The sequence below is a fragment of the Acinetobacter seifertii genome (assembly GCF_016064815.1).
GTDB lineage: Bacteria > Pseudomonadota > Gammaproteobacteria > Pseudomonadales > Moraxellaceae > Acinetobacter > Acinetobacter seifertii.
This window is the reverse complement of the sequence record NZ_CP065820.1, coordinates 692,057-807,399: the sequence shown is the minus strand read 5'-3', so window position 1 is coordinate 807,399 and position 115,343 is coordinate 692,057. Positions and strand designations below refer to the sequence as shown.

Annotated in this window: 103 protein-coding genes, 7 tRNA genes and 1 pseudogene (2 of these 111 running past the window's edge); 46 read left to right on the top strand and 65 right to left on the bottom strand. The window is 38.2% G+C overall.

The window, feature by feature from the left end:
• Positions 1–40, top strand: partial view of a winged helix-turn-helix transcriptional regulator gene (locus I8T81_RS03945; protein ID WP_019457186.1) — the 3' portion only. 341 nt of this gene lie to the left of the window's left edge; the window shows 40 of its 381 coding nt (coding positions 342–381); the start codon falls outside the window, past its left edge; the stop codon is at positions 38–40.
• A 60-nt stretch (positions 41–100) separates the two neighbouring features.
• Here the strand turns inward: I8T81_RS03945 and I8T81_RS03940 are convergent, their stop codons facing one another.
• The 7 genes from I8T81_RS03940 to rplU all read right to left on the bottom strand — a co-directional run bounded on the left by I8T81_RS03940 (position 101) and on the right by rplU (position 5,925).
• Positions 101–574: a tRNA (cytidine(34)-2'-O)-methyltransferase gene (locus tag I8T81_RS03940; protein WP_002051239.1), complete on the bottom strand. Its 474-nt coding sequence runs from the start codon at positions 572–574 to the stop codon at positions 101–103.
• A gap of 74 nt (positions 575–648) precedes the next feature.
• On the bottom strand, positions 649–2,022 hold the full coding sequence (gene cysG, locus I8T81_RS03935) for a siroheme synthase CysG (protein WP_198072161.1): 1,374 nt from the start codon (positions 2,020–2,022) through the stop codon (positions 649–651).
• A gap of 67 nt (positions 2,023–2,089) precedes the next feature.
• On the bottom strand, positions 2,090–3,361 hold the full coding sequence (gene serS, locus I8T81_RS03930; RefSeq protein WP_198072160.1) for a serine--tRNA ligase: 1,272 nt from the start codon (positions 3,359–3,361) through the stop codon (positions 2,090–2,092).
• A gap of 118 nt (positions 3,362–3,479) precedes the next feature.
• Positions 3,480–4,268 carry an RsiV family protein gene (locus I8T81_RS03925; protein ID WP_198072159.1) on the bottom strand — a complete coding sequence of 263 codons (789 nt, stop codon included), beginning with the start codon at positions 4,266–4,268 and terminating at the stop codon, positions 3,480–3,482.
• A gap of 132 nt (positions 4,269–4,400) precedes the next feature.
• Positions 4,401–5,096 carry an outer membrane lipoprotein chaperone LolA gene (gene lolA / locus I8T81_RS03920; protein WP_039250044.1) on the bottom strand — a complete coding sequence of 232 codons (696 nt, stop codon included), beginning with the start codon at positions 5,094–5,096 and terminating at the stop codon, positions 4,401–4,403.
• A gap of 241 nt (positions 5,097–5,337) precedes the next feature.
• Positions 5,338–5,595, bottom strand: a complete 258-nt coding sequence (rpmA, locus tag I8T81_RS03915) for a 50S ribosomal protein L27 (protein ID WP_004705871.1) — start codon at positions 5,593–5,595, stop codon at positions 5,338–5,340.
• Positions 5,596–5,613: 18 nt separating this feature from the next.
• Complete coding sequence (rplU, locus tag I8T81_RS03910) at positions 5,614–5,925, bottom strand: 50S ribosomal protein L21 (protein WP_004705870.1); 312 nt, start codon at positions 5,923–5,925, stop codon at positions 5,614–5,616.
• Positions 5,926–6,021: 96 nt separating this feature from the next.
• Between rplU and I8T81_RS03905 the strand changes: the two are divergent.
• From I8T81_RS03905 to I8T81_RS03865, 9 genes and pseudogenes are all read left to right on the top strand, one after another.
• A pseudogene (locus I8T81_RS03905) lies at positions 6,022–6,321 on the top strand (hypothetical protein).
• 46 nt (positions 6,322–6,367) lie between these two features.
• Complete coding sequence (gene sdsA, locus I8T81_RS03900) at positions 6,368–7,345, top strand: All-trans-nonaprenyl-diphosphate synthase (RefSeq protein ID WP_198072158.1); 978 nt, start codon at positions 6,368–6,370, stop codon at positions 7,343–7,345.
• Between the two features lie 14 nt (positions 7,346–7,359).
• Positions 7,360–9,420 carry a site-specific recombinase gene (locus I8T81_RS03895; protein WP_198072740.1) on the top strand — a complete coding sequence of 687 codons (2,061 nt, stop codon included), beginning with the start codon at positions 7,360–7,362 and terminating at the stop codon, positions 9,418–9,420.
• A 183-nt stretch (positions 9,421–9,603) separates the two neighbouring features.
• Positions 9,604–10,230: a phosphatase PAP2 family protein gene (locus tag I8T81_RS03890; protein WP_004705866.1), complete on the top strand. Its 627-nt coding sequence runs from the start codon at positions 9,604–9,606 to the stop codon at positions 10,228–10,230.
• A 24-nt stretch (positions 10,231–10,254) separates the two neighbouring features.
• Complete coding sequence (gene adeI, locus I8T81_RS03885; RefSeq protein ID WP_004705865.1) at positions 10,255–11,505, top strand: multidrug efflux RND transporter periplasmic adaptor subunit AdeI; 1,251 nt, start codon at positions 10,255–10,257, stop codon at positions 11,503–11,505.
• Positions 11,506–11,517: 12 nt separating this feature from the next.
• The gene (gene adeJ / locus I8T81_RS03880; protein ID WP_039250040.1) at positions 11,518–14,694 is read left to right on the top strand and encodes a multidrug efflux RND transporter permease subunit AdeJ; all 3,177 of its coding nucleotides are present in this window, start codon (positions 11,518–11,520) and stop codon (positions 14,692–14,694) included.
• On the top strand, positions 14,694–16,148 hold the full coding sequence (gene adeK, locus I8T81_RS03875) for a multidrug efflux RND transporter outer membrane channel subunit AdeK (protein ID WP_004705863.1): 1,455 nt from the start codon (positions 14,694–14,696) through the stop codon (positions 16,146–16,148). The genes adeJ and adeK overlap by 1 nt, the downstream gene beginning before the upstream one ends.
• 109 nt (positions 16,149–16,257) lie before the next feature.
• Positions 16,258–16,608 carry a YbjQ family protein gene (locus I8T81_RS03870; protein WP_019457194.1) on the top strand — a complete coding sequence of 117 codons (351 nt, stop codon included), beginning with the start codon at positions 16,258–16,260 and terminating at the stop codon, positions 16,606–16,608.
• Positions 16,609–16,615: 7 nt separating this feature from the next.
• Positions 16,616–17,050, top strand: a complete 435-nt coding sequence (locus tag I8T81_RS03865) for a YbjQ family protein (RefSeq protein ID WP_198072157.1) — start codon at positions 16,616–16,618, stop codon at positions 17,048–17,050.
• Here I8T81_RS03865 and I8T81_RS03860 read toward each other — a convergent pair.
• Genes I8T81_RS03860 through I8T81_RS03850 form a run of 3 tightly spaced genes read right to left on the bottom strand, consistent with a single transcriptional unit; the run spans position 17,047 to position 19,044 of the window.
• Positions 17,047–17,481 carry a nuclear transport factor 2 family protein gene (locus tag I8T81_RS03860; RefSeq protein WP_004705860.1) on the bottom strand — a complete coding sequence of 145 codons (435 nt, stop codon included), beginning with the start codon at positions 17,479–17,481 and terminating at the stop codon, positions 17,047–17,049. The two genes, I8T81_RS03865 and I8T81_RS03860, sit on opposite strands and share 4 nt — an antisense overlap.
• 53 nt (positions 17,482–17,534) lie before the next feature.
• Positions 17,535–18,341 carry an SDR family NAD(P)-dependent oxidoreductase gene (locus tag I8T81_RS03855; protein ID WP_198072156.1) on the bottom strand — a complete coding sequence of 269 codons (807 nt, stop codon included), beginning with the start codon at positions 18,339–18,341 and terminating at the stop codon, positions 17,535–17,537.
• A 25-nt stretch (positions 18,342–18,366) separates the two neighbouring features.
• Positions 18,367–19,044 carry a hypothetical protein gene (locus I8T81_RS03850; protein ID WP_198072155.1) on the bottom strand — a complete coding sequence of 226 codons (678 nt, stop codon included), beginning with the start codon at positions 19,042–19,044 and terminating at the stop codon, positions 18,367–18,369.
• Between the two features lie 196 nt (positions 19,045–19,240).
• On the opposite strand from I8T81_RS03850, the gene I8T81_RS03845 reads away from it, so the two are divergent.
• A complete protein-coding gene (locus I8T81_RS03845; protein ID WP_198072154.1) occupies positions 19,241–22,138 on the top strand; it encodes a valine--tRNA ligase in 2,898 nt (965 codons plus the stop codon).
• 65 nt (positions 22,139–22,203) lie between these two features.
• Complete coding sequence (locus tag I8T81_RS03840; protein ID WP_198072153.1) at positions 22,204–23,682, top strand: SIR2 family protein; 1,479 nt, start codon at positions 22,204–22,206, stop codon at positions 23,680–23,682.
• 72 nt (positions 23,683–23,754) lie between these two features.
• Here the strand turns inward: I8T81_RS03840 and I8T81_RS03835 are convergent, their stop codons facing one another.
• The gene (locus I8T81_RS03835) at positions 23,755–24,771 is read right to left on the bottom strand and encodes a molecular chaperone DnaJ (protein WP_198072152.1); all 1,017 of its coding nucleotides are present in this window, start codon (positions 24,769–24,771) and stop codon (positions 23,755–23,757) included.
• A 126-nt stretch (positions 24,772–24,897) separates the two neighbouring features.
• Entirely contained in the window at positions 24,898–25,803 is a 906-nt protein-coding gene (locus I8T81_RS03830) for an AEC family transporter (RefSeq protein ID WP_198072151.1), read from the bottom strand.
• A gap of 115 nt (positions 25,804–25,918) precedes the next feature.
• On the opposite strand from I8T81_RS03830, the gene I8T81_RS03825 reads away from it, so the two are divergent.
• The 3 genes from I8T81_RS03825 to I8T81_RS03815 all read left to right on the top strand — a co-directional run bounded on the left by I8T81_RS03825 (position 25,919) and on the right by I8T81_RS03815 (position 29,255).
• A complete protein-coding gene (locus I8T81_RS03825; protein WP_198072150.1) occupies positions 25,919–26,803 on the top strand; it encodes a LysR family transcriptional regulator in 885 nt (294 codons plus the stop codon).
• A 306-nt stretch (positions 26,804–27,109) separates the two neighbouring features.
• Positions 27,110–28,297 carry an ammonium transporter gene (locus I8T81_RS03820; RefSeq protein WP_198072149.1) on the top strand — a complete coding sequence of 396 codons (1,188 nt, stop codon included), beginning with the start codon at positions 27,110–27,112 and terminating at the stop codon, positions 28,295–28,297.
• A gap of 259 nt (positions 28,298–28,556) precedes the next feature.
• On the top strand, positions 28,557–29,255 hold the full coding sequence (locus I8T81_RS03815) for a phosphatase PAP2 family protein (protein ID WP_019457205.1): 699 nt from the start codon (positions 28,557–28,559) through the stop codon (positions 29,253–29,255).
• Here I8T81_RS03815 and I8T81_RS03810 read toward each other — a convergent pair.
• The 5 genes from I8T81_RS03810 to I8T81_RS03790 all read right to left on the bottom strand — a co-directional run bounded on the left by I8T81_RS03810 (position 29,252) and on the right by I8T81_RS03790 (position 36,230).
• A complete protein-coding gene (locus tag I8T81_RS03810; protein WP_025465096.1) occupies positions 29,252–30,586 on the bottom strand; it encodes a two-component system sensor histidine kinase PmrB in 1,335 nt (444 codons plus the stop codon). The genes I8T81_RS03815 and I8T81_RS03810 overlap by 4 nt on opposite strands.
• 25 nt (positions 30,587–30,611) lie before the next feature.
• Positions 30,612–31,286 (bottom strand): DNA-binding response regulator PmrA, encoded by a 675-nt coding sequence (locus I8T81_RS03805; protein WP_004705846.1) that lies wholly within the window; start codon positions 31,284–31,286, stop codon positions 30,612–30,614.
• Between the two features lie 14 nt (positions 31,287–31,300).
• Entirely contained in the window at positions 31,301–32,950 is a 1,650-nt protein-coding gene (locus I8T81_RS03800; protein WP_198072148.1) for a phosphoethanolamine transferase, read from the bottom strand.
• Positions 32,951–33,133: 183 nt separating this feature from the next.
• Positions 33,134–34,441, bottom strand: coding sequence for a DcaP family trimeric outer membrane transporter (locus I8T81_RS03795; RefSeq protein WP_198072147.1), 1,308 nt, complete (start codon positions 34,439–34,441; stop codon positions 33,134–33,136).
• A gap of 541 nt (positions 34,442–34,982) precedes the next feature.
• Positions 34,983–36,230 (bottom strand): MFS transporter, encoded by a 1,248-nt coding sequence (locus tag I8T81_RS03790; protein ID WP_198072146.1) that lies wholly within the window; start codon positions 36,228–36,230, stop codon positions 34,983–34,985.
• Positions 36,231–36,357: 127 nt separating this feature from the next.
• On the opposite strand from I8T81_RS03790, the gene I8T81_RS03785 reads away from it, so the two are divergent.
• The 4 genes from I8T81_RS03785 (at position 36,358) to I8T81_RS03770 (ending at position 39,420) form a co-directional block, all read left to right on the top strand.
• Positions 36,358–36,984 (top strand): lysophospholipid acyltransferase family protein, encoded by a 627-nt coding sequence (locus I8T81_RS03785; protein WP_198072145.1) that lies wholly within the window; start codon positions 36,358–36,360, stop codon positions 36,982–36,984.
• A 68-nt stretch (positions 36,985–37,052) separates the two neighbouring features.
• Positions 37,053–37,970, top strand: a complete 918-nt coding sequence (locus tag I8T81_RS03780; RefSeq protein ID WP_004705841.1) for a patatin-like phospholipase family protein — start codon at positions 37,053–37,055, stop codon at positions 37,968–37,970.
• A gap of 105 nt (positions 37,971–38,075) precedes the next feature.
• On the top strand, positions 38,076–38,537 hold the full coding sequence (locus tag I8T81_RS03775; RefSeq protein WP_004705839.1) for an NfeD family protein: 462 nt from the start codon (positions 38,076–38,078) through the stop codon (positions 38,535–38,537).
• Positions 38,538–38,565: 28 nt separating this feature from the next.
• On the top strand, positions 38,566–39,420 hold the full coding sequence (locus tag I8T81_RS03770) for an SPFH domain-containing protein (protein ID WP_086497574.1): 855 nt from the start codon (positions 38,566–38,568) through the stop codon (positions 39,418–39,420).
• A gap of 69 nt (positions 39,421–39,489) precedes the next feature.
• Here the strand turns inward: I8T81_RS03770 and I8T81_RS03765 are convergent, their stop codons facing one another.
• The 3 genes from I8T81_RS03765 to prpF all read right to left on the bottom strand — a co-directional run bounded on the left by I8T81_RS03765 (position 39,490) and on the right by prpF (position 42,177).
• Positions 39,490–39,858, bottom strand: coding sequence for an MmcQ/YjbR family DNA-binding protein (locus I8T81_RS03765; RefSeq protein ID WP_198072144.1), 369 nt, complete (start codon positions 39,856–39,858; stop codon positions 39,490–39,492).
• A 59-nt stretch (positions 39,859–39,917) separates the two neighbouring features.
• The gene (locus tag I8T81_RS03760) at positions 39,918–40,829 is read right to left on the bottom strand and encodes a polyprenyl synthetase family protein (protein ID WP_000097114.1); all 912 of its coding nucleotides are present in this window, start codon (positions 40,827–40,829) and stop codon (positions 39,918–39,920) included.
• Between the two features lie 160 nt (positions 40,830–40,989).
• Positions 40,990–42,177, bottom strand: coding sequence for a 2-methylaconitate cis-trans isomerase PrpF (gene prpF / locus I8T81_RS03755; RefSeq protein WP_198072143.1), 1,188 nt, complete (start codon positions 42,175–42,177; stop codon positions 40,990–40,992).
• A gap of 379 nt (positions 42,178–42,556) precedes the next feature.
• Between prpF and I8T81_RS03750 the strand changes: the two genes are divergently transcribed.
• The gene (locus I8T81_RS03750; RefSeq protein ID WP_004705835.1) at positions 42,557–43,912 is read left to right on the top strand and encodes an amino acid permease; all 1,356 of its coding nucleotides are present in this window, start codon (positions 42,557–42,559) and stop codon (positions 43,910–43,912) included.
• A gap of 96 nt (positions 43,913–44,008) precedes the next feature.
• Here I8T81_RS03750 and nudC read toward each other — a convergent pair whose 3' ends face one another.
• The gene (gene nudC, locus I8T81_RS03745; RefSeq protein ID WP_198072142.1) at positions 44,009–44,788 is read right to left on the bottom strand and encodes an NAD(+) diphosphatase; all 780 of its coding nucleotides are present in this window, start codon (positions 44,786–44,788) and stop codon (positions 44,009–44,011) included.
• A gap of 288 nt (positions 44,789–45,076) precedes the next feature.
• Between nudC and I8T81_RS03740 the strand changes: the two genes are divergently transcribed.
• Both I8T81_RS03740 and I8T81_RS03735 read left to right on the top strand, forming a co-directional pair.
• Positions 45,077–46,600 carry a cryptochrome/photolyase family protein gene (locus I8T81_RS03740; RefSeq protein ID WP_198072141.1) on the top strand — a complete coding sequence of 508 codons (1,524 nt, stop codon included), beginning with the start codon at positions 45,077–45,079 and terminating at the stop codon, positions 46,598–46,600.
• Positions 46,563–46,745: a DUF2256 domain-containing protein gene (locus I8T81_RS03735; protein ID WP_425331691.1), complete on the top strand. Its 183-nt coding sequence runs from the start codon at positions 46,563–46,565 to the stop codon at positions 46,743–46,745. The genes I8T81_RS03740 and I8T81_RS03735 overlap by 38 nt, the downstream gene beginning before the upstream one ends.
• Before the next feature lie 85 nt (positions 46,746–46,830).
• On the opposite strand, the gene I8T81_RS03730 is transcribed toward I8T81_RS03735, so the two are convergent.
• Positions 46,831–47,085 carry a TIGR03643 family protein gene (locus I8T81_RS03730; RefSeq protein ID WP_004705831.1) on the bottom strand — a complete coding sequence of 85 codons (255 nt, stop codon included), beginning with the start codon at positions 47,083–47,085 and terminating at the stop codon, positions 46,831–46,833.
• Between the two features lie 313 nt (positions 47,086–47,398).
• Between I8T81_RS03730 and I8T81_RS03725 the strand changes: the two genes are divergently transcribed.
• A tRNA-Arg gene (locus I8T81_RS03725) sits at positions 47,399–47,471 on the top strand.
• Between the two features lie 53 nt (positions 47,472–47,524).
• Here I8T81_RS03725 and I8T81_RS03720 read toward each other — a convergent pair.
• From I8T81_RS03720 to I8T81_RS03690, 7 genes are all read right to left on the bottom strand, one after another.
• Positions 47,525–47,815, bottom strand: coding sequence for a hypothetical protein (locus tag I8T81_RS03720; protein ID WP_198072140.1), 291 nt, complete (start codon positions 47,813–47,815; stop codon positions 47,525–47,527).
• Positions 47,816–47,848: 33 nt separating this feature from the next.
• Entirely contained in the window at positions 47,849–48,208 is a 360-nt protein-coding gene (locus I8T81_RS03715) for a hypothetical protein (protein ID WP_004705829.1), read from the bottom strand.
• A 328-nt stretch (positions 48,209–48,536) separates the two neighbouring features.
• Entirely contained in the window at positions 48,537–49,046 is a 510-nt protein-coding gene (locus I8T81_RS03710) for a hypothetical protein (RefSeq protein ID WP_004705828.1), read from the bottom strand.
• A gap of 132 nt (positions 49,047–49,178) precedes the next feature.
• Positions 49,179–50,054 (bottom strand): glyoxalase III HchA, encoded by an 876-nt coding sequence (hchA, locus tag I8T81_RS03705; RefSeq protein ID WP_191001177.1) that lies wholly within the window; start codon positions 50,052–50,054, stop codon positions 49,179–49,181.
• A gap of 201 nt (positions 50,055–50,255) precedes the next feature.
• Positions 50,256–51,254, bottom strand: a complete 999-nt coding sequence (locus tag I8T81_RS03700; protein WP_077168684.1) for an NAD(P)H-quinone oxidoreductase — start codon at positions 51,252–51,254, stop codon at positions 50,256–50,258.
• A 46-nt stretch (positions 51,255–51,300) separates the two neighbouring features.
• Complete coding sequence (locus tag I8T81_RS03695) at positions 51,301–52,194, bottom strand: AraC family transcriptional regulator (protein ID WP_198072139.1); 894 nt, start codon at positions 52,192–52,194, stop codon at positions 51,301–51,303.
• A gap of 159 nt (positions 52,195–52,353) precedes the next feature.
• Positions 52,354–53,172: an undecaprenyl-diphosphate phosphatase gene (locus I8T81_RS03690; RefSeq protein ID WP_049065376.1), complete on the bottom strand. Its 819-nt coding sequence runs from the start codon at positions 53,170–53,172 to the stop codon at positions 52,354–52,356.
• A 344-nt stretch (positions 53,173–53,516) separates the two neighbouring features.
• Here I8T81_RS03690 and I8T81_RS03685 point away from each other — a divergent pair, with 344 nt between their 5' ends.
• Both I8T81_RS03685 and I8T81_RS03680 read left to right on the top strand, forming a co-directional pair.
• A complete protein-coding gene (locus tag I8T81_RS03685) occupies positions 53,517–54,317 on the top strand; it encodes a PaaX family transcriptional regulator (protein WP_198072138.1) in 801 nt (266 codons plus the stop codon).
• A 106-nt stretch (positions 54,318–54,423) separates the two neighbouring features.
• Entirely contained in the window at positions 54,424–55,416 is a 993-nt protein-coding gene (locus I8T81_RS03680; protein WP_191103442.1) for a fatty acid desaturase family protein, read from the top strand.
• Positions 55,417–55,458: 42 nt separating this feature from the next.
• On the opposite strand, the gene I8T81_RS03675 is transcribed toward I8T81_RS03680, so the two are convergent.
• Complete coding sequence (locus tag I8T81_RS03675) at positions 55,459–56,493, bottom strand: AraC family transcriptional regulator (RefSeq protein ID WP_198072137.1); 1,035 nt, start codon at positions 56,491–56,493, stop codon at positions 55,459–55,461.
• 157 nt (positions 56,494–56,650) lie between these two features.
• Between I8T81_RS03675 and I8T81_RS03670 the strand changes: the two genes are divergently transcribed.
• A complete protein-coding gene (locus I8T81_RS03670; protein ID WP_198072136.1) occupies positions 56,651–57,349 on the top strand; it encodes an NAD(P)H-dependent oxidoreductase in 699 nt (232 codons plus the stop codon).
• A gap of 597 nt (positions 57,350–57,946) precedes the next feature.
• The gene (locus tag I8T81_RS03665; RefSeq protein ID WP_174735719.1) at positions 57,947–59,377 is read left to right on the top strand and encodes an OmpP1/FadL family transporter; all 1,431 of its coding nucleotides are present in this window, start codon (positions 57,947–57,949) and stop codon (positions 59,375–59,377) included.
• A 58-nt stretch (positions 59,378–59,435) separates the two neighbouring features.
• On the opposite strand, the gene thrH is transcribed toward I8T81_RS03665, so the two are convergent.
• Positions 59,436–60,053, bottom strand: a complete 618-nt coding sequence (gene thrH, locus I8T81_RS03660; protein WP_198072135.1) for a bifunctional phosphoserine phosphatase/homoserine phosphotransferase ThrH — start codon at positions 60,051–60,053, stop codon at positions 59,436–59,438.
• Positions 60,054–60,237: 184 nt separating this feature from the next.
• Between thrH and I8T81_RS03655 the strand changes: the two genes are divergently transcribed.
• The gene (locus tag I8T81_RS03655) at positions 60,238–60,972 is read left to right on the top strand and encodes a phosphoadenylyl-sulfate reductase (RefSeq protein WP_174722713.1); all 735 of its coding nucleotides are present in this window, start codon (positions 60,238–60,240) and stop codon (positions 60,970–60,972) included.
• Positions 60,973–61,144: 172 nt separating this feature from the next.
• Positions 61,145–62,530 (top strand): WS/DGAT/MGAT family O-acyltransferase, encoded by a 1,386-nt coding sequence (locus I8T81_RS03650; RefSeq protein WP_039249986.1) that lies wholly within the window; start codon positions 61,145–61,147, stop codon positions 62,528–62,530.
• Positions 62,531–62,559: 29 nt separating this feature from the next.
• Here the strand turns inward: I8T81_RS03650 and I8T81_RS03645 are convergent, their stop codons facing one another.
• The 6 genes from I8T81_RS03645 to I8T81_RS03620 all read right to left on the bottom strand — a co-directional run bounded on the left by I8T81_RS03645 (position 62,560) and on the right by I8T81_RS03620 (position 67,383).
• Positions 62,560–62,733, bottom strand: coding sequence for a PA1571 family protein (locus tag I8T81_RS03645; RefSeq protein ID WP_002116397.1), 174 nt, complete (start codon positions 62,731–62,733; stop codon positions 62,560–62,562).
• A 141-nt stretch (positions 62,734–62,874) separates the two neighbouring features.
• Positions 62,875–64,329, bottom strand: coding sequence for a ribonuclease G (rng, locus tag I8T81_RS03640; protein WP_004705812.1), 1,455 nt, complete (start codon positions 64,327–64,329; stop codon positions 62,875–62,877).
• Positions 64,330–64,442: 113 nt separating this feature from the next.
• Positions 64,443–65,003, bottom strand: coding sequence for a Maf-like protein (locus I8T81_RS03635; RefSeq protein WP_004705811.1), 561 nt, complete (start codon positions 65,001–65,003; stop codon positions 64,443–64,445).
• Positions 64,991–65,482, bottom strand: a complete 492-nt coding sequence (gene mreD, locus I8T81_RS03630) for a rod shape-determining protein MreD (protein WP_004705810.1) — start codon at positions 65,480–65,482, stop codon at positions 64,991–64,993. The genes I8T81_RS03635 and mreD overlap by 13 nt, the downstream gene beginning before the upstream one ends.
• Positions 65,469–66,326 (bottom strand): rod shape-determining protein MreC, encoded by an 858-nt coding sequence (gene mreC, locus I8T81_RS03625; RefSeq protein ID WP_004705808.1) that lies wholly within the window; start codon positions 66,324–66,326, stop codon positions 65,469–65,471. Before mreC ends, mreD begins: the two co-directional genes overlap by 14 nt.
• A gap of 16 nt (positions 66,327–66,342) precedes the next feature.
• On the bottom strand, positions 66,343–67,383 hold the full coding sequence (locus tag I8T81_RS03620; protein ID WP_000601379.1) for a rod shape-determining protein: 1,041 nt from the start codon (positions 67,381–67,383) through the stop codon (positions 66,343–66,345).
• 133 nt (positions 67,384–67,516) lie between these two features.
• Here I8T81_RS03620 and gatC point away from each other — a divergent pair, with 133 nt between their 5' ends.
• From gatC to gatB, 3 genes are read left to right on the top strand one after another with little or no spacing between them, the layout of a single operon-like run.
• A complete protein-coding gene (gene gatC, locus I8T81_RS03615) occupies positions 67,517–67,831 on the top strand; it encodes an Asp-tRNA(Asn)/Glu-tRNA(Gln) amidotransferase subunit GatC (protein ID WP_000107699.1) in 315 nt (104 codons plus the stop codon).
• Between the two features lie 53 nt (positions 67,832–67,884).
• A complete protein-coding gene (gatA, locus tag I8T81_RS03610) occupies positions 67,885–69,363 on the top strand; it encodes an Asp-tRNA(Asn)/Glu-tRNA(Gln) amidotransferase subunit GatA (protein ID WP_198072134.1) in 1,479 nt (492 codons plus the stop codon).
• Positions 69,363–70,832 carry an Asp-tRNA(Asn)/Glu-tRNA(Gln) amidotransferase subunit GatB gene (gatB, locus tag I8T81_RS03605; RefSeq protein WP_002116348.1) on the top strand — a complete coding sequence of 490 codons (1,470 nt, stop codon included), beginning with the start codon at positions 69,363–69,365 and terminating at the stop codon, positions 70,830–70,832. Before gatA ends, gatB begins: the two co-directional genes overlap by 1 nt.
• A 48-nt stretch (positions 70,833–70,880) precedes the next feature.
• Here the strand turns inward: gatB and I8T81_RS03600 are convergent, their stop codons facing one another.
• Positions 70,881–72,164: a diguanylate cyclase domain-containing protein gene (locus tag I8T81_RS03600; protein WP_198072133.1), complete on the bottom strand. Its 1,284-nt coding sequence runs from the start codon at positions 72,162–72,164 to the stop codon at positions 70,881–70,883.
• An 850-nt stretch (positions 72,165–73,014) separates the two neighbouring features.
• Here I8T81_RS03600 and I8T81_RS03595 point away from each other — a divergent pair.
• The gene (locus I8T81_RS03595) at positions 73,015–73,593 is read left to right on the top strand and encodes a DJ-1/PfpI family protein (protein WP_198072132.1); all 579 of its coding nucleotides are present in this window, start codon (positions 73,015–73,017) and stop codon (positions 73,591–73,593) included.
• Positions 73,594–73,671: 78 nt separating this feature from the next.
• Here the strand turns inward: I8T81_RS03595 and I8T81_RS03590 are convergent, their stop codons facing one another.
• The gene (locus tag I8T81_RS03590; RefSeq protein WP_004705802.1) at positions 73,672–74,190 is read right to left on the bottom strand and encodes a hypothetical protein; all 519 of its coding nucleotides are present in this window, start codon (positions 74,188–74,190) and stop codon (positions 73,672–73,674) included.
• An 83-nt stretch (positions 74,191–74,273) separates the two neighbouring features.
• On the bottom strand, positions 74,274–75,341 hold the full coding sequence (locus tag I8T81_RS03585) for a DUF1176 domain-containing protein (protein WP_198072131.1): 1,068 nt from the start codon (positions 75,339–75,341) through the stop codon (positions 74,274–74,276).
• Positions 75,342–75,467: 126 nt separating this feature from the next.
• Between I8T81_RS03585 and I8T81_RS03580 the strand changes: the two genes are divergently transcribed.
• Positions 75,468–76,217, top strand: a complete 750-nt coding sequence (locus I8T81_RS03580; protein ID WP_198072130.1) for a DUF4850 domain-containing protein — start codon at positions 75,468–75,470, stop codon at positions 76,215–76,217.
• 41 nt (positions 76,218–76,258) lie between these two features.
• Here the strand turns inward: I8T81_RS03580 and sbmA are convergent, their stop codons facing one another.
• The 6 genes from sbmA to I8T81_RS03550 form a co-directional block, all read right to left on the bottom strand.
• Positions 76,259–77,455: a peptide antibiotic transporter SbmA gene (sbmA, locus tag I8T81_RS03575; protein ID WP_100193196.1), complete on the bottom strand. Its 1,197-nt coding sequence runs from the start codon at positions 77,453–77,455 to the stop codon at positions 76,259–76,261.
• Between the two features lie 235 nt (positions 77,456–77,690).
• Positions 77,691–78,926 carry a threonine ammonia-lyase gene (locus I8T81_RS03570; protein ID WP_019457234.1) on the bottom strand — a complete coding sequence of 412 codons (1,236 nt, stop codon included), beginning with the start codon at positions 78,924–78,926 and terminating at the stop codon, positions 77,691–77,693.
• A gap of 196 nt (positions 78,927–79,122) precedes the next feature.
• Positions 79,123–80,094 (bottom strand): patatin-like phospholipase family protein, encoded by a 972-nt coding sequence (locus I8T81_RS03565; protein ID WP_039249965.1) that lies wholly within the window; start codon positions 80,092–80,094, stop codon positions 79,123–79,125.
• A gap of 166 nt (positions 80,095–80,260) precedes the next feature.
• Entirely contained in the window at positions 80,261–81,736 is a 1,476-nt protein-coding gene (locus I8T81_RS03560) for an alanine/glycine:cation symporter family protein (RefSeq protein WP_004705795.1), read from the bottom strand.
• A 99-nt stretch (positions 81,737–81,835) separates the two neighbouring features.
• Positions 81,836–81,976 carry a hypothetical protein gene (locus I8T81_RS03555; RefSeq protein ID WP_077162500.1) on the bottom strand — a complete coding sequence of 47 codons (141 nt, stop codon included), beginning with the start codon at positions 81,974–81,976 and terminating at the stop codon, positions 81,836–81,838.
• Between the two features lie 183 nt (positions 81,977–82,159).
• Positions 82,160–82,363 carry a hypothetical protein gene (locus I8T81_RS03550; RefSeq protein ID WP_198072129.1) on the bottom strand — a complete coding sequence of 68 codons (204 nt, stop codon included), beginning with the start codon at positions 82,361–82,363 and terminating at the stop codon, positions 82,160–82,162.
• Between the two features lie 509 nt (positions 82,364–82,872).
• On the opposite strand from I8T81_RS03550, the gene I8T81_RS03545 reads away from it, so the two are divergent.
• The gene (locus I8T81_RS03545; protein ID WP_019457237.1) at positions 82,873–83,577 is read left to right on the top strand and encodes a nitroreductase; all 705 of its coding nucleotides are present in this window, start codon (positions 82,873–82,875) and stop codon (positions 83,575–83,577) included.
• Positions 83,578–83,601: 24 nt separating this feature from the next.
• Here the strand turns inward: I8T81_RS03545 and I8T81_RS03540 are convergent, their stop codons facing one another.
• Positions 83,602–84,816 carry a multidrug effflux MFS transporter gene (locus I8T81_RS03540; RefSeq protein ID WP_198072128.1) on the bottom strand — a complete coding sequence of 405 codons (1,215 nt, stop codon included), beginning with the start codon at positions 84,814–84,816 and terminating at the stop codon, positions 83,602–83,604.
• Positions 84,817–84,943: 127 nt separating this feature from the next.
• On the opposite strand from I8T81_RS03540, the gene yccS reads away from it, so the two are divergent.
• The 4 genes from yccS to I8T81_RS03520 all read left to right on the top strand — a co-directional run bounded on the left by yccS (position 84,944) and on the right by I8T81_RS03520 (position 91,415).
• Positions 84,944–87,118, top strand: a complete 2,175-nt coding sequence (gene yccS / locus I8T81_RS03535; protein WP_198072127.1) for a YccS family putative transporter — start codon at positions 84,944–84,946, stop codon at positions 87,116–87,118.
• A 100-nt stretch (positions 87,119–87,218) separates the two neighbouring features.
• A complete protein-coding gene (locus tag I8T81_RS03530) occupies positions 87,219–87,794 on the top strand; it encodes an SdpI family protein (RefSeq protein WP_004705789.1) in 576 nt (191 codons plus the stop codon).
• Between the two features lie 159 nt (positions 87,795–87,953).
• Complete coding sequence (locus I8T81_RS03525; RefSeq protein WP_198072126.1) at positions 87,954–90,503, top strand: PepSY domain-containing protein; 2,550 nt, start codon at positions 87,954–87,956, stop codon at positions 90,501–90,503.
• A 126-nt stretch (positions 90,504–90,629) separates the two neighbouring features.
• Positions 90,630–91,415, top strand: a complete 786-nt coding sequence (locus tag I8T81_RS03520) for a YdcF family protein (protein WP_077162444.1) — start codon at positions 90,630–90,632, stop codon at positions 91,413–91,415.
• A gap of 199 nt (positions 91,416–91,614) precedes the next feature.
• On the opposite strand, the gene I8T81_RS03515 is transcribed toward I8T81_RS03520, so the two are convergent.
• The 8 genes from I8T81_RS03515 to I8T81_RS03480 all read right to left on the bottom strand — a co-directional run bounded on the left by I8T81_RS03515 (position 91,615) and on the right by I8T81_RS03480 (position 93,683).
• Positions 91,615–91,690: transfer RNA gene (locus tag I8T81_RS03515), tRNA-Val, on the bottom strand.
• 64 nt (positions 91,691–91,754) lie between these two features.
• Positions 91,755–91,831, bottom strand: a tRNA-Asp gene (locus I8T81_RS03510).
• A gap of 41 nt (positions 91,832–91,872) precedes the next feature.
• A tRNA-Val gene (locus I8T81_RS03505) sits at positions 91,873–91,948 on the bottom strand.
• Positions 91,949–91,969: 21 nt separating this feature from the next.
• Positions 91,970–92,046: transfer RNA gene (locus tag I8T81_RS03500), tRNA-Asp, on the bottom strand.
• Between the two features lie 47 nt (positions 92,047–92,093).
• A tRNA-Asp gene (locus I8T81_RS03495) sits at positions 92,094–92,170 on the bottom strand.
• 24 nt (positions 92,171–92,194) lie between these two features.
• Positions 92,195–92,270: transfer RNA gene (locus I8T81_RS03490), tRNA-Val, on the bottom strand.
• Between the two features lie 206 nt (positions 92,271–92,476).
• Entirely contained in the window at positions 92,477–92,980 is a 504-nt protein-coding gene (gene elsL, locus I8T81_RS03485; protein ID WP_068936422.1) for a cell wall-recycling L,D-carboxypeptidase ElsL, read from the bottom strand.
• Between the two features lie 334 nt (positions 92,981–93,314).
• A complete protein-coding gene (locus tag I8T81_RS03480) occupies positions 93,315–93,683 on the bottom strand; it encodes a YbaN family protein (protein ID WP_198072125.1) in 369 nt (122 codons plus the stop codon).
• Positions 93,684–93,787: 104 nt separating this feature from the next.
• Here I8T81_RS03480 and I8T81_RS03475 point away from each other — a divergent pair, with 104 nt between their 5' ends.
• The 3 genes from I8T81_RS03475 (at position 93,788) to dapE (ending at position 96,196) form a co-directional block, all read left to right on the top strand.
• The gene (locus I8T81_RS03475) at positions 93,788–94,681 is read left to right on the top strand and encodes a DUF1853 family protein (RefSeq protein ID WP_174742102.1); all 894 of its coding nucleotides are present in this window, start codon (positions 93,788–93,790) and stop codon (positions 94,679–94,681) included.
• 112 nt (positions 94,682–94,793) lie between these two features.
• Complete coding sequence (locus I8T81_RS03470) at positions 94,794–94,937, top strand: entericidin A/B family lipoprotein (protein WP_002051109.1); 144 nt, start codon at positions 94,794–94,796, stop codon at positions 94,935–94,937.
• Between the two features lie 125 nt (positions 94,938–95,062).
• Complete coding sequence (gene dapE, locus I8T81_RS03465; protein WP_004705781.1) at positions 95,063–96,196, top strand: succinyl-diaminopimelate desuccinylase; 1,134 nt, start codon at positions 95,063–95,065, stop codon at positions 96,194–96,196.
• Between the two features lie 136 nt (positions 96,197–96,332).
• Here dapE and I8T81_RS03460 read toward each other — a convergent pair whose 3' ends face one another.
• From I8T81_RS03460 to pilG, 8 genes are all read right to left on the bottom strand, one after another.
• Positions 96,333–97,214 carry an alpha/beta fold hydrolase gene (locus I8T81_RS03460; protein WP_198072124.1) on the bottom strand — a complete coding sequence of 294 codons (882 nt, stop codon included), beginning with the start codon at positions 97,212–97,214 and terminating at the stop codon, positions 96,333–96,335.
• Between the two features lie 11 nt (positions 97,215–97,225).
• Positions 97,226–98,614 (bottom strand): coproporphyrinogen-III oxidase family protein, encoded by a 1,389-nt coding sequence (locus tag I8T81_RS03455; protein ID WP_198072123.1) that lies wholly within the window; start codon positions 98,612–98,614, stop codon positions 97,226–97,228.
• A 201-nt stretch (positions 98,615–98,815) separates the two neighbouring features.
• Entirely contained in the window at positions 98,816–99,283 is a 468-nt protein-coding gene (locus I8T81_RS03450) for a hypothetical protein (RefSeq protein ID WP_004705778.1), read from the bottom strand.
• Entirely contained in the window at positions 99,280–103,800 is a 4,521-nt protein-coding gene (locus I8T81_RS03445) for a hybrid sensor histidine kinase/response regulator (RefSeq protein ID WP_198072122.1), read from the bottom strand. The genes I8T81_RS03450 and I8T81_RS03445 overlap by 4 nt, the downstream gene beginning before the upstream one ends.
• A gap of 147 nt (positions 103,801–103,947) precedes the next feature.
• Positions 103,948–106,029, bottom strand: coding sequence for a methyl-accepting chemotaxis protein (locus I8T81_RS03440; protein ID WP_151761890.1), 2,082 nt, complete (start codon positions 106,027–106,029; stop codon positions 103,948–103,950).
• Between the two features lie 46 nt (positions 106,030–106,075).
• Positions 106,076–106,612, bottom strand: a complete 537-nt coding sequence (locus I8T81_RS03435) for a chemotaxis protein CheW (RefSeq protein ID WP_004705775.1) — start codon at positions 106,610–106,612, stop codon at positions 106,076–106,078.
• A gap of 57 nt (positions 106,613–106,669) precedes the next feature.
• Positions 106,670–107,032 carry a response regulator gene (locus tag I8T81_RS03430; RefSeq protein WP_004705774.1) on the bottom strand — a complete coding sequence of 121 codons (363 nt, stop codon included), beginning with the start codon at positions 107,030–107,032 and terminating at the stop codon, positions 106,670–106,672.
• A 23-nt stretch (positions 107,033–107,055) separates the two neighbouring features.
• Positions 107,056–107,439 carry a twitching motility response regulator PilG gene (pilG, locus tag I8T81_RS03425; protein WP_000389061.1) on the bottom strand — a complete coding sequence of 128 codons (384 nt, stop codon included), beginning with the start codon at positions 107,437–107,439 and terminating at the stop codon, positions 107,056–107,058.
• A gap of 283 nt (positions 107,440–107,722) precedes the next feature.
• Between pilG and I8T81_RS03420 the strand changes: the two genes are divergently transcribed.
• Genes I8T81_RS03420 through I8T81_RS03405 form a run of 4 tightly spaced genes read left to right on the top strand, consistent with a single transcriptional unit; the run spans position 107,723 to position 114,429 of the window.
• A complete protein-coding gene (locus I8T81_RS03420; protein WP_198072121.1) occupies positions 107,723–108,361 on the top strand; it encodes a hypothetical protein in 639 nt (212 codons plus the stop codon).
• A gap of 59 nt (positions 108,362–108,420) precedes the next feature.
• Positions 108,421–109,539 carry an efflux RND transporter periplasmic adaptor subunit gene (locus I8T81_RS03415; protein ID WP_198072120.1) on the top strand — a complete coding sequence of 373 codons (1,119 nt, stop codon included), beginning with the start codon at positions 108,421–108,423 and terminating at the stop codon, positions 109,537–109,539.
• A 15-nt stretch (positions 109,540–109,554) separates the two neighbouring features.
• Positions 109,555–112,653, top strand: a complete 3,099-nt coding sequence (locus I8T81_RS03410) for an efflux RND transporter permease subunit (protein WP_198072119.1) — start codon at positions 109,555–109,557, stop codon at positions 112,651–112,653.
• 60 nt (positions 112,654–112,713) lie between these two features.
• Positions 112,714–114,429, top strand: coding sequence for a proline--tRNA ligase (locus I8T81_RS03405; protein WP_198072118.1), 1,716 nt, complete (start codon positions 112,714–112,716; stop codon positions 114,427–114,429).
• Positions 114,430–114,680: 251 nt separating this feature from the next.
• Here I8T81_RS03405 and I8T81_RS03400 read toward each other — a convergent pair whose 3' ends face one another.
• On the bottom strand, positions 114,681–115,016 hold the full coding sequence (locus tag I8T81_RS03400) for a YegP family protein (RefSeq protein ID WP_004705768.1): 336 nt from the start codon (positions 115,014–115,016) through the stop codon (positions 114,681–114,683).
• Between the two features lie 210 nt (positions 115,017–115,226).
• Positions 115,227–115,343, bottom strand: partial view of a zinc ribbon domain-containing protein YjdM gene (locus I8T81_RS03395; RefSeq protein ID WP_019457546.1) — the 3' end only. Its footprint extends 228 nt past the window's final position; the window shows 117 of its 345 coding nt (coding positions 229–345); the start codon falls outside the window, past its right edge; its stop codon occupies positions 115,227–115,229.

Below are 115,343 nucleotides of genomic sequence, written 5' to 3'. Positions count from 1 at the left end.
ACAAATCACCTATGATGAAAAAGTACTAGAACAAGCTTAAATTAAAATTAGATCAAAAAAATAAGGCCACCAAGGGCCTTGTTTTTTTGTATTTAGGAAACTAACCTAAATTTTTAAAACCTTGCTGACGCCATGCTTCGTAAACAATTACGGCCGTTGCGTTAGACAAATTCAAACTTCTAGAGTTTTCAGCCATTGGCAAGCGAATCCACTGCTCTTGAGGGAACATCAAACGAACATGCTCAGGCAAGCCGCGTGTTTCTGGCCCCATCAGTAAAGCCACAGGTCGATTCAAATCAACTGTATGCGGAGTTGCAGAACCCTTCGTCGTTAGAGGAAAGACATGCTCAACACCTTTTGACTTTAAGTCTGCGAGGCATGCTTCAATATTGTCCCAAATCTGCATTCTTGCCCATTCATGATAATCAAGCCCTGCACGTTTAAGCTTTTTATCATCAAGCTCAAAACCTAAAGGCTTAACCAAATGCAATTGAGCCCCTGTATTCGCACATAGTCGAATAATATTTCCTGTATTTGCAGGAATCTCAGGCTCGTATAGAACAACATGAATCACTTAATTACTCACTTAAATTACTTGTTGGTTAGCTCAGGCAATCATTAACTTGATCGAAGATAATTATTAGCACACTAGTTCCACTGTAACTGTTCGCGCAGACGTACGACCTCACCAATAATCGTGAGAGTCGGCGCATGAATTTGATGTTCTGTCACTTTAGATGCGATATCAGCAAGTGACCCCACCACAACCTTTTGTTCAGGGGTTGTACCCTTTGAAATTAATGCAACTGGCATATCTGGGCGCTGTCCGTGAGCGATTAATTGCTCACAAATACGTTCCAAGCCTACTAAGCCCATATAGAGAACTAAAGTCTGGTTCTCATATACCAGCTCATTCCAAGGAAGCTCAGGAGAGCCTTCTTTTAAATGGCCAGTTAGAAAACGTACACTCTGCGCATAATCACGATGAGTGAGCGGAATACCCGCATAAGCTGAACAGCCTGACGCTGCCGTAATACCCGGAACCACCTGAAATGGCACACCAGCTTGGAATAATTCTTGGATCTCTTCACCACCACGCCCAAAAATAAACGGATCACCGCCTTTTAAACGACAAACACGCTTTCCTTGTTGAGCATTTTCAACGAGTAACGCATTGATCCCATCTTGGGGAACCGAGTGATTTGAGCGAGCTTTTCCGACATATATTTTTGTCGCGTCTCGACGGCATAACTCTAAAATAGGTTGAGATACCAAACGATCATAAATGACCACATCAGCTTGCTGCATTAAACGTAAAGCTTTTAAGGTAAGCAGTTCAGGATCACCAGGACCTGCGCCCACTAAATAAACTTCACCTTTAGGTGCTTTCCACTCCTGCAATGCTTGTTCAAGCATGCTATTTGCAACATCTAGATTATCGTTAAAAACCTGCTCTTTTAAAGGACTTGCATACAAGTTTTCCCAAAAAATACGGCGTTCATCGGGATTAGAAATTTTTTCTTTAACCTGATTTCGCCATTTTCCTGAAAACTCAGCTAACTTTCCCATTCCATGCGGAATGGATGTCTCTAACTGTGTACGGATTTGTCGAGATAAAACAGGAGATGTCCCATTTGAAGCAACCGAAATCACTAAAGGTGAACGGTCAATAATCGCAGGAACCATAAAGCGGCAATGTGGAATATCGTCAACACTGTTTACGAGTAAATTACGTACTTCGCATTGCTCGAAAACTGTTTTATTGACTTGCGGATCATTGGTCGCGGCAATGACGAGTCGATATGGTGTACTTAAAAATTTCTCAGAGAAGACTTCAACAAAATGCTGACCATTTATTGTTGTTACTAATTGCAGAAGCTGTTCTTCAATTTCAGGAGCAACAATATCAATTATTGCTCCCGCCTTAGCTAATAAGGTTGCCTTGCGTAAAGCAATATGCCCTCCGCCCACAATCAGACAACGTTGCTGCTGCAACTTCAAAGAGATTGGAAAAATATCCACCTTAAACCTCTACATCAATCATCTGATTATGTTTAAGCAAAAAACGTGCACAATTTAGATGCAAAGCTTAGTCAATAAAGGTTAAACCACCCATATATGGGCGTAATACTTCTGGAATCTCAATTGAGCCGTCTTCACGTTGGTAATTTTCCATAACTGCAAGCAAAGTACGTCCTACTGCAAGACCTGAGCCGTTTAGCGTATGCACTAATTCAGTCTTCTTCTGATCCATACGGAAGCGCGCTTTCATACGACGTGCTTGGAAATCACCCATATTAGAGCAGCTTGAAATCTCACGATATGTATTTTGGCTTGGAACCCATACTTCTAAGTCGTAAGTTTTCATCGCACCAAAGCCCATATCACCACCACAGAGCAAAATTTTGCGGTATGGCAAACCAAGTGCCTGCAAAATGCCCTCGGCATGTGCAGTGAGTTCTTCAAGTGCCTGCATAGATGTTTCAGGTTTAACGATTTGCACCATTTCAACTTTATCAAATTGGTGCTGACGGATTAAGCCACGTGTATCACGACCATAAGAACCAGCTTCACTACGGAAACACGGTGTATGCGCTGCATATTTTAGTGGTAAACGGTCTGCATCAATGATTTCGTCACGAACAAAGTTTGTGACTGGAACTTCAGCTGTAGGAATAAGGTAGTATTCTTTTTCGCCTTGAAGTTTAAATAAATCTTCTTCAAATTTTGGTAATTGACCTGTCCCACGAAGTGAGTCAGCATTAACCAAATAAGGTACGTAAGCTTCAGTATAGCCATTCTTTAAAGTATGGGTATCAAGCATGAACTGAGTTAAAGCACGTTGTAGACGCGCTAAAGCCCCCTTCAACACGCTGAAACGTGAACCGGTAAGTTTGGTCGCAGTTTCAAACTCTAGGCCGCCCATCCACTCGCCTAAATCAGTATGATCTTTGATTTCAAAATCGAACTGACGAGGTGTACCCCATTTTGAGATTTCAACGTTATCACTTTCATCCTTACCAACTGGAACAGACTCATCTGGTAAGTTTGGAATGCTTAGTGCTTTTTGCTCAATCTCGTTTTGTAGTTCTGATAAAGCAACTTCAGCAGCTTTAATCTCATCACCAATGGCCTGCATACGTGCCATGATTTCAGAAGCATCGCCACCGGATTTTTTAATCTGACCCACTTGTTTAGCACCGGCATTTCGCTCTGCCTGTAACTTTTCAGTTTTTGATTGCAAGTCTTTACGGCGAGTTTCTAAAGATGCCCATTCTTGGACATCTAGCTGAACACCACGTTTTGCCAAAGCTGCATTAACGACTTCAATATTATTTCTGAGTAACTTAGGGTCGATCATAATTAATCATAATATGGGTAAAAAACTGGCTATAGTGTAAGCCCTTAGCACTAAAAAATATAGTGATCATCTTCATATCGAATAGCTTTCACACAATTCTAAGAAGAGACCACATATTTTACATGTTGTAGTTTGGCACACTTGGTAAGTACTCAGGTTTAATGAACTTAGCTGCCTCAAAATACGGCAGTGTTAATTCAGTCATCCCTTCTGCATAAGAAGCCAATTCATAAACTGGATAAACAAAAACAATCCCATTGGCACCATAGTAGTAATTATCACTTAACTGCAGTTTTTCACGGGTAATATTGTGGTCTTGAAGCCAGTTGGTATTCGCATCAAAAAGTGCATCAACAAGTTGTTTTTCTACATCTGGCTTAATAAGTTCAGCAACAGTAATGTGCTTTTTATTTAATAAATCGAAATTTACAAATTCTTGATGTGACATACCATGTGCTGCACCTGCAGAGTATGAGTATGTCTGTAAGGCAAAGGTTGCAAGATTATAATTTTGTCCCAAATAACGGACATAAATTGCACTTTGGCTTGAACGAGGCTCCCCCTCTGGTACTTCAACAGGTTTATCAGCCAAGTTTGCAAAAGCATTCGGATCAGCTTTTTTTATACGGTTCGTAAAATAATCATTAATCCATTTTTGATTCGTTTGTACTGTCTGGAAATCATATTCAGTACAACCATCTTCAAGGCAAACTTTAGACTTTGGTAATTTTACTGGAATTACTTTTGCCTGAATAACAGGAACTTCAACTTGTTTTTCCTCTTTTACGGAAGCACTAGATGCAGGTTGCTCATCTTTAGCTGCAGATTTTGGCTGACAACCACTTACTGCCACCATGGCAGCTACCATAGGAAGAATGAAAATAATTTTCTTATCGTAAAGTCGCATGTTAATCCCCGTATATTCTCTTTTATCACTATACAAAGCGTAAGAATAAGACGGGGTTAAAAAATGTATCTAGGGTTGATATATAAAAAGAAAGCCACCTGAAATGGTGGCTTTCTTAAAGAATCAGAATAATTATTGGTCAATAATATCGGTGCCTTTAGGAGGCGTAAAATTAAAAGTAGAAGCTGGAATTGAAGCATTCACTTTCACATTATTAAATTTCACGTAAGTGGTTTGACCTAAAGAATCTTGTAGCACCATTAACGTAGGTGCTTTGTTTGCACCAAAACTAATCGTTAAACTTTGAAAAGCGCCATCTTCTTTTTTAGGAAATAAAGTGAAGTATAACTTAGACTTATCTGGCTGAGTCACTCGATAAGACTTCATGATTTGATTGGTATTACCTGAGAGTAATAAAGCTGGTGTATCGGCTACTTGTGAATCTAAGCTTTGACGTACGGCTTGTTGTAAATCAGGATCATAAATCCAGACTGTTTTACCACTAGTTACAATAGTCTGTTTAGACGGGCTCACAGTTTCCCAATAAAATTTCCCTGGACGTTCAACCTTCATAGACCCCTTAAACGTCTGGTTCATATGCTGAGCACCTAAACCTTTTTTCTGTACCACAGTTTTTGTATTAGATTTCGTTGTTTGCTCAAAATCGGCAGTTAAACGTTGTAATCCTGACAACTGATTTACCAAGTTACCAATTGCCTGTTGCTCCGGTGCTGCTACTGGTGCAGCGAACGCTGTAGTACTCATTACAGGAGCAAGCACTGACGCGCTGAGTGTAATAGCACACATGGTTTTACGAAGCATATTCATGTCATCACCTTTTTAGTTGCTGTAAGATAACCTATTAAGCTTTGATTAGAACAAGCAGAATAAGCTCTTCATTTCATGACCCATATTAACCGACAAACTCAGTGCTAATCATTGAGAAAATAAGATATTTTGTTATGTTATTCATATTGTTTGTAGAATTTCATTCATCATGATGAAGATAAAATTAATGAAGTTCCATAAAAAAAGCCCACAAAATGTGGGCTTTTTTTAAAGCTAAAACTTAAACAGCTTCAACTTTTACGTAGCGACGGCCAAATTGACCTTTCACTTCGAATTTTACTACGCCGTCAGCAGTAGCAAATAAAGTATGGTCACGGCCCATACCAACATTTGCACCAGCGTGGAATTCAGTACCACGTTGACGAACGATGATGTTACCAGCAGTTACAGTTTGACCACCGTAAACTTTAACACCTAACATTTTTGGGTTTGAATCACGACCGTTCTTCGTCGATCCACCGGCTTTTTTAGTTGCCATGTCTCTTACTCCTCGTGATTAGCCTGAAATACCAGTAATTTTCAACTCAGTGAACCATTGACGGTGACCTTGTTGCTTACGGTAGTGTTTACGACGACGCATTTTGATAATGCGGATTTTGTCGTGACGACCATGACCAATCACTTCTGCAGTTACTTTAGCGCCAGCTACAACTGGAGCACCGATTTGAATGCTGTCACCATTTACAACCATTAATACATCATCAAATGTAATAGTTGCGCCAGACTCAGCTTTCAATAATTCAACTTTAAGGGTTTCACCCTCAACTACACGGTGCTGTTTACCACCGCTTTGGATTACTGCGTACATAATGTACTCCAATCAGCCCGTGTCGTCGTGTCGATAAAGGGATATATCGATCTTAAAACGAACGCCACTGGGGTTATACAAGGCGACAGATTTTAAGTGAAATTTGATCAAACGACAAGTGCTTTATCTTTATCTATACAACTAGAAGGGGTTATTCTTACACAATAAAAACAGCTTCGATTCGAATTTGGTACTTTTCATTGATTCTGAATAGAATTTAAAATAAAGTTCCAATCACAACTTGCAACAAGAACAAGCTGTATTCATGTTGACGTTATTAAAATTTATTGTTTTGTCGGAAACACATCGTTTTGCCGAAATAAAGAACAAAGAACTCTTCATGAATATACAATGATGAATATCAATTGCTTGTTTCCCTGTTTAATGCACTTTTAATTGATACACTAACGCCAATTATTACCTATACGGGGTTTTTCTTCATATGGTCATCGATTTTAAGCAAGACATTCTCGCTCCTGTTGCTACAGACTTTGCTGCGATGGATCACTTGATTAATGAAGGAATTAGCTCAAAAGTCGGCTTGGTCATGTCGGTAAGTAAACATGTTGTTGAAGCTGGCGGCAAACGTATGCGCCCAATCATGTGTTTACTTGCAGCACGGGCTTGTAGCCTCGACAATATGCAAAATGCACAGCGTCTGGCAGCTATTATTGAAATGCTCCATACAGCAACTTTAGTGCATGATGATGTGGTCGATGAATCGGGGCTTCGCCGTGGCCGTCCTACTGCCAATGCAACGTGGAACAACCAAACTGCCGTGTTAGTTGGTGATTTCCTTATTGCTCGCGCTTTTGACCTATTGGTCGACTTAAACAACATGACCTTATTAAAAGACTTCTCAACAGGTACATGTGAAATTGCAGAAGGTGAAGTACTACAGCTTCAATCTCAGCATCAACCAGATACAACCGAAGAAACATATTTAAAAATTATTCACGGTAAAACTTCTCGCTTATTTGAACTTGCAACTGAAGGTGCTGCTATTTTGGCGGGCCAAGAAGCCTATCGTGAACCTTTAAGATTATTTGCAGGTCATTTTGGAAATGCTTTCCAAATTATTGACGATATTTTAGACTACACGTCGGATGCTGAAACATTAGGTAAAAATATTGGTGATGATTTGATGGAAGGTAAACCGACTTTACCGTTAATTTCAGCATTAGCACATTCAACTGGTGAAGAACACGCCATTATTCGTCGTAGTATTGCGACTGGTGGGGTTGACCAATTATCAAAAGTCATTGAAATTGTACAAAAGTCTGGTGCTTTAGATTATTGCCAGCGTCGTGCCCAAGAAGAAACAGAAGCAGCACTGCAAGCCTTATCCATCTTACCTGATACACCTTATCGTCAGGCATTGATGAATTTAACTCGGCTTGCATTACATCGAATACAGTAGATACTATTTTGCCTATGCATATAAATTTTTCAGATCATTTTTTAAAAATCCAGAAACAGCTTGAAAATCCTCAAGCTGTTATTGATGAAAATATACTTATTGATTTAGTCAATGCTTTACGGCCATCCAATCCTCACGATACGGAGGAGATACAACAAAAAATACAAGCATTTATTGATAGCCTTTTACTTACCCCTACCGCTTCAGCTCTCTTTCAATCTTTTTTATTACGTTTAATTAATCAATATAAGCAAGTGAGCTTATATGCAGATAGCGGGATTCTGTCTTTAGATGGTTTCTGGAATCAGCTTGGGCAAAGACTCGGTGGCCATTTCCTGCCACTTATTGAAGATTCAAGTCAACTCAAAATTTTGATTGGGAAAATTTTCTATTTAGAAAGTGATTCAATCTGGTTGAATCATATTGATGATAAAAATTGGGCGACGTTATTCGGACTTATTGGACAAAGTAATAGTAACGTCGATGAAAAACACGCTATTCAACGAGAGATGATTAAGGCTATTACCGTCTTGTCTTATCGAATTAGTGGTATTGGTCTTTATCCCGAGTTTATTAATGCTCAACCAGAACTAACTGAATACGAATCACCTTTTTTGGTACAAAACCGCGAAATCATTGAGTTTATCGAAAAATATAAAAAACAAGATATTTCTCAACATGACACTGTCGTAACAGTACCTCCAGATGCTTCTCAAGCCTTTGTAATGTTAGAACAATGTCGAGATGTTGTTTTAAAAATACGTCGGGCCACCAAAAGAATCGGTGTTAGTTTAAGTTTGACTTATTTATTGTCTTTGCTTGAGCAGTGTTTGGACCGAATTGAATTATTACTTTATCTAGTTGTAGACGACAGTGAAGGACGCTACGTTTCTTTAGGAAACCTAATTTCGGACTTAACTAAAGCCCATTATAGTGAAAAAAGTGTTCGCTCTTTATTAAGCACCACCAGTGAACTCATCGCATTTCAGGTTACAGAAAATGCGAGCCGTACCGGTGAACATTATGTAAGTACAGACACTAAAGGCTTTTGGGGAATGTACAAAGCTGCTGCCGGTGCAGGTGTCATTATTGCCTGCATGGCAACATTAAAGATTCTTGCTGCACGAATGACCATGGCACCGCTCATGCAAGCTTTTACGTTCAGTATGAACTATTCACTTGGTTTTATTCTGATTCACGTACTGCATTTTACCGTTGCAACAAAACAGCCAGCAATGACCGCTGCTGCACTCGCTGCAACTGTACAGCAGCGTAAAGGCTCTAAAACTGCACAAATTGCAGAACTAGCGGCGCTTATTATTAATATTATTCGAACTCAGTTTATTGCTATTTTGGGTAATATCTCGATTGCAATCCCTACTGCCGCGCTCATTACTTTTGCTTGGCAGTTTTACCTAGATGAGCCTTTATTAACCCATACCAAAGCAACCTATTTATTACATAGCTTAAATCCTTTTACGTCGTTAGCAGTTCCACATGCAGCAATCGCAGGTGTGTGTTTGTTCTTGTCAGGGCTTATCGCAGGCTATTTCGATAATATGGCTGTTTATAGAAAAGTTGGACCACGTTTAAAAGCTCATCGCCGACTACGCAGTTTATTTGGACAAGAACGTCTTAATCGTTTTGCTGAATATATTGAACGTAACTTAGGTGCACTTGCGGGTAACTTTCTATTTGGTGTCATGCTAGGAAGTATGGGAACCATAGGTTTCATCCTTGGTCTACCTCTTGATATTCGACATATTGCCTTTGCTTCAGCGAACTTCATACAAGGTTTAATGACCATTAATGGTAGCCCTGATATTGGTTTGATTATAGTTTCGTTTTTAGGTGTGCTCTGTATCGGCCTTACGAACCTCTTCGTAAGTTTCACGTTAACGATTATTGTAGCCCTACGCGCACGCCGAGTTCGCTTTGAACAATGGAAACCTTTAGCCAAACTGGTCATGACCCATTTTCTTACACGTCCAAGCGATTTCTTTTGGCCACCAAAACAGCCACTAGAACTCGAAGAAAATACACAAGCCAGTAGTAGTAAAAAAGCAGAACACTGAGTTTTGCTTTGTACATAAAATGTGAATTTCGTCAATTTTGTTGTGATTGTTTTTCCAAATGTTAAAAAAATTTCAAAATGAATTTACGATGATCTATCAGGCTTGAAAAAAAGTGTACTGGCAAGTACACTTTCAACGGCGTTCAATAGTGGAAAAACTATATGAATGAGCAAAGGTGTGTTTATGCCCTATCTATTGCTTTGTATTGGTTGTGTTTTTTTAGGATTAGGTGTTCTTGGTCTTTTTGTACCAAGTCTTCAATCTTTGGACTTGCTCACCGTTCAAACATTGAGTCATCATCGTTTAGACTATCTTAATAGTATAACTACCTTTCTTGCACGCGTAGGCGGCATGCCTTTTGTATGTTTTTTATCCTTTCTAGTATGTGTATATTTAGCATGGTATAAAAAATTTATTACTGTTATTTTCATTAGCTTGGGAGTTATCGGCAGTATCACCATTGGTTGGCTGCTCAAATGGTGTGTTAACCGGCCTAGACCTCCTGCGGCATATCATATTGTTGAAAGTTACGGTGCATCGTTCCCAAGTGCACACAGTGTTTATGCATCAACACTGGCTTGTCTGGCAATGATTATGTTATGCCATAAGCACAACACTAACTCTCCTTATATTGTTTTGATCTCCTGTCTTTGGTTTGTGTGTATGGGGCTTTCAAGAATATATGCAGGAGTTCATTTCCCAACAGATGTACTCGCTGGTTGGGGCATTGGTTTTATTTGGATTGCACTGCTTTGGCTCTGGTTATTACAAACACAAAGTAGGTTAAGTAGAAAACAAATATATTTTTAGATTTTATCTAAACGAGGTGGAACAATGATGTCGGCTAAGCTTTGGGCACCAGCCCTTACTGCTTGCGCATTAGCAACAAGTATCGCACTTGTTGGTTGTAGCAAAGGCTCCGATGAGAAACAGCAAGCTGCTGCTGCTCAGAAAATGCCGCCTGCAGAAGTAGGTGTTATTGTTGCTCAACCACAAAGTGTTGAACAAAGCGTTGAGCTTTCAGGCCGTACTTCAGCATATCAAATTTCTGAAGTTCGCCCTCAAACAAGTGGCGTGATTTTAAAACGTTTATTTGCTGAAGGAAGCTACGTTCGTGAAGGTCAGGCACTTTATGAGCTTGACTCTAGAACGAACCGCGCAACGTTAGAAAATGCAAAAGCATCTCTCCTACAACAACAGGCAAATCTAGCTTCACTACGTACCAAGTTAAATCGCTATAAGCAACTTGTTTCTAGTAATGCTGTGTCTAAACAGGAATATGATGATTTACTTGGTCAAGTCAATGTTGCAGAAGCACAAGTTGCTGCAGCTAAGGCTCAAGTAACAAATGCAAATGTAGATCTTGGTTATTCTACAATTCGCTCTCCTATTTCTGGGCAATCTGGACGTTCGACAGTAACAGCTGGTGCTTTGGTTACTGCAAATCAGACTGATCCATTAGTGACTATTCAACAGTTAGATCCAATCTATGTTGATATTAATCAGTCTAGTGCTGAATTATTGCGTTTACGTCAACAATTGAGTAAAGGCAGTCTGAATAATAGTAACAACACGAAAGTAAAATTAAAGCTTGAAGATGGTTCTACCTACCCAATCGAAGGCCAGCTTGCTTTCTCTGATGCTTCTGTAAACCAAGATACAGGAACAATTACATTACGTGCCGTATTCTCTAACCCGAATCATTTATTGCTTCCGGGTATGTATACCACTGCACAAATTGTTCAGGGTGTTGTTCCAAATGCTTATCTGATCCCACAAGCAGCCATTACACGTCTACCTACAGGTCAAGCTGTAGCAATGCTTGTTAATGCTAAAGGGGCTGTTGAGAGTCGTCCTGTTGAAACCTCAGGTGTTCAAGGACAAAACTGGATTGTGACAAACGGCTTAAAAGCCGGTGATAAAGTCATTGTTGATGGTGTTGCCAAAGTTAAAGAAGGGCAAGAAGTATCGGCAAAACCTTATCAAGCTCAACCAGCAAATCCTCAAGGTGCAGCACCAAATGCTGCTAAACCGGCTCAATCAGGTAAACCTCAAGCAGAACAGAAAGCAGCTTCAAATGCATAAGGGGTAGATTGAATGGCACAATTTTTTATTCATCGCCCCATCTTTGCGTGGGTGATTGCATTAGTCATTATGTTGGCGGGTATTCTCACGCTAACAAAAATGCCTATTGCACAGTATCCAACGATTGCACCACCGACAGTCACAATTGCTGCGACTTACCCTGGTGCATCGGCTGAAACCGTTGAAAATACTGTAACCCAGATCATTGAACAACAAATGAATGGTCTTGATGGCTTACGCTATATTTCATCTAACAGTGCTGGTAATGGTCAGGCATCTATTCAGTTAAACTTTGAGCAAGGGGTTGACCCTGATATTGCACAAGTTCAGGTTCAAAACAAATTGCAATCTGCAACTGCTCTTCTACCTGAAGATGTACAACGTCAAGGTGTAACTGTTACTAAATCTGGTGCAAGCTTCTTGCAAGTTATTGCATTTTACTCACCAGATAACAGCCTTTCAGACTCAGACATTAAAGACTATGTAAACTCGACAATTAAAGAACCGCTTAGCCGTGTTGCTGGTGTTGGTGAGGTACAAGTATTTGGTGGTTCATACGCAATGCGTATTTGGCTTGATCCGGCCAAACTAACAAGTTATCAACTCACTCCAAGTGACATTGCGACTGCGTTACAAGCACAAAACTCGCAAGTTGCTGTAGGTCAGTTAGGTGGCGCACCTGCCGTACAAGGTCAAGTACTTAATGCAACAGTAAACGCACAAAGCTTGTTACAGACTCCTGAGCAGTTTAAAAATATCTTCTTAAAGAACACAGCATCTGGTGCTGAAGTTCGTTTAAAAGATGTTGCTCGCGTAGAATTAGGTTCTGATAACTACCAGTTCGACTCGAAATTTAATGGTAAACCAGCAGGCGGTCTTGCAATTAAAATTGCAACAGGTGCGAACGCACTTGATACTGCTGCTGCAGTTGAACAACGTTTATCTGAATTACGTAAGAACTATCCAGCAGGTCTTGCTGATAAATTGGCTTATGACACGACTCCATTCATCCGTCTTTCAATTGAAAGTGTAGTACACACATTAATTGAAGCTGTGATTTTGGTATTCATCGTCATGTTCCTATTTTTACAAAACTGGCGCGCAACGATTATTCCAACGCTTGCAGTTCCAGTAGTTGTATTAGGTACATTTGCTGTTATTAATATCTTCGGTTTCTCTATTAACACTTTAACCATGTTCGCTATGGTATTGGCAATCGGTCTTCTGGTCGATGACGCCATTGTTGTAGTCGAAAACGTTGAACGTGTAATGAGCGAAGACCACACCGATCCGGTTACGGCAACTTCTCGTTCAATGCAGCAGATTTCTGGTGCATTAGTGGGTATTACCAGTGTATTGACAGCGGTATTCGTACCAATGGCCTTCTTCGGTGGTACAACGGGTGTAATTTATCGTCAATTCTCGATTACTCTTGTAACAGCAATGGTTCTATCGCTAATTGTAGCGTTAACATTCACCCCTGCACTTTGTGCAACTATTTTAAAACAGCATGATCCGAACAAAGAACCAAGTAATAATATCTTTGCTCGTTTCTTTAGAAGCTTTAACAATGGTTTTGACCGCATGTCGCATAGCTACCAAAATGGTGTTAGTCGCATGCTTAAAGGCAAAATCTTCTCTGGCGTTCTTTATGCTGTTGTAGTAGCTCTTTTAGTATTCTTGTTCCAAAAACTCCCATCTTCATTCTTACCAGAAGAAGATCAGGGCGTTGTAATGACACTTGTTCAACTACCTCCAAATGCAACGCTTGACCGCACAGGTAAAGTGATTGATACCATGACAAACTTCTTCATGAATGAAAAAGACACTGTTGAGTCTGTCTTTGCCGTTTCTGGTTTCTCATTCACAGGTGTGGGTCAAAATGCTGGTATTGGATTTATTAAGTTAAAAGACTGGAGCAAGCGTACATCACCAGAAACTCAAATCGGTGCATTAATTAAACGTGGTATGGCATTAAATATGATCGTTAAAGACGCATCTTATATCATGCCATTACAACTACCAGCGATGCCTGAATTGGGTGTAACTGCCGGATTTAACTTACAGCTTAAAGATTCAAGTGGTCAAGGCCATGAGAAACTGATTGCCGCTCGTAACACGATTTTAGGTCTTGCATCACAAGATAAACGCCTGATGGGTGTACGTCCAAATGGTCAAGAAGATACACCTCAGTATCAAATTAATGTAGATCAGGCTCAAGCTGGCGCAATGGGTGTGAGCATTGCTGACATCAACAATACAATGCGTATTGCATGGGGTGGTTCATACATTAACGACTTCGTTGACCGTGGTCGTGTGAAAAAAGTTTATGTTCAAGGTGATGCGGGTAGCCGTATGATGCCTGAAGACTTAAACAAGTGGTATGTACGTAATAACAAAGGTGAAATGGTTCCATTCTCTGCATTTGCTACTGGTGAATGGACTTATGGTTCTCCTCGTCTTGAACGTTATAACGGCGTATCATCGGTCAACATTCAAGGTACTCCTGCAACTGGCGTGAGCTCTGGTGATGCCATGAAAGCAATGGAAGAAATTATTGGTAAGTTACCATCTATGGGCTTACAAGGTTTCGACTATGAATGGACAGGTTTATCACTTGAAGAACGTGATTCTGGTGCTCAAGCTCCTCTCTTATATGCGCTTTCACTGTTAATCGTATTCCTTTGCTTAGCAGCATTGTATGAAAGCTGGTCAATCCCGATCTCGGTTTTACTGGTGGTACCACTTGGTATTATTGGTACAATTGTATTGACTTACTCAGGAATGGTTATTAAAGGAGACCCAAACCTTTCAAATAACATTTACTTCCGAGTAGCGATGATTGCGGTGATCGGTCTTTCTGCAAAAAATGCGATCTTGATTGTTGAGTTTGCAAAAGAATTGCAGGAAAAAGGTGAGAACCTCCTTGATGCAACCTTACATGCAGCAAAAATGCGTTTACGCCCAATTATCATGACAACCCTTGCCTTCGGTTTTGGTGTACTTCCACTTGCCCTTGCAACAGGTGCAGGTGCAGGAAGTCAACACTCTGTAGGCTTTGGTGTACTTGGTGGCGTACTCAGTGCAACGTTCTTAGGTATCTTCTTTATCCCTGTATTCTATGTGTGGATTCGTAGTATCTTTAAGTACAAACCAAAAACCATAAACACTCAGGAGCATAAATCGTGATGCAAAAAGTATGGTCTATTTCAGGTCGTAGCATTGCGGTATCTGCACTTGCGCTTGCTTTGGCAGCTTGTCAAAGCATGCGCGGCCCAGAACCAGTCGTGAAAACCGATATACCACAAAGCTATGCATATAACAGCGCTTCTGGTACGTCTATTGCTGAACAAGGTTATAAGCAGTTCTTTGCTGATCCTCGTTTGCTCGAAGTGATTGACTTGGCTCTTGCCAACAACCGTGACTTGCGTACAGCAACGCTCAATATTGAACGTGCTCAAGAGCAATATCAGATTACAAAGAACAATCAGCTTCCAACTATTGGTGCAAGCGCTAGTGCGATTCGTCAAGTTACTCCAAGCAGTAATCCAAATAACCCCTACTCTACTTATCAAGTAGGTTTGGGTGTAACTGCTTACGAGCTTGATTTTTGGGGTCGTGTTCGTAGTCTAAAAGATGCTGCTTTAGATAGTTATCTTTCAACTCAAAGTGCTCGCGATTCGACTCAAATCAGTCTTATCAGCGAAGTTGCTCAAGCATGGTTAAATTATTCGTTTGCAACAGCAAACTTACGACTTGCAGAGCAAACACTTAAAGCACAGCAAGACTCTTACAATCTCAACAAAAAGCGTTTTGATGTAGGTATCGACAGTGAAGTTCCATTACGTCAGGCACAGATTTCTGTAGAAACTGCACGTAATGACGTAGCGAACTACAAAACACAGATTGCCCAAGCACAAAACTTGTTGAACTTACTTGTGGGTCAACCAGTTGCACAAAACTTGTTGCCTACACAACCAGTAAAACGTGTTGCTCAGCAAAATGTATTCACTGCTGGTTTACCAAGTGACTTGTTAAACAACCGTCCAGATGTAAAAGCGGCTGAATATAACTTAAGCGCTGCGGGTGCGAATATTGGTGCTGCAAAAGCACGTTTATTCCCAACCATTAGCTTAACAGGTTCAGCTGGTTATGCATCAACTGACTTAAGTGATCTATTTAAGTCTGGTGGTTTTGCATGGTCAATTGGCCCAAGTTTAGATTTACCAATCTTTGACTGGGGCACTCGTCGTGCCAATGTAAAAATTTCTGAAACTGATCAGAAAATTGCATTGTCTAATTATGAAAAATCAGTTCAATCTGCGTTCCGCGAAGTGAATGATGCACTTGCTACACGTGCCAACATTGGTGATCGTTTAACAGCACAACAACGTTTGGTAGAAGCAACTAACCGCAACTACACACTTTCAAATGCTCGCTTCCGTGCTGGTATTGATAGTTACCTGACTGTTCTTGATGCACAGCGTTCATCTTATTCAGCAGAACAAGGTTTGTTATTGCTTCAACAAGCAAACTTAAACAACCAAATCGAGTTATATAAAACTCTAGGTGGTGGTTTAAAATCAAACTCTTCAGATACAGTGGTACATCAACCATCAAGTGCCGAACTGAAAAAGCAATAAGCTTTAAATCTGATTTTCATAAAAGCTCACTTCGGTGGGCTTTTTTATTGCAACTCATCTGAATATTTTCTATCTTGAATCTTTAAGAAATATCGATTGATAAAGAACAATGTTATTAAGTAATTTAGAAAGCGTTCCAGGCCATCAAATTTTAAAACAACTTGATGTTGTGTATGGAAGCACTGTTCGTAGCAAACATGTAGGCCGTGACCTCATGGCAAGTTTAAAAAATATTGTGGGTGGTGAACTTACAGGCTACACCGAACTTTTAGAAGAATCCCGCCAAGAAGCTATGGACCGTATGATTGCAAAAGCCCAACAGCTTGGTGCGAATGCAATTGTTGGTATTCGTTTTTCAACGTCAAATATTGCCCAAGGCGCTTCCGAGCTATTTGTATATGGCACAGCAGTCGTTGTGCAACCTCAAACTCCACATCTACCAGACCCATTTAAAGTATAGGTAGAAAATGGACAATCTTATTTTTCAGCTTGTTGTTTTCCTCATTCTTTTTAGCATTGGGTGGCCTTTTGGCCGCCATATTGAACAAAAACATTTGAATGAACTTCTAGAAAAAGAGCAACAATTTGCCCATATCAGAATTGATACCAACCGTTTTGCAACAAGTGATCAGTTAGGTCATTTTATTAGCAGTAATGTAGTCATTTCACATGACTATTTTAAATATGTACTGGCTTCTATAAAAAACGTTTTAGGTGGACGTCTTAGCAGTTATGAAAGTATTGTTGAGCGTGCTCGCCGCGAAGCGATTATTCGTTTAAAACAACAAGCACATAGTGTAGGTGCTAACCATATTATGGGGGTTCGGCTGAGTACAACCGAACTCGGTATGCAAGGCGGAATGATTGAGGTTTTTGCTTATGGTACAGCAGTCAAAGACTAGCACTGCCCCATAGCAGAAAAGTGAATACGTGGATTGCCAATATTTTTAGTTAAGTGTTGGCAAATTCCGGTAATTTTCCATTTATCCTGTTGTTTTGCCAAAGTAAAATAATAGCGACCAAATGAATGAAAATAATCATTTTCCGAAAAACGGTAAATTTGATAATTACACTCTAGCCATGCTCGGTCTTGTTCAATCCGAATAAGAGGATTACTCAAATTGTGCTGTAGTCGCAAATGCGACAAAGCTTGTTGCCGCGAACCTTTAAATTCATGACAAGACACCACACATAAAGGTTCTCCTCTAAACTGGAAATAGTCCACCTCAAGTTGATCGGCCAATAACTCATCAAACGCATCCCAATTTTTCTGGTCAAAGACCAATTGAAAACGCGTTACAACGTCTAAGATACGATGATAGTCTTGATCCATGGCGAACCTTCTATGTGGGTTTTCCATCAATTTAGCACGGCGAAATCTCTTTTTTATTTCACTTTTGTTTTTCGAATCATTTTATAGAGTAATTTCGGGGACATACGGGAAACCATCACACCCAGTTTTTCTTTCGTGCCGCCCACTACTATATACTCTTGCCCTTGCATTAACGCCTTAACTGACTGTTCTGCAAAAACATCTGCTTCCAATCCATTTTCAATTGCTTCATCTTGATGGCCCTGAGGCTGCCCTGCACCATTTAATGCATTAAAAGAAACATTGGTTTTTACAAAGCCTGGGAAAATCACAGAAACTTCAACGCCCTGATCTGAAACTTCGGCACGTAAACTGTTGGCCCACATATGAATAGCAGCTTTAGCAGCCGAATAACTTGCACGGTATTGTGTCCCTAATAAGCCTGCTACACTAGACACAAATACAACTCGACCAGACTTTTGTTTGAGCATGGTCGGCAGCACAGTTTTAGTTAATGCGACTTGTGAGAAATAATCGACGTCCATAATGGCTCTTTCAGTTTCCATTGTGGTGTCCTGAATCAAAGCACGTTGACTTAAACCCGCATTATTAATAAGCCAATCAATTCGGCCTTTGGCTTTTAAAATCTGCTCATACGCTTCTTGAACTTGCTCTTGCTTGGTAATGTCTGCAACTACAGATAGATGCTGGTCTGGATGCAGTAAACCAACACGGACTTCCTCTAACTCTTCAAAGCGACGTGAAGTTAAAATCACTTGAGCACCTTGCAGAGCAAACTCACCAGCTAAAGCTTTACCTAAACCGGAAGATGCTCCCGTAATCCACACCACTTTATTTTGCAAAGTATCAAGTTTGGCCATTTTAACTTCCTATTATCTTTTTAAATTATGCTGCTTGATGCATGAAGGCCAAAAAGTGATTGATATAATGAGTTGCTGTGGTCTGATCAACCTGTGCTCCCAATTTTTCCAAACGTTTATAGCCCAAATGCGTTGTCATATTAATGACCCCATTTAGGGTTTTATCGACAACCAAATTAAATTTTAAACGTTTTTTAGGTTCACGTACTAGGCTTGTTACGCCTAAATCCACAATTTGAATCAAGGTTTGAAAAGCTTCTTCTACGCTTTGCATATTGCCCGCGCGTATTTGCTCGGTCAGTGTTTGAGCTTGTTGCACAAGTTGTTGGGTTATGGGGTATGTAATATAAACATCTTGCTCACGTTCTTTCATGAGTGAGGTCAAATAATCAACCAAAGGTAAAAGTCGTTCATTACCAAAAAAAGAGACTGACCAAGGCATATACTTTCGGAAAGTATCTAAAATTTGTTGAAGAACTTTCTCGGACTCGTGACGCTGTTTCTCAGTCATAGCCGAGTTATCCTGCTCTGCCTGTAACAATACGAAGAACACCTGCTCAATAATTTCACAAGACAAATCGGAAAGAACATTACCTAATACTTTGGATTGGCTTTCTTTTACCCCAGCGTGCAATTTCTCTCGAATCGCAGCAAATTGCGTATAGGTCGAGTCGGAAATCTTTAAAAAAACTTTATAGCTCATGAGTCGCATCCCTTATCAATTCTTTTGTAATTTTTGTGCCGTGTCGCTACACGATTAAATTGTGTTCCATGCTTCATAAATCTACCGTTTTTTGAAAAAAATACAAAACCGTTTATCTGTTTTCAGCACATTAATTTCGAGGCATTTTTTTGCTACAATAGATGCAATTTTTTATGCATATTCGATCTAAGCTACTATGTCTGACGCTCAAACCGCTCAAAATATTGCCACCACATACGATCCAACCGAGATCGAAAAGAAGTGGTACAAAACGTGGGAAGAACAAGGTTACTTCAAACCTTCTGGTCACGGTGAATCATTCTGTATCATGATTCCGCCACCAAACGTCACTGGTAGTTTGCACATGGGCCATGGTTTTAACAATGCCATTATGGATGCCCTTACTCGTTATAACCGCATGATGGGTAAAAACACGTTGTGGCAACCGGGTACTGACCATGCTGGTATTGCAACTCAAATGGTTGTTGAGCGTCAACTTGGCTTACAAGGTGTAACTCGTCATGACTTAGGCCGTGAAAAGTTCATCGAAAAAGTTTGGGAATGGAAAGAACAATCTGGCGGCACAATTACCAAACAAATTCGTCGCTTAGGTTCATCTGTAGACTGGTCACGTGAACGCTTCACGATGGACGAAGGTTTATCAAACGCAGTTAAAGAAGTATTCGTTCGTTTGCACGAAGACGGTTTAATTTACCGTGGTAAACGTCTTGTAAACTGGGACCCTAAACTTCAAACAGCTCTTTCTGACCTTGAGGTAGAAAGCAAAGAAGAAAAAGGCTCGCTTTGGCACTTTAAATATTTCTTTGAAGACAAATCAGTTAAAACTCAAGATGGCAAAGACTATTTAGTGGTTGCAACAACTCGTCCTGAAACTTTACTCGGCGATACTGCGGTTGCTGTTCATCCTGAAGATGAGCGTTATGCACACCTTGTTGGTAAAAACATTGTATTGCCAATTACTGGTCGTTTAATTCCGATCGTTGCTGACGACTACGTTGAAAAAGACTTCGGTACTGGCTGTGTAAAAATTACCCCTGCTCACGACTTCAATGACTATGACCTAGGTAAACGCAATAGCTTGCCAATCATTAATATCTTCAACAAAAACGCCGAAGTTTTAGGTGAGTTTGAATATATTGCAAAAGCTGGCGAACAAATTTCTAAAACCATTACTGCACCTGCAGACTATGCTGGTTTAGAGCGTTTTGAAGCACGTAAAAAATTAGTTGCTCAAGCTGAAGCTGAAGGCTGGTTAGATCAAATCCAACCGTATGACTTAAAAGCGCCACGTGGCGACCGTTCAGGTGTGATCATTGAGCCGTTACTGACTGACCAATGGTACGTAAAAATTGCGCCTCTTGCTGAGCCTGCAATTGAAGCAGTTCAAGATGGCCGTATTAAGTTTGTTCCAGAGCAGTACAGCAACATGTACATGGCGTGGATGCGTGACATTCAAGACTGGTGTATTTCACGTCAACTTTGGTGGGGTCACCGTATTCCAGCTTGGTACGATGCAAATGGCAACATCTATGTTGGCCGTAACGAAGAAGAAGTCCGCGCGAAAAACAACATCGCGGTTGATGTTGAACTAAAACAAGACGAAGACGTTCTTGATACATGGTTCTCATCTGCACTTTGGACATTCTCAACATTAGGTTGGACTGGCGACGCACAAAAAGATGCAGCAAATGATTTCTTAAAAACCTTCCACCCAACAGATGTGTTGGTCACTGGTTTTGACATCATTTTCTTCTGGGTTGCCCGTATGATCATGATGACCCTGCACTTCATGAAAAATGAAGATGGTTCATCGCAAGTTCCATTTAAGACTGTTTACGTTCACGGCTTGGTACGTGATGGTGAAGGTCAAAAAATGTCGAAGTCTAAAGGTAACGTACTTGACCCATTAGACTTGATTGACGGGATTGATTTAGAAAGCTTAGTTGCAAAACGTACAACTGGCCTAATGAACCCGAAAGATGCAGCGAAGATTGAAAAATCAACGCGTAAAGAGTTCCCAGAAGGCATTAATGCTTATGGTACTGACGCAGTTCGTTTCACGTTCTGCGCACTTGCAAACACTGGTCGTGACATTAAGTTCGACTTAAAGCGTGTTGAAGGCTACCGTAACTTCTGTAACAAAATCTGGAACGCGACTCGTTTCGTTCTGATGAATGTTGAAGGCCAAACTGTTGGTCAACAAGCTCGCCCTGATCTATGGGAACTTCCAGAACAATGGATTATGAGCCGTCTGCAAAAAGCAGAAGCTGCTGTACACCAAGCGTTTGCAACTTACCGTTTAGACCTTGCTGCTCAAGCGATTTACGACTTTATCTGGAATGAATACTGTGACTGGTACGTTGAGTTAACTAAACCAGTTCTGAACGATGCAGAAGTTTCTGAAGAGCGTAAAGCTGAAGTACGCCGTGTATTGCTTGCAGTAATGGAAGCATCATTACGCTTAGCTCATCCGCTTATGCCGTATTTGACAGAAGAAATCTGGCAGACTCTTGCACCAATGCTTGGTCAAGGCGGCCCAACGATTATGACTGCTCAATACCCTATTCCTGAGCAAGCAAAAATCAATGAACAAGCTGAAGCAGATATGCAATGGCTTCAAGGCTTGATTGGTGCGGTACGTAATATTCGTGGTGAGTTAGGCTTAGGTAATGCACGCTTGTTGCCAGTATTACTTCAAAACACTTCTGATGCTGAACGCGAACAAATTATTCGTATTGAGGCATTATTCAAAGCATTGGCTAAAGTTGAAAGCATTGAGTTCTTGAATAAAGACCAAGAGCCACCTTTATCTTGCTCTAGCGTTGTTAGCCATGCATCGGTATTTGTACCAATGAAAGGCTTAATCGACCCTAAAGCTGAGCTTGCTCGTTTGCAAAAAGATTTGGATAAAATCCAAAAGCAACACGACCAAATCGCGGGCAAACTTGCAAACGAAGGCTTTGTATCTAAAGCACCAGCAGCGGTTGTTGAAGGTGAAAAAGCGAAGCTTGCTGAATTTGCTGCTCAGTTAGAGAAAGTTAAAGCGAATATGGAGCAGATTGCTGCGCTTTAATCTTTAAAGTTCACAATTTAATCTATAAAATAAAGGGCTGATTATTCAGCCCTTTATTATTTAAAATGAATTTTGACGATATTTTTAATAACTTTGACCCACATAATAGTAAAAACTCTTATAGAGATTTAAGCTTCTTTCTAGAAAAGCTTCTTGAACACAATTTTGAAAAACAGAATATCAGGTATCATCAACTTTCTGCACCAATTTTTCATTTTGATTATATTTTAGAAGATGTATTGATTCCTGAATTACCTACTCCTACAGCAGTTGAGATGAAGATCATCCCTTCAGCATTCGCAGTTAGTAAAATCCTTGATAACTTTTTAAATCAAAAAGAAAAGTTTACTCCAAAACCGAAAAGCTTAATTATAATTACTACTTTAAGTGAACATGATATTAATAGATTATTTAAAGATAAGAATTTCGAATTTCCTTACAAAATTTGTGGAAAAGAGTATATAAACAAATTAATTATAGAAAATATTGATTATTCTAAAAACTTACTGAGTAATTTATACAATATTAAATTTGAGGAAATATTTTCAAACAAGAATAGTGAGCAAAATTGGAAGGAGGAAAGATCTAAAAGAATCGCGCAATTAAAGCTTAAATATAAGGATGGAAACTTTTCTTTATTATTAGGAGCTGGAGTTTCATGTGATGCTAAATTGCCATCTTGGGAACAACTAATTTCATCACTTTTAATAAAATATTTTTCTGAAACTCAAAACGCTGACAATAAATTTTCTCAAAAATCAATTAATACTATTTCAAATAATTTTAAAGAAAATTACTTTAATTCAGCCCTGTTATCTGCTAGATATTTAAAGAAATCATTTACAAAAAGTAATGAGCCTTCCGATAAGTTTAAAAATATTATTCATGAAATTCTATATAAGACTAATAAGATTAATCGCAGTTCAAAACTTATTGAAATTATAGGTCAATTATGTATTCCAACTAGACTCAGAGCACACGTAGACTCAATTATTACATACAACTTTGATGATTTAATTGAACAAAAACTAAATAATCTTAATTTACAATATCATGTAATACCTAATGATTTAGAAACATATAGCATAAAAGAGTTACCAATTTATCATGTACATGGTTTCATTCCAGAGCACCCAAATAAATATGATGATTATATTGGTAATGAAATTGTTTTTTCTGAAGATGGTTATCATAAGATGTACTCTGAGTCATATCATTGGTCAAACTTAGTACAGTTAACTCATCTAAGAGAAAAGAGTTGCCTAATGATTGGATTATCTATGGATGATCCAAATTTAAGAAGACTTTTAGACATTGTTTCTAACCCTTCTATAGAAAGTAAACACTTTGCAATTCTTCAAAGAGTAAAAGAAGATTCTCTGGTTACTAGCCTATCAACGACCGAAGAAATGAATTTATCTAAAAATTTTTTACAAAGCCATCACCAGCTGCAAGAAGCTATATTTAAAGATCTAGGTGTAAATATTATTTGGTACGAAGAATACTCGGATATTCCAGAAATCTTAGAAATGTTACTCAATTAATTCCTTACTGGGTTTTCGAGTTAAATTATTATTGGATATAAAATCAAGTCCCTCTCCTTTTCAGGAGAGGTTTTACAAAAACCCATGCCCCAACAACATCTCTAACCCACTCACTTTTTTCATATGCTTTAAACGTTCTTTCTCCCATTTCACCTGCTGCTTTAACTCAGCACAATCAGCATCGACAGCTTTATAAACATCACTAATATGTAAATGTTCTACTTTTACACTCTTTGCTAACTGAAAAGAGTCCAAAATCTCAGCAATTTGACTTTCAAGCTGCTGACTTTGTGCATCTAAAGCAAGTTTATAAAACCGCAACTGCTCGGCAGATAATTCTTTAGCACCTAGCCCTTTATTCTGCTCAAGCTGTAGCTGGAGTTTGAGTAAATAAAACAAATCCTGTTTTTCATAGGCCTGACTTGCTTGTTGGAACAACTCAGTTTTTTCTTCTTTTTTGGTTTGATCTTGCTCACGGTCTGGGTGAATCATCGCGGCAATTTTTAAATAAACTGTTTTTAACGACTGCGTTGCCATTTGCTCAGCTTGTTCACGTTTCTGTTGCTGTCTTTGCTGTTTGGCTTGTTCCCGCGCTTGTTGTTGCTCAGCAGCATACTGTTCAAAGTCTTCTTCGAACTGTGAACTTTGCTCAGCACTTTCTTCATATTCAAATTTTATTGAATGAGCTTTTTTATTCTTCTTTACCAACTCCTTTCTATATTGCTGATAAAAGGTATCAATTTGCTTCACTAAGTCCAACTGCTCAGCAGATAGCATTTTGGAGCGCTTCAACATTTGTGCAAGCTGGGCAATTTTTTCATCCAATTGTTGTACATCTGCTTTAGAAAACTCATGGCTATGCAACATATTCCAAAGTTGTTCTAACTGCTGAAATAGCACTGTATGTAAATCGTTATATACAGGCATCAGTTTTTGCCGAATGTGCTGTTGAATCTCAGCTTGTGCATTTTGCCATGTGCTCAGGCTAACTTTTTGCTGTTCTATTTTATCAATCAGACGATTCAGTTTTTTCTGCTGTGCAGACGGCTCAGACCTTTGCTGTAAGCTCACTTTGAGATCAAAGTACATACTCGTCCACCCGAAAAAGAAAAAAGTGTAGCAATAATCAGATGCGGAAGGTAGCCAAGCATTCTTTAAGTCAGAATCAGCCTATTCATTTTTAGAAAATAGAATGCGAATTATCTAAGTTATAACCTAAGAAATCCACCAAATCACTAATGGCAAAGTCACGGCAGCACATAGAGTTTGAAAGCTAATCACGGCGGCCATGAGCTGACTATCACCACCCAAAACTTTGGTTAAAATGTATGAAGCAGAAGCTGTCGGTAACGCAAAGAAAATGACTAGAATTTGTGTTTGCAAGCTTGGTAAACCGAACCAAATGCAGACAGCGTAAGCCAAGGCAGGCACTGCTAAAAGCCGTGCAAACGTGTCTGCCGCCAATACCACAATATCTTTTTTCATTTGCATAAACTGTAAAGCTGCGCCAACACATAACAAACCTAGTGGCAAACTCGACACTGAAAAAAGCTTAATAAACTGGGTAAAGCCTTCCCAAATTGGGATATGAAGCGCATTGACTGCTGCCCCGACTACACACGATGCAATTAAAGGATTTTTAAGGAGTGCAATCAAAACAGGTTTAATTGCCATATTTTCTTTAGAGGTTAGAGCAAGCACCGAAATAACGTTCACGAGCGGAATGCAAAGCGCCAATAAAATTGCCAGTATTGCCATTCCTTCACTTTTAAAAAGCGAAGTCACTAAGGCCAAACCAATATAGGTATTAAAGCGAACCATACTTTGTACGTGCACACCAAAACGTGCAGGCGGTATGTACCAAAACATTCGGAGGATATATAAAAAGATGGTCACTGCTAAAACCACAATCAACATCGCAATAATGGCTGTGCTCAAACTTTTTAAGTCAATTTTCGCGGTCGATAGCGTACTAAAAAGCAAAGCGGGAAATAAAATATAGTAATTAAGCTTCTCTGCCCCAGCCCAAAACTCATCGCTAAAAAAACGATATTTTTTAAATAAGTATCCTGATGCAATTAATGCAACTAAAGGAAAAAGAGATAAAATAATACTATTCATTTCTTTACTCGAGTTTTGTGGAGGTTTGCTGTTTGGCAATAACCTTGGCTTACTCATATATTAAAGATAATGAAAACTCATGATAAAATGAGTTTTTACTCATAACAAATACAACATGACCTTTACTCAGCTTGAAATTTTCGCACTCATTGCTGAACTAAAAAGCTTTACTGCTACAGCAGAAAAGCTGGGAATTTCACAGTCGGCAGTTTCCCATGCACTTAAATCATTAGAACAACAATGGGGTATTAACCTGATTTCAAGAACTCAAAGCGATATTGAGCTCACCACCACAGGTCAGCAGCTTCTTACACATGTAAAAGAGCTATTGAGTATTTCCGATACCTTAGAAAAAGAAGTGGCTGCCATCCACGGTTTAAATGAAGGAACATTACGTATTGGTTCTTTTGGGGCATCATCATCTATTTATCTATTACCTGAAATTTTAGAAAGCTTTCGGCAGCGTTACCCAAAAATCGAAATTTATATCGATGAAGGTGAAGATAAAGAAGTTGCTCAGTGGTTATTAGAACGGCGCATTGAGGTCGGTTTCTTGATTATGCCAGATGAGCGATTCGATACATTCCCTTTAATTGAAGACCGTTTTGTGGCCCTAATTCCGAATAGTTACCCGCTCGCGCAACAACTCTATATTGATCCAGCACAGCTAGAAAATTGCCCTTTTATTATGACAATGGCGGGTAGTCGACATCAGGTCGAATTAATTTTAAAAAACTTTAATGTGAAACCAGACATGAAATTTTATGTTTCACAAATTCTAAGTATCGTCAGCATGGTTCACAATCAATTAGGGGTGTCCATTGTATCTGATATGGTCATTACCAAAGAGTTACTCTCACTTTATCCAAAGGTAGTTAAGCGTCCTTTTAAACCAAACCTTAAACGTTCTATTGGCCTTGCAGTAAAAAACAAAAAACACATCAGTCCAGCCGTAAAAGCATTCATAGAAGTTGCTCAAGAGGTTTGGTCTAATCAATAATTTAGTCAGAATTTAATTTGTTTCATATTTTAATAACGAACTCAATTAGGTCGTTTTATAAACAAATCAGATGACTTTTATCATAAAAATGTGCCATAACAGCCTATTTTAAGCAAATTAACGCACCATTTATCGCCAAAAACTAATTTTACAATCCAAATTGGTGCGCTTATTGCATATTCACTTTTATGCAATTGAGTTTGTTTCGACAAACTTAGGTTTTTAGATTCCTTAAATCTATTTTGGTGCAATTTACAGACCCAGATTTGTTCCAAAATGGAATTTAGCACTTTTTTCGAGCATGCTATGCAAAATGTAGATCTATTTTTCTTATTACTTGGTGCAGTTTTGGTTCTAGCCATGCACGCAGGTTTTGCATTCTTGGAACTTGGTACAGTTCGCCACAAAAATCAGGTGAACGCGCTTAGTAAAATTCTGACTGACTTTGCCCTCTCTGCCATCGCCTATTTCTTTGTTGGCTACTATATCTCTTATGGTCAGCATTTCTTCCATGACGGTACGACGCTAGCAAGTGATCATGGCTACAACCTCATGCGCTGCTTCTTTTTACTCACTTTTGCTGCGGCAATTCCTGCGATTATTTCAGGTGGTATTGCTGAACGTGCCAAAATGCGTTCACAAGCGATCGCAACACTCGCTTTAGTTGGTTTGGTCTATCCTTTTTTTGAAGGTATGGTCTGGAATGGAAACTACGGTCTACAAAAATGGTTAGAAACAACCTTTGGTGCAGCTTTTCATGACTTTGCTGGTTCAGTCGTTGTCCATGCTATGGGCGGTTGGATCGCACTTGCTGCGGTTATTTTATTAGGTGCTCGTTCTGGTCGTTATAAGAAAGATGGTCGTGTAAGTGCTCACCCTCCTTCTTCAATTCCATTTTTGGCACTTGGCTCATGGATTTTAATTGTGGGCTGGTTTGGCTTTAATGTAATGAGTGCTCAACGCCTTGATGCCATTTCTGGCCTAGTCGCTATTAATTCACTCATGGCAATGGTGGGCGGAACCATTACCGCAAATGCAATTGGAAAAAATGACCCAGGTTTCTTACATAACGGCCCACTTGCAGGTTTAGTTGCAATCTGTGCGGGTTCTGACATTGTTCACCCTATTAGTGCACTTGTGATTGGTGGTGCAGCTGGTGCAATGTTTGTGTACCTATTTACCTATACTCAAAATAAACTCAAGGTGGATGATGTATTAGGTGTATGGCCATTACATGGTGTTTGCGGCGCATTCGGTGGTATTGCCGTAGGTTTATTTGGTCAAAAGTGGCTGGGTGGTTTAGGCGGCGTATCTTTCATTTCTCAATTGATTGGAACAGCACTCGCTATTGCCATTGCACTCGCTGGTGGCTTTATTGTTTATGGTTTACTTAAAGCAACTATTGGTATTCGTTTATCTCAAGAAGATGAGTTTAGAGGTGCAGATTTATCTATTCATAAAATCTCTGCCAACTCTGAAGAAGGTATGTTTTAATTCAGCGATTATGAAGCAGGATTTAAATATCCTGCTTCATACTGCGCTATATAAGTAAAACTTCTTAAATAAAAACACTAATTATTGATTAAAAAATATTCTTTTAAGTCTTTATTTAATCAATTTAGAATATTGAAAAATATATTAATTTTAATATTATATTAAGATTTATAGATGAAATATTAAATAGTTTAAGAACAATTTAAGTTTTATTTTATGTAATGCCTTCAATTCACGCTTAAATTGATGTTACAACACAATGAATCAACAAAAACATTTTTTTCAGCTTCAGCTTATTTTTCTTACCATCAGTTTTTTTATACTTTTATTTGTATTTCCAGTGGGTGGAAAAATTGATATGTATCTTATCCAACCTTGGATTGATTCAACTGGTCAATTTTTTAATCGGGAAAATTGGTATCTTGAAAGACTTAATCATCAAATCGTAAAAGATATTATTACTGCGGTTTATATTATGTTTTTTGGCCTCTGGCTTGCTTCATTTAAAGTAGAAAAGCTAAAAATATATCGCTGGCAATATGGTTATATGTTTTTTGTCAGTATGATCGGTAGCGGTGTTGTTGGTCTACTCAAGTCACAATCTGCTCATGCCTGCCCTTGGAATATGGTTCATCCTAACAGTTTAGGTGGTTATATTTGGGACTTCACGGCGAAACACGGACATTGTTTCCCGGGTGGCCACGCTAGCGCTGGTTTTATTATCATGACTGGTTATTTTGTTTATCGCCTTGAACAACCTAAACGTGCTTACTTTTATTTAATTGCAGGCATTTTATTAGGTTTTATGATGGGCTGGGCACAAATGATGCGAGGAGCACATTTCTTAAGTCATAACTTATGGACTGGTTGGGTCGTTTGGGCAGTCAATATTTTATTTTATGCGATTTGTATTCATCGCTTTGAGTTCGAAAAACAATTAAAACAAGAGCTTAGTTAAGCTCTTGTTTCATTTACATGTAGTACTTTAGGTAACTTCACTAAAACAGAAAGACCACCAAGCTCTAAACTCTTGTCGAGACTTAAAGTTCCACCAAGTCTTTGAGTTGCACGGTCTACAATTGATAAACCTAAACCACTTCCTACTTCTAGATGGTGGTGTACTCGATAAAAACGTTTAAGTACCTTATCGTAATTTTCAGGGTCTATACCTGCACCACTATCTTCAATTTGAATACATGCGTAGTTATCTGGGTCGGTATAAACTGAAATGTTAATAACGCCTTGATGCGGCGTATATTTAATCGCATTATCAATTAAGTTAAAAATAATCGAATGCACAGTAGGTTCAATACTATGCATCTCAACAGGATCATTTCTCACAAAGCCTAAATCGATTTCTTTTTGCATGGCTAAATTAACTAACTGCTCAACGCAATTTAAAGCCACATCGTTAAGCTGAAAATAGCCGGTAGGTTCAACCATACTAAGCGTTACGTCTTGCTTTGCCAGTGCCAAAAGCTGTGTAACCAGATGCTGAATACGTGCCAATCCCTTGCTTAAGTTGTGCAACGACTCATGTTCAGGGAACTGGCTTAGCAAAATTTTGGTTTGTAAGTTTAATGCAGTAACAGGTGTTCGTAGTTCATGAGCAGCATCTGCAATGAATTGCTTCTGTTCATTTTGTGCTTTAGAAATACGGTCGAACAGACGATTCATTTCATCAATGGTAGGCAAAAGCTCCTGAGGATAATTATGCACCTCAATTGGTGTCAATTCCTCAGAATCTCGTTCCATTAACTCATTTTTAAAATCATCTATTGGTTTTAAACCACGACTAATAATAGCGGCCAAGGCAAATATCGCAAAAGGTAAAATAATTAAATAAGGAATGAACATGCTGCCCGCAAGCTCCCATGCGAAAGCTTCACGAACACGTTCTTGTTGACTCACCTGAATTTGATAGTCTTTTAACGGTAGAACATATGTTCGGACTACACCCTCAGCGGTTTTATGTGAATAAAACCCAGCTTGCTCGACAGGAGGAACCAATAAGTGCAGATGATGAGATAAATTAGCCTGATCTTTATAAGCCCAGATATCTAAAAATAAATCTTCTTCGTGGTAAGTTCGATGTAAGTCAAACTTGCTACTTACTGCTTTTAAGGGGTACTCAGCCGTTCTTTCGGCTAAGTACTGCATTTGAGTATCTAAAATTTCATCGACTTCTTGAAGTGCAACCTTATATGCACTAAAAATCAAAATACAACCTAAGATCACACTGAAGATTGAGGTGCCCCAAATCAGTCGCTTTTTTAGTGAATAATGCACGTTCATGAAGTCCCGAAATCTTAAATTATGATTGACCTAAACGGTAACCCAACCCTCGGATCGTTCGAATAAAGTCTTTACCCAACTTTGCTCTTAAATGATGGACATATACTTCAATCGTGTTGCTAGTCACATCACTATCAAAATCATATAACTTATCTTCCAAATTAGCTTTCGAGAAAATTTTATTTGGATGACTCATAAGCGGAATCAGAATTGCCCACTCGCGGTTTGATAAATCAATACGTTGTCCTTTAAATGTTGCAATATGCTGTTCAACATTTAAAACCAGATCACCACTTTCTAAGAGTTGATCTTGGCTCGCAAGTTGAGCTTCTACCCCTGTACGGCGTAATAATGCATGAATGCGAGCGAGTAACTCATCGAACTCATAAGGCTTAATTAAATAATCATCTGCTCCCAGATTTAAACCATCAACACGGTTTTGCAACTGGTCACGTGCAGAGATAATCAAGACTGGTGTTGCTGCTCTTTGACGGATCTGCTTTAACACCTGCATACCATCCATCATTGGCAAGCCTAAGTCTAAAAGAATGAGATCAAACTTATTCTTTGCCAATTGGGCCAAACCATCTAAACCGTTATTGACCCATTCCACCTCGAATTGATGATATTGCAGCAACGTAGTCGTTGACTCTGCAATCATAAAATCATCTTCAATCATCAAGATTTTTGTCATGTTCTAGGCTCGCTTTAGTTTACATTGGCACAAGAGTGCAACATGTCGAGTTGAGGGTTGATGACCTGAGTTTTTACATCCAACAAACTTAACAAACTTGGGAATAAATTATCCTGACTTAACTTTTGTTTGGTTTGTTTGTTTAAACAATTTACTTGAGCAAGATTATGTTGTTTCCAACCATCAGAGAACCACATAATCATTGGAATATGCGTTTGTTGGCTCGGTGCGATTGAATATGGTGAACCATGTAAATACATACCATGTTCACCTGTAGACTCACCATGATCAGATAAATACCAGAAACCTGTTTGATAATTCGATACTTCTTTTAAAGTATTAATCATTTGGTTCAATACATGGTCTGTATATACGATTGTATTATCATAAGTATTTACGAGTTCAGCTGGCGAGCAACCCTGTATCGCATTGGTATCACAAGTTGGTTTAAATGGTTGGAACCCATCAGGTGCACGCTTGTAATATGCTGGCCCGTGGCTACCCATCTGATGTAATACAACTAAACGTGGACGCTTATCATCTTTTGGAATAGAAGCCAAATACTGTTTTAAGCTATCAACCAGAATGCCATCAAGACATTCATCATCTTTACACCACTTTTGCTTTAACTCTTCTGGAATTTGATATTGTTCAACGCGATCGCATGCGCCTTTACAACCTGAGTTATTATCAATCCAAGTCACTTGATAGCCTGCACGTTTAGCAATATCCAGTAATCCTTCGCGGTGACCCGCTAATTGCTCATCATAATCAGCACGTGACATACCAGAGAACATACATGGCACAGAAACTGCTGTTGCCGTACCACAGGATGTCACTTGTGAAAAGTTTAAAATATCTTGTTTGGAAAGCTCTGGATTTGTATTTTTGGCATAACCATTAAGCGAGAAGCTTTCAGCACGTGCAGTTTCACCCACTACAAGCACCATAAGCTTAGGTAAATCTTTCTGAGTTTGTTGCACTTGATGAGCATCTTCACCATATTTCACAAGTGGAAGATTTTTCTTAGGTGCTTTTTTACGGTAATAAGACATGACCGAAGAAATGGTATTCTGAGGTGATATCATTCCTTTTAAGTCACGATGCTCTCTAAATATTGCTGCAAAATCGACATAATAAGTAAACAGCAAACCACCTACGACCGCAAATGCAAGAGCAATTGAAAGTACTTTTTTAAGTAAAAGCGGAAGTATTTTTTCTGATTTTAGTTTGACCTGAGTAATCAAAAATATAGGTAAAACAACAAAGAAAATAGTCCAAAGTGCAAAACGCAAAGAAAGTAAATCTGTAGCTTCAGAGACATCTGTTTGTACGATATTTTGAATTTGGTCAGGTGAAACAATCACGCCCAAAGTATTTACAAAATATGAGCTAAATCCACCAATAAATACCAACAAAATGGCAAAAAATTTGGCTGTCCATTTCCAGTTTAAAATTTGTAAAGCTGCATAATAGGCAGCAACAACAATCACTACGGTAGCCGCTAAAAATAAGGTTGCTTTTATACCTAAATATGGTGTTAACAGGTGAACTTTCTTATAAAAACCAATATTTAGAATTGCTCCTAACCAAATGGCTATAATGACGTTGAACATAAACAGGGAAATCTGCTTATTTCTTAATTTAGAAAAAAAACTCAGCATCTCTGGTTACTACGACCTTTTTTATGATCTTCTAATGTAAAAATTGAAACTTAAAAATGACTTAAATACTAGAATGATCGGTATAAACCATTTTTAAGCGCTTAGTGTTATTTAACTCAACTACAAATAAAAAGTCGAGGTTAACTAGAACCTCGACTTTTTCAGACTTAAATCTTTGAAAAATTAGAAGCTATATTTAGCCATTAAACCAATACGGTTATCTTTGTAAGACTTACCTTCAAACGTTTCACGCTTACCATTGATATATTCAAGACCTAAATCAATTGGTTTAACAGGCGTATAGATAAAGTTGATCCATGCTTGTTGAACTTTTTCATTACCATCTTTTTTATATGCTGCTGCATAATCAGTGCCATCATCTGCAAACTGTGCACCGTACGCTAAAGTTGAACGTAAGTTAGGTAAAATTTTATAAGTACCGCCTACTTGTACGGCAACAAATTTATTTTGTTCAATATCACCATTTACTAGTGTATAAGCCTTGTTACTACCATATAAATAGTTACTATTACCTACTATATAAGATGCATCAGCAAATAGCTTTAAAGGATCAGAAACTTTAAAGTCTGTACCTGCTGCAATACCCCAACCAGTTTTATTGTCACCACCAAGTGATGACTTATAGTTTTCAACTAAAGCACGAGCTGATGCAGAACCTTTACCCTCTGCATAACCTTGAGTGATTTTAGCAGTTAATACAGGTAAGCTATATTTAATAGTGTCACCTGCTGCTGCTGAACTGCTATCACCTTTTTCAGCAGAAACAAACAATTGAGTTGCAGGCGCTAATTTGTAGCTATAACGTACTTGTGGAACACGTGTGGTACCACCACCAATATTCGTCGAGAAATCGATCATTTCTGGTGCATGGGTTGACAAGAAGTTTGATGTGGTTTGACCAAATAACCAGTTATTATACGTTAAGTAAGCATGACGAATACGTAAGTTTTCAGATTTACTATTGTCACTACTTGCAAAATCGACTTCGAGCTTACCGCCTACTTTAGCATCGCCAACAGGGGTATTAAAATCTAAACCAAGGCGTGTAGTTTTGGCAGTCGCACGTAATTTATCTTTTGTTTTACCATCAGTCTTACTAACGTCAGCAAAGTCATTATCCGCACCTTCGATAATGTAGTTAGCATCACCACGAACAAAACCATAAAGGTTTACATCAGCACCAGCTTTAGATTTAAATCCAGCTAATGGCGAAGCTGGTGCAGCAACTGGTTGTGGCTGTGCTTTAACTTCAGCTAACTGTACTTGCTGTTGTTGCTGTACTTGTTGCTGCTGCTGTTGTACCTGACGCTGTTCTTTAACTAATGCTTTTAATGCTTCAACTTCTTGACGAAGTTTTTGAATTTCCTCTTTTTCAGAGGTTGCCGCATTTGCCCCACTCATCATTAAAGCTGTTACTGTAATAGCTAAACTTTTAACAACAAACGATTTACGATTAAGGAATAGATCCATCAAAAACTCCTAAAAATATATTTTATGTCGCTTATCCATGCCAAGTTGATTCGTGTGACCATTGAGCACTAAAAAATCAACTCTTCTCCAAATTTGATTGCATTAATTTTATTACCGCAATCAAAACCAATTTTAACGCTGGGTAAGATTAAAAATTCCAAATCAAAAAATCAAAACAGCTTTTTGTTTACAGAACTTTTACCTTAACTTCATGTTGTAACGAATCCTACACAACTCTCTTATCTTATAGAATGATTAAATCATTATTTCATTATTCTTTTTTAGACTTTAGGCTAATATACAGTCTAATTGAATATTCTTTTATCCATATTGATTGATTCACATGATTTTTCTTGTTATCCGCATCCCTTTTCTCCATCTAGCTTCCAATTGCTACTCAAACAAGATGGCATAATTAATAAGCCATTTGAATAGCTAAAAATATACATTTTTAAAAGAATGACTAAATACATAAACGCCATTTTTTAACATAACTTAAGCTGATCTAAGTCTCTTTATTTCATCGACTTAATATCATTTTTTATACAGTTTTTGTTGCTTTCCATACGTAAATAGGAATTAAAAATAGTACAGCAATAGTGACAATAGCTATCAAATAATGGAAATAACCAAGTACATCTCCAATAACACCACTCAAAGTATAAAGCCCACCACTTACCGTCGCCATGACCGAAACCTGAAAAGTAAAATCGGTGCCGGCATAGTTCTTTCGACTGTAATGCATGACTAAGGTTAACATTACAACGAGTAGCATGGCGGCAAAGGCATCTTCTAAAGCATTTATAGTATAGATAAGCCATGCATTTATTTTTATCTTTTGCTCGTAAGCATAAGCCAAATAAACATAGGCACCTAAACTCATGATTTTTAATATTGAAAAACTAATTAATGTAGTTGGTCTAGAAAAGTGCTTTAACACCCAACCCGCAATAAATGCACCCACTAAAGCAGCTACAGCACCTAGCATAGTGATGTAAACACCAATTTGGGTAAAACTTAATCCCATATCAACCATTAAGGGTTTGAGTAACGGCCCAGCTAAGCCATCGGCCACTTTAAAAGTGATAAGTACCATTAACCAAGATCTAAATTCTTTATTTTGAGAAAAATAACTCAAATAAGCCTTAATTTTGGTGACTAAATTTAGCTGGCTAGGTTCATTAGTAGAATGAGAACTATGAATAGGTTCTTTAAATAGTAAAACTGGTAGCGTATTGACGAAGACTAAAGCAGCTAGTAATAAAAATGTCGGCTGCCATGACAACCAGTCTAGACACCACAGCACAGCTCCCCCACCCACGATAAAACCAAGCCGAGAACCTACGACCTGAAAAGTATTTCCCCAATGCTGCTGATCGTGTAGCAATAAATTAACAGCTAACGCATCGGTTGCAACATCTTGTGTTGCGCCCGTCAAGTTCATAAATAGCAGTGCAATAAAAAATATAAATAAGTACAGCGGCTGATCTAAGGCTTGAATGGGGAAGAAAGATAAAACACAAAGTACGGCCACCGTCAAAAGCTGAGTAGGTAAAATCCAGCTTCGATAATGTCCTAAGCGTGAAATCGCATGTCGATCTACACACGGTGCCCAAAATATTTTGATTGACCAAGGCAACATGAGCAGCCCAAAACCACCAATATGGGCAAGTGATACACCTTGAGCTCTTAATATGACAGGCAAAGCATGTGTCATAAAACCAACAGGCAAACCTTGTGCCCAATATAGGGAAAATAGCAAAAGGTAAAGATTTTGCTGTCGGAACATATATACCTACTTTTATTTGTTTGTGCGGTAATCACATGAAATACCATGCGTGGTCTTACATTTTGCCAATGAAGCACAGATTTCAAAAGATTAAGATAAAACAAAGGATGATTTAAAACTTAAAAATATGGAACAACATTTCCCTACCCTCCCTCCAGAGGTACCTCAACGTGGTAATGCTTTAAGTCGAGCATTATTTAAGAAACTTTTTTTGGCTCAAGGTTGGACTATAGAAGGTGAAGTACCCAACTTTCCTAAAGCAGTAGCTATTATTTCTCCCCATACATCTAATATTGATGGCTGGTATGGTTTTCTTGCTATTTTTGGATTGGGTATTCAAATTACGGTACTGGGCAAAGACAGTCTATTTAAGCCACTGTTTAAACGCGCTCTAGATTGGGCAGGTGTTATTCCTGTAAAACGTGACTCAGCCAATGGACTGACGGAACAAGTAGTAGCCACGATTCAAGACTATGACAAAATCTGGATTGGCATGGCACCTGAAGGCACACGTAAGAAAGCAAAAAAAATGAAGAGTGGTTTTTATCATATTGCTGCAAAAGCCAATATTCCGATTGTGATGTTTTCTTTTGATTATGATCGTAAAACTATTCACTGCCTAGGACACTTAAATCCAAGTGGCAACTATGATGAAGATCTACAAAAGATTTTTGAGCGTTATAAAGGAAAAATATCACCGAAAAATCGTAATTGGCTTGCGGAGCCTTTACAAAATCTTGTGAAAAAAACCTAGCAAAAATTGAACGAATCTGGTCTGATGAGCCATCTTAATTTATCTTGCCATAGATTGTTTTTTTAAAGATGAAAATTGCTCAATTTGCCAGTATCGGATTTATCTCTTTAGCCCTATTCGGCTGTGATAAGTTCAGCAAAACACCAACACCGACCACTTCAGTTAAAGCACGCGAACCAGTAATCGCACTTGCCTTAGGTGGCGGTGGAGCAAAAGGATTTTCACATATTGGTGTTATCAAGGTTTTAGAATCACATGGTATTAAGCCTAAAATTGTTACGGGTACAAGTGCCGGCAGTTTTGTAGGAAGTATCTATGCCAGCGGACAAACACCTTATCAACTCCAAAATCTTGCACTTAAACTGCAAGAATCTGATATTCGTGATTTAACGCTTAATCGCCAAGGTATTATTCTTGGGCAAAAGCTACAGGACTACGTGAACCGTAACGTTGGCAACAAGCCGATTGAGAAATTCCCAATTCGTTTTGCAGCAGTAGCAACTCGGCTTGATAATGGTCAAAAAGCTGACTTCATTAAAGGTAATGCAGGTCAAGCGGTACGCGCGTCTTGTAGTATTCCAAACGTATTTGTGCCTGCCACAATCGGCAATCAAAAATATGTAGATGGTGGATTAGTTAGCCCAATTCCTGTAAAAACAGCACGTGATATGGGTGCAGATATTGTGATTGCGGTTGATATTTCAGCACGTCCAGCAGGAAATCGCCCAGCGAATATGTGGGGATTGCTTGATCAAACCATTAATATTATGGGTCAACAAAGTATTAATGAAGAGTTAAAGCTAGCAAACGTAGTCATCCAACCAAAAGTCGGACACCTAGGTACACTCGATTTAAAATCAAGCAATGAAGCTATTTTAGAGGGTGAGAAAGCTGCTCAAGGTCAAATTCGTCAAATTGAAACTGCCATTGCGAATTTCAAAAAATCTCCTGCCGCATTTAAGCCAGCACCACGTCCTAAATTTTAATTGAGGTGGTTTTTTTCTATCCACACCTACCATCATCTGCTACAGTGGTAAAAGTGATATGAGATCACTTTTACCCATCATAAAGATATATAAAAGAGCAGATCTATGGAGTTTGTTGTAGAACCTTGGCACTGGTTTGTATTGGGTATCTTACTTATTCTTTCTGAGCTGATTATCCCTGCTTTTGCCGCTCTCTGGTTTGGTATTGCAGCCATTATGGTTTGCTTTCTCTATTGGCTATTTCCAGATATTAGCCTCACAACACAAATTGTATTGTGGATTATTTTATCGGTGCTGTGCACTATTCTTTGGTTCAAATTTATTAAACCATTGTCGATTGATAAAACTAAAGCGGGTTTACCTCGTGAAGCCACCATTGGGCAAATTGGTATGGTGATTCAAACCGAACTCGCTCATGACCAAATTATTGTTCGTTTCCCTATGCCTATTTTAGGGGCCGATGAATGGAACTGCCGAAGCACCACCCCTGTGAAAGTCGGTGATCGAGTTCGAGTCATTGATATTTCGGGTAATGACTTAATTGTTCAGCCCCACAGTACTTCATAAACATTAAAGATAAAGAGAGGTTATTTTCATGCCAGTTGGTACCATTATTGTTTTAGCCTTTTTGGCTTTTGTCGCAGTTACCATTTTTAAAGGGGTACGTATTGTTCCTCAAGGTTATAAATGGATTGTTCAGCGTTTAGGCAAATATCATTCTACACTTAATCCAGGGCTTAACTTCGTTATTCCTTATATTGACGAAGTGGCATATAAAGTCACCACTAAAGATATTGTGCTTGATATTCCATCTCAAGAAGTGATTACCCGTGATAATGCTGTATTACTTATGAATGCAGTAGCGTATATCAATTTGACTACTCCAGAAAAAGCTGTATACGGTATTGAAAACTATACATGGGCCATTCAAAACCTTGTACAGACTTCATTACGTTCTATTGTTGGTGAAATGGATCTAGATGATGCTTTATCTTCACGAGATCACATTAAAGCAAAGCTCAAAGCTGCGATCTCTGATGATATTTCAGATTGGGGCATTACCTTAAAAACAGTCGAAATTCAGGATATTCAACCGTCTCATACCATGCAAGCTGCCATGGAAGAGCAAGCTGCTGCAGAACGTCAACGTCGTGCTGCTGTTACTAAAGCCGATGGTGAAAAACAGGCTGCTATTTTAAGTGCAGAAGGTCGTTTAGAAGCTTCTCGCCGTGATGCAGAAGCTCAAGTTGTTTTAGCTGAAGCCTCTCAACGTGCAATTGAAATGGTGACGAGTGCAGTTGGCGATAAAGAGATTCCGGTTGCTTACCTTTTGGGTGAACAATATGTAAAAGCAATGCAAGAGATGGCAAAATCAAGCAATGCCAAAACTGTTGTGTTACCTGCCGATGTTTTAAATACAATTCGTGGCATTATGGGAAAGCATAATTAATTTAATTGCTTCAAATAAGTCATTGAAATAAAAACGGCGATCATCAGGTCGCCGTTTTTATATTAAGTATTATTGGTTGTTTAATCTTTTTTGATCTTTCAACGGTAGCTTTTTTACAACCAAGTCATAAGAATCGCGAATCAAATCTTGAAGTAAATCACGTGTTAAGTTTTTATGCGGAATAATAGAAATCCAGTGTTTTTTATTCATGTGATACCCTGGAATAATAAATGAATAAAGCTCCTGATATTCCTGACTTTTATATGGATCACATTTAATAGTAATCATTTTTGTGCCCGTTCCTTCCCCTACTAACAAAAACACCTTTTCTAAAATTTTAAAGACGTCGCATTCTGGACCAAAGGGTTGGCTTTGCTCACTAAAAGGAAGATTACGCGCAATCTCTATCGCGACTTGGTGGAGCTGATCACAATTCATTCTTATCTCCTTTATTCACTAAATATGAATATAAGCAGGATTATTAATTTAATTTTTTATTAGTTGGTACGAGCTAAAAGGAATTGTGAAATCTCAACTAACTCTTTTGCATTTTCACCAAAATGCGCTAAAGCCTCAAAAGCTTGGTCATGCAACTCTTTTGCATAAACCTGTGCTTGCTCAAGTCCCATTAAAGCAGGATAAGTCGACTTTTGTACTTGTTCATCCTTACCAGCAGTTTTACCTAAAGTTTCAGTACTTGAGGTAATATCTAAAATATCGTCTTGTACCTGAAAAGCCAGTCCAATCGCTTGTCCATACTGGCGCAATTTCGGAATTGCCTGATCTGTTCCAGAGAAAATTGTCACTGCACCCATCATAATGGCAGCCTGAATAAGCGCTCCCGTTTTATTGCGGTGGATATTTTCTAGTTCATCTTGAGAAATTTGTTTAGCTTCAGCTTGTAGGTCTAAAACCTGTCCACAAACCATTTTAGAGCTGGCTGTTGCTAAAATTTGAATTTGCTTTAATACAATTGCAGCATCAGTTCCCTGCCCTTGTTCATCAAACAAACGACTCCCTAAAACCTCAAAAGCCATTGATTGTAAAATATCGCCTGCAAGTAAAGCCGTATCTTCACCAAATGCTACATGACACGTTGGCTGACCACGACGAAGCAAGTCATTGTCCATACAAGGCAAGTCATCATGCGCTAGCGAGTAGCAATGAATAAGTTCAACTGCAACCGCAGCACGGCGCGCCGCAGCAAAATTTGGATTATCTTGTAAAGAAGCTGTGGCGTAACACAAAGCCGGACGAACACGTTTTCCACCAAGCATAACGGCATGGTGTACTGCGCTTTTTAAAGGTTCAGGAATTGAAAATGCAGCGAGTGTTGTCAATAAATCTTGTTGAATACGTTGTTGAGCTTGTTTTAAAACATCCGCATTAACTTGAGAGAGTGATGACACAGTCGCCTCGTAAAATCAGTAGAGAAATTTTATTAAATGTTATGAAACATTCGTGTACTACATCATACACGATTCGCTGTAAAAAGTGCGTGATGTGTTATGGATGCCACATGCAAAAGAGCCTCTCTATAGTAGAGAGGCTCTTTCATTTAAATAACTTTTAGAAACTGTCGCCCGGAACTCGAACCCAGCCTTCCATTAAGACACGTGCACTACGACTCATAATGGCTTTTTTTACCACCCATTGGCCATTTGCAAGTTCAGCTTGAGCACCAACACGTAATGTTCCAGAAGGATGTCCAAAACGCACTGCTTCACGCTCGCCACCACCAGCTGCTAAATTTACCAATGTACCCGGAATAGCAGCGGCCGTACCAATTGCTACAGCTGCTGTGCCCATCATGGCATGGTGAAGTTTACCCATCGACAAAGCACGAACCAGTAAGTCGACATCGTTTTCTGAAACGGACTTACCACTAGATGCCGTGTAGTTTTTCGGCTTAGAGACAAATGCAATTTTTGGTGTGTGCTGACGCGCAGCTGCTTCTGAAATATCTTTAATTAACCCCATCTGAACTGCACCATATGCACGGATTTTTTCAAAACGTGCCAGTGCTGCTGCATCACCATTAATATGATCTTGCAGCTCCGTACCTTGATAACCCAAATCTTCTGCATTTAAGAAAATGGTCGGAATACCAGCGTTAATAAATGTGGCTTGAAAACTGCCAATCTCAGGCACATCTAGTTGGTCGAGCACATTTCCTGTTGGGAACATATCATCGCCCTCTTCACCATCATCGGCAGGGTCTAAAAACTCAATTTGAACTTCAGCGGCAGGAAATGTCACCCCATCCAGCTCGAAATCACCAGTTTCTTGAACTTGACCATTGGTGATAGGTACATGCGCAATAATGGTTTTTTGAATATTTTTTTGCCAAATTCGAACAGTACAGAGGCCATTTTCAGGAATTCGATTTGCATCAACCAAACCATTTGAAATCGCAAAAGAGCCAACTGCAGCAGTCAAATTACCGCAGTTACCGCTCCAATCCACGAAAGGCTGATCTATTGAAACCTGTCCAAATAAATAGTCTACATCGTGATCTGGCTGGGTGCTTTTAGCCAAAATAACAGTTTTACTGGTACTTGAAGTCGCTCCACCCATTCCATCAATTTGCTTTCCATAAGGGTCTGGGCTACCAATGACACGTAGTAAGAGTTGATCTCTTGCTTGACCTGCCACCTGAGCTCTTTCCGGCAAATCATCAAGTTTAAAAAATACACCTTTACTGGTTCCACCACGCATGTAAGTTGCTGGAATTTTAATTTGCGGTACTGAGCTCATATCAACTGTTATCCTTACTATTGTGTTTTTATATCTCGAAACAAACAGACTTGTTTAATCATTCGCTTCATCTTAAATCGTTTTGTGATCTAGAGATAGCGTTATGCTTTTATACATCAATCGTATTGACGCAGACTTATTTTGAGAATTTAGATTCATGCTCGCAATGACCGAATTAAGCAAAATCATGAAAAAAAGAGTCTATCAAAAAATATATTTTTAGAATATTTTTCAATCTTTTTTGCATTATTAAAAGCAAGTTAATGATTTTAAATATTTTTTAGTGTTACTTTTCAGTCACCGCTTGTTAATTTGTAGTCTAGGCTAAAATAAATCCATCTATTAGAATAATTTACTTATTCATAGTGAGTGAAGACCTTTGACCAACGAATCTTCTACACTGCAACGAGGACTAAAAAATCGACATATCCAATTAATTGCTATGGGTGGAGCAATTGGTACCGGATTATTTTTAGGCTCGGCGCAAGTGATTCAATCTGCGGGACCATCCATTATTTTAGGATATGCCATTGGCGGCTTAATCGCATTTTTGATTATGCGTCATTTGGGAGAAATGATTGTTGAAGAACCTGTTGCAGGATCGTTCAGCCATTTTGCTTATAAATATTGGGGGAAATTTCCCGGATTTTTAGCTGGATGGAATTATTGGATACTCTACGTTCTGGTCGCGATGAGCGAACTTACTGCGGTAGCCAAATATATTAATTATTGGTGGCCTCATATTCCAGCGTGGACGTCTGTCTTATTTTTCTTTGTCGTGATTACGGCAATTAACCTAACAAACGTCAAATTTTATGGTGAGTCCGAATTCTGGCTCGCTATTATTAAAGTTGTCGCGGTTATCTCAATGATTATTTTTGGACTGTATTTGCTATTTACAGCAGATGTAGGTTCAAGCATTTCATTTAGCAACCTTTGGACACATGGTGGATTTTTTCCAAATGGCTTTAGTGGCCTGTTCTACATGTTGGCTTTCTTGATGTTCGCCTTTGGTGGTATTGAACTGATTGGTATGGCTGCAGCAGAAGCAAAAGATCCGAAAAAAACCATTCCAAAAGCAATTAACCAAGTTGTTTTCCGTATCTTGATTTTCTATATCGGTTCATTGGCAATTTTACTTTCATTAGTGCCATGGAACCAATTAGATCTTGGCGGTCTCGATAAAAGTCCATTTGTTATGATCTTTAGTCAAATGGGTATTGGTTGGGCTGCACACTTACTTAACTTTATTATTTTAACCGCTGCCCTCTCTGTTTATAACAGCGGGATGTTTGCCAATAGCCGTATGCTTTACGGTTTAGCTCAACAAGGTAATGCGCCAAAAATCTTCAAGAAAGTAAACAAACAAGGTGTACCTGTACCAGCAGTTTTGTTGTCTGCATTACTTATTTTTGGCTGTGTTCTTTTAAATTATTTTGTACCTGAAGATGCTTTAAGCCACTTAATGTACATTGTAGTTGGCGCATTGGTATTGAACTGGGCGATGATCAGTATGACTCACCTTAAGTTTAAATCAGCAATGAAAAAACTCGGTCAAAAAACTCACTTCCCTGCACTTTGGGCACCATTTAGTAACTATTTGGTTTTAGGTTTCATTGCTGTTGTACTCTACATTATGTGGAGTCAAGGCTTTAAAGAGTCTGTAATGATGATTCCGATCTGGATTGTTCTTATGTTTATTTTGTTTAAAGTACTCAATGCTAAAGAACAATAATCTGAACATTTGTACTTAAAACATGAAAAAAGCCATTGTCTCGACAATGGCTTTTTTATTTAAGGCTCTAAGATTAAAACCATATTTGAATGTCTTTTAGAGCCACTGTTTCGTATCATCAGCCACAGGTGTGCCATGAATAACATGCATAATCATTGCATGCGCAATACTGCCTTTAAATGGAATTTCAGGTAATTGATCAAATTTGAAAAACTGAGCATCACTCAGTTCTTTCTCCTCAATTTCAATTTCGCCCACTTCATATTCAGCTTTAAAAGCCAACATTAAGTTACTCGGAAATGGCCATGGTTGACTCGCCAAATACTGAATATTCTTAATGTGCAATCCAACTTCTTCTAATGTTTCACGTCGAACGGCATCTTCTAGTGTTTCTCCTACCTCGACAAAGCCAGCGATTAAACTGTACATCTGGGTTGTATTTCTGGCATTTTTAGCCAGCAAAATCTCGTTCTCTCCACGTGTAATAATAGTAATCACACAAGGGTTAACTCTAGGATATTGACTAAAACTACATGCTGGACAAGTCATAGAATATTCAGTCTTATGCTGCTGGGTTTTATGCCCACAACGGCTACAAAACTGATGATTACGACGCCACTCTAGTAACTGAAAAGCACGACTCGCCTGTTCGAACTGCGGTTTAGTCCAATACTGTAAGAGTTGGCGAATAGGTATGAACTGATATCCATTTGGTATAGGTTCACCTTCTTGGAAATCTCTTGCTATTACTTGAGGGTCTGCTTGTATATGTAAATCATGTTCCTGCTGTTTAAGGCAAGGCAAATTAAAATTCGCATCAACCAAAAGTTGTTGTTGCTGAAAAATATAAGCAATAGGAAGGTTGTTGGTATCCATTTATATACTCGAGTGAAGAACCTTTCGACGGCCTCTATAGCTTCTTCAAAAGGATCAGACTTAAAACATATTTTTCAAAAATCTTACGCATACTGGCAAACATCTTCAATTTATTTAATTTGTATCTTTTTGATTAAAATCACATTTTATTCACGCATTCTATGCTTTTAAGTTATATCTATGACTTTATAGCTAACTGACCAGTGATGAACTTAGAAGCACTGCTTCACATAAAATTGATCTCTAAAAATTTAGACTAGTTTTAGTCCCATCTCATGAAGCAAAAATATGCGATTTGGTTTAATTCTGGGTGATCAATTAAATCACCAACTCGCAACGCTCAAGTATTTAAACCAAAATGAAGACATTATTTTGATGGCTGAAGTACTTGAGGAAACATCTTATGTTGCTCATCATCCACAAAAAATAGCGCTGATTTTTAGTGCAATGCGACACTTTGCAAAAGAATTAAAAGCACAGGGCTGGAAAATCCGTTATCATACATTTAAGCGCGAAAGTCATATAAAAAAGTTAGTCGACTTTATTGCTTTGCAGCAGCAACACTTCTCGGCAAATACTCTCATCATTACCCAATGTGGTGAGTATCGCTTACAGCATGAAATCGATACTTCATGGGCTAACTCACTAAAACTACCTGTTATTTGTTTAGAAGATGATCGCTTCTTTTGTACCGTAGAACAATTCAAGCAATGGGCAAACAAATATAAAACGCTAAGGATGGAATACTTTTACCGAGAAATGCGCAAGCAAACTCACTATTTAATGCATGACCAACAACCCGTAGGCGGGCAATGGAACTTTGATCAAGCCAATCGAAAAGCGTGGTCAGGCAATCCACCTTTGCCACCAAAATTAACCTTTGAGCATGATCAAATTGATATAGATGTTATTCAACTGGTCAAGAAAGAATTTTCTCAACATATCGGCAATATCGATTCCTTTCAATGGGCAACAACCCGTCAAAATGCCTTACTTGCTTTAGACCATTTTATTTCTAACAACCTACCCCACTTTGGCGATTATCAAGATGCTATGGTTTATGGTTCAGACTTTATGTTTCATAGCCTGCTCTCGCCTTATTTAAATTGTGGATTGTTATTACCAAAAGAGGTATGTGACGCTGCCCAAACAGCTTATTACAACGAACAGGCTCCCTTAAATGCAGTAGAAGGATTTATTCGTCAGATTTTAGGATGGCGGGAATATGTGCGTGGAATCTATTGGTTGTCTATGCCTGACTATAGCGATCAAAATACCCTTCATGCCACCACGCCGCTGCCACAATATTACTGGACGGGTGATACAAAAATGGCATGTATGGCTGAGTGTTTCAGAAATACCTTTGAACATGGCTATGCTCACCATATTCAGCGTTTAATGATTACAGGCAACTTTGCGCTTTTAGCTGGTGTAAATCCATCTGAAATTTGCGAATGGTATTTAGCAGTCTATGTAGATGCTTATGAATGGGTCGAATTACCGAATACATTAGGCATGGCCATGTATGCAGATGGTGGCATCATGGCAAGTAAACCCTATGCTGCATCAGGTAATTACATACATAAAATGTCAAATTACTGTCAGCACTGTACATATAACGTCAAAACCAAAACTGAACCAGACAGTTGCCCATTTAACAGCTTGTATTGGTATTTTATGAGCCAGCATGAGGCCATATTTCGTCAAAATCCCAGAATGGCGATGGTCTACAAAAACCTTGATCGTATGAAAGATAAAGCTTCTGTTATGCAGCATGCAAAGTTACTTATTCATCAACTTGATGAGCTTTAAGATCATGAAAAAACAGCATCTACCCCAGAAAATATGTGTCTATTGTCAACGCCCTTTTGACTGGCGAAAGAAATGGGAGCGTTGCTGGGAAGAAGTAAAATATTGCTCTGAAAGATGTAAACGACAGGCTCGCTCAAATAAGTAAATATTTCACGCCATTGTTTTCACTGATTCAACACTACTCTTCATTGCTGAATCAGTTGTCTTTCAATTGATTATATTTGATAGTCTTACGCATATTTATACTGACGAGAACAGTAAGCTCTTTCAACTTCTGGTGAACGTAATTGCTGATGCTTGGTTTTACGCCCTGCCATACGCTTGCGCCACAGTTTAAAACTGCTCGATTTTAAGTTATATCTCATTAAACGAATAACTTCACTTTCACGCAAGCCATACTCTCGCTCAATTGCTTCAAATGGGGTTCGATCTTCCCATGCCATTTCAATAATTCTAGATAAGTCCTGTTCATCAATTTTTTTCATGTTATGCCCTTTTAAATTATGCTGTAACCAAATCTGATTCTTTAACAAACAACCTTTCTGAAATAGCTTCACTTACCCGATTGCTTGCCTTGAATGTTTTCGTGTTTTGCTTCAGATCATAGAAAGGCAAACATGAATTTTTTGTGATTTTTTTGCTTTATAAACTCTATTTTTTATATAAGACATAAACAGTTCTAAAACCTTTGAGTAGTTTAACTTTTTATTAACCACTATGACAAAATTTTTAATACCTAAAACATGAAAAAAGCCATTGCCTTGGCAATAGCTTTTTTGTTTATAATCATAAAATTATGCGCCCTTAGCTTAACTGGATAGAGCAGTTGCCTCCTAAGCGACCGACGTGGGTTCGAGTCCCGCAGGGCGCACATATAATATAAATAGTCTAGTTGAAGACCATATATAAGATAATAATGAACATTTATCTTTTTGTAGAAAAAGATAATAGATAAGGAGTATCAATTATATCTTCTATAAAATTTTCAATATTCCTTAAATTCACTTTTGGCAATACAACCATATTTTCATAAAAAAAATATTGATTTGAATTTAAGTCATCCCCTATTGTTTGATTTAATCTGATTGGATCATAAAAATTGAAAGTATATATTTTATCAAATATCTTAATATCTACTGCAAAACATCCTTTCGACTCAATCTCCCAAGCATACTCAGAAAAATCATCGGATAAATTTAGAATATAATTTCTCATATAGTTCCAATTTTTAAATTTTCATATATAAATTTAATCACAGTAACTTAGATTTAAAATCCATTTTTTAGTTTCCAAGAGATCTTGTTGAATCTTTCTTTGATCATTTAAATATCTATTATCTATAAAATATTTAACTTGACATAAATTATTTTTATCATAAAGAGTTAAATCCTTTTCTGAGATTCTCCTCATATCTTGTGCAATAAGTAATAAAGGAACATATATATCCACATCTTTTTGTTTTTGTAACTCTTTAATTATATAGACATAATTAGCTAGATTCACAACAGTTGATACATTAAAACCTTGCTGAAAATAATACTCGTTATTGATTTCTGCAGCTCTACAACCACTAAGAAAAACAATCAAACATACTAAAAAAGCTCTCATATTATTTCCTTTATCTAAATAAAACCTGATAGCTTTATTTTAAAATACTTTTATTTCACATCTTTTATATAAAAATTTAGAACTATTTAGTTCCCATATCATAACCGTCACATTATATTTACCCCTAAGGCACAAGTACACTGTAGTGATGTCTATAGATGATAAACTATAGACCCAGAGTTCTGAACAATACTCGATTCAACAGCTCTTACTATTTACAACTATTTTATCCTCATTTAAATAATATAACCCACGTAATTATAGGCTATAATATTAATTTCATCTTCACCCATATTAAACTTCTATAACCCATTAATATTAAATAATTTTAACCTTTATCCTTAATGTAAACTCTATTAAGTAATGGAGAAACGCCCAATTTCTCTTCTACTACCCAATTACAAGTATCTTCATCTTTTAATTTATCAAGAATATAAATGGATACTATCTCATTTCCAGCTTTGTAAAGCTCTTCACTAATAATTTTTTCTCTTTCATTAGTAAAAACTATATCTTGAAAAATTTCTTTATTCGTTCCATTTACTTTAATTGTAATCATTATATTCCCCTCTATAAAAGGATTTTCTTCATTAATCCCAACTATTACTCCTTTTACACAATAAGTTTCTATATTGCCATTTTTGATATTTTCCCACCATTCAGCTGTTGCATATAAACCTTTGTCACCCTTAAGCCCCATAGTTGTTCCCTTATCCAACGTAGTTTTCTGTATATTTTTGATATAATTTTTATCCATCAAGATTGAAGAAGATGATCTTAAATCAAATACCAACTTATACCCTTGCTCAAGTAGATTTATATCTTCCATTTTTATCATTTTAATATTCTCCTATTTCTTACTTATTATGCTGATTTTGCATCATTTATCATTTTCAAATTTACACCTAATACATTATTTATTATAAAAAAATAGGACTTAATAAAAGCCCTATTTTTTTAACCAGTATGTTTAATCCTTCACTTCAGCCAACAACGTTTCAGCTGCAAGTTTTCCTAAATTATTAGAAGCAAGCGGACTATCGCCTGTTAATAATTTACGATCTCTATGACATTGTCCTGTAATGCCAGTGTTCAAAATCTTCACACCGAGTTTTTCAAGGTTCTCACCAACTAACCATGGTAAAGCTCCCGGCATATAACCGATATCAATATTTGCCCCCTTATCTAAGGAATCAGGGAATACACAAATTTGATAATCTTTAAAAATGTAATTCTCAGGTTGTTCATCTACTGCCGCAGCCAATAACGAAGCTGGACCATGACATAAAGTAATAATAAATTTATCTTGTTCAACTGCCCATTTCAGAACTTTTTTGACATCCAAGCTATGTGGAATTTTAGCTAAAACACCATGCCCACCCGGAATAAATACAGCTGCGTATGGTGAGTTTTCCCCCACTGCATTTTCTAAAATATCGGCAAGTTTTAGCGGATTTTTTAATTTATCTGCATATTTCTGGAAAGTATCTAATACCACCTGCTCTTGCTTTGGCATTGCCCACATTTCAAGCTTGGCTGGATTACCTGAAAGTGTCGCAACATCAATTTCAAAACCTGCATTATCTAAATGAAACATCGGCAAAAGCATTTCTACTGGATGGTTTCCGGTAGAAAAGAACTTACCGTTTTGCATCTGGATATAACGCTCATCGGTTGCAATCATTAATACCTTTTTATTACCTGTATACGGCGTTGGATAAGTCGTACCGTCATAATCTGTTTTAGGCGAAGTATATTGGCTCAGTGAGTATGGTGATGGGAAGAATGCATTATCTTCTGCCAAATCTGGGGTCGGATTTTTATCATTTGATGCTGGGGTATTCATTGTTACCATCCTTTAGAATTGAAGAACGAAATAACAGCTTTAAGCCAGTTATTATTTCTTAGTACATGTATATTTAGATCAAGAAACTGGTGCAACACGCCAATAGAATTTGGCAATTTTTATATAGAAATAGGCACAATTAATAATTATAAATTTCAGTTTAGGCAAACATGACGTTCACCTAAACTATCACAGATTAAATTAAGTATTAATCTCTAAAACGATCTTTCCAATATGGTCACCTTGTTCCATACATGCATGGGCACTTTGTACATCTGAAAAATCATAGGTTTTATAGATTTGCGGTAAGCACTTGCCTTGCGCTAATAACGGCCACACATGTTCATGTAATGACTGAGCAATCTGGGCTTTTTCTTGGCTATTACGTGCTCGCATAGTTGAGCCAGTAATAGTTGCACGTTTTAAAATCAGTTTTTGTAAATCAAATTCTTTTGCAATTCGACCACCCATGAAACCAATAATGACCAGTCGACCATCACGTTTTAATAGATTTAAGTTTTTCGAGAAATACGAACCACCCACAATATCCAAAATCACATCAACACCTTGGTCTTGGGTGTGTTTCAAAATTTCTTGCTCAAAATCTTGGGTTTTATAGTTAATTGCAGTCGTTAAGTTAGAGAGTGCTGCAACTTTATCTTCACTTCCAACTGTAGCAAAAGTTTTAATCCCTAAAGCATGGCAAATCGCTAAAGCTGTGGTCCCAATACCACTTGCACCACCATGAATCAGTGCTGTTTCATTTTCTTTTAAACGGCCGATATCAAACAGGTTTGCCCAAACTGTAAAGAATGTTTCCGGAATCGCAGCAGCTTGTGTAAATGTTAGATTTTCAGGTATTGGCAATACTTGCGTTGCAGTAACAGCACAGTATTCTGCATAACCACCACCGTTGGTTAAAGCACAAACCTTGTCTCCAACTTTGAACTGTTGCACTTGGTCACCTACAGCAACCACGACCCCAGCGACTTCAAGCCCCGGAATTTGCGTAACACCTTTAGGCATTGGGTATAAACCCATACGCTGCAATACGTCTGGACGATTAATTCCAGCAGCTTTTACCTCAATTAACACTTCATCTGCTTGAGGAACTGGAACATCTGAATCTTGAAGTTTTAAGACCTCAGGTCCGCCAGGAACCGTAATTTCAACAATTTTCATGGTTGTTGGAAGACTCATTGATATGCTCCATGTTTGGTTTATATTTTAAATGTATTGATTTACTTTAATTCATTGAAGATTTAGGTGGAACTCCAAACAGCCGTTTGAACTCTCGACTAAACTGTGAGGCACTTACATACCCTACCTGATAGGCAGCTTCCGCAACACCCATTTGATTATTTAAGATTAAATCACGTGCCTTATGTAATCGAGTAATCTTAATGTACTGTAATGGAGAATAGTTGGTGACTTTCTTAAACGCTTGATGAAAAAGAGAGACGCTCATTCCCGCTTGTTTAGCAAGTTCCTGAACCGTTAAATTGTGATAATAATCTCTTTGAATAATTTCACAAATTGTATAAATCACACTATTTCGACTTATCATAGCCGAAAGATTTTCGATTAAATCACGACTACCTGCCTGCAAAACCCGATAAATGAGTTCTCGTTTTATCTGTTCTCCCAATATCGCAGTATCTTGTTTAGAACGAAGTAAATTCAACAAGCGTAAAGCAACCTCAGATATTACCGTGTTCATATCTATAATATTTAAACCACAACTGAGCTTTATATCTCTTTTTTCAAGCTCATCTATAGATGGCTGCTGCTCTTTATCCATTTTAGTGGCTAAATCAGCCATCATTTGTGCTTCAAACTTAATCGCAATTGCCAGCATTGGTTTATTTTCAACCAACGTATCGCAGTCAAAAGGAATAGCGATCGAGATGAGTAAACACTGGCCTTGTTGAAACTGAAAAGTATCTTTCCCGATATAACCACGCTTTACGCCTTGTATAACTAAAACAATTGAAGGCTCTTGTAATACAGCAACAGGTTGTATTGAATGATCTACCCTCATAAGAGTGATGTTTGAAATATAGGTAGGATATAGACCTTCTTGAGGAGCCAAATATAAAAAAGCCTCTACTAATCTTTTCATCAAATCATTCTGTTGCATTGCTTTATTTTTTACGGGCTATTTAAGATTTACTATATCAATCAAACTAAAAGGGAAAAGTATTTCTTGGTAGTACTTTGTATAAATAAGCAAGTTAAAGCTATTTTTAGGCATAAAAAAAACCTAGAAGATTCTAGGTTTTTTCACTTAGTCTGACTATTAGGCAGATAAGTTAAAGAACATTGATGCAATCAGAATAATTACACCAAGCACAATACGGTACCAAGCAAATACGCGTAGCGTATGGCGTTCAACAAAAAGTACCAGTGCCTTTACCACAAATAAAGCTGCAATAAATGCTGCAACGAAACCAACACCAATATTAATCATGTTGTCTGAGGTCAACACATCAGCATTTTTAATTAAGTCAAATGTAGCAGCACCTAACATGGTCGGCATTGCAAGGAAGAACGAAAACTCTGTTGCAGCTTTACGTGATAAACCTGCAAACATCCCGCCTACAATTGTCGCACCTGAACGAGAAGTTCCCGGAATCATCGCAACACATTGAGCAAGGCCGACTAAAAGTGCCTGCTTAAACGTGATTTTTGTCGCATCTAATGTTTTATGCTCAAACTGTTTAGATTCAACCCAGAAAATAATGAGTGCACCGACAATGAGAGCAATCGCAACCACAATTGGGCTAAACAAAACGCTTTTAATAAAATCGACGGCTAAAACACCAATAATCACTGCTGGGAAAAAAGCAATTAATACACTAAAAGCAAAATGACGCGACTCTACATCGCCACTAAAGAAGCCTTTAATCAAGTTAATAATTTTTTGTCGATATAACCAGCACACTGCCAAAATAGCACCTAACTGGATCACTACTTCGAATACACGACCACCATCTGAATGGAAATCGATAATATGACCAAATAAAATCAAATGGCCAGTACTGGAAATTGGTAAAAATTCAGTTAAACCTTCAACAAATCCTAGAAATAGTGCTTTTATAACTTCAAAATTTTCCATCACTTGCTCAAAAAGTTAATCACTAGAAAGGTCTAAAAAGTTGTTTTATATCATGGATAAACCAATACTTTGGCCTAATTCATGTTCAATATCAGATCATTTCTAGCATTTTGGTTATTGCCTTTAATTAAAGGCCGATTATTTAAAGTGCAATAATGTATCACATCATTATGACAAACTTAGGTTAACTATCGTAAAAAGATAAAATCTAATCAAAAACAAATCGTCTTCTAGTTATAAATAAAAGCTCTTATGCTCAAGCAGGTCAAGAAACCATCTTAAAACATCAAATAAACATGATATTATTTCAAGCATATGTCATTTATATTTAAAATTTAAACAAAATGAAAAATACTAAAATCAACGCACGTCATCTGATTATCGATCTCTTTCTTTCCTCTGCATACCCTCAACTTACGATTAAACAAATTTTGGTGGCTGCCAAACTGTTTAACTTAAGTGAAAATGGTATTCGAGTTGCGACAACCCGTTTATTAAATGAAGGTATGATCGAAAGCGTAGAACGCGGAATCTATCAACTTTCACCTCCTACGAAAGATTGGGCAAAAGTAATTCTCAATCGTAAAAATGGTATTAAACAAACTAAAGAATGGCAGCAACATTATCTTGCTGTGTTTACAGGCACATTGGGTCGTATAGACCGAACTGCTCTTAAAAAGCGTGAACGTGTACTGCGTCAATTTGGTTTTAAAGAATTAGAAACAGGTATTTACATCCGCCCAGACAATTTAGCTTATAGTTTTGAAAAAACGTGTGAGGAGCTTGTTTTAGCTGGACTGGAGAAAGAAGCAAAAATTTGTATTATTCACTATTTCGAACCCTCAACGCTTAAGCAAATTTTTTCTTTATGGGATACCAAACAACTCGAAAAAAATTATGAAATTTATAGTCGTGATATCACACACTGGCTTGAAAACTATACTCATCTCTCCTTAAATGATGCTGCAGTTAAAGCCCTTCTTTTAGGTAGGGAAACGATTGCTTTACTCATGAATGATCCCCTATTACCAGCACCATTTGTAAGTGAGTCTGCGCGTAATCAATTTGCTCAGGATGTACAGCAGCTAGACGCGATCGGCCAAAAACTTTGGAAAAAAATATATGAACAAGAATTAAATCTATAGTCATCTGATTTATTTTTTTACAAACAAATATTTCAATTTTTAAATTTTTACAACTATATTTGTAATATAAAATACAAATACCAAACTCTAATTTGGGAGAATAACAATGAATACACAGGTAAGTGTTACGGACCTATTTAGTAGAGAAGAAATACAAGAGCTTACAGAACCTTCAGATGTCTATGGTGCTTGGGCTGTTGCCAGTACATGGGCTGTTATTGGTGGAACATTCGCCAGCTTAATCATGATGTGGGATTACTTACCGAGTTGGGGTAAATTATTAGCATGTATGCTTGCCTTAGCAATCTTGGCAGGTCGTCAGTTATGTCTCGCAATTTTAATGCACGACGCGTCTCACAAAAGTCTGTTCAAAAATAAGAAAATAAATGATTTCGTCGGTGAATGGCTATGCGCCCGCCCCATCTGGAATGATCTTCAAAAATATCGTGTACACCATGTTCGTCACCATGCAAAAACATCTACTCCAGATGACCCAGATCTTTCTTTAGTTGCTGGTTTTCCTGTCAGTAAAAAATCTCTAACTCGTAAATTCTTACGCGACTTAACAGGTATGACTGGCTTAAAGTTTAGCTTAGGTCGAGTTTTAATGGATCTGGATGTCATGAAATGGACTGTTGCCAATGACCAAATTTGGTTAGACCGCAATCATAAAAATTTCGTTGACTATGCAAAGAGTATTGCAAAAAATAGTACGGGCGCTATTGCAACCAATCTGGCACTTTATGGTGTTCTAAAAGCATTTGGTCAACAACGTTTTTATTGGTTATGGCCTCTGGCTTATTTAACCCCATTTCCACTTTTTTTACGTATTCGCTCTATGGCAGAACATGCTGGTATGCAAACCAGTAATACTGCTTTAACCAACACTCGAACAACACGAGCTGGATGGATTGCGAGAAGTTTTGTTGCACCAATCCACGTAAACTACCATATGGAACATCATTTAATGGCTTCAGTGCCATATTTTAAATTACCGCGTATGCACAAAGTACTAAGAGAACGTGGTCATGTTCCAGTCCCGCCTAGCTATTTTGAAGTGATTCATTCACTTTCATCAAAACAAGAATCATCAACTTAATGCTTATTTAGAAGACCACTTTCAAATTTGTGGTCTTCTTTATTATTCACGTATATCAAATTTTTTTAGTTTTAACTGAGTTTGATAATACTTCGGTGTCACTCCCATCCAGCGTTTAAATGCGCGAGTGAAATGGGATGTATCTGCATAACCTAAATTTAAAGCCACAGCTTCAATTGATATTGCACTATTTTCTAAAAGATCTTGTGCTTGCTGCTTTCGAGTTAGATCAACTAATACTGAAAAACTTGTATTTTCGGTTGCCAAATAACGCTGTAGGCTCCGCTCTGACATATTCATCATGTACGCGACTTGTTTAACTTTTAATATTTCTCCCTGATTATTGATCAATAATTTTTTAATTACGTGGCTAATTTCTGCTTTCCATCCGCTACGTAACTTCAATTTATCTATATCTTTTTTACACTGTGCTTCTAGTAAAGGCGCAAGTATCGGGTCGGCAGTTAGGATAGGCTGCGATAAATATTCTTTTGGAAAAATCCAGACATTCTGTTTTTCATTAAATAAACAATCTACACCCAATTCGTCTTTTAGTTTTGAAAAACCGACGGGTTCAGACATATTTAACTTAACGGTACCTAAAAATGATAATCCTGTTAGATGTTTCGCGATTTGAATAAAACCTAATAACAAAAAAATACTAGCATCTGAACTCAACTGAAAAGCTTTCAAAGGCTGGCGTATAGTCCAGTAAATATAATCTTGCTCTTGTTTTAACTCTGGCTTAAATGCATCACAACGTGATCCAATAAATTGTTCAAGTGTTTTAAGGGCTTCTTCTAAATTTGCACAGACCATGGCCGCCATACCCACCGAACCATAACAAGATGCTTTCATTTCCAAAGCCAAATAACCCGCTAATGCTGGCTCATGAGTGAGTTCAATAGCGCGTCCAAGAAGTTTGTTTAAAGTATGAAACTCAACATACCAATAGGGTTTAGTTAATTGTTCTAATGTTATGCCACTTCCATCTAGAAGCTGATCACCAGAGATATTCCAGCGCTTAACCATATCAACTAATAAATTAATATAAGTTCCGGGTAATTCTGGATTCATGCGTGATCCATTAGCAATCATAATTGTGGCGTCAAATGGTAAAAACTGTCAGTTCATGAACTATGCCACGTTTTTAAATTGATGCATAGTTGTTCAAAATGGAATCCAGTGAATCGCACTAGACAGCACAATTTCTGAAAAGAATACAGGTCACCTTATGAATATTTTGATCGTTCATGCTCATCCAGAGCCACAGTCTTTTACAACATCACTGAAAACAACAGCTCAACAAACATTTAAAAAGTTGGGTCATCGTGTAGAAGTTTCTGACTTGTATGCAATGCAGTTCAACCCTGTAGCTTCCAAAGAGGATTTTTTAGAACTCAATCAACCCGACTATTTCAATTACGCATTAGAACAACGTAATGCCGCCAAGCAAAACCTTTTAGCACCTGATATTCAAGCGGAAATTGAAAAAGTAAAACGAGCAGATTTGATTATTTTAAACTTTCCTCTTTACTGGACTTCTGTCCCAGCAATTTTAAAAGGATGGATTGATCGCGTATTCGTTTCAGGACTTTTTTATGGCGGAAAACGGTTTTATAACCACGGTGGTATGGCGGGTAAAAAAGCGATGCTCTGTTTAACACTGGGCGGTAGAACGCATATGTTTGGCGAGAACTCTATTCACGGACCAATAGAGCATTATCTATCACCTATTCAACGCGGTACCTTGGCTTATAGCGGTTTTGAAGTTTTTCCACCTTTTATTGCCTATCATGTACCCTATATTAGCCAAGAAGCACGAGAAACCATTCTTGAGGACTATATAACGTACCTTACCCACCTCGACCAGCTTGAACCTTTAAAGTTTCCCAAACTTGAAGAATTTGATGAAAAGTTATATCCCTTTTAATGGTTTGTTTTAACTCTAAAACGGAATAATTGTATTCATACTTTTAATTTGGTTCATTCTTTGTATTTTAGACGGTTAAATTGATCTGCTGAAAACACCCAAAAATTGATCAATTGGTAAAAAATAAATACTGATTTATGCACTATTTTGAATAATATAAAATGGAATCAATAATATACACATGTAGAGAAACTAGACTTATCCAGTAAAAATGATAACTAATACTCACTTCATGATCAATCAACTCATATTTTTACAAAAAAATCTTTGACCATTTTTCTTGGATTTTTGACAAAAATGTCATAAATACATGGCTTATTACTAATAGATTAAAAATATAAATATCAATTATTTAAAATAGTTTAATAATGTAAAAATTTCTCCACATTTCATTCTTTATTGACTTTTTTTGTATAAAAAATGAGTACTCCCCAGTTCATATAACAGATTTACTCTTAGTGTAATTATGCTATTTTTGTTACATGGAGTTATCAAAGCTTTGAAACTTGTAATTAAAAGCTTTGAAGGCAACACAGTTTAAACGGTTTAACTCTGTTACTTTTAAAAAAATGTCTTGAAGTTCAAGGAAAGATTAAAATGAAATTAAAACATCTGAGCACTGCAATGATTTTGGCAACGCTGCCTGCAACTGGGGTTTTCGCAGCAGCTTTGGATCGCTCTGGACAGTCAATGTCTGCATTCTTACAACCAGGTAATTACTTTGAAGCAGGTATTTCTGTTTTAGACCCAACTGTAGAGGGTAAAGAAGCAGGAACAAGCGCAACACGTCGTAATATTGACGATATGGGTAATGATTACTACTTCCCAAGTGCTGCATTAAAACTACAACTTAACGATAAATTCTCTTTTGGTTTACTCTATGACCAACCATTTGGAGCAGATGCAGAATATTCAGGTAACAACGTATTCGTATCTCATCCAGGCACTGATACAGTTTTATCAGCAGCTGCTGTTGATGGCATCGTTACAAAAAAAGCAACCCAAGCTTTACAAGCACAAGGCTTGCCTGTAAATGACCAAACATTAGCATTAGCAAAAGGCCAAGTTTTAGCAAGTCCTCAATTTCAACAACTCGCTGGTGCTCTTTCAGCAGCCAATAATTATTTAGGTAATGGTGGGACTAAAGTTAAAGTTGATACACAGAACTTATCTTTTGTGTTTGGTTATCAACCAACAAAAAACTTCAACTTCTACGCAGGTCCTGTATTACAAACAGTTAAAGGTAATGTAAGTTTACGTGGTCAAGCTTATAGCCTTTATAATGGCTATGATGCAAATATTAAAGAAACTACAGGCGCTGGTTGGCTAGCAGGTGCAGCTTATCAAATTCCTGAAATTGCGCTTAAAGCATCTGTGACTTATCGCTCTGAAATTGACCATAAAGTAGATATTAATGAAAATCTATCTTTATTAAATTTCCCTGGTCTTACTTCAGTACTTGCTGGTTTAGATGTTCCCGCATCTAAACTTCAAGCAATTAATACTGAAGGCAAAACTACAATTACAACGCCACAGTCTGTTAACCTTGATTTCCAAACAGGTATCATGGCGAACACTGTTGCATTTGCTAACGTACGTTGGGTGAACTGGAAAGATTTCTCAATTCAACCATATAAATTTGGTAAAGTTTCAGAAGCTGTAGGTAATCTTGTTGGTCGTCCAAATGGCTTTAATTTAGTTGAATATGCTGATGATCAATGGTCTGTTAATGCTGGTGTAGGCCGTAAGCTTAACGAAAAATGGGCAGGTAATGTCTCTGTAGGTTGGGACTCTGGTGCAGGAAACCCTGTAACTACATTAGGCCCAACAGAAGGTTACTGGAACGTAGGTTTAGGTGTTCAATATAGCCCTACTCCACAAACCTTCATTGCTGGTGGTGTAAAATACTTCTGGTTGGGTGATGCTAAAGCACAAACTGGTGCACAAGCTGGTACGGATCAATATGTTGCAGAGTTCTCTGACAACAACGCTATCGCTTATGGCTTAAAACTTGGTTATAAATTCTAAGTTTTAAAATTATCACATATAAAAAAGGCGCTTAAAGCGCCTTTTTTATTGTCCATTCTTAAGCAGGAATATTACGCTGCGAAACTGAACGGATTGCTTCTTTTAATGCATCATAGCCATGAATTGCTGGGAACTGTGGGAACTCAGCAATCACATTTTCAGGTGCATCAAATAAGAAGCCATGATCAGCTTCACCAAGCATGGTTGTGTCGTTATATGAATCCCCTGCCGCGATTACACGGAAATTTAAACCGTGAAGTGCTTTAACTGACTCACGTTTTTGATCTGGTTGACGTAGTTTATAAGCGGTGATCATTCCTTCTTCATCTGTCTCTAATTTATGACAGAAAATTGTTGGCCACCCTAATTGCTTCATTAAAGGATGAGCAAACTCATAGAATGTATCTGACAAGATCACAAGTTGGAAATGAGTACTTACCCATTCAACAAATTCTTTGGCACCTGGTAATGGCCCCATCTCAGCAATCACTTCTTGAATGTCATTTAGGCCTAAACCATGTTGTTTTAAGATATTCAGACGCTGAGTCATTAAAACATCATAATCCGGAATATCACGAGTTGTTGCTTCTAGTTCTTTAATCCCTGTTTTTTTTGCGAAATTGATCCAGATTTCAGGAACTAAAACCCCTTCCAGATCTAGGCATACGATTTCCATGAATGCTTCCAACGTTGGTTAAAAATTGCTGTATCATACCATTAAGATTTTCAGTTTTGCGTTGTTATTGATCAAATCAATTTTATTCATAAGGATCGAAATTAAAGTGCTAAGCAATTTATTTACTATCCTTTAGAATATTTTTCATAACTCAATGCGCCCAAGCCTTTTGCCAGGAACACCCATGACCGTTATTCCGACTATTGATATTGTTGATGCTCTCGCAGCTGAATATGCAGCTAAAAGCCCACGCGAGATCTTAGAACTTGCATTAAGCCAACAAGGTGAAATCGCAATTTCATTCTCAGGTGCAGAAGACGTCGTCTTAATTGATATGGCTTCACGTTTAGGCAAACCTTTCCGTGTTTTTAGCCTTGATACCGGACGCTTGCATGCTGAAACTTACCAATTTATTGAAACTGTTCGTAAGCATTACAATATTAATATCGAAATTTGCTTTCCTGAATCTGAAGCTGTGCAAAGCATGGTGAATGAAAAAGGCTTATTTAGCTTTTTTAAAGATGGGCACCAAGAATGCTGTGGTATTCGAAAAGTTCAGCCTTTGCGTAAAAAACTTGCAACCTTAGATGGCTGGATTACAGGCCAACGTAAAGATCAAAGTCCGGGTACACGTACCGAAATTCCTGTCGTGCAAGCTGACGCAGGTTTCTCTGGTCCAGACAAACAACTCATTAAATATAATCCGCTTGCGAACTGGTCTAGCGCCGAAGTATGGAGTTACATCCGTATGATGGAAATTCCATATAATCCTTTACATGAACGTGGTTTCGTTTCTATTGGTTGTGAACCATGTACTCGTGCAGTACTTCCAAACCAGCATGAACGCGAAGGCCGCTGGTGGTGGGAAGAAGCAACGCAAAAAGAATGTGGCTTACATGCAGGCAACTTAAAAAAATAGTCTGGTATAAAAAAACCACTGATGAATCAGTGGTTTTTTTTACAGTTATATCTCGTACACAAAGTCATATTTAATCTGTAATAAACGCTATATACTAAATTTTACGGTTCTATAATTCTAATAAGAGCTCAGTTAAGGGCTTCTTAGAAAAAAGCATGAGGCACAACGAGTTATGCGTCCATTACACCCTATTGATTTTATTTTTCTATCACTAGAAAAACGACAACAACCGATGCATGTTGGCGGATTGTTTTTATTTGAAATTCCTGAAAATGCCCCTGAAACTTTTGTACGTGATTTAGTAGAAGAAATTCGCCAATCAAAAAGTATTCCTGTACCACCCTTTAATAACCGTTTAAATGGTTTATTTTGGGATGAAGACGAAGAATTCGATATTGATCACCATTTCCGTCATATTGCTCTGCCTCATCCTGGTCGAATCCGTGAGTTACTGGTTTATATTTCGCAGCAGCATAGTTCTTTAATTGACCGAGCAAAACCGCTTTGGACGTGCGACATTATTGAAGGAATCGAAGGTAATCGTTTCGCGATGTACTTTAAGATTCATCATGCCATGGTAGATGGCGTTGCGGGTATGCGTTTAATTGAAAAGTCTCTATCTAAGACCCCACAAGAAAAACATGTAGTTCCCCTTTGGTGTGTAGAAAGTAAAAGAACAAAGCGCTTAAAAGTGCCAAAACCAAGTACCAGTAAAATCAAAAGTATTTTGGGAGGCATCAAGTCACAACTTGAAGTTACACCTAAAGTCATGCATGAGCTATCACAAACCATTTTTAAAGAAATGGGGAAAAATCCCGACTATGTATCGACTTTTCAAGCTCCAGTTTCAATTTTAAATCAGCGTGTAAGTGCTTCACGTCGCTTTGCAGCTCAATCATTTGAATTAAGCCGTCTTAGAAAGATTTCTAAAGCACTTGGTGTGACCATTAATGACGTCGTGCTTGCTGTGTGTTCAGGTGCGTTACGTGAGTACCTGATTAGTCATAACAGTTTACCTAAAAAGCCTCTTATTGCCATGGTTCCTGCTTCACTACGCACAGATGATTCTGATGTGAGTAATCGCATTACGATGATTCTAGCGAATTTGGGGACTCATAAAGACCAGCCTCTAGAACGACTCGAAATCATTCGACGTAGTATGCAAAATTCGAAGCAGCGCTTTAGCCGCATGACTGCAAATGAGATTTTAAACTATAGTGCTGTGGTTTATGGTCCAGCAGGTCTAAATATCATGTCTGGGATGCTTCCTAAGCGCCAAGCGTTTAATTTAGTGATTTCTAATGTACCAGGCCCACGTGAGCCACTTTATTGGAATGGTGCGAAATTAGATGCGCTCTATCCAGCTTCTATTGTCATGGACGGCCAAGCACTTAATATTACGATGACGAGCTATTTAGATAAGCTTGAAGTGGGTTTAACAGCATGTCGAAATGCTTTGCCTAAAATGCAAAATCTTCTAACTCATCTTGAAGACGAGATTCAACGTTTTGAAGAAATTATTGAAGAGAAACAACTAAAACATCATTCGGTTGGTTAAGAAAAACTAAGGGGCTTTGAAATGGCCCCTTATTTTTTAATTGTGCGGCACTGATTAAGTAACTGATGACATACTGAACGAATCATTGCAGTTGTGATCGGTACTTCTTTACCTTGGTCATTCAACATATAGCAGCTATTTACTGGCGTGCTTTCTAAAACATGTTTAAGACCGTTGCTAATTAAGTTTTCACTTACATTCATGGGTTATACCTCTTATTGTTTGCTAAGACGTTTTAAATAGGGAGAACGTCTAGGGCTACTGTATGTAAGTAGTATTTAAAATTCATGAATGAAAGTAAAATTTCAGTTGTAACAAGGATTAAGCGACATCTTGTTACAACTTTAACTTAAAATGATATCGTATTGCTCTTGCGTATATAAATTTTCAACCTGAAATTTAATAACTCTGTTGATAAAATGCTCTAAATCAGCCACTGCTGGGGCTTCTGCAGTTAATAATCGGTCAATCACCGATGGATGCGCAACAACAGTAAAGCCACTCGTAGACTCGAAAGCACGGGTATAACGTAATATCTCACGAAATATTTCGTAACATACTGTCTCTGCTGTTTTGACAAAACCACGTCCTTGACACGTTGGACACGACTCACATAACAAGTGCTCGAGTGATTCTCTCGTCCGTTTACGTGTCATTTCTACTAAACCAAGTTCAGATACTTGAGTAATTTTGGTTTTCGCATGATCACGTTCAAGCATTTTTTCAAATTGACGCATCACCTCTTCACGGTGAATGGCTTCTTGCATGTCAATAAAATCAATAATGATAATACCGCCCAGATTTCTTAGTCTGAGCTGACGTGCAATAACCTGAGTCGCTTCCATATTCGTCTTAAAGACTGTGTCTTCCAGACTACGACCACCGACATAAGAACCAGTATTCACATCAATGGTAGTCATGGCTTCAGTCTGGTCAATCATTAGATAACCACCAGACTTTAGAGCAACACGGGTTTGTAACGCTTTTTGAATATCTTCTTCAACGTTATAAAGATCGAATAATGGGCGTTCACCTGGATAATGAATCAGGCGACTTTGCATATTCGGTACAAACTCATCTACAAATTCACGGAGTTTTCCATGAATCTCTCTCGAGTCGACATAAATTTTTGCAGTTTCTTCACTTGCTAAATCACGAATAATTCGTTGTGGTAGCGGTAATTCTTCAAAAATTAAGGAAGGTACTGCAACGTCAACTTGCTTACGCTGAATGTATTCCCATAACTTACTGAGGTAACACATATCCTGCGCAATCTCAGCATCATCTACGCCTTCAGCAGCAGTACGTACAATCACACTTCCCGGTAGATTGTGCTCTGCCTGAATACCTTCGATGATATTACGTAAGCGCTCACGTTCTTCTTCTGACTCAATACGCTGAGAAACCCCGATATGATTACCATATGGCATGAGAACTAAATAGCGAGAAGGAATTGAAAGATCTGTACTCAGGCGGGCGCCTTTTGTACCCAGCATATCTTTCATAACCTGAACGGTAAGCGTTTGTCCTGGATGAAGTAATTCAAAAACGTTAGGCGTTGGTTGAGAACGAGGCCAAACCATATCATTAATATGTAAAAAGGCTGTTCTAGATAAACCGATATCAACAAAAGCCGCTTGCATACCGGGCAGTACGCGAACAACTTTACCTTTGTAGATATTACCGACTAAACCACGTTTAACTGTACGTTCTACATACAGCTCATTAACAGTTCCATTTTCGATTAATGCCACCCGACACTCCATAGGCGTGACATTAATAAGTAGTTCTTCTGACATACATAAACTCAAAGCATTATAAAATTTTTATTAAAGAGTCAGAGCGACTGTTAACGTAGCTTTGTCCACTATTCATCGACAATGCAATTCAATCAAGAATTATCAACAACCCCTTATGTCTTCACTCTTTTGAATAACTGTGAAAATTCGTACAAAGGAAGTCCTACCACATTACTATAACTTCCTTGAATTTTGGGAATATATTGCGAAGCAATTCCTTGAATTGCATACGCACCGGCCTTCCCTACAGGTTCTCCTGTGGCCCAATAGTCTTCCATATCTTGTGTAGTTAAGGCCGCAAATTCAACTTGTGTTTGCACCACCTGACTCAAGATTTGTTGCTGTGTCGCAATACAAATTCCGGAAAACACATCATGCCAACGGCCAGATAATTGTTTCCAAATTTCAAAGGCATGCTGTTTTGAGTCAGGTTTACCAATAATCTGACCATCAAGCCCAAGACTTGTATCGGCCGCAATAACCACGGCATCTGGAAAAATATTTAATACGGCTTGGGCTTTTTCTCTAGCTAAACGCTCAACATATTGATAAACCAGCTCGCCGTCATGAACAGATTCATCAATATCAGGGCTATAAATTTCAAAATCTAAACCCAACTGCTGCAACAGCTCTCTCCGACGCGGAGAACTGGAAGCTAAAACTAAATGCGCCATTTTGCTAAACAATAATAAACTACTGGCCAAGTTAAAACACTGGTCATTAATGGTTGCCAATGGCGAGCAATTGAGAAGTGAGTACCTCCCATGGTTTGGGTCACCCACATAAAGGCTAAATGAGCAATAATAACCAAAGTGGCAATTGTCCATAAATTACCGAAAGTCAAAATACGACGCTCGCGTATTAAAAACCGGGTAACAAAGGTAACAATAACAAAGCTCAGTGCATTTAGTCCTAATGGAGCATCAAGTAGTAAGTCTGTAAAAAGCCCCATACCGAATGCAAACCATACTCCACACCATGTTGGTTGGCAAACGACCCAAAACAACATGATCATAAGCATGAACAATGGTCGCCAGCCAGAAATATCGTAGGATAATGGGTAAACCATGAGTACTGAACCCACGATTACAGAGAGTATAATTACCCATAATGGATCATTACGCTTCTCACGTTTCAATTTAGCGATCGGCATATGGCTGCTCCTTCGCTAATGAGTCTGAGAAAAGTACAATAACATGATGCCCTGTTGCGAGCTGAGCAGCTGGAGTAATATCAATTTCCGCAAATTCACCTGAATTATGACGGCGAATTTTAGCTACTGTACCCACTGCGTAACCTGCTGGAAAATGCTCACCTAAGCCAGAACTCAATACTTTATCGCCAACCTGAATATTTGCACTGGTTGGAACATATTCCATTTTCAAGCGACCTAAATCGCCAGTACCAGAAACAATCGCCCGCATACCTGTACGCTCTAGACGAACAGATAGTGAATGCTCTTTATCAGAAAGTAACATCACACGTGAACTATGAGGATACACATTAATGATTTGCCCCATAATCCCTTTATCATCTAGAACCGTTTGACCAACCTTGAGGTGATCCATTGAACCACGGTTAATAATGATGATATGACGCAGCGGATCGGCATCTGTTCCAATTACTTCAGCAATTTCCATACGACCATCAATAATTAATGGTGTATCAAGTAAGCCGCGTAATCGGGTATTTTCAGCAGACAGTTCTGACAGCTTCTGCAAACGAACCTGAGCTTGTAACAGCTCGGCCTGCATTGCAGTGTTTTCACGGCGCAGTTGTGTTTCAGATTTAGTTTGTTGATTCAGCCATTCTCTCGACAGTACCGGATAACTTGCAAGCGCATAAATTGGGTTATATGCAGCGTACAAGACATCCCTTGCTGGCTGAATTACATAAGGCATACGCCAATCAAAGAAAAGCACAACCAAGCATGTAATGACCGCAATAATGAACGAGCGGAAAGATGGCGGCTGTCTTGAAAAAATATTCGGTTGCACCGCCTAATCCTTAAACTTAACCGACGAAAAGCATGTCATGGTTCGGGTTGTCGAAGAATTCTAATACTTTACCACCACCACGGGTTACACAAGTAAGAGGATCTTCAGCCACAACAACTGGTAAACCAGTTTCTTGAGCTAATAACTTGTCGAGGTTACGAAGTAACGCACCACCACCTGTCAACACAATACCGCGCTCAGCGATATCTGAAGAAAGTTCAGGAGGAGTTTGTTCAAGAGCTGATTTCACCGCGCTTACAATGCTTTGTAATGGGTCAGAAATCGCTTGAGTAATTTCGTCAGAAGTTACGGTAATTGCACGAGGCACACCTTCTGCAAGGTTACGACCACGTACTTCAATTTCTAATGTCGTACCATCAGAAACAGCCATACCTACTTCTTTCTTAATGATTTCAGCTGTGGTTTCACCAATTACGCAACCGTGAGCTTTACGAACATAATTAATGATTTGCTCATCAAATACATCGCCACCAATACGTAAAGAATCAGCATAGACACAACCTTGCAATGAAATAATTGCAATTTCAGTTGTACCACCACCAACATCCACAACCATAGAACCACATGCTTGTTCAACTGGCATACCCGCACCAATTGCAGCCGCCATCGGCTCTTCAATTAAGCGCACATCACGGGCACCCGCATTAAATACGGCTTCACGAATCGCACGACGCTCGACCAAAGTTGATTTACATGGTACACATACAACTACACGAGGTGCAGGTGGGAACAAACGTTTTTCGTGAACTTTACCAATGAACTGATTCAGCATGGTTTCAGTCACTTCAAAGTCTGCAATTACACCATCTTTCATTGGACGAATTGCAGAAATATTTGCAGGCGTACGGCCTAACATTTGTTTCGCATCCAGCCCTACAGCAGCAACAATTTTTTGTGAACCACTGTGACGAATTGCCACAACTGTTGGTTCATTTAATATAATGCCGCGGCCTGGTGCATAAATAAGTGTATTTGCGGTACCTAAATCAATGGCTAGATCCGGCGAAAACAAGCCAATTAGTCGTTTTAGAATCACGGTTCGTTCTCAGTTAAACTTTCATGTGGATGCAAGGTGGCAACTTTAAACTAAATGTGATGATTTGAACAAGTCAATCGCTTATTATAACGCACGATATTTTGAAAATTTTTAATACTGATTAGGTGATGTTATGTCTACATCGGATGCACAGCATTCAGCAGATTTAAATGCACAAACAGTTTCAGCAATCGCCAATCTTGCTCGATTGTCGCTCAATGATACGCAATCTGCTGAATATGCTCAAAGTCTAAATAAAATTTTAGGCATGATGGAAACCTTAAAAGGCATTGATACGGAAGGCGTAGAACCTTTGAAGAGTCCTTTTGACAATCCTCAACCTTTACGTGCTGATGTGGTAACTGAAAGTAATCATCGAGATGAATACCAAGCTGTTGCACCTGCAACTCAAGATGGTTTGTATCTTGTTCCTCGCGTGATTGAATAACTTTTAGTCAATTAATCCATCTTCCCAATTTTGAATGTAAAGAAATTTTACTCATGACTGATTTACATCGCTTATCAATTCGTGAACTTGCTGAAGGCTTAAGCCAAGCGAAGTTTTCATCTCGCGAATTGACTGAACACTATTTAAAACGTATTGCTAAAATTGACCCACTGGTAAAAAGCTATGTGACAGTTACGCCTGAGCAAGCGCTTGCTGAAGCCGATGCAGCCGATGCAGCTTTAAAAGCGGGTAATGCAACTGCTTTAACGGGTATTCCACTTGCTCATAAAGATATCTTTTGTACCAAAGGCATTAAAACCACTGCTGGTTCAAAAATATTAGACAACTTCATCTCTCCTTACGATGCAACTGTTGTTGAAAAAACTAAAGCAGCTGGTCTTGTCACTTTAGGTAAAGTGAACATGGATGAGTTTGCGATGGGTTCAACCTCTGAAAGCTCATATGTTGGTGCAACAAGTAACCCATGGGCGCTTGACCACGTTCCTGGTGGCTCATCAGGTGGCTCTGCTGCGGCTGTAGCAGCTGATTTAGCACCTTTTGCTACAGGTACTGATACAGGTGGCTCAATTCGTCAACCTGCCTCTTTCTGTGGTTTAACAGGCTTAAAACCGACCTATGGTCGTGTATCTCGTTTCGGGATCATTGCTTATGCATCATCTTTAGACCAAGCGGGTCCAATGGCACGCTCTGCTGAAGACTGTGCTTACTTGATGAACGTAATGGCAGGTCACGATGCAAAAGACTCAACTTCGGTTAAAAAGGAAGTTGATGACTACGTTGCAAATTTAAATGACACATCTGTAAAAGGTTTACGCATTGGTATTCCTAAACAGTACTTTAACGTTGCAGGCTTAGATGCAGACGTAAAAGCACGTGTAGAAGAGTCTTTGAAAAAGCTTGAAGAAATGGGTGCTACGCTTGTTGAGATCGATCTCAACATGACTGAAGCTTATGTACCAACGTATTACCTGATTGCGCCAGCAGAAGCATCATCTAACTTATCTCGTTACGATGGCGTTCGTTACGGCTACCGCTGTGAAAACCCAGCAGACCTGATGGATCTTTACAAACGCTCTCGTTCAGAAGGCTTTGGTCCAGAAGTACAACGTCGTATTTTGATTGGTACATACGCGCTTTCTGCGGGTTATTACGATGCTTACTATGTAAAAGCACAAAAAGTACGTCGTTTAATTCAACAAGACTTCTTAAAAGCATTTGAAAATGTAGATGTGATTGCGGCCCCTGCTGCTCCAACAACTGCTTATAAAATTGGTGCGAACTTAAGTCCAACTGAAATGTATTTAGGCGATATCTATACACTTGCAGTGAACTTAGCAGGCTTACCAGCGATTAATGCCCCTGTTGGTTTTGATAAAGACAGCTTACCTGTAGGCTTACAATTAATTGGTAACTACTGGTCAGAATCACAATTGTTGTCGATTGTTCATCAATACCAACAAAACACCGATTTCCATACTCAACGTGCGGCAATTGCTGAGGAGAATGCATAATGGCTGAAGCTCAAAAGTTGAAACTGATTGACGGTTGGGAAGTCGTTATTGGTATCGAGATTCACACTCAGCTTGCAACCAATTCTAAAATTTTCTCAGGTTCATCGACTGAATTTGGTCAAGACCCAAATACTCAAGCGAGCCTTGTAGACTTGGCTATGCCGGGTGTATTGCCTGTTTTAAATGAAAAAGTAGTTGATCTTGCAATTCGCTTTGGTTTGGGTATCGATGCTTACATCGACCAAGCATCTGTGTTTGCACGTAAGAACTACTTCTACCCTGACTCACCAAAAGGCTATCAAATTAGCCAGATGGACAATCCGATTGTGGGCTTGGGTCACATCGACATTCAACTTGAAGATGGTACGACTAAACGTATTGGCGTAACTCGTGCCCACCTTGAAGAAGATGCTGGTAAATCTGTTCATGATCAATTTGAAGGTATGTCTGGCATTGACTTAAACCGTGCTGGTACACCTTTGCTTGAAATCGTTTCTGAACCCGACATGCGTTCGGTTGAGGAAGCGGTTGCTTATATCAAAGCAATTCACACATTAGTACGTTGGTTAGGTATTTCTGACGGCAACATGGCAGAAGGTTCATTCCGTGCGGACTGTAACGTGTCTTTACGCCGTCCGGGCCAACCTTTTGGTACGCGCTGTGAGCTTAAAAACCTCAACTCATTCCGTTTCATTGAGCAAGCGATCAATGTTGAAATTGAACGCCAAATGGAAATTTTGGAATACGGCGGAAGTATCGACCAAGAAACTCGTTTGTTCGATCCAAACAAAATGGAAACGCGTTCAATGCGTTCTAAAGAAGAAGCGAACGATTACCGCTACTTCCCAGATCCAGATTTGTTACCCGTGATTATTGCAGATGAGCAAATCGAAGCTGCTCGTGCTGCGCTTCCAGAGCTTCCTGCTGCACGCCGTGCACGCTTTATCGCAGACTTTGGTGTAACTGAGTACGATGCACATGTACTTACGCTCTCACGCGAAATGGCAGACTTCTATGAAGCTGTTGTGGCTGCTGCTGGCGGTGCGAAGCAAGGTAAAGTATCTGCAAACTGGGTAATGGGCGAATTCTCAGGTGCTTTAAACAAAGCAGGCCTAGACTTAGCAGACTCTCCTGTTTCTGCTGAACAACTTGGCGGCATGATTGCACGCATTATTGACAACACCATTAGCGGTAAGATTGCTAAACAAGTCTTTGGCTTTATGTGGGAATCGGAAGGTAAATCTGCCGATGACATCATTGCTGAAAAAGGTTTAAAGCAAGAAACTGACACTGGTGCAATTGAAGCAATCATTAAAGAAGTACTTGCAGCCAATGAAAAAATGGTTGAAGAGTACAAGTCTGGTAAAGAGAAAGCCTTTAACGGTCTTGTAGGTCAAGTCATGAAAGCTTCTAAGGGTAAAGCTAACCCTGCTCAAGTCAATGAATTAATGAAGAAATTGATTGGTTAATTTGATCAGTTCTAGAAAAGAAAACCCGCTTTAGAGCGGGTTTTCTTATTAAGCATAAATTTTCTTTAAAGCATATTTTTCTAAGATTCGTGGAAGATCATCTATTTCTGGGCGAATAGTATTTTTTCCAGAACTTTTTGCATCGCGCATGTGAGTATCAGCAGTTTTAATAGCTTCATCACCATGACCATTTTCACAATAAGCTATACCAATAGAGATAGTAACTTTTTCTTCAATACCTTTAATATCAATAGATTCGACTGCTCTACGCAAATCTTCAGCAAGATAATAGGCAAATTCTTCATTATTAGTATTACTTACAACAACAAACTCTTCCCCACCTTTTCTAAAGACGCCGCCTTTAATCTGATGTTTATTAAAACTATTAGACAACTCATGAGCGACTAAGCTTAATACTGAATCACCAACATCTTGTCCATACGATTTATTAAAAATACCAAAATTATCTATATCAATAAAGAACACATAAAACTTTTCTTCATTTGCTAAATGTTTATTTAATATTATTTGTAATGCTGAATTATTAGCTAATTTAGTAAGTTTGTCATAGTGAGAAATACCAACGATACCCTTTTGAGATAACTCTAAAGCGAAATCGCCTTTTGCACAAACACATCTAGGCTCACTACACTTATTACACACATCAGGGTAATTCTCAGAAACAATACTTTGTAAATTAAATTCATCTGTATTGTAATAATAATTTAATGTATTACATAAAGAATTAATCCATGCAAATACATCAGCCAGTTCATTAGCTAAATATTCTTTTTTAAGGGGATCACAATAAGAATCCAATGCTATACATTCGGCTACTTCTGCTAACTCTTCAAAAATTCTAGCATAAATACTAGCAATAATATCCTTTACTTGTAGCCCTGCAAGATTATCTCGATCCAGTTTGGGTGGATAAATTCTTGCAAACATTAACTGCCATTCATTAATACTTTTTGGCATTGAGAATCTATTTTCAAAAACAATTGCTCTTAACTTATCTTCATCAACATCATTTAAATTCTCCTGATCACATTGACATTTTTCATCCAAGCAACGAGGGCATATACTCGGATATTTACTCCAGATTATATTATCAACCTCAAAATTATAACGATTACATAAAGCAAAATACCAAGCCAATATTTTCGCAATAGTCTTTTTTGAACCTTCGATATCATAATTTCTAAATGTGGTTCTAGTTGAACTACCAACATTTTTTACAAGATGCAAAAAAATAGTCTCAGGTGATTTTCCATAATTCTGTGTTGAGAAATAAATTTTTCCAAACATTTTTTGAGTTTCTAATAAATTCACAACATCTCCCTACTTTTAATTAAATTATTTATTAACTATAACAGATTAAATCAAATTACTCATTTGAAACAGTACATCTTAAAACTTCACAGTTTAAATAATATAATAGTCAAAGAAGTATTCTCTCTTGCTAAACTCACGTTATTACTTCCGCAGAAACAGAACTCAAATATCTGAGGAAAATGGTCAGTGGAAAACTATTAAAAAAATAAGATAAACTAGAGTTTTTAAAACCCAAAAAAACAGATGACTCACTACACATTGAAAATGATGGTCTTGGATTTTGTTTTGAAGTTTTACGCTAGAATGGCCAAGCTTACAAGTTTAAGAGTTATGAATATCAGAGTAAGGCTTGTGAGATATAACGGATAAAATTTCACTCAAATTAATTAAAAACTAAATGTCTAAATTCAATCAATAAAAAAACCACTTCAAAGCGGGTTTCTAAAATCAATTACAGCAATATGAAACCAATCACTCCCCTCTTAACACACCCAACTTATTCCAAAACTTTGGCATTGAAAACGTTGTCACCAATTTGTTTAAATCGATATAGCGCAATGTGCCCTGCAACTGTTATTTAACTGTTCGATCTTTAACAATATCTTCACCCGCACTTTGACCTAACTATTGGAAAGCCCCCAACTATCCTCACGCTATCAACCCAATAAATTAATTGTTTCATTTTATGAATCAAATAATAATTTTCCTATCAATCGGGGCTTTTTTATATCCTTCTAAAGCACTCTTCGACTAAAGAATGCACTTTTTTCCTAAAAAATTACTCAGTGACTGTGCTAATTTAAATTAAAAATTGAAATCACTTATATTTTAAAAAGAGAGATAAATCATGTCTAAAAAGATTTTAATGTTAGTCGGTGACTATGCTGAAGATTATGAAACTATGGTTCCATTTCAGTTCTTAACAGGTTTAGGTTATGCCGTACATGCTGTTTGCCCGAATAAAAAGAACGGTGACCATATTGCGACAGCTATTCATGATTTTGAAGGTGAGCAAACTTATAGTGAAAAACGTGGCCACAACTTCGCGATTAATTATGATTTCGATGCTGTTAATACCGAAGACTATGTAGGCCTAGTCATTCCGGGTGGTCGTGCACCAGAATATTTACGTATGAATGAACGTGTTGTCGAAATTGTACGTGAGTTCGATAGAGTGAAGAAACCAATTGCAGCCGTATGTCATGGCGCTCAGTTACTCGCAGCGGCTGACATTTTAAAAGGCCGCCTCTGTTCTGCTTATCCAGCATGTGCTGTCGAAGTAAAACTCGCAGGTGGTCAATATGCAGATATTGCTGTGACTGAAGCCGTTACAGATGGACATTTGGTGACAGCACCAGCTTGGCCTGCACATCCAGCTTGGTTAGCTCAATTTGTGAAAGTTTTAGGCGCTACGATTACGATCTAAAGAGATCTCTTTATCCCAAATACAATAAAGCCTGCTCTTAGATAGCAGGCTTTATAACTAAAATAGAAAACTAGATTTTTATCTTGTAATTCCCAGCTTATTCCAAATTTCTGGTGTTAAAAACGTTGTCACCAATTTGTTTAGGTCGATATAGCGTAATGTACCCTGCAACTGTTGTTTAACGGCTGGGTCTTTAACAATATCTTCACCAGCACTCTGACCTAACTGTTGGAAAGCTTCTCCAACTGCCTTAACACCTTCTGCCTTAATCACAGCTTTAGTTTGGGTAGAACATTGCTCTACAATCACGCGTTGTAAAACCTGAGCCAGTTTTTGGTCTAACTGGTCTTTTTGCTCAGGTGTTACATTACTAAATGCTTTTAAATCGGGATGAGCTGCTAAAGCCGTAAATGTCCACTGAAGCACCGTGGTTTTATCTGAAGCTGTTGTTGCTTTAACCAGACAATCACTGAGCTGATCGACCGTTGGACCCGCCATTGCAATTTGTGTTGTGCCTAGTACAGCCGCCGCCACACATATTGAACGACTCAGATGTGAAAACTTATGGCGAGCAATAGCGTAAAGATGACGTGACATAGGTCTAGCTCCAATAAACAATCTGTTCTTTTTATCACAGAGTCACCAAAGTTACCTGTTATGACTCTGTAACCGCAAAGTAGTTATTTCACCACAGACTCTATTCGATCAAGCTCCCACACCCCACCTGCTGCCAAGCCTTTACACATCCCTGTCCACATATCCTTAGTATGCACAAAGCTCTTGCCATCCCACACCCATTCTTCACTTGCCCAGCAATCTCCAATGCCTCTTCCCTTTTGAGCACTACTAATCAAACCACTATCAAAATCTGAAGCAGACTCGGTCACAAAAGTTGCTTTACCATTTAAAGACTCATCGAGCACCCATGCCCCATACCCTTCGTTATAAGCCCCTCTCCAACACAATGTAGTCGCTAGAACTTTTTGATTGGTTAATTTATATAGGTCAATTTCTTGTGGTTCAGCTCCATCACTATTACCGCCATAAACGCCTTCACAAAAGCCGTCTTCTTTCGGATTCGGTTTAGCTGCCATCAGACTACGGTATATTGCTTGGTACTGTTTACTTTTTGGCTGTAAAGTTAAGTAAGGTTTGGTTGCCGTCTTAATACGTTTTACAACTAGTTTTGTCTCAGGCATCAGCACTTGATTTTCATTGGCACTGCCCTTTTTGACTAAAGCACCAACGGTCCCTATACGCTTCTGAAAATCATCCATTTTTAATAACACAGCGGTCATTCCTTCATCGGAAATTTTCCATTCATGTTGCGCATTTTTAAATGCAATTTCAGTTTTTTGCTTAGATTGCTGTAGTAGAGCATTGGTTTGTAAGCTACTTAGTTTACCCATAATTGGCAGCTCAGTGCCATCTACAACCACAAGCCCTAAATCTTTGCCATTGATATAAAAATGGATATTTTTAAGCTGATTTGCAGGCATGCTTTGTTCATAGTCAGACAAAGCAAACTCAACTTGCACAGGTTGTTTTGGCCCTGCTTTACGCGTTATTAAAATTGAAGCTGGATTATCCCCATTGTCTTCATTTTGATAACCAGCAGCCTTACAGGTACCCGTATTACTACAATAGATTTCCCACTCTTGATGAGAAAATGAAATGCCTTTAATGTCTTGAGCAAAACTATAAGAACTTATTGCTGCTAAACAGCAAATTGAAAATATATTTTTCATTTTTCCATATCTCTATAAATCTGTTTTTATTATGAAATTAAAAACAGTTTTCAATTTTGAATTACCTTATAGTTTAAAAGAATATGTTAGATTTATATAAGATTTTAAATTGATTACTTTCTAAAAATGAAAAAATTAAATTTTTTATTATGCACAGTATTGGTAAGTCTCACTTCAACTGCTTATGCAGAAGTAAAAAGCTTTACTCCTCATTTTCCAAATTTTTATAGCTCTGCTGCAACCCGCAAAGCAGATAATCAGTTCTACGCTCTTGGCGAAGCAAATTTTTTAAACGGCGTTACAGTCCCTTTTTATGGCGTTACTGCACAAAACCCAATGGAGGATGGTTTACTTAAAGATTTTGAAAAATGCACACCTAAAAGCTGTAATTTTAATTTTAAACTCGATGCTCAACATGCCAAACAACTCAAACTTCTTGCATTACCTGAAACAGGATTGGTGCTAGTTCCACGTAACTGGCAAGATGTAGAAGCAAATGCAGGTGCGAATGGAACTGGTTTTGCTTTAGCAATGAGTCCAGATCAAAAACAAGCGATAGAGCTTTATGACTCTTCTTTTTGCGTTGGGTGTGGATTACCAAATGCAACGCTTTATTTTCCTGAACTGTTAAAAGAAAGTGTTGAAGATGATTTTGGCGGATTCAAAGACCCTAAAAAACTCATTAACATCGTTCACCCCTCAAAAAAAGTGGCTTTTTTTAGTTATCAAATTCCACAAGTGAACAATAAAACGCATGGTATTGCCAAATATTATGATGAGGACACGTTCAACTACAAAGAGATTCAAGTCACCTTAGATAAATCTCAGCAATCATTAGTTGGTCCTATTCTTAATTTTTATAATGCAACTCATTAAATATTTGTACCTATAAAAAACCCGCTTTCGCGGGTTTTCATTTATTTATGCAATATTGATTCAAAAGCTTTTAAACGCTTGTAAATCGAAAGTAACTCAATAATGGTTTTCCATGAACTAATTAAATATTGGAATGAATCTCTTACGCGACCAAACACATTTGCAATTTGTTGAATTAAACCTAATGTGAGTTTACCAGCGGCTATAGATGGGAAAAGAACAACCAAGTTATACAAAATATCAAGTTGTCCATACCAAATCGCCGTCATATTGAAATAGGCATAATGAAAGTAAAGTCTAAAATAATTTTTACGTACATTACTAAATAACTCACGTAAGGTAGCAGGTTTTGCACGATCAGCATGATCTTCACCATAAACCAATTCTTTACGGTAAGCTGCTTCTACTTTTTGATTATTAAATTGCAATCCTGGTAATTTAATACCAACTACCATTAATAAAATGGTACCAAAAATTGACCATACTATTGCAGCCCATACCAAAGAGTGATCTAACTCACCAACAATTGGTAAAACAGTAACGTGTTTAGAAAGTTGAAATAAAATAGGTAAGAAAGCAATCAATGTAATAAGAGCTTTTACCAACTCTACCCCTAAATCTTCCAAAATAGTCGCGAAACGCATCGTATCTTCTTGTACACGCTGCGAAGCACCTTCAATATGGCGAAGCTTTTCCCAATGTTCCGTGTAGTACTCATTCATTGCCGTACGCCAACGAAATACATAGTGACTTGTAAAAAAAGCATTAATAACAGCTAAGGTTACAGCAACCATTGCAATATAAAGAAAAACTAGAGTTTCACTATATAGTGCAGAGAGATCCCCCCCTCCACTAGAAAGCATTTTTTGAATTAAGTCCCAAAATGGTACATACCATGCATTAATCGCAACACTAGACTGAACAGCAAACCAGATATTAAATAGAATAAATGCTGATCCCCAGATAGACCAACGCTGCCAAGGATTATTAGAAACGATTTTCCAAAAACCAGCAAACAATGCTGTTGAGATAAAGAACCAGAGATAAAACCATAAGAAAGCAGGTGACCAGAAGCGACTTACACCAACAGGCAACTCAGCATCTGCATAACCATGAGGAAAGCCTACATACTGCCCCCAGTGTTCTCCCCCTGTATACCAGAGCACCATATTTAGCGCGAGCCAAATAACTACAGATATAAAAAAATACCGTGGAGAAGGAAAAAATGATTTGAACATTGAGTGTTGTTATCCCTATATTTCTTCAAATTTGCAATGAAGAGAATACTAAAACCTAAACCTTAAAATTGTGAAGGGCAAAGTTTAGAGAATTGTCAGTTTTTCCCATTTCATTGAAGGATTTGATCGTTTTTTTGTAAATTCATCCTTTTTGCAATTTAATCCATTTAAATTGCTTCGTATATGACTCCCTTAAGAGCCATATACGGCTTTTATATCATAGCGATATCTGTGTTTAAATCTCTTCTTTACGAACAATATAACCTTCAAGCTGCATAGCCTGAATTAAAGGTTCCAAATCTGGAGCACTTTTTAACTCAACATCAACACTGACCGCACTTTCTTTGGCACGACTTGTGGCAGCAAAGCGTTCATGGCGCAGTTCGTAAATGTTACCGCCTTGCTCAGCAATAATTGCTGTTAAACGCGCTAAAGCACCCGGATTATCTGGTAATTCGACACGAATACGAACCATACGCCCCGTACGCGTCAAGTGACGCTGTAATACCGAAACCATTACTCGTGTATCAATATTGCCTCCAGATAAAACAACCCCGACTTTATGACCTAAAAATAGATCTGGTCGAGACATAATTGCAGCAATACCCGTCGCCCCTGCTCCTTCACATACTGTTTTCTCAATGTTAAGTAACAGCGCAATTGCTTCTTCAATCATGTCTTCAGTGACAACAACAATGTCATCAACGTATTCTTTAGCGACTTGGGTCGTAAGCTCACCCGGAGTTTTAACCGCAATACCCTCAGCTACGGTCGAACCTAAGGAAACTGCGATTTGATAGTTACAAAGCAATTTCGCCATGCTTGGGTAAACCACCGACTGAACCCCGATGACCTTAATTTTAGGGTTTATCGATTTTGCTGCTATCGCAATACCAGAAATGAGACCACCACCGCCAATTGGCACAACTAAAATGTCTAGTTCAGGAACAGCTGCAAGCATTTCGAGCGCAATGGTTCCCTGACCTGCAATAATTTCTGCATCATCAAATGGGTGGATAATCGTTAAAGATTCTTCTTGTGCAACACGATGCATTTCAGCAGCAGCTTCAGAAAAGTCTTGTCCATGCAAAATAACGCGTGCGCCGTATTCACGTACTCGTTGTACCTTCACATTAGGCGTCGATTTAGGCATGACAATAGTTGCTGTCACACCTGTACGCTGAGCATGATAAGCAACCCCTTGTGCATGGTTACCTGCTGAAGCAGCGATTACACCATGTTGCTTTTCTTGTTCGGATAAACTCAAGAGTTTATTCAATGCGCCTCTTTCTTTAAAAGAAGCCGTAAATTGTAGATTTTCAAATTTCAGCCACATTTCTGCCCCTAGGGTTTTAGAAATGGTTTCTGAAAAAACAAATGGTGTTTTAACCACTAAACCATCTAAACGCTCTGCAGCGGCATGTATATCTTCTAATGTTGGAAACTCTTGTTTTACCTGTTGCTGAATCATCTAATTAGTCGGCCTCAATATGTTACAAATCAATTATTTTTTTGAAAAATAGCATGAATTTCTCACATCTGTCATGAGGAGTTTTCAGCATAACTCCACTATACAAAAATTTTTATCAGCACATACAAATCTTTTATTTTTCAACAAAAAAGCCCGAACAGGGCTTTTATTTAATTTTCATATACTTGCTTTTGATTTATTTGGACTGGGCACTTAAACCATCGGTAGAAAGATTCTGTTCAGCTATTTTTTCGTCAATTGCAAACTGAATATCAGATAGTTTTGCATTTGCCGCATCTATACCTGCTTTCATGGTAGCTTCGCGGCCTTTCACATCAAAAATATGTGCTTTTTCTCTTAAATCTGGTTGAATCACGACATCTGCATATTGAAGTTCTTCAGCAGCTAAACGCCCTTGCATAATATTAATATTCTGGTTGAAGAGCCCCCATACATTCGAAGTTTCTGTATAAATCGGTTGGGCCAAAATATCGACAGCAATAATAACATCAGCACCTAAATCACGGGCAACTTCAACAGGTACCGGACTGACTAAACCACCATCTACATATTCAGATTTACCAATTTTAGTCGGTATAAACATACTTGGAATGGATGCAGAGGCTCTTACAGCTTGACCAGTATTACCGTAATTAAATACGGTTTTGGTACCATGCTTAAGCTCTGTTGCAACCACGTACATTGGTATTTTCATTTTTTCGAGTGGTAAGTTATTTACTTGTTGATTTACGTAATCTTCAACTTTTTTACCGTCAAAAAAACCTTTTAAACCGATACTAATATCACGCACGTCCCCTGCTTTCATTTTCAATGCAGTATCACGCAATTCATCGGGTGTTTTTCCACTCGCATAAATTGCCCCAACAATACTGCCTGCACTGGTTCCAACAATAAAATCAGGACGAATACCATGCTGTTCTAAAACTTCAATCACGCCAATGTGCGCATATCCACGTGCACCACCACTACCTAACACTAGCGCGACAACTGGCTTTTTCTGCTGTTTCTTAATTTTTGCAAAGGGTTGATCAACAAAACGAGAGTATGCCTCTGCCGTTTGTGGTTTTAAGGCAGATAAGTGTGAGGTGGTCTGGCAGCCAGCCAACACCATAGAAAGTCCGATAATCCACAATTTAAGCTGTTTCATGACCCATCTTTGCACTATGACGTTAAATTTTGAACTGCAAGTTTAGTTGCTCGTTCTGTGAAAAGCTGTATTGAATTTATTTAATTTGTCATGTTTAAAATTTATACTCAAGTGTTTTTATGGTGTATAAAAAAAGCCCCTTATTTCTAAGAGGCTTTTTTGAAAATTACCAAATATCTGAATCGACTTTTTTCTTCAGCTCTGGATATTTATTAATTTTAAACTCTGGTTCTTTAATACCTTGTTTTAATTGCTCACGGTAGTCTTTCAACAAAGTACGTGCCACTGGTGTTAATAGTAAAATTGCGATTAAGTTAATCGTCGCCATGATACCCATAAACAAGTCAGCCATTGACCAAACTAATGGAACACTACCAATTGCACCGAAATACACCATTACCAATACAAAAATACGGAAGATGAACATAACTTTCGGATTGTTATTAATAAACTGCACATTACCTTCAGCGTAGGCATAGTTACCTAGTACAGCTGAATAACAGAACAAGAATAATAGAACAGCAAGGAAGTCCGATCCCCAATGCCCAACTTGAGTTTCTAAAGCACGTTGAGTTAATTCAACACCAACGAAGCCCGCATCATGGTAAACACCAGAAACCAAAATGATAATTGCAGTACTTGTACATACAATGAAAGTATCTACAAATACACCAAGCATTTGTACTAAGCCTTGGTTTACAGGATGTTTTACATCAGATGCAGCAGCAGCATTCGGTGCAGAACCCATACCCGCTTCGTTTGAGAACAAACCACGCTTAATACCTTGCATCATTGCCATTGATACGGCAGCACCAAAGAAACCACCTGCTGCAGACTTAAAATGGAAAGCCTCAGTCACAATCAGCTTTAAAATATCAGGCAAAATTGCATAGTTGCTTAATGCAATATATAACGCAACAGATAGGTAAAGACCTGCTTTTAAAGGTACGAACATTTCTGCAAATTTAGCGATACGTTTGATACCACCAAAAATTGCCAATGCAACCATAACGACAAGCGCAATACCAACCCAAGAGATTTCTAAATCAACACCACCTAAATGAGCAATAAGATTGGCCTTGTCCCAACCCCATGCATGTGAAGATGCATTAGCAATTGCATTGATTTGAACTGAGTTAAATACGAAACCGTAAGTAAAGATTAATGCCAGTGCGAAAACTACACCGAAGGTTTTACTACGTAAACCTTGAGTAATATAGTAAGCCGGTCCACCACGGAACTGTTTGCTCTTGCTATCTCGAACTTTAAATAACTGAGCAAGTGTAGACTCAATAAAAGCCGAGCTCATACCAAGAACAGCTGTTACCCACATCCAGAACACTGCACCAGGACCACCAATTGCGATCGCGATTGCTACACCAGCAATGTTACCTACCCCAACACGGCTCGCAAGACCTGTTACAAATGCCTGAAAAGGTGTAAGACCATGCTCGTCTTCGCCTTCAGTACGACTGCTTTTCATAACACGAATACTTTGCAAGAACATGCGAATTTGCACTGCTCCAGTTAAGACCGTATAAAAAATACCGACAGCCAGCAAGAAAATAACTAGGAAATCCCATAAAGGGTCATTAAAAAATTTTACCCACGACATCAATGTCGCATTGAGTTGTTCATTCATACTCGGTCCGCTTACGTTCTTGCTAATGCGCTATTAGCACAAGCCAAAATACTGCAATAAACAAAAAAGCCCCTCAAAATTGGGACTTTTTCAGTACATTTAAGAAAAAACTTTTAATGTCAATTGAATAGCAATTATCGTCACAAGTTTAAGCAACATGATGCCCAGCACTAAGCCTTTGAAGGTTGCATGAGAGAAAGCACTCTTCAAATAAAATGAATTCATCGCATTACTGAACATAGTCCCATTGGGATGAACAGCATGCATTGACTCGGCTACAAACTTGGAAACTAACAAATGACCACCGCTAAATCAGCTCGCTTAATGATTCACATCAATTAATCGAGTTATAAAAAATCTGGATTTAAGCCATAAGCATATTTACATATACTTTTGAGCGAATGTCTAAACTGCATATAAATTTCAAAGACTGTAACAAGCCAGCGCTATAACGCGACTATCTGCGCCCCGATCCTTGCTAATCAAGAAGCGTGCGTTGAGATGCGTACCAAGCTGTTGTATTTTTTTTAGCCTAGTCGTTGCGTGAGTTAAGTTCATTTTCATGGTCGCAATGGTAATCGCCAATCCTTGTTTCATGAACTGCTTGTTGATGAGCGGTAAACTCATGTAAAGCTCCTTATACCTCGTGTATTTCTCCACTTCTGCATAAAAATCTTTTTGTAAAAGTATTTATTATGCAGCCACTACTTTTCCTAACGTGAGTATGGAGAAATCATACCTGCGTAAAAAAGTCGGTATTATGCAGAAATTTAAACTTTTGTGTATGTTTTTCATTAAAACTTTATATGAAAATTGGTTATTTTTTATATAAAGTCATCCGTTTTGTACTGTTTTTAAACATATTCTACCTTTTTTCTAATTGAATATTTTTCGCTCACCCAAGCTTAATCTTTGTTTTTTTATAATCGACAAACTCGCACTATTTTGTGCATTTAAGTCAAAAGTGGCATATTCGAATTATAATTAATCAGCCATTATGTCTAAACGAATCGCATCATCATACATGTAAGGATATCTCTTTTCTAATATTTTTTGCTTATAAATGCAGCAACTTCAAGATGTGAAATGAAGCATCAAAACGTATTGGATTTTAGAGAATAAGATCAGGAGTAATCATGAGTTTGGAACAAGTCCATCTTGTTGACGAGGCTATCACCTCTCGACATTCTGTACGTGCCTTTTTAGACACTCCAGTACCACAGCAAATCATTAAAGATATTTTAACAGTCGCAAGTCGCGCTCCTTCCGGAACAAATACTCAACCGTGGAAAGTGTATGTTGTGACGGGGCAAAAACGTGATGAAATGGTAGAGCGTGTCTGTGCAGCACAGATTGAGATTTCCAAAAATCCTGAACTTGCAGAACAATATAAAGAAACTTTTGCCTATTACCCTGAAAAATGGGTTTCACCTTTTATTGACCGTCGCCGTGAAAATGGATGGGGACTCTACGGTCTATTGGACATTAAAAAGGGCGAAAGAGAAAAAATGGCTGCTCAACAGTTACGTAATTTCAAACTGTTTGATGCACCAGTTGGACTTTTCTTTACAGTCAATAAAGCAATGGGAATTGGTTCAAAAATGGATATCGCAATGATGATCCAGAATGTCATGGTAGCTGCTAAGGCCCGCGGTTTAGATACATGTCCACAGGCAGCTTGGAACCATTTCCACCCGATAGTTTTAGATATTTTAGGGGCCGCAGACGATGAAGATCTAGTATGTGCGATTGCATTAGGTCATGCAGATCCCGCACATATTGTAAATACCTTTATTACTCCTAGAGAACCTGTAGAGAATTTTGCAGTCTTTCTAGATTAAAAGTTTATGTAAACCTCTCTTAAATTATGAGAGAGGTTTGCTTTTTGCCTGCTGCGTCGCTTTTAAAACAACAATGAAGCCACTTAAAGTAAATAGCACCATCATTATCCCCATATTGAGTGATGCAGACCAAACAAGAAAGTTAAGAAGCAAGCCACCTAATAATCCACAAGCAAATTGCATACTGCCCATAATTGCACTTGCTGTTCCAGCACGAGCACCTTGCTTAGACATTGCAAGTGCCATAGCATTTGGACCTGTTAATCCAATTCCTGAAATCGCTAAAAATAGTCCTAACATTACAAGCCATAAAGGTGCCATAGGGATTAAACCAGCAATTAATACAATGCTTGCCCCAGTTACTTGTACCATTGAACCTGCTTTTAAACGCTTGGTAATTTCAACACGTGTTGTTAAATGCTTGTTTAACGATGACATCAGCATAATGCCAAAAGCATTGAGACCAAATACATAAGCAAACTCTTGCTGATTTAGGCCATATTGGTCCATAAAAACAGCTGGAGCAGAACTGATATAACAGAATAACGCTGCACCTGTTAAGCATCCTGCGAACATAGGTAAACGGAAACTCGCATCTTTGAAAATAGCACCATATAAGGTAGCCACTTGATATAAAGATAGTTTAAGTCTTTTATCAATTGCCAAAGTTTCTTTGAAAAAGAAATGTACACATAGCCAGCATATCGCGCCCACAATTGAAAGCATAATGAAAATCGCTTGCCAGGGAAACCAGATTAGAATCCAAGCTCCAATCATAGGTGCCAAAATAGGTGCTAAACCCATCACGATCATCATGCTAGAAAAAGCTTGAGCCGAGCCTTGAACATCCAATCTATCACGTATAGCGGCACGAGCCATGACCACACCAACACAACCACCTAAAGCTTGTAAAATACGCGCTGCAATCAGACCCCATTCATTTTTAGCAAGCACGCACAATAAACTTGCAACAGCATAAAGTGCGAGACCAAAATAAAGCGGTTTCTTTCTTCCAATACGGTCGCTTAATGGGCCATACACCAACTGCCCAATGGCTAGACCAAAAAAGTAAGCTGGTAGTGTATTTGCCACCATTTGCGTACTTACCCCAAAGTCGTGAGCCATTTGAGGCAACGCAGGTAAGTACATATCAATAGATAAAGGCCCTAAGGCCGTGAGTAACGCGAGCAACATAATCCAGCCAATAGAATATTGACGCTGGGCTGTTTGTTCAGACATAACGATATTTCATTTTTCACTCATTTGCATACAGACAAGCTTACACTGTCTATCGTATGATTTGTGCAACATTGATGTAGAAATACACAAATCCTTTATCACTCAGGTTGATCAGCAAGGACTTCATTTGAAATCTTGGTTTAAACGCCTAAAAAGAGCGACTTATAACACATCATTTATGTATAACGTGCGGATGCTGATTGCCTTTTCAGGAACTGCTTTCGTGCCTTATTTTCTAGGCCATCAACTAGCAACTATTCCTCTCACATTAGGTGTGGTCGCAGCTGGTTTAAGCGATATTGATGATCGCTTTTCAGTGCGTATCATGAATTTGATTTATACCTATATTGGTTTCTTCATTACCGCAGCTTCCGTACAATTACTTTTCCCTTATCCAATGCTTTTTGCACTAGGACTGATCGCCTCTTGTATTGGCTGGATTTTACTTGGCTCATTAGGCCGTCGCTACGCAACAATTTCTTACGGATGTCTGGTTGTTTCGGTTTATACCATGCTAGGAGTCCATTTATTTGACCAGTGGTATATACAGCCAGCGCTTTTGGTCGTAGGTGCAGCATGGTACGGTCTTATTGCAACAATTAGCTTTTTATTGTTTCCAGTGCGACAGCTTCAAGACAAACTGGCAGCTTCTTATGGCTCACTAGGCGATTTTCTATTTGCCAAGTCTAATTTGTTTGATGTTGATATGACTCCTGCGAGTTATCAGCAGAGCATGATTGATCTGTCATTAGAAAATGGCAAATTGATAACAATTTTTAATGATCTCAAAACTGCCCTTTTAACCCGTTTAAAGGGTGACCGTGGACAAAAAGATACTCGTCGTAGCCTACATTATTACTTTGTCGCACAAGACATTCATGAACGAGCGGACTCTGCCCATATCGACTATCAAAAGTTAGCAAAGATTTTTGAGCACAGTGATATTTTATTTAGATTTCAGCGCATTTTGGCAATTCAGGGTAAAGCTTGCCAAGAATTAAATGAATGTATTTTACAACGTAAACCATATATCCATAACAAACGCTTTAAGCAGAGTTTTGAGAACTTACGCTTATCTTTAGTAAAACTAAGAAATGATCAACAATATGACTTACTCTGGGTCAACGCACTTTTTGCCTTATACCGAAATTTAAAGTCGATTGACTCACAACTACTGAACTTAGAAACGGAACAACATATTCAGTCTGACAAAGTGAAGCAGGCTGAGAATCAACTCAAAGATGATGATTTAAAAGGTTGGAATGATATTGTTGTTCGAATCAAACAAAATCTAACACCCGAATCTGTACTGTTCCGTCATGCCATTCGAGTATCGATTGTTCTTTTCATCGGATATGTATTTATTCAAACCACTCGAATCGAATATGGCTACTGGATTATGTTGACTGCGTTATTTGTTAGCCAACCTAACTTTAACGCGACCAAGCGTCGCTTACGTTTACGTATAGTTGGAACATTAGTCGGAATTATTGTCGGCCTTAGCGTGGTATTTCTGGTACCTTCTGTCGAAGGACAATTAGTTATGCTGGTCTTAAGCGGCGTACTATTTTTCGAGTTACGTAGTAAGCAATATGCCCAAGCAACCGCGTTCATCACAATTTTGGCATTAATTAACTTTAACTTAGATGGCTCAGCAGTCGCTGCGGCTATTCCTAGATTTGTAGATACTTTAATTGGATGTGCATTGGCGTGGTTTGGTGTCACCTTCATTTGGCCTGACTGGAAATTCCGACGCCTACCCCGCAGCATTCAACGTTCCTTACAAGCACAATGTAATTATTTAGCGGAAGTGGTAAAGCAATATCATGAAGGACATAACCATGCACTCAATTATCGTATTGTTCGCCGTGCCGCCCATAACACCGATGCTGAGGTCGCTTCACTAATTTCAACTTTAGCCACTGAGCCAGATTTTGACCCTACCCGCAAGTCAGATATATTTGAATTTTTATGTCTCAATCATACATTTTTAAGTTATATCGCAGCACTTGGAGCACATCGGGAAAAGATTCAAGATCAAGCAGTTCTTAAAGTTCTAGATCAAGCGTTAGACGATATACAAGGTGCATTATTAAGAGACGAAATGCCTGATTTGACAGCACAGAATATGCTTAAAACAATACGTCAACGTTTAAGCCAAAATGATGAGGAAGACCAAAAGTCACTCATTATTTTACAGCAGTTATCACTGATGCTCAGTGTTTTAAATCGATTTAGTATGTTGAAACAACGACTAAGTCATGATCAAGATAATGATGCCAGCGAACTTGCTTCATTATAAAATTGACTCGGAATTTAGTATGAAATTGGCATAATATCCTTTCCTGACTTATGCCAATTAATGCTAAACTTAAAACAGTTTACAATTTGTTATTTGCACTATGACCGCGAAAACTTTATATGCTTATACGCTTCAGCCTGTTCCTTACGAGGTAACAGAAGCTGAACAACGTAATGCACAGCTTCTTATCTGGCGCAGCACCAATAAAATCAGCACAAAAATCTGGGCAATTATGGGCGTAATTTTAGCCCTTGCGATTTTAGGTCTTATTTTTATTAAGAACTACTCTACAGTGATTTGCTGGGTTGCCATTGTTGGTGTAGTACTTTATTACCTTGGCCGTAAATATGGCTTGGAATGGTATGTTAAGCGTAAGATGAATGAGTTTCCTGTACAGGAAATCAAGGGCATTCGTTTAGGTGTACAACCGCACGGTATCGTAATGCGCCAGCAAATGGGCTTACAAGAAGGTGTTGGAACGATTGGATGGAAAAACATCTATGAATGGTACAACACTCCTGACTTCATTTTAGTTAACTTTAAAGTGAAAGATCCTAAAGGCCAAGAACAACAAGGTGCATATATCTTGCCTAAACGTATGGATACTAAAAACTTTTCTTTTAATACAATTCGTAAGCATTTGAAAGAAACTGTAGGTGAGCCAAAAACTCTCTAATTTCCTCTCAATAAAAAAGTCTCCTGCCTCGGAGGCTTTTTTATTATTCTAAAAATAAATGATAATGAAAATTAATATTATCTAGAAAATCCATATTATCTACTCAATCTTCGGCTATAATTGGTTACAAGATCTCCATCATGTTTACATTTTTCGACCATGTTTAAAAAGTTTTTATTTCAAATTCATTGGTTTCTGGGTATTAGTGCTGGCCTCATCTTATCAATTATGGGAGTTACAGGCGCGATCTTTTCTTATGACCAACAAATTTTAAAATGGGTAAATACAGATAGTTATGTTGTGCAAGCAGAAAGCTCACCCAAGCTTACCCCTGCTCAGCTTTATCAACATTTCACAACCACCCAGCCTGAAATTAAAATTAATAGCATTACCATAGCCAAAGACCCTACCGCCTCATCTGTTGTAAACATTGAAAAAGAAGGCGAACGTCGTGGCTACAATATGATGGTCAACCCTTACACAGCACAAGTACTGCCTGATGTTAAAGGTCGTGAGTTACTTTTATTCATACAACAAATTCACCGTAACTTAACTGCTGGAGAATTCGGTAAGCAAATTACTGGTGCTTGTGCCCTCATGCTCATTTATTTTGTATTGAGCGGATTATATTTACGTTGGCCAAAGAAACACTCTGCACGTCAATGGCTTGCTGTAAAACCCAAACTTAAAGGTCGAAATTTTATTTGGGATTTACATGCTGTTGTAGGCACATGGGTAATTGTTTTTTATCTTCTTTTTGCATGTACAGGTTTATATTGGTCATATGACTGGTGGCGTAGCGGTATGTTCAAAGTATTAGGTGTAGAACAACCCAAAATGCAAGGACATGGTGGAGCTGGACGTAATAAAGACAAATCCTCTACTGAAGCTAAATTAGATAACGCTCAACTGATTACTGCCCTCAACCAGACCTGGAGCGGCTTTAATAATAAAATCGGACGCGACTATTCAACTCTAACACTGAACCTACCGAAAAAAGACGATGGAAAAGTTGAATTAAGTTTTGTAGATGCAACACCACAACACGAGCGTGCACGCAACCAAGCTGTCTATAACTATAAAACTACCAATATTGAAAAGATGGAGCTTTATGAAGATAAAAAGCTTAATCAAAAAATCATGAGCAGCATGTTGCCTGTACATCGTGGCAGCTTCTTTGGGCCAGTTTATCAATTTGTAGCAATGCTTGCGTCTTTAGCAATGCCTTTGTTCTTTATTACTGGATGGATGCTTTATCTAAAGCGCCGTAAACAGAAAAAACTAACCCAAGCAGCTCGCCAATCTTTAGCTGGCCACTACATCGACCAAAATGCTAAACCTTGGTTAATTACTTATGCTAGCCAAACTGGTGTGGCAGAACAACTCGCGTGGAGTACCGCAACCAGCTTACAAGAAGCACATCAACCTGTGCAGGTTAAATCTATACAAGAGTTAACTGAAGCTGATTTACAACAGTACGAACAGATTCTTTTTGTGATTAGTACTTATGGTACTGGAGAAGCACCAGACTTAGCTTCTAGTTTTGCTAAAAAGCTATTAAAAACGAAATTAGAACTTCAACATCTTAACTATGCCGTTTTAGCTTTAGGCTCGAAAGAATACCCCGACACTTATTGTAGTTTTGGTCACACAGTAGCTATATGGCTTAAAAATAATGGAGCAAAAGCCTATTTTGAGACGATAGAAGTAGATAATGCAAATCCTACGCATATTCAAAACTGGAATCAGGCTCTTGCAAAAGCAACTAAACTAGATTTGCATGCTGTTAATCTTGAAAAAGTATTTGATCGTTGGACATTACAGCAACGTGACTTGCTCAACCCTAATAGTCTAGGTCAACCTGCTTATAATATTGAGCTGACTGCCAAACATGAAGCTGTATGGCAAGCAGGAGATATTGCTGAAATACAACCGGGAAATAGTCCTGAACGTATTAATGCATTCTTACAGGAGCATCATATACTTAAAAATGCACTTGTAGACTCACTACAAATCTCTATTGAGAAAGCACTTTGGAATAAAGACTTAACCGGCGAAATTGAACCATTTGCTAATCTGGAACATTTATTAGAACAGCTCCCTACTCTACCAACGCGAGAGTACTCGATTGCGAGCATTCCTTCTCAACAAGTCCTTCGTTTAGTTGTTCGCCAGCAGTCCGATGAATCTGGCGATTTAGGTTTAGGATCTGGCTGGCTAACTCGACACACAGAAATTAATCAGAGTATTGCACTGCGTATTCGTACCAATGAATCTTTCCATTTAATTGATGATAATCGTCCAATTATTTGTATGGGTAATGGAACAGGAATCGCAGGTTTAATGAGTTTGCTTCATACTCGAACTCGTCATAACTATACTGAAAACTGGCTAATTTTCGGTGAACGCCAACGTGCTCATGATTTCTTCTATGCATCAACCATTGAAGCTTGGCAAACAATGGGAATGTTAAAACGACTTGATTTAGCCTTTTCACGTGATCAAGAACAATGTGTGTACGTTCAAGACTTAATAAGACAAAATGCTGAAGAATTGGTCAGCTGGGTTCAACGAGGTGCCGTTCTTTATGTATGCGGAAGTATTAAAGGAATGGCTAGCGGAGTCGATCAAGCACTCATTGATATTTTGGGTGAAGAACAAGTCGATGAGCTAAGACAACAAGGTCGTTATCGCCGCGATGTTTATTAAATATTAATAAATAATAAAGCCGAGTAATAGCTAAAATGCTTTACTCGGCTTTTTATTGCAATCAGCATTGAATTCAGAATGATTTTGCATACACTGTCTGCAATTTAAATTGCAGCTTTAAACACAATGCAAGTCAGTAAGTGGATTCGGATTTTCTTAGCCATCATTGGTTCGATTTTATTTTTAGACGGCTTATTTCTAGCTTTTCTAAATAAAATTCATGTAGGCACCATTGTTCCTTTAGTCTTAGGGGCATTTTTTTGCCTCTATGCATTATTTTATTATCATCTGGAACGTTTTTTCTTTTACCACTATCGCCTGCATTCAGTTTGGCGTTTTGGGTGGTTATGCTTCTGGATCTGGCTCATTGGCTTAGGCTATTTCTTTAATTTTATTAAAAACAATAAAGATACAGGCCAAAACATTCCAGCAGTGAAAGCAATTATTGTTTTAGGAAGTGGTGTCGAAAATGGACAGCCTTCTGCCATACTTGCAAAACGCCTCGATACAGCAGCCCCTGTCGCCCTTTCACAACCTCAAGCAAAAGTTGTTTTAACAGGTGGTTTAGATTTTTCAGAAAAAGAAACCGAAGCATTAGTCATGTCTCGCTACTTGGAACAACGTTTTCATATAGCAAAAGAACGAATGATTCTTGAAGACAAAAGTACAAGTACTGAGCTTAACCTTAGAAACAGCAAACCATTACTTGAGCAAGCTCATATTAGTATTGATCAACCAATTGCCATTGTTACAAGTGACTTCCACACCCCACGAGCTGCAGCAATTGCAAAGAAACAAGGCTACACCCATGTTTATACAGTTGCTGCCGAAACTCCCTTGGTCACTCGCTATAATGCTTGGCTACGTGAATACTTTGCGTATGCGAGTGGTTGGATTCTAAACGAGTATTAATATTAAAAAAAAGCTGCTAGTTCTTTAAGATATAGCAGCTTTAAACAACTTAAAGATACTATTTTGATTTAATGGTTAAATTCAGAGCTTAGAAAGGAGAAATTTGACTAAAAATAAAGTAGGGAAATAAAAACTAGAATGATAAAAACAAAAAAACACTAAATAAATTAGTGTATATATTTTTTAACTTTAAAAAATATGGTGGGCGCTGACGGGATCGAACCGCCGACATTCTGCTTGTAAGGCAGACGCTCTACCAACTGAGCTAAGCGCCCTGATTAAAAAGACAACTATGTAGCCTTTTTAGATTACATCCTCTAGATCAGGGAATCAAGAGAATGGCGCAGCGGACGGGGCTCGAACCCGCGACCCCCGGCGTGACAGGCCGGTATTCTAACCAACTGAACTACCGCTGCACTTGCAATACTTTAAATAAATAAAGTATGGTCACAAATTATGGTGGGCGCTGACGGGATCGAACCGCCGACATTCTGCTTGTAAGGCAGACGCTCTACCAACTGAGCTAAGCGCCCTGCAAAAGCGTTTTATAAAAGTGGCGCAGCGGACGGGGCTCGAACCCGCGACCCCCGGCGTGACAGGCCGGTATTCTAACCAACTGAACTACCGCTGCACTTTCACAATATCGCAATTGTGGGGTAAACGATGTTAAGTCTTAAGTGGCGCAGCGGACGGGGCTCGAACCCGCGACCCCCGGCGTGACAGGCCGGTATTCTAACCAACTGAACTACCGCTGCACTTGAGAGCTTAACGTAAAGGCTTGGTGGGCGCTGACGGGATCGAACCGCCGACATTCTGCTTGTAAGGCAGACGCTCTACCAACTGAGCTAAGCGCCCTTAACGTCTTCATCGTTTGTGAGGTGCATTATAGAGAATCTTTAACAGGTGTCAAACGCTTTTCGACAACTTTTCAAAAAAATGCGAATGAATGATTAAAAATAAGTCATTATTAAGTAAAAAACAATTTTTTGTATTTTATTTAAGCACTTATTTTAATATTTTGATCATTCGACGAATAAAACACGAATATTTAAAATCATAATTTAGGTTAAAGATTGTTCAGACAAGTAAACAAGAGCATCTTCAGGGACTAAATCAAACAATTCAATGATTTCTTCATTACGCATTCGAATACATCCATGCGACATTGGAATACCCATTGGTTCTTTATCCGGTGTCCCATGAATATAAATATAACGTTGCATGGTGTCGTGGCCTTCCCCTTTATTAAAGCCTTCTTCTAAACCATCTAACCAAAGAATCCGTGACAATATCCAATCTCGCTCTGGGAATTGTGCGGCAAGTTCACTGCTATAAACTTCACCTGTTGGGTTACGTGCAATAAAAACTGCATTCTTAGGCGCTTGCATACCAAATTTTTTGGCAACCCGATGCCATCCACGTGGAGTTTTCCCAGTATTTTCTTGTTCCCCTATTCCATTCTTACCTGTAGAAACTACATAAAACTTATTATGCTTAGGAAGGTTTAAAGTTTGGTTTGCTAAATCGATAAGAATATCTGCATCTTCAAGTTTAAATTGGGACATGGAATTTCTTCTCTTATGTGAACTCAACTCTATTTTGAGCTTTAATAAAATGAAATGGGAAATTTGTCGGGTGTCATGAATAAAAGATTATCAATCTTCTTTTATCTACGCGCAGTTTCACTGCTTGTCTTGCGCCAAAAATATAAGATTATCAATCTTCTTTTATCTACGCGCAGCTTCACTGCTTGTCTTGCGCCAAAAATAAAAGATTATCAATCTTCTTTTATCTACGCGCAGTTTCACTGCTTGTCTTGCGCCAAAATTAAAAGATTATCAATCTTCTTTTATCTACGCGCAGTTTCACTGCTTGTCTTGAGCCAAAATTAAAAGATTATCAATCTTTTAATTTTGGCTCAGGGCGTAGCCATAACCAAATTGCAACAACGAGCATGGTAGTATCAGTGAAAACTTTCACCCAAAATGGCGCAGTGGTAAACAGCATTAAAATACCGCTTAAGGTCATCATAATACTGGCAATCCATTTCGCTTTACGTGGTACTGTGCCATTTGCTCGCCAGTCACGTAGAGTTGACCCATATTTCGGGTGATTTAACAACCATGCATCCATCTGAGGCCATCCTTTTGAAGCAGCCCAAGCAGCCAGAATAAGAAACACTGTTGTCGGCATGCCCGGTAAAATTGCTCCAATAATACCAAGCGTGATAAAAATCACGACCAAAGTTCGCCAAAACAATGTTCGCATATATAAACCTTAAGCTATTGTTGATCGTAGTATAAAGTGTTTTTCTGGTATTGTTTTGTTGATCAACCATGAAATTGGGATGAATTATTTCGAGTACTAAACGTATGAATATTGCCTCAGTTAAAACATCCTATTTTGAACCATGGTTACAGTTTAATCACCCAATGGTAAGACAATTAGCATTTACCATTGCTAGCCCTAATTTACTTTGCCATCTTCCTCAAAGTCTCGCTATTCAGCATAGCTTTCAACTTCATTCTGATCTGACTTGGAGACAGCATTTTCAAAACTATCTACCACGTTTGCAACAACTAGATGAGTCTCCTGAACCTTTACTCCTGTTTATGTCTCGCCTTAAAAGCACGCGTTTAGGTTTACGTTTTGAGAACTTACTTTGGTTTTGGTTACAGGAAGACCAATATCATTCCTATCAATTATTAGGCCATAGTATTCAAAAAATTGAGGGGGCTAAGACGTTAGGTGAACTCGATTTTTTGGTTTTAAATAAAGAAACTCAACAAATTGAGCATTGGGAAGTTGCTCTAAAATATTATTTGGGCGAAGGACAATTAAATTTAGAACAATGGATTGGCCTAAATAGAGAAGATACTTTGAGTACAAAGCTTTATCACTTCACTGATAAGCAATTTCAATTTTCAGAAGCTTTAGATTTTAAAATTCAACAACGTTTTGCTGTTCTTAAAGGTCAGCTTTATCTACCACTCAATTTGGCTCAAGAGCAACCTATTCCGGACTGGATCAATTCAAACCGTCGTCTCGGATATTGGGGCACAAATATTCCTGACTCTAAATTTTATCGTCTAGAAAGACATGAATGGCTTTGCCCTAATAAACAGGTAAGCTCAAATACGGCTTATTGGTGGACTGATGGCTTATATTGCAAAAATAACGAAGTCACCCAGTTTTATATGTTCAGACATCCTTCACTATTAAGCCTAGGCCATGTTGGCAACGAAAAAATGCCACTTTACAAGTAGGTATAGACTTCTAGAAACAATTTATAACGTTTTTACTATTAAATAGTCATGTTTCTTTTTACGTTTGTTTTTTAATCTAAATTTACTTCATTATTAAATTTAAACGGAGAAAATGATGAAAAAAGTTTTAGTCGCGTCTGTAATGATTGCATTTGTATTAACTGGCTGTAATACGTTCAAGGGTTTTGGTAAAGATGTCTCTAAAGCTGGTGATGCTGTAAGTAATACCGCACAAAAAACTGAGAATAAAATGTAAGTTATGCACAGCTTCGAAAAACCTTATCACTTCGATAAGGTTTTTTTATTTTTAAATACCCAACCTTCAGAGATTCGCCTATTATATCGAACTATATTTCCCCTACTCAGCATGCAATTTCCGGTATGAACCACTCAGACACTCTCTCGCTTAGCTTAGAACTTTTACAACAGCCTTCTGTTACTCCTATTGACCATACTTGCCAAACCATTATGGCTGATCGCCTAGCGAAAGCTGGCTTTCATATTGAACCAATGCGTTTTGGGGATGTTGATAATTTATGGGCTCGTCGTGGAACTGAAGGACCTGTGTTTTGTTTTGCTGGACATACCGATGTTGTTCCAACAGGTCGTTTAGAAGCATGGAATTCAGACCCATTTGCACCAGAAATTCGTGATGGCAAATTATATGGCCGTGGTTCAGCTGATATGAAAACTGCCTTGGCTGCAATGGTGGTTGCATCTGAACGTTTTGTAGCAAAGCATCCAGACCACAAAGGTTCAATTGCTTTTTTAATTACTTCAGATGAAGAAGGCCCTGCTGTTAACGGTACAGTTAAAGTTATTGAAACGCTTGAAAAGCGCGATGAAAAAATTACTTGGTGTTTGGTTGGTGAGCCATCAAGTACAAGTAAATTAGGTGATATTGTTAAGAACGGCCGCCGAGGTTCTTTAAATGGCGTATTGCACGTTCACGGTAAACAAGGTCATGTGGCGTATCCTCACCTAGCGCGTAACCCAATTCATGAAGCTTCAGCGCCCTTAGCAGAGTTATGCCAAACTGTTTGGGACAATGGAAATGAATACTTTCCTGCAACTTCATTCCAAATTTCAAATATTCACTCAGGCACTGGTGCAACTAACGTTATTCCGGGTACTTTAGAAGTGACTTTCAACTTCCGTTACTCAACAGAAGTTACAGCTGAGCAGCTTAAGCAACGTGTGCATGAAATTTTAGATAAGCATGGTTTGCAATATGAGATTGACTGGAATTTATCTGGCCTGCCATTTTTGACACCAGTAGGTGAATTAGTTAACGCTGCTCAAACTGCTATTTTAAATGTAACTGGTACTGAGACTGAGCTATCTACTAGTGGTGGTACATCTGATGGGCGTTTCATTGCTCCAACAGGCGCACAAGTTTTAGAACTGGGTGTACTTAACGCTACTATTCATCAAATTAATGAACATGTAGATGTACACGATCTTGATCCTTTAACAGATATTTATGAGCAAATTTTAGAAAATTTACTAGCTTAAAATATTAAAAAAGTGATCTATATAAAAAGCACCTATATTAGGGTGCTTTTTATTATTTTCAGTTTTCATTATTCTGCTTTTAAGAACATGAAATAAGATTTTCATTTGTTAAATCAGATAGATGATTTTAGAATTGTTATAGAACCTCTTTTGAATGCTTATCTATCCACTGCAATATAGTTGGCCAAACCTCCTTAGCCGCATTTTGACTCAGTGCAATTCGACTATGAGAATAATTTTCTAAGTTATTATTAGCATAGCCAAACTCACAGAATAGATTGTTTTCATTTTCAAAGGCTTTTAAATATTTATAACAACCTTTAACAGGGGCAATAAATTTATCGCCACTCCCAGAGATAGAGTATATTGGAACTCTTATAGAACTCATAAATTCTTTATAATCAATATTTTTAAATTCACTGATAAAATTTTGCTTTAAATTCCAATTAAACCAAGGCCGCATCGTATAATAGGTTTCATTTAAACGACCTAGCTTAAATTTATTAGCAGGAATCTGACCTAGACCTTTAGTTACTAGTTTTGCAGAAAACAACCTAATAAAATCAAATGAGTTATTTATAGCGCCAAATGCTTGGCAAGCAACCAAAGTAATACTTTTAACATTTTTCAAATATTCTGGATAATTAATCAAGAACATTGTTAAGCATAAACCTCCACCACTATGCGTTACGCAGTGTAAAGAAGTTATATTAAAATGATTATAAATATAGTGAAATGCTGCCTTGTATTCATATAATGCAATGGTTTCAAAATTGAAGGGAAGATCTGTTTTGGGACTCGTACCATGCCCCCGCCATTCTAAAATAAAGCAGATATAGCCTTCTCTTGCCAAATAATCTGCAATCCCCATACAAACAGTTTTATCTGAAAATGCCCCATGAGATAAAAAAATGGCTTGCTTCTTCACCATAGGATTATCTTTTTTATAAATTCCCCATAAGGCAAATTCACAATCATCATCCGTTTTTAAAATATGCAGCTCTTTATGAATTGACATTTATTTTTCTACTATTGCAATGATTTTATTCTCGGTTGACTTAATAATGACTGAATAAGCGGAGTATAAAACTCACCCTCATTAATTAGTTTAATATATTCATCACCGTACTCTACCCAGCCTTCTTCAACTAATGCATCCCAAATAAGCTTATAATCAAGTTTAATATCACTGTTAAAAATTTTCTCGTACTTTTTAGTGCTAATTTTCATTTCTTGCAATGCTTGAAATATCCAAATTAACTTCACATCTTCTGTATCATGAATAAACATGCATTCAACAGGAAGTTTATTCAAAGATATTGCATTGTAGTATTCGGTTAGATTTCGATGGTTCATTGCAGAGACAGATTTAATGCTTGATGAGTTTGGTTGCAATCTCATATTAACGGCTGCATAACCTATCCCACTCATTGTGGTCATTTTACTTTGCCCATCGGTATCTAAGCAGTCTCTAAGGTTATCTTCATATAAATATTTCTCTGAAATTAATAGGTTATTATCTTCTTTTTCCCAATCATATACCGTCTTTTGTTTATAGCCTCTGCTAATTAAAAATTGTTTTGCAATGTTATACATTTCAATTTTCTTCTCAATAGATGGCGTATTTTGCTTTTGTTTTGTCGCAAAGTCAGAACGGCCAGCGATATTAAGCTCATAGTGAGTAATATGTTTTATTCCTGATTGAACAATACTTTCCAAGTCTCCTAACATTGCTTCAACTGTTTGATTTGGCCAACCATAAATCAAATCGACGTTACAAGATAAAGAATATTTATGAAATAGCTCAATTGCATCAAAAACCTGCTTTCTTGTTTGTTTGCGGCCACTTGTAGCAATTAGTTCATCATTAACCTGTTGCACTCCCATACTGACACGATTAAAACCAGCATCCTTAATTGCTCTTATTTTATCTTCATTGAAAAGTTGAGGAATACCTTCTAATGTCATTTCTATAGGGCTAGATATACCAGCATCGGGAAAAATAGAAGATACAACTTTAGTCAGTTTCATATAATCATTAGGCTGAAGTAAATTAGGTGTACCTCCTCCTACATATAAACTTTCAAGCTTAGCTCCCTGATAAAACTCTTTATATAAATGCGCTTCCTTACTTAAAAAATCCAGATAATAGTCCATCTCCTTCTTACCTTTATAATCTTGTGTAGGGAAAAGACAAAATCCACAATGAGGAGGATTAGTAGGAATACAATATGGAATACCTAAGTATAAGTTTATGGACTTATATTGAGCATCTGTACGCAGTAGTAAGTGATTATTTTCTTCTTCATTTAAATCTGTTTTCCACATTTTAGGTGAAGGATGAGTATGTAGAACCTTATTTGATAGATGTCGTACTTTATTTTTTTGTATGAAGGTTTTAATTGCAGCAATATCCATAGTAAATATATTTATCACTTTATATTAAAAAATATATTGTATTTAAATATAATATTTCATGCAATTGATTTAGCTTATTTTTTACATTCATCACTTATTTGCAAAGTTAGTTAAAGTTTAAAATCTTTAGCTGTATTTTATGAACTTACAAGCTAACTGAGTCATCATAAAAAAAGGAACTCATTTGAGTTCCTTTTTACTTTATAAACCTAAAGTTTTTTCAATATATTCTAGGTTCGGTATATGGTAGCGTCGATCTTGCATTCGTACATATTTAAATACTGTTGGATGCTGTTCAGCTTCTTGGTGTTCATCTATTTCATCGACAATTTCAGAAATACGTAAACGAACAGAAAGCGGCATAGTTTTGCACATTAATGCAAACCGTTGGCTGATATCTTCCCCTTCAATTACCAAGGCTACAGCATATTGATCGGTTGTGTTATGAACTGAGTAGATAGGTAGCTTTACATCATGCCACTCAATATGTTTTACGCCATTTCTTACGTCCATGGCCGATAAGACAATATTTTGTGGCAACAGCATAGGTACCTGATCATTACATTCAATGATATAGGCATCAATAAAACCAGTTGAAACCGTAATAAGATGCTGTAGCTCTTGCTGGTCCATATTACCAATCAGAGATGTATTTACACTACCTTTCATGATTTGACCTCACTTTCAAACGCTACAAGTAAAGCATCGATATTCTCTAGTAATTCTTCCTCTTGGAAAGGTTTACCCATATATTGACTTACGCCTAATGAGAATGCTCGTTCTCGATGTTTTTCACCTGTTCGGGACGTAATCATAATAATTGGCATGTATTGATGCATATCATGATGTCGTACAAGATTCAGTACTTCGAAACCATCCATACGCGGCATTTCAATATCAAGTAGCATTAGATCTGGCTTAATGTTTTCTAGCTGCTCTATGGCATCCACACCATCTTTGGCCGTAACAACATCGTAGCCTTGGCGTTCAAGTAATCGAGACGTTACCTTACGTACAGTTACCGAGTCATCGACAATCATAACGAGACGGCGCTCGTCAGATTCTCGTTGTCTATATACTGCTTCACCAAGCTGTTTATGACGCGGAGTAGACTGAATTTGTCGCGCAATATTTTGTCCATCTAAAATTAAGCAAACTTGTCCATCACCTAAAATAGTCGCACCTGCAATTGCCCCAATGCTAGCGAACTGTTGGCCAATTGGTTTCACTACAATTTGTGCTCGAGAACCAATTAACTGGTCAACAAGTAAAGCCACAGTTTGGCCATTGTTGGCTTTAATCATTAAGACAGGTAATGAATACATCATGCCATTTAGACGTGGTATTGGTTGATTACCCACAAATTCTGAAAGATAACGTAATGGATAACGTTTATTTTCATACTCGAATAGCTCTTTAGGACTTTCAAAATACTGTTCTAAAGAAGCTGGTGAAACTCGAACAATTCGATCGATTTGAGCAAGTGGAATCGCAAATTGCTGATCTGCCACTTTCACCATTAAGGCATCACTTACAGCTACCGTAGTCGGTACACGAATAGTAAATGTCGTTCCCTTACCGTAAACAGAGTCTACGCTAACATGTCCACCTAGAGCCTTAATGTCGCTTTGTACAACATCGAGTCCAACACCACGCCCAGAGATTTGAGTAATCTGATCTGCGGTACTTAAACCCGGATGGAAAATCAGTTGTAAAATATCTTGGTGTTCCAAGTGCTGTTCCAGTTTGATCAGACCGGCAAGCAGTGCTTTTTGACGCACTTTATCTACATCAATACCTTGTCCATCATCGCTAAAGACAACGACCACATCCGTACCTTGACGTTGAATATTGAGTTCAATACGTCCAGCTTCAGGTTTATTAGCTTGCTGTCGTTGTGCTCGGTCTTCTAAACCATGGTCAATTGCGTTTCTGAGCATATGCTCAAGCGGTGTTACTAAACGCTCTAAAATATTACGGTCTAGTTCACCTTCAGTATTATTTACAAAAAGCTCAGCAGGTCTGTTCAACGCAGTAGAGGTCTGACGAACAATTCGCTGTAAACGCGGTAGTAACCGTGAAAAAGGAACTAATCGTGTTCGCATTAAACCTTCTTGAATTTCTGCCTGAATTCGTGACTGTTGTAAAAGCAGACTTTCTGTATCTCTGATCTTGTGAGACAACGTATTTTTAAAGTCGACTAAGTCCGATGCAGATTCAGCAAGAGATTTCGATAACTGATTTAAAGATGAATATTGGTCCATCTCTAAAGGGTCAAAGTCGGTATAACGAGAATGCTCAATACCATGTTTGGCAATAATTTGTGTTTCTAACTCGCCTTCCATTCGACGTAACTGATCGGCAAGTCGTTGAATAGCCAATTCCATTTCAACCAATGTATGACCAAACTGACTTAGATCCATTTCAATTCGCGAACGGTTAATCGAATTTTCACCAGATAAATCAATCATCTTCTCAATTAAGTCTGCTGAAACTCGGATCATTTCATTATTTTGATCCAGACGTTCTGTTTGCTCCCATACTCCCATCATTGGTGGTGGTTCGGTACCATCACCTTGTATAAAGGTCATCACAGGTTCTGAGCTAAACAAATCAGCTTTCGTTAACTTCGCTGGAATTTGGATATTCGTTTCAAAGAATTGAATATTTTCTAAACTTTGTTGTAGTCCATCGAAATGCTGGTAGTTGTGCTTGAAAATTGCATCTTTTAGCCATGCAATTGCACTTTCGAGCAGATGGTCATAAATATTCGAGTTGAAGTGATGCAGTGCGAACTGTTCAAAAGTATTTTCAAGTTGATAAGCAATTGCATACACGGCCTCTAAACCGACCATGCGTGCACCACCCTTCAAACTGTGCACGGCTCTTTGTAACTGAAGCAAGATACTACGGTTCGTACGCTGATCAAACCATTGTTTCAATAGCACATCAGCCATTTCTAACAATTCAGCAGCTTCTTCTAGGAATGTCTGCTCAACAACAACGGTAATATCTTCTTCGTCAACTACAGCTTCATTCTCTTGCGAGGATTCAACTGATGTTATTACTTCAACTGGCGTAGCCAATTCAGTAACAACGGTATCAAATACTTGATCGTGATGAGCTTCTAATTCGTCAACAACAACTTCTGTTTCCGCTGGTACCTCATTTATTAATACTTGAGACACCACCTCTTGTTCAGAGAATATCTCACTTTCAGTATCAAATACTTCAACCTCAGGCACAGGCTGGAAGTTAGAGTTTTTACCCGCTTGTTTTAACGCATTAATGGTGTAAGGAGCCGCATAATCTAGCTGTTTTTTACGCATGATTTGTAGACGATCGGCCAAGTCATCTTGAATCAAACGAATAAAATCAATTAGAGGTGAGGTTGCAATTAACTGCTTTTGAATTAAACGTTCATATATGCTTTCTAATTCATGGGTAATCGAACCGATATAAGTCGCCTGAACCATATTTGCTCCCCCTTTCAAGGTATGCAAATAGCGCATTAAGTTGTTCAGAGCTGCAAAGTTTTCTTGCTCACCTACCCATATATTGAGATCAGTATCAATCCCCTCAAGTAGCTCATCAGCTTCTTCAAGGAAAATGTCCAAAAGGTCAGGATCAAAGTTTCGATTTACCTGTACAGATGAAATATACTGACGATCTTGCTGTACACTCTGGCTTAATACGGTCCAGTCGGCGGAATCTGATAAATTCTGTACCGTAATAACTTCTGGTTCTAGTTCAGTATTGAATAGTGGCTCATCAAAAGTAAAATTCTGATGAGGTAAATCGTTTTGAATACTCGGCGTATGTAACGTATAAAGTTTTAATTCTTCTAGAATACTTTGATGTTGCTTAACAATACCGACTCGCTGACCAGCAGCTAAAGCATCGAACAATTGAATAAGTTGTTGATGCGCTTTCTGATAAATTTCAAAAATATAGTCTGATTGCAACAAGACAGGTTTATCAAGCAATACATTATAGCTGTCTTTCAATTGGCTCGTATATTCATGCAAACCAAGCATTGCTTGAGAGTGAGTATGCTGTAGCAACAGATCAGCCTGTTCACTTAGACGCTCAAGATAACCAGGAAACTCGTTACGAATTCCTTTCTCAAAATCTAATTCTGCATCTAGTAATTCAGAAACATCTAGCAGCAATAATTGCGACACCAAACCATGTGAAGGCATTAATGGATCAGTTCGATCACCATGTTGCTCCACGTAAGCATCCCATGATTGATTAAACTGCGCCAATCTCGCTTCAAGCTGTTCACTTGAACTATTGCTAGATAGCAGTTCTAAGCTCTCGCCAATAAACTCACGATATTCTTGTAATAATAAAATCTCATCTGAATTAGAAGAAAGCTCCTCTTGCAATAAGATTTTAAATAAGTGCTCAACTTTAGTACTGGCTTCAAAAATTGTTTCGACCTGCGCCATTGCAGAACTGCCACGCAAAGTGTGTAGAGCACGTATTAAAGCATTGTAGCTATCATACTGATGTAGTTCTTGATTTAAGAACTGATTAATTGTCGATAAATGCTCTTCCGCCTCTTCCATAAACAAGGCTAAAGTTTCATTTAGATTTATTTCAATTTCAGTATGTACATCTTCAACAATTGGCTCAGCCAATAAATCTTGCTCAATATAGTCTAGCTCAAGCCCAGTGATTGTTTCGGCAGTAAGCGTATTTGAAAGTTGTAAAAGCTCTTCTAAAGCAGGTTCTAAACTTTGCTGTTGTTGTAGTTGTTGGCCTAATAAAATAAGCGGTCTAAAATCTACTGCATGTGCTCGTTTTTGCTTAAAGTTATCTACTAATTTAAGGAAATAGAACTTAAACACTAACTGAACATAGCCTTGAATAGCTGGAGTCAGCTTAAGGCTTTGATTGATTACTCGATTGAGCGTATCTTCAACTGTCCAAGCAAGCTCGGCCGAAGATTTAGCACCAATCATTCTCCCCGAACCTTTTAAGGTATGAAAATGGCGGCGAATTTCAGTGAGCGTAGCAGTATTTGCAGACTGCATCCATTCATTCAACAATGGCTGCAAATCAACAAAAATTTCATCAATTTCTTCGACAAAAATCTCAAGAAACTCAGCATCTTGTTCAGAATAGCTATCTTCAGGTAGAGTCATTGCTTCAGTTAAAGTTTTTAATATTTCTTTCATAGCAAAGGCTTCTTTTGCTTACCCCCTGAGTGGGGAAAACTACAGAGTCAACACCAGAAAAATAGCTATTTCCCCAATATTTGTCTGGCGCTGCTCATACTTTTAAAAGAATAGCTATTATAAGAATAGCTATTCTCATCCCCCAATTTAGTCAGGTAATTTAAAGTCCGTTACTGACTCACGTAATGACTCCGACATGTTTGCCAATTCAGATACAGAACGAGCAGTATCGAAGGTTGCTGTTGTTGTTTGTGAAGTAATTTCTTGTACGACTGTCATGGTTGCAGCAATATGACTCGCAGATGCTGACTGAAGTTTTGCAGCATCAGAAATGCTCGCAATTAAGTTTGCCAAGTCACCCGATACTTTTTGGATTTCATCAAGTGCAATACCCGCATCTTTCGCCAAGTTAGCACCACGAACAACCTCAGTTGTCGTTTGTTCCATCGAGATTACGGCTTCGTTGGTATCCGTTTGAATCGTTTTAACAAGCGTTTCAATCTGTTTAGTTGCTGAAGCAGAACGTTCTGCAAGACGTTGGACTTCATCGGCAACCACGGCGAAACCACGACCTGCTTCACCAGCCATAGATGCTTGAATTGCTGCATTTAATGCAAGAATGTTTGTTTGGTCTGCAATATCGTTAATAAGCGATACGATGTTACCAATTTCTTGTGAAGACTCACCCAAACGTTTAATACGTTTTGAAGTTTCCTGAATCTGTTCACGAATGGTATCCATACCCTCAATAGAACGGTTTACGACTTGTGCACCATTAGATGCAATAGATACCGAACGTTGTGCTACATTGGCAGATTCAGAAGCGTTGGCAGATACTTGGTCAATAGACAATGCCATTTCGTTCATTGCAGTTGATGCACCCGCAATTTCTTGTGCTTGGTGCTCAGATGCTTCTGCTAACTGGTTAGTAATGCTCTGAGTATCTTGTGTATAACGAGCAACTTCTTGAGAAGTTTCGTGAATTCGAGATACGAGGTCACGTAATTGGTCAATCGCAAAGTTAATCGAGTCGGCAATCGCACCAGTAAAGTCTTCAGATACCGTTGCATATGAACGCAAGTCACCATCTGCAAGATCGGCAATTTCATCGAGTAAACGTAAAATCGCATTCTGGTTACGATCATATTCTTCTTGTAATGTCGCTACACGCTGCTTATCTGCTTTACTACGAAGTGATAAAAGTTTTAAGACAGAACCAATTAAGCCAAGAAGCGATAATGTAAGCAATGCAACTAATGCAAAAGCCTGCCAACCGTATTGTGTTTGATCTGAAAGATCACCTAATGCATTTAACATTGCATCAGATTGAGAGAAGATCTCACTAGATGATTGACGAACGTTTACGATCTGGTTGGTATGTTTAAGAACTGATGTCGCGGCAGATTTTAAAACTTTATCGTACTCAGTTTTAATACCTTCCAAAGATTCACGCACTTCAGGAGAATCAACTTTAGCTACGCCTAATTCAGTATTTCCGTTTAGCTGCGCATCTAAGTACACACCAAAAGTCTCGATATCGACACTAAAGTCATGCGCTGAGTTCTCAGAGTTCTCTGTACCAACGAAAACGGAGTTAATAGATCGTAGAATACGTTCCGCAATAAATACCTGGTTTTTAGCAACCACGACCTGATTACTTGATACTTTTTCACGAACCATCTTATCAACCATCAAGTTATATTCAGCTTGAATCTCAGGAATAGAGTCACTAATCGAGATATTCATATTATATAACTGGTTAATTACGTTCTGTTGCGATGAAATTAAGTCAATGTCATAAGCCAAAGATTTCCACAAGCCAGCTACTTTTTTGTATTCTTTTGAAGATGTACCATAAATATTTTCGACATTTTTTATATTTTTGGCAAAAAGTTGACGCGATGCAATCAACTCTTTCATCGCTTCAGGTGATCCAGAAGCTGTTGCTTCCGTAGCCTGTCTAGAAATGGTTTGTGATAATAAGCGCAGCTCACCCATACTACGTGTTAATTCGTTATGGCGAGGTACACTATAGAATAAATAAGCAAGCGAAGTTGAAGCTACTACTAAACATACAGATGCTACATAAAGGATAGGCTTGGACTTTTTACTTTCCCCAAATAAACTGGCATATTGCTCAATTTGTGACTGGATTTTCGCAACAAAGTTGACATTCGATTTTTCGTTTACACTACGATTGCCACTTTTCTTTTTAAGTTTAAAGCCCATACAGCTTCTCCCCAGAAAAATATACTGTTTATTAACAGCATAAAAATTAGTTTATAAATTTTGTCGATGCATTCATGTAATGTGGGTTTTGCAATAGTCGACTAAATAAAAAGACGTGCCAGTGCTGATTATGCTGGTGAAAATACCCCTGACAATATTCTTTTAAATTTTCCTCCAAGTTTAAACTTTGAGAAAAAAAGCTTTTTTTATTAAAGTGTTGGATCCCCAAAACCTGATCAACAACCAGTCCCACATACTGATCTTGATGGCTAATACATAACACTTTTTGGGCAGCCGAAAATGCACTTCGTTGCCCTGAAATAAAATGTGCCAAGTCTGAAACCGAAAGTAACCTTCCCCGAATGTTTGCCAATCCTTTTACCCAACTTTGGGTATTTGGAACAGGTGTATATTTTGGTGGATAGATAACTTCTGACACTTCCCCAAGTGGTGCGACGAAGTATTGCCCTCTCATTTCAAAAGCAATTCCTGACCATCGCTCTGCTTCATTTTGGACTGAAGCGTAATTCTTATTACCTCGTTTAGATAAACGAAGTAACTCGATAAATCCGTTCGCGGCCATACTCGATCCTATAAGACGGGCTTAGACCCGCCGTTTATGTTTTTATGGATGGATGAGTTAATTTAGAAATTGTTTAATTACATCAATCAATTGCTTTTCTTCAATCGGCTTAATTAAGTAATCAAGCGCGCCTTGACGTTTGCCCCATACTCGGTCAGTTGCCTGATCTTTAGTACTCACAATAACAACTGGAATATGCTTAGTGTCTTCATCACGAGTAATCTGACGTGTTGCTTGAAAGCCATTTACACCAGGCATTACAACATCCATTAACACTAAATCAGGCTGTTCTGCTTTTGCCAAAGTTACACCATCCGCACCATTAGATGCTTCAAGTACATCATAACCATGTTTGGTTAAGATCTCTCTAAAACGATAAGTTTCTGTTGGTGAGTCATCAACAATAAGAATACGTGCCATTTCTTTGCCCTTAAATTACTTAATTATGAACTTACATGATTACGAATCGCATTTAGCAATTCATCTTTGCTAAATGGTTTCGTCAAGTATTCATCTGAACCTACCACACGCCCTTTTGCCTGATCAAATAGACCATCTTTACTTGAGAGCATGATAACGGGAATGTTCTGATAATTTTGAGAGTTCTTAATCAGAGCACAAGTTTGATAACCGTCTAAACGAGGCATCATGATATCTACAAAAACGATATCCGGATTCGCTTCAGCAATTTTAGATAAAGCTTCAAATCCATCGACAGCAGTAATCACTTCACAACCTTCTCGTTGCAATAATGTTTCTGCTGTACGGCGAATAGTTTTTGAGTCATCAATAACCATTACTTTCAGATTTTGGAACGCATCTTCCATTTAATCTTCCATCCCCATAACATAAAATATAAATGCAATTTAACTTAAATTTGTTTTTACAGATTTATACGCATTTTTAACATATCTATACTTCTATTTTCAATGAAAGGTTTTTGTCTACTTTCTCATTTATAAACAATAACTTTTAACCTCATCACACTTTCGAAAAAATTATCATTTTTTTTATAATATTAATATTTTTATTCAGTTAAATAATAACTAATATATTTAAGATTAACTATTTAAAAATAAGTGGCTTAGCTTTCTTTTTTTGGGGAATTTTATGAATAAGCGGGTTAAATACACCTTTTATAGGAACTGCTTGTCTGTATTTATAGGCATTGCTTCTTGTGGAGCACTGTTTTTATCTTCCCCAACGTTTGCCGCAAATGATGCCCCTAAAGCTGTTTGGTATCGCTATTATGACCAACATGGGATTGCTAATATCAGTACATCCGTAACTCCTGCACATATCCGTCATGGTTATGAAGCACTCGACCAAAATATGCAGGTCATAAAAAGAAATCACCCCTATAATTCAGAGACCGATTTAAATCAATCATCACAACGCGCATTATCAGCCCGATACAGAGAAGAAGATAACAAATTAAAAAAGGCATATAGCAATAGTAAAACTGCTGTAATTAAAAGGGACCAAGCTCTATTGGCAATAAAAAAACAAATGAACTATCAGCAAGAACAACTCAACCATTTGCAACAAGATAAAATTTTATTTAAACGTCAGGAAATGGAATATTTCCGTAAAGGTGAAAAAGTTCCTGAGAGGCTTAAAGCATTGATTGAAAACAATCTAACCAATATTCTCAAGGTTAAACAAACACTTGAATTACTTTCAAAAAATTATAATCACACCAACAATGAGTATGAAAATATTATCGAACGTTTAAAAAAGCTTGAATAAGCGCACAGCTTTATCAAGAATAGGGGCAAAATAAAATTTGAACTACAGGATGATGCTGTATGCGCACAACGCATCTTACCCCTTCTACTTTTTTTAAATTAAGCTTAATTAGCCTGAGTTTGATTTTAGCTGCATGTCATCAGCAAGACGCACCAAAAACAACAGTATCTGAACCTAAAAAAATTGAACTTATCCCTCAAGATTTAATTTCTATAAAAGAAGGCTCCGTAGCTACTCAGACCTCTTTTACAGGAACTATTCGTGCAGTACAACAAAGTTCTATTCAAGCTCAAGTCAGTGCGACAGCAACATCCGTTAATGCAAATGTAGGTCAAAAAGTACAAAAAGGCCAAGTATTAGTCAGGTTGAATAATCAAGACAATGCTGCACGTTTAGCTCAAGCAGAAGCTAATCTTGCTTCTGCTCAGGCACAAGCAGAGCTTTCACGTAATTTGATGAATCGAAAACAAAGATTACTCAATCAAGGCTTTATTGCCCGCGTAGAGTTTGAACAGAGTCAAGTAGATTATAAGGGTCAACTTGAAAGTGTTAGAGCCCAGCAAGCGAATGTTGATATTGCTAAAAAAGCTAACCGAGATGGCATTATTACGAGTCCTATTTCAGGTGTGATTACTAAACGACAAGTTGAACCGGGACAAACTGTATCAGTTGGACAAACACTATTTGAAATCGTTAATCCTGATGAATTAGAAATACAAGCAAAGTTGCCTATTGAGCAACAATCTGCACTAAAAGTGGGTAGCTCTATTCAATATCAGATTCAGGGAAATTCAAAAAAATTACACGCAATACTGACTCGGGTCTCACCTGTAGCAGACCAAGATAGTCGACAAATTGAATTCTTTGCGAGCCCTAAAGAAGCAATTGATTCACTCAGTATCGGCGCATTTATTAATGGCATTATTTTGCAAAATGATCGCAATCAAGGACAAACCATTCCTTTAGATAGTATTCAAAACCTGCAACAAGATCCTTTCGTATGGGTAATACGCAATCAAACCATTCAAAAGGTCAAAATTCACGTAGTTGAGCAACGTTACAACGAAAACATCGCTTTGGTACAAGGTTTACAAAGTACAGATCAGGTAAGTCGTATCCAGTTTGAAGACTCAGACATTAATAAAAAAGTAACGCTTACAGCCGAAAAAAATAAATAAGGTAGCAAATAGCTTATGTGGTTTACCCGAATCAGTGTGAAGTACCCCGTTTTTACCATTATGATGATGCTGTGCTTAATGGTACTCGGGTTAGCCTCTTGGAAACGCATGACGGTTGAAGAGTTTCCTAATGTAGATTTCCCATTCGTAGTCGTTACCACGCAATATGCTGGTGCCTCACCTGAAGCGGTTGAGTCGGATATTACCAAAAAACTCGAAGACCAAATCAACACGATTTCAGGCATTAAACAAATTACTTCACGTTCAAGTGAAGGGTCTTCGATGGTGATTGCCGAGTTTAATCTTGATACCTCTTCTGCAATTGCAGCACAAGATGTGCGCGACAAAATTGCTCCAGTTATCGCTCAATTTCGTGATGAGATTGATACGCCGATTGTGCAACGATACGATCCTTCATCTAGCCCAATTATGTCGGTGGTGTTTGAGTCGAATACGATGAGCTTGGCTCAATTAAGTTCATACGTAGATAAAAAAATTGTGCCTCAGCTTAAAACCGTTTCTGGTGTAGGTAATGTCAATCTACTTGGCGATGCTAAACGTCAAATTCGTATAAAAATCCAACCTGAACAATTGCAAAGCTACGGTATTGGCATTGATCAGGTTATTAACACGCTAAAAAATGAAAATATAGAAGTCCCTGCGGGAACTTTACAGCAAAAGAATTCTGAACTCGTGGTACAGATTCAATCAAAAGTTATTCATCCTTTTGGTTTTGGTGATTTGGTTATTGCCAATAAAAATGGTTCCCCTATTTTTCTAAAACAAGTGGCAACTGTTGAAGATACTCAAGCAGAACTGCAATCCAGTGCTTTTTATAACGGAAGAACGGCTGTCTCAGTCGACATTTTAAAAAGTTCCGATGCTAATGTAATTCAAGTCGTCGATAAAACTTACCAAACGTTAGAGAAGCTAAAAGCTCAAATGCCTGCGGGTTTAAATTATAAAGTCGTGGCAGACAGCTCCAAAGGTATTCGCGCTTCAATTAAAGATGTAGTTCGTACCATTCTTGAAGGGGCAGGCTTAGCAGTTTTAATTGTTTTACTCTTTTTGGGTTCTTTCCGTTCTACAGTCATTACAGGTTTAACTTTACCGATTACCCTGCTGGGAACATTAACCTTCATTTGGGCTTTTGGTTTCAGTATTAACATGATGACGCTGTTAGCCCTGTCACTGAGTATTGGTCTGTTAATTGATGACGCGATTGTAGTTCGAGAAAACATTGTTAGACATACTGAGCTTGGCAAAGACCATGTCACCGCGGCTTTAGATGGCACCAAAGAAATTGGTTTAGCCGTACTCGCAACCACACTTACCATTGTGGCAGTATTTTTACCTGTTGCTTTCATGGGGGGATTAATTGGCCGTTTCTTCTACCAGTTTGGGGTAACTGTAAGTACAGCTGTTCTTATTTCCATGTTTATCAGTTTTACACTCGACCCGATGCTTTCAGCACATTGGAAAGATCCGGTAAAGAAAAAAGAAAGTCGACTACAACGTTTCTTTAATCGTATTTCTAAATTATTAGATGGCCTTACCCATATTTATGAAAAGTTGTTGAAGCTTGCTCTGCGCTTTCGTTTTATTACAGTCATTATTGCGATTGCTTCACTGGTCGCTGCCTTAGGTTTATCTAAATTGATTGGAACCGAATTTGTACCAGTCCCAGATAAAGGCGAAATTCGCATTCAGTTCGAGACGCCCGTCGATGCTTCTTTGGAATATACCCAAGCCAAACTACATCAAGTCGATCAAATTATTAGGCAATTCCCTGATGTTGTTTCTACCTACGGGGTTGTAAATAGCACAATAAACTCTGGGAAAAACCATGCGGGTTTAGGAGTGACTTTAAAACCAAAACAAGAACGTAGTTCAGACTTAGCAACGCTCAACAATGAGTTCCGTGATCGTTTGCAAACCGTAGCGGGCATTCATGTTACTTCCGTTGCTGCTGCTCAAGATTCAGTTTCTGGTGGTCAAAAACCTATCATGATTTCCATTAAGGGAACTGACCTAAATGAGCTGCAAAAAATTTCAAATCGGTTTATGACTGAAATGGGCAAAATTAAAGGTGTAGTCGATTTAGAAAGCTCTTTAAAAGAGCCAAAACCAACTTTAGGTGTTCATATTAATCGTGTATTGGCAAGTGACTTAGGCTTGTCTGTTTCCCAAGTTGCCAATGCAATCCGTCCATTAATTGCAGGCGATAATGTCACCACGTGGGAAGATCGTGACGGCGAAACCTATGACGTTAATATTCGGTTAAATGAAGACAAACGCATGCTTCCTCAGGACGTTCAAAATCTATATCTCAACTCAAACAAAACTGGTGCAAATGGACAATCAATATTAGTTCCATTGAGTGCGGTAGCAACAACTGAGGAAAAACTCGGCGCGTCACAAATTAATCGACGCGATCTTGAACGTGAAGTACTCATTCAAGCTAATACATCTGGACGCCCAAGTGGAGATATCGGGAAAGATATTGATAAAATGCAAAAAGCATTTAAGTTGCCTGCTGGTTATACCTTCAATACCCAAGGGGCTAATGCCGACATGGCCGAGTCTGCAGGTTATGCATTAACTGCTATTACGCTTTCCATTGTATTTATTTATATTGTTTTGGGTTCTCAGTTTAATAGTTTTATTCACCCAGCTGCGATTATGGCATCTTTGCCGCTGTCATTGATTGGGGTATTTCTTGCCCTCTTCTTGTTTAGAAGTACTCTAAATCTATTTTCGATTATTGGCATCATTATGCTTATGGGGCTGGTAACAAAAAACGCGATTTTACTTATCGACTTTATTAAAAAGTCCATGGAACATGGGGAAAGTCGTTATGATGCTATTTTACAAGCGGGTAAAACCCGTTTACGCCCAATCTTAATGACTACAAGTGCTATGGTCATGGGTATGGTTCCATTAGCTCTAGGCTTGGGTGAAGGTGGAGAGCAAAGTGCACCAATGGCTCATGCTGTTATTGGTGGAGTAATCACCTCTACCCTGTTGACACTAGTAGTTGTACCCGTCATTTTCACTTATCTGGATGACTTGAAAAACTTTCTGCTGCGTCAAACTCGACGATTCATGTCATAATGCAGCGACTATCGTATAATCTGCGTTTTTATAACGCTTAACTTTTTTAGGACTTTTTCCATGCGCGCAAGCCGCTTTTTATTTGCAACGTTGAGAGAAACCCCAAACGATGCTGAAGTGATTTCACATCAGCTCATGTTACGTGCGGGGATGATTCGTAAATTGGCATCTGGTTTATATACATGGTTGCCGATGGGAACACGTGTGCTTAAGAAAGTTGATGCGATTGTTCGTGAAGAAATGAATCGTTCAGGTGCTATGGAAGTGTTCATGCCCGTGACCCAACCCGCAAGCTTGTGGGAAGAATCAGGTCGTTATGAACAATACGGCCCTGAATTATTACGCTTCAAAGATCGTCACGACAACCCGTTTGTGCTTGGTCCTACACATGAAGAAGTAATTACCGATTTAGCACGTAACGAGCTAAAAAGTTATAAACAACTTCCTGTAAATTTCTATCAAATTCAAACCAAATTCCGTGATGAAATTCGTCCACGTTTTGGTGTAATGCGTTCACGCGAGTTCATTATGAAAGATGCTTATTCTTTCCATGCAACTCAAGAATCATTACAAGAAACTTATGACGTGATGTACGACACTTATAGCCGTATCTTTACTCGCTTAGGTTTAGACTTCCGTCCAGTTCAAGCTGACACAGGCTCGATTGGTGGTTCAGCTTCACATGAATTCCATGTATTGGCTTCAAGTGGTGAAGATGACATCGCATTTTCAACTGAATCTGATTATGCAGCAAACGTTGAAATGGCTGAGGCAGTTTTAGTTGGTGAGCGTGCAGCACCTGCACAAGAATTTAAATTGGTTGAAACACCAAACCAAAAAACAATTGATGATGTTTGCCAGTTCTTAAATGCTGATCCTAAACAATCAGTAAAAGCATTATTGGTTCAAGGTATTGCTGATGAAAAAGGCAATGCTCCTGTGGTTGCCCTATTCTTACGTGGCGATCACGAACTGAATGAAATTAAAGCTGAGAAACATCCTTTAGTTGCTGCCCCTCTTACATTTGCAACTGAAGAGCAACTTCAAGCATTTGGTTTAACAGCTGGCTTTACAGGTCCACAAGGTTTACTTGAAAAAGGCTTAACTGTTATTGTTGATCGCGCTGCATCTGTTCTTTCTGACTTCGTTGCTGGTGCAAATGAAGCTGACAAACACGCTGTGGGCGTAAACTGGGAACGTGATGCGCAAATCACTGAAGTCTTTGATTTACGTAATGTGGTTGAAGGCGACCCATCTCCAGATGGTAAAGGCACGATCCAAATTAAACGCGGTATTGAAGTAGGTCATATTTTCCAGCTTGGTACTAAGTATTCTGAAGCTTTAGGTTGTAAAGTTTTAGGTGAAGATGGTAAGCCATTTACAGTAACAATGGGTTGTTACGGTATTGGTGTGACACGTGTAGTTGCAGCTGCAATTGAACAAAACTACGATGACAAAGGTATTATTTGGCCACAAGCGATTGCTCCTTTTGAAATCGCAATTGTTCCAATGAATGCACACAAATCACCTCGTACTCTTGAAGCAGCTGAAGCACTTTATGCAGAACTTCAAGCTCAAGGTTTTGATGTATTACTTGATGACCGTAACGAACGTCCAGGCGTTAAATTCTCTGACCTTGAGTTAATGGGTATTCCACACCGTATCGTGATTGGTGAAAAAGGTCTTGATGCTGGTACGTTTGAATATAAAGGTCGCCGCGATGCTGAAGCGAGCAATTTAACTAAAGAAGAACTTGTAGCTAAGTTAGCGCGTTAATTACATGTATGTCATTGCCTCCAATGGTAGTGGCATACAAATGTTATTTATATAGGCAATACCTTACTTTTGTTTCGGCAAAAGTAACAAAACCATTTGTGTGACTGACGGTACGTCCATGTTACCGCAGCCATACGGGCGGTATCCATGCCGTCCCCATAATATTAAATTTTGTACTATCTTCCTCAAATAAAAAAACTGCTTCTAAAAAGAAGCAGTTTTTTTATTATCTTATAAAATTTACGTCTAATTTAAACTGTTAAATCTTTAATGGTTGTCGAAGATCCATTGGTTTTAACCGATTCAATCCCTTTGTCGCGTGATGCTTCGCTCGCGTAGAACTGACTCGTACCAATAATTTGATGATTGGCTGCTTTTAAATTGAAGTAAGGTTTTCCATTTTTTGCAGTTAAACGGTCATATCGCCCATCGTCACCACTATTTTTTTGAACTGACTCAATACCATTGACTGCCGACGCTTTTGCTTTATATAGCTCACTATTTAAAATAATTTCGCCATTACCAGCCTTAAGTACAAAGCGATATTGTCCATCACTCGCTTGAGAAATCTCGTACCATCCTGCCATATGAACCTCGTTTTTTTGTTGATGTGGGTATGACTTTCGTTATTATTCTGGACGAAAGTTATTTGTTATTGATGACAATATAAATGAGGTGTGCAACTTTGAATAGACTACTTTTTATACATTATCGTAATAAAATTATAAGGATGTTGAAAGTTAAAATGGTAGAGGCTACATGAGTACCTCTACCAAAATGTAATTAAAATTAACAAATTAAGCTTTTTTTACAAATTCAGATTTTAATTTCATCTGACCAATACCATCAATTTTGCAATCAATATTATGGCCATCACTTGCATCTGGAACTAAACGAATTGTTTTTACTTTTGT

What these genes read in the sequence shown, in the direction of transcription:
- serS (WP_198072160.1), bottom strand. Translation starts at nt 3,361, where the DNA reads ATGATCGACCCTAAGTTACTCAGAAATAATATTGAAGTCGTTAATGCA.
- I8T81_RS03925 (WP_198072159.1), bottom strand. Translation starts at nt 4,268, where the DNA reads ATGCGACTTTACGATAAGAAAATTATTTTCATTCTTCCTATGGTAGCT.
- lolA (WP_039250044.1), bottom strand. Translation starts at nt 5,096, where the DNA reads ATGAATATGCTTCGTAAAACCATGTGTGCTATTACACTCAGCGCGTCA.
- rpmA (WP_004705871.1), bottom strand. Translation starts at nt 5,595, where the DNA reads ATGGCAACTAAAAAAGCCGGTGGATCGACGAAGAACGGTCGTGATTCA.
- rplU (WP_004705870.1), bottom strand. Translation starts at nt 5,925, where the DNA reads ATGTACGCAGTAATCCAAAGCGGTGGTAAACAGCACCGTGTAGTTGAG.
- sdsA (WP_198072158.1), top strand. Translation starts at nt 6,368, where the DNA reads ATGGTCATCGATTTTAAGCAAGACATTCTCGCTCCTGTTGCTACAGAC.
- I8T81_RS03895 (WP_198072740.1), top strand. Translation starts at nt 7,360, where the DNA reads ATGCATATAAATTTTTCAGATCATTTTTTAAAAATCCAGAAACAGCTT.
- I8T81_RS03890 (WP_004705866.1), top strand. Translation starts at nt 9,604, where the DNA reads ATGCCCTATCTATTGCTTTGTATTGGTTGTGTTTTTTTAGGATTAGGT.
- adeI (WP_004705865.1), top strand. Translation starts at nt 10,255, where the DNA reads ATGATGTCGGCTAAGCTTTGGGCACCAGCCCTTACTGCTTGCGCATTA.
- adeJ (WP_039250040.1), top strand. Translation starts at nt 11,518, where the DNA reads ATGGCACAATTTTTTATTCATCGCCCCATCTTTGCGTGGGTGATTGCA.
- adeK (WP_004705863.1), top strand. Translation starts at nt 14,694, where the DNA reads ATGCAAAAAGTATGGTCTATTTCAGGTCGTAGCATTGCGGTATCTGCA.
- I8T81_RS03870 (WP_019457194.1), top strand. Translation starts at nt 16,258, where the DNA reads ATGTTATTAAGTAATTTAGAAAGCGTTCCAGGCCATCAAATTTTAAAA.
- I8T81_RS03865 (WP_198072157.1), top strand. Translation starts at nt 16,616, where the DNA reads ATGGACAATCTTATTTTTCAGCTTGTTGTTTTCCTCATTCTTTTTAGC.
- I8T81_RS03860 (WP_004705860.1), bottom strand. Translation starts at nt 17,481, where the DNA reads ATGGATCAAGACTATCATCGTATCTTAGACGTTGTAACGCGTTTTCAA.
- I8T81_RS03855 (WP_198072156.1), bottom strand. Translation starts at nt 18,341, where the DNA reads ATGGCCAAACTTGATACTTTGCAAAATAAAGTGGTGTGGATTACGGGA.
- I8T81_RS03850 (WP_198072155.1), bottom strand. Translation starts at nt 19,044, where the DNA reads ATGAGCTATAAAGTTTTTTTAAAGATTTCCGACTCGACCTATACGCAA.
- I8T81_RS03845 (WP_198072154.1), top strand. Translation starts at nt 19,241, where the DNA reads ATGTCTGACGCTCAAACCGCTCAAAATATTGCCACCACATACGATCCA.
- I8T81_RS03840 (WP_198072153.1), top strand. Translation starts at nt 22,204, where the DNA reads ATGAATTTTGACGATATTTTTAATAACTTTGACCCACATAATAGTAAA.
- I8T81_RS03835 (WP_198072152.1), bottom strand. Translation starts at nt 24,771, where the DNA reads ATGTACTTTGATCTCAAAGTGAGCTTACAGCAAAGGTCTGAGCCGTCT.
- I8T81_RS03830 (WP_198072151.1), bottom strand. Translation starts at nt 25,803, where the DNA reads ATGAATAGTATTATTTTATCTCTTTTTCCTTTAGTTGCATTAATTGCA.
- I8T81_RS03825 (WP_198072150.1), top strand. Translation starts at nt 25,919, where the DNA reads ATGACCTTTACTCAGCTTGAAATTTTCGCACTCATTGCTGAACTAAAA.
- I8T81_RS03820 (WP_198072149.1), top strand. Translation starts at nt 27,110, where the DNA reads ATGCAAAATGTAGATCTATTTTTCTTATTACTTGGTGCAGTTTTGGTT.
- I8T81_RS03815 (WP_019457205.1), top strand. Translation starts at nt 28,557, where the DNA reads ATGAATCAACAAAAACATTTTTTTCAGCTTCAGCTTATTTTTCTTACC.
- I8T81_RS03805 (WP_004705846.1), bottom strand. Translation starts at nt 31,286, where the DNA reads ATGACAAAAATCTTGATGATTGAAGATGATTTTATGATTGCAGAGTCA.
- I8T81_RS03800 (WP_198072148.1), bottom strand. Translation starts at nt 32,950, where the DNA reads ATGCTGAGTTTTTTTTCTAAATTAAGAAATAAGCAGATTTCCCTGTTT.
- I8T81_RS03795 (WP_198072147.1), bottom strand. Translation starts at nt 34,441, where the DNA reads ATGGATCTATTCCTTAATCGTAAATCGTTTGTTGTTAAAAGTTTAGCT.
- I8T81_RS03790 (WP_198072146.1), bottom strand. Translation starts at nt 36,230, where the DNA reads ATGTTCCGACAGCAAAATCTTTACCTTTTGCTATTTTCCCTATATTGG.
- I8T81_RS03785 (WP_198072145.1), top strand. Translation starts at nt 36,358, where the DNA reads ATGGAACAACATTTCCCTACCCTCCCTCCAGAGGTACCTCAACGTGGT.
- I8T81_RS03780 (WP_004705841.1), top strand. Translation starts at nt 37,053, where the DNA reads ATGAAAATTGCTCAATTTGCCAGTATCGGATTTATCTCTTTAGCCCTA.
- I8T81_RS03775 (WP_004705839.1), top strand. Translation starts at nt 38,076, where the DNA reads ATGGAGTTTGTTGTAGAACCTTGGCACTGGTTTGTATTGGGTATCTTA.
- I8T81_RS03770 (WP_086497574.1), top strand. Translation starts at nt 38,566, where the DNA reads ATGCCAGTTGGTACCATTATTGTTTTAGCCTTTTTGGCTTTTGTCGCA.
- I8T81_RS03765 (WP_198072144.1), bottom strand. Translation starts at nt 39,858, where the DNA reads ATGAATTGTGATCAGCTCCACCAAGTCGCGATAGAGATTGCGCGTAAT.
- prpF (WP_198072143.1), bottom strand. Translation starts at nt 42,177, where the DNA reads ATGAGCTCAGTACCGCAAATTAAAATTCCAGCAACTTACATGCGTGGT.
- nudC (WP_198072142.1), bottom strand. Translation starts at nt 44,788, where the DNA reads ATGGATACCAACAACCTTCCTATTGCTTATATTTTTCAGCAACAACAA.
- I8T81_RS03740 (WP_198072141.1), top strand. Translation starts at nt 45,077, where the DNA reads ATGCGATTTGGTTTAATTCTGGGTGATCAATTAAATCACCAACTCGCA.
- I8T81_RS03735 (WP_425331691.1), top strand. Translation starts at nt 46,563, where the DNA reads ATGCAAAGTTACTTATTCATCAACTTGATGAGCTTTAAGATCATGAAA.
- I8T81_RS03730 (WP_004705831.1), bottom strand. Translation starts at nt 47,085, where the DNA reads ATGAAAAAAATTGATGAACAGGACTTATCTAGAATTATTGAAATGGCA.
- I8T81_RS03720 (WP_198072140.1), bottom strand. Translation starts at nt 47,815, where the DNA reads ATGAGAAATTATATTCTAAATTTATCCGATGATTTTTCTGAGTATGCT.
- I8T81_RS03715 (WP_004705829.1), bottom strand. Translation starts at nt 48,208, where the DNA reads ATGAGAGCTTTTTTAGTATGTTTGATTGTTTTTCTTAGTGGTTGTAGA.
- I8T81_RS03710 (WP_004705828.1), bottom strand. Translation starts at nt 49,046, where the DNA reads ATGATAAAAATGGAAGATATAAATCTACTTGAGCAAGGGTATAAGTTG.
- hchA (WP_191001177.1), bottom strand. Translation starts at nt 50,054, where the DNA reads ATGAATACCCCAGCATCAAATGATAAAAATCCGACCCCAGATTTGGCA.
- I8T81_RS03700 (WP_077168684.1), bottom strand. Translation starts at nt 51,254, where the DNA reads ATGAGTCTTCCAACAACCATGAAAATTGTTGAAATTACGGTTCCTGGC.
- I8T81_RS03695 (WP_198072139.1), bottom strand. Translation starts at nt 52,194, where the DNA reads ATGCAACAGAATGATTTGATGAAAAGATTAGTAGAGGCTTTTTTATAT.
- I8T81_RS03690 (WP_049065376.1), bottom strand. Translation starts at nt 53,172, where the DNA reads ATGGAAAATTTTGAAGTTATAAAAGCACTATTTCTAGGATTTGTTGAA.
- I8T81_RS03685 (WP_198072138.1), top strand. Translation starts at nt 53,517, where the DNA reads ATGAAAAATACTAAAATCAACGCACGTCATCTGATTATCGATCTCTTT.
- I8T81_RS03680 (WP_191103442.1), top strand. Translation starts at nt 54,424, where the DNA reads ATGAATACACAGGTAAGTGTTACGGACCTATTTAGTAGAGAAGAAATA.
- I8T81_RS03675 (WP_198072137.1), bottom strand. Translation starts at nt 56,493, where the DNA reads ATGAATCCAGAATTACCCGGAACTTATATTAATTTATTAGTTGATATG.
- I8T81_RS03670 (WP_198072136.1), top strand. Translation starts at nt 56,651, where the DNA reads ATGAATATTTTGATCGTTCATGCTCATCCAGAGCCACAGTCTTTTACA.
- I8T81_RS03665 (WP_174735719.1), top strand. Translation starts at nt 57,947, where the DNA reads ATGAAATTAAAACATCTGAGCACTGCAATGATTTTGGCAACGCTGCCT.
- thrH (WP_198072135.1), bottom strand. Translation starts at nt 60,053, where the DNA reads ATGGAAATCGTATGCCTAGATCTGGAAGGGGTTTTAGTTCCTGAAATC.
- I8T81_RS03655 (WP_174722713.1), top strand. Translation starts at nt 60,238, where the DNA reads ATGACCGTTATTCCGACTATTGATATTGTTGATGCTCTCGCAGCTGAA.
- I8T81_RS03650 (WP_039249986.1), top strand. Translation starts at nt 61,145, where the DNA reads ATGCGTCCATTACACCCTATTGATTTTATTTTTCTATCACTAGAAAAA.
- I8T81_RS03645 (WP_002116397.1), bottom strand. Translation starts at nt 62,733, where the DNA reads ATGAATGTAAGTGAAAACTTAATTAGCAACGGTCTTAAACATGTTTTA.
- rng (WP_004705812.1), bottom strand. Translation starts at nt 64,329, where the DNA reads ATGTCAGAAGAACTACTTATTAATGTCACGCCTATGGAGTGTCGGGTG.
- I8T81_RS03635 (WP_004705811.1), bottom strand. Translation starts at nt 65,003, where the DNA reads ATGGCGCATTTAGTTTTAGCTTCCAGTTCTCCGCGTCGGAGAGAGCTG.
- mreD (WP_004705810.1), bottom strand. Translation starts at nt 65,482, where the DNA reads ATGCCGATCGCTAAATTGAAACGTGAGAAGCGTAATGATCCATTATGG.
- gatC (WP_000107699.1), top strand. Translation starts at nt 67,517, where the DNA reads ATGTCTACATCGGATGCACAGCATTCAGCAGATTTAAATGCACAAACA.
- gatA (WP_198072134.1), top strand. Translation starts at nt 67,885, where the DNA reads ATGACTGATTTACATCGCTTATCAATTCGTGAACTTGCTGAAGGCTTA.
- gatB (WP_002116348.1), top strand. Translation starts at nt 69,363, where the DNA reads ATGGCTGAAGCTCAAAAGTTGAAACTGATTGACGGTTGGGAAGTCGTT.
- I8T81_RS03595 (WP_198072132.1), top strand. Translation starts at nt 73,015, where the DNA reads ATGTCTAAAAAGATTTTAATGTTAGTCGGTGACTATGCTGAAGATTAT.
- I8T81_RS03590 (WP_004705802.1), bottom strand. Translation starts at nt 74,190, where the DNA reads ATGTCACGTCATCTTTACGCTATTGCTCGCCATAAGTTTTCACATCTG.
- I8T81_RS03585 (WP_198072131.1), bottom strand. Translation starts at nt 75,341, where the DNA reads ATGAAAAATATATTTTCAATTTGCTGTTTAGCAGCAATAAGTTCTTAT.
- I8T81_RS03580 (WP_198072130.1), top strand. Translation starts at nt 75,468, where the DNA reads ATGAAAAAATTAAATTTTTTATTATGCACAGTATTGGTAAGTCTCACT.
- sbmA (WP_100193196.1), bottom strand. Translation starts at nt 77,455, where the DNA reads ATGTTCAAATCATTTTTTCCTTCTCCACGGTATTTTTTTATATCTGTA.
- I8T81_RS03570 (WP_019457234.1), bottom strand. Translation starts at nt 78,926, where the DNA reads ATGATTCAGCAACAGGTAAAACAAGAGTTTCCAACATTAGAAGATATA.
- I8T81_RS03565 (WP_039249965.1), bottom strand. Translation starts at nt 80,094, where the DNA reads ATGAAACAGCTTAAATTGTGGATTATCGGACTTTCTATGGTGTTGGCT.
- I8T81_RS03560 (WP_004705795.1), bottom strand. Translation starts at nt 81,736, where the DNA reads ATGAATGAACAACTCAATGCGACATTGATGTCGTGGGTAAAATTTTTT.
- I8T81_RS03555 (WP_077162500.1), bottom strand. Translation starts at nt 81,976, where the DNA reads ATGTTCAGTAATGCGATGAATTCATTTTATTTGAAGAGTGCTTTCTCT.
- I8T81_RS03550 (WP_198072129.1), bottom strand. Translation starts at nt 82,363, where the DNA reads ATGAGTTTACCGCTCATCAACAAGCAGTTCATGAAACAAGGATTGGCG.
- I8T81_RS03545 (WP_019457237.1), top strand. Translation starts at nt 82,873, where the DNA reads ATGAGTTTGGAACAAGTCCATCTTGTTGACGAGGCTATCACCTCTCGA.
- I8T81_RS03540 (WP_198072128.1), bottom strand. Translation starts at nt 84,816, where the DNA reads ATGTCTGAACAAACAGCCCAGCGTCAATATTCTATTGGCTGGATTATG.
- I8T81_RS03530 (WP_004705789.1), top strand. Translation starts at nt 87,219, where the DNA reads ATGACCGCGAAAACTTTATATGCTTATACGCTTCAGCCTGTTCCTTAC.
- I8T81_RS03525 (WP_198072126.1), top strand. Translation starts at nt 87,954, where the DNA reads ATGTTTAAAAAGTTTTTATTTCAAATTCATTGGTTTCTGGGTATTAGT.
- I8T81_RS03520 (WP_077162444.1), top strand. Translation starts at nt 90,630, where the DNA reads ATGCAAGTCAGTAAGTGGATTCGGATTTTCTTAGCCATCATTGGTTCG.
- elsL (WP_068936422.1), bottom strand. Translation starts at nt 92,980, where the DNA reads ATGTCCCAATTTAAACTTGAAGATGCAGATATTCTTATCGATTTAGCA.
- I8T81_RS03480 (WP_198072125.1), bottom strand. Translation starts at nt 93,683, where the DNA reads ATGCGAACATTGTTTTGGCGAACTTTGGTCGTGATTTTTATCACGCTT.
- I8T81_RS03475 (WP_174742102.1), top strand. Translation starts at nt 93,788, where the DNA reads ATGAATATTGCCTCAGTTAAAACATCCTATTTTGAACCATGGTTACAG.
- I8T81_RS03470 (WP_002051109.1), top strand. Translation starts at nt 94,794, where the DNA reads ATGATGAAAAAAGTTTTAGTCGCGTCTGTAATGATTGCATTTGTATTA.
- dapE (WP_004705781.1), top strand. Translation starts at nt 95,063, where the DNA reads ATGAACCACTCAGACACTCTCTCGCTTAGCTTAGAACTTTTACAACAG.
- I8T81_RS03460 (WP_198072124.1), bottom strand. Translation starts at nt 97,214, where the DNA reads ATGTCAATTCATAAAGAGCTGCATATTTTAAAAACGGATGATGATTGT.
- I8T81_RS03455 (WP_198072123.1), bottom strand. Translation starts at nt 98,614, where the DNA reads ATGGATATTGCTGCAATTAAAACCTTCATACAAAAAAATAAAGTACGA.
- I8T81_RS03450 (WP_004705778.1), bottom strand. Translation starts at nt 99,283, where the DNA reads ATGAAAGGTAGTGTAAATACATCTCTGATTGGTAATATGGACCAGCAA.
- I8T81_RS03445 (WP_198072122.1), bottom strand. Translation starts at nt 103,800, where the DNA reads ATGAAAGAAATATTAAAAACTTTAACTGAAGCAATGACTCTACCTGAA.
- I8T81_RS03440 (WP_151761890.1), bottom strand. Translation starts at nt 106,029, where the DNA reads ATGGGCTTTAAACTTAAAAAGAAAAGTGGCAATCGTAGTGTAAACGAA.
- I8T81_RS03435 (WP_004705775.1), bottom strand. Translation starts at nt 106,612, where the DNA reads ATGGCCGCGAACGGATTTATCGAGTTACTTCGTTTATCTAAACGAGGT.
- I8T81_RS03430 (WP_004705774.1), bottom strand. Translation starts at nt 107,032, where the DNA reads ATGGCACGTATTCTTATTGTTGATGACTCACCAACAGAAACTTATCGT.
- pilG (WP_000389061.1), bottom strand. Translation starts at nt 107,439, where the DNA reads ATGGAAGATGCGTTCCAAAATCTGAAAGTAATGGTTATTGATGACTCA.
- I8T81_RS03420 (WP_198072121.1), top strand. Translation starts at nt 107,723, where the DNA reads ATGAATAAGCGGGTTAAATACACCTTTTATAGGAACTGCTTGTCTGTA.
- I8T81_RS03415 (WP_198072120.1), top strand. Translation starts at nt 108,421, where the DNA reads ATGCGCACAACGCATCTTACCCCTTCTACTTTTTTTAAATTAAGCTTA.
- I8T81_RS03410 (WP_198072119.1), top strand. Translation starts at nt 109,555, where the DNA reads ATGTGGTTTACCCGAATCAGTGTGAAGTACCCCGTTTTTACCATTATG.
- I8T81_RS03405 (WP_198072118.1), top strand. Translation starts at nt 112,714, where the DNA reads ATGCGCGCAAGCCGCTTTTTATTTGCAACGTTGAGAGAAACCCCAAAC.
- I8T81_RS03400 (WP_004705768.1), bottom strand. Translation starts at nt 115,016, where the DNA reads ATGGCAGGATGGTACGAGATTTCTCAAGCGAGTGATGGACAATATCGC.